This window comes from Paenibacillus sp. EKM206P (assembly GCF_011066155.1).
In the GTDB taxonomy this organism is placed as follows: domain Bacteria; phylum Bacillota; class Bacilli; order Paenibacillales; family Paenibacillaceae; genus Paenibacillus; species Paenibacillus polymyxa_D.
The window spans coordinates 57672-139212 of the sequence record NZ_JAAMNQ010000014.1; the positions used below are offsets into that span (position 1 = coordinate 57672).

Here is an 81541-nt window from a genome sequence, read left to right on the forward strand (position 1 = left end):
ATTGCACCCTTGCGGAATGCATCAAACCAACGCACCCGCTCCGTCTGGCTCATTGAACCCGTAATCAGTGGGACACCGAGCTCCTGAGCCAATGTACGCAACTGGTCCAAATATTGACCAATAATGAGCGTGGGCAAACCACTGTGCTGCTGCATCAGGCTACGCACCGCCTCCAGTTTGATCGGATTTTCGGCTGCAATTCGGTACTGCTGTCTGCCCTCAGCACGCATACTGCGCTCCAAAAGTTCAGCTGTCATTGGAAGCCGCAACTCCACACAATCGACCTGAGCGATCCAGCCCTGTCGCTCCAGCTCCTTCCATGGCATATCATACCGTTTGGGCCCAATTAAAGAGAACACATCCCGTTCACAACCATCCTCTCGAACCAGCGTGGCCGTTAACCCCAAACGACGGGTAGCCTGAATGTCAGCCGTCGCCCGGAATACTGGCGCGGGCAGCAAATGAACCTCATCATATATAATGAGTCCCCACTTCCGCTCACTCAGCAGTTTCATATGCTCAAAATCCCCATCCTTGGTGCGACGGTGTGTCAAAATTTGGTATGTTGCCACCGTAATCGGGCGCACTTCTTTTTTCTGACCACTATATTCCCCGATGGAATCGGCAGAAATATCCGTCTTTTGCTTTAATTCTTCTACCCATTGCCGTACAGAAGTAGTATTAGATGTTAGAATAAGCACTTCACACTGAAGCCGATTCATCACCGCCATGCCTATCACTGTTTTTCCAGCTCCGCATGGAAGCACCAGTACACCACTACCCCCTAAGCCGTCCGCTCCTTCAAACGCATCAGCGGCCTTTACTTGATAATCACGAAGCTGCAACTTCGTTTGTCCCTTTCCCAAGGTAAAACTAAGCTGATTCCCTTCAAGATAGCCTGCCGTATCCACAACGGGATATCCCAAGCGAGTTAATTCCTGCTTGAGCAAGCCCCGATTTTCGGGCGGGACCGATGCGCTTTCCTCATCAACGCGAAGTAACCCAAGCTGTATTAGCTCTTGCTTGGTCAGTAGCTCATCCAGTAAAGCGGGGGTCTCTGCTGCCAAGATCAAGCGATCACCTATTGCATAGCTGTTGGCTTTCCCTGTCTTTATACCTCCGTTTTCTTTCGTACCTCGTGAAAGCGTCAACGTCCCATAGCGAGAAACGAGCTGTTCAATATCATTCAACAAATCATGTGGAATATCCCAACGGGACATGGAATACAAACTATTTTGAATGTCCTCAGCACTCCATCCGAGGGCAGCTGCATTCCACAAAGACAGTGGAGTGATGTGGTACGTATGAAAAGCGGACGGACTTTTAACCAGCTCCGCATAAATCTGCAACTGTGAACGAGCCCATTCCGAACCGGGCAAGCCCATTTCCAGCAGAACGGTAAAATCACGTTGTACAATACAAGGATGATCTGGATTCATGACTACCTCCTGATAATCTAACCATACATCATTTTAAAGTTGAATCAATTTCATAACTCATTAAAGTTTGGTGGTTGTAATTAGATACAGACAAATCGAATCATTTTGATCTATATCTAGTTTTGATTGAAGCAGCTAAAGGTATTATGAAATTGATTCAGTTATATAATAAATAGCTTATCCGTTTATTCGAATATCAACCAGAATAGCAAGGAGTCCAACCCATATTCGGGTTGAACTCCTGATTTAACGCCCGGGGTAAAGACCTCCCAAACAAATGCCTACCTTAATTATTCTTCTAGTGGACCTGCTCGGAAATATGACTAAGCGCCTCTCCAGCGTTGTCTGCAAAAATATTACGAACAGCCAAATCCCCGATCGAGACAATCCCGATCAGACGGTCTCCTTCCGTCACAGGCAACCGACGGATTTGCTGCTCCGCCATCAGTTCAGCTGCTTGGTCCACCGACATGTCCGCACTGGCTGTACGAATACCTGTCGTCATAACCGTATCGACTGAACCCGAACCCGAATTTTTAGCCGCATAACCGCGAACGACAAGATCACGGTCCGTTACTACGCCAATCAACTTATCACTGCCTTCGCTTTCCACAACCGGAATAAAACCAGTATCATTGTCCTTCATTTTGACCGCAATTTCATAAATATTGTCCTGCGGGGTAACCGTTACGCATTTTTTAGTCATAACTTCCTGAACTTTTTTCATGGGTACTCCCTCCTTTTCAAGAGTAGGGTACCCCATTTCATTCAGCTCATACTCCAGATTGAACCGTTCCCAATTCCACTCATTTTAGCCCTTAATTGCCCCTGCTTTTCGTTCCGCAGCGTATCCCGTAGACATCGCAATAAACAAACGAACCGCGTTAATCATAGCATCCTCATCAAAATCAAATTTAGGATGATGGTGTGGATAAACCGCTCCTTTAGCTGGGTTACCCGCTCCTACGAACATGAAGCAACCTGGCACACGTTCCAAATAATACGCAAAATCTTCAGCAGGCATCAGCTTCGACGCTTCCTGTACATTCTCCTTGCCGAAAACAGATTTTGCTTCATTAAAGAAACGAGATGCTTCATGTGCGTCATTGACAACTGGTGGGTATCCCATAATATAGCGAACCTGTGCTGTTGTACCGTATGTTGCGGCTGTGAGCTCTGTTACCTCATGCAGTCGCTCCTTCATCACCGTTCGTGTCTCCTCATCAAACGTACGAATCGTTCCACTCAAGCGACACGTTTCTGCGATCACATTTTGCGCAGAGCCCCCTTGGATGGTTCCCACCGTCAGCACGGCAGGTCGTAATGGGTCGACTGAACGACTTACGACACTTTGCAATTGCATGACAAGAGCTGAACCCGCCACGACACTATCCTTAGTGGACTGGGGCATCCCACCATGCCCACCCTTACCTGTGATTTCAATATAAAAATCATCTGCCGCCGCCATCAGCGGCCCTGCACAACTCGCAGCCGTCCCGACAGGAAAAGGTGTCCATAAATGGATACCATAAATGACGTCCACACCTTCCAATATACCATCCTTTATTACACTGACCGCTCCGCCAGGCAGCAATTCCTCCGCAGGTTGGAACAACAACCGAATTTCTCCTTGCAGCTCGTCCCGGTTCAGACTGAAATAGTAAGCCGTTCCAAGTAGCGCGGATGTATGTCCATCATGGCCGCAAGCATGCATGGCTCCGTCTACGTTGGAGCGATATTCACATTCCTTTTCATCCTGAATAGGAAGAGCATCCATATCGGCACGCAGCAAGACGACAGGCCCGGGTTTAGCACCACGAATGGTGCCTACAACACCGTGTCCCCCTACCTGACGGCGAATCTCGATTCCCCAACTCTCCAACTTATCCGCTACAAAAGCTGCGGTTTTGCTTTCCTGAAAGGAAATTTCGGGATTCTTATGTAAATGTCTACGCCACTCCACCATATTTTCTTGCAACTGGTCAAACCAGGTCTTGTCTAGCGCATGTTGTGTCATAATGCTCCACCTCTCCTTTTAAAGCACCGGGCAAGTTCCCGATTCATCATGCAGCGTCACCACGTATGCACCGCTGCTCTCAAGTCTTCATTTTTATCCTATTGTAGCAGATATGGAATTGTTGTGATATCTGTTGCTTCAGGGAGGTTGCAGAAGCCCATCAAACATAATATGATAAAATGGGTAAACGATAAAATGATAACCGTCTGCGAGGAATATACCTTGTGGCGAATACCGGGGGAAGCTGATATGAGAAATACGAAGCCGGAGACTCGAAGAAGAGGCACACCGGATTTCCAATTGCTGATCCTCACTTTGTTACTGGTTGGATTCGGTGTAATTATGGTATTTAGCTCCAGCTCCAGCGTAGCTTTGCTGAATAAAGAATACAATTTTGACTCTTTATATTTTGTGAAGCGCCAATCTGCATTTGCTGTACTTGGACTTTTTATTATGTTGGTAGCTATGAATATTAAGATGGAAAAATATAAAAAGCTTTTTGTACCTTTATTTTTCATAACTATATTACTGCTAATCATCGTTCTTTTTACAGGCTCACTTAACGGCGCAAAAAGCTGGCTCAGGTTTGGTAGTGTTGGTTTCCAGCCAACGGAGCTTGCGAAAATTTCCATCATTCTTTACTTATCTGCACTGATTGTCAAAAAAGGAGATCGCTTTAGAGATCTGCGGACTGGCTACATACCTGTAACAGTCATTGTAGGCTGTGTTGCAGGACTCATCATGCTTCAACCTGATTTAGGCTCCTGCTTCATTTTGGTTGCTACGAGTGGTCTGATTATTTATGCCGGGGGAGCCAGTGTCAAGCATATTACAGCATCAATTGTTCTGCTCGTGCTAGGCGCCTCCATTGTATTTGGTATTGGGTCGTTGTTTGGGGGAGATTCTGGAACCACAGATGGACAAGCTGCTGCCAAGCAAGATTACAAAATCGGACGCTTTCAGGCCTTTCTTAATCCCGTGAAATATAGACAAGGAACGGGATACAATCTGGTACAGTCCTTGCAAGCTATAGGTGAAGGCGGCTTAAACGGGTCAGGATTTGGTAAAGGTATTATCAAGCTTCATTATCTTCCTAATCCATTTAATGATTTTATCTTTTCTGTAATTGGTGAAGAATTCGGATTTATCGGAACAGCCATATTCCTGATGCTATATTTGTATTTCATTTGGCGAGGCATGATCATTGCTCTGCGTTGCCATGATCCGTTCGGAACGTTGGTAGGCACCGGTATCATGGGTTTGATTGCCATTCAGGCCTTCATTAATATCGGCGGTGTAACCCAAACAATTCCAATCACTGGCGTAACGCTTCCATTTATCAGCTTTGGTGGCTCCTCCCTGCTTGTCATGATGTTTTCGATGGGCATTATGCTCAGTATTTCTCGTGAGAACACCAAACAAGCGGTGCAGGAACGCACCACAGGGGTAGCTGTCCGTAATGAAGTACCCAATCGCTTTCAAACTCGTAGAACCAACCGTTTTCGCTAAAAAAAGAACTTCCAAGGACCACTTACAACGGTGGCTTTGGAAGTTCTTTTGGTTATGTATAAAAATACGGAAACCCTCTGCAAAAATGGCTATGCTGTTGATTCATAAAACGAAAACTGGCGATTCTATAACCACCAGTTTTCGTGTTTTTATTCGGGTTATCCTACGGAATTCCCGGCATGTATACAATTGGTTAAAAATGTAGAATTATCGGTCCTTGATTCTATTACACTGCGTCGTCCTTGAACGCCACACCTTCCACTTTTACGTTCACTTCCACGACCCGCAAACCTGTCATACTTTCGACGGCTTCTCGCACATTTTGCTGAAGAATTCGGGACACCTCATGAATAGGTGTTTCGTAGAGTACGATAATACGTAGATCAATGGCAGCTTCCAGCTGTCCAACCTCCACTGATACGCCTTTTTGCACATTTTTACCGCTCAGCCTTTTGGCCCAGCCTTCCGATAAACCGCCTGACATTGCAGCAATGCCCGGTGTCTCTAATGCGGCCATCCCGGCAATTTTACCTACGACATCGTTGGAAATCTTGATGTTTCCTGCTTCCAGTTGTTGAATTTGCTCTGCCATGACCTATGTCCCCCTTCATCCATCCTTTATTTGTATTGTAAAGCCTCAGCCACTCCAAATGCAAACTCTACGTATGAAAAACAACTTTCGTTTACAACCTATATCATTTTGGGTATATTAATTTAGAAAATCCATACAAGTGAGCATTTTGCATAAACCCCAAGAGTGTTTTCCAATCAGCAATATATAGATCGAAACGCTTTAGTTCGTCTATATATTGTACTTATGTGCGATGGGAATCGAATTATGCAAAATGCTGAAGTGACAGCTTTCACCAAACTTGTACACATTTATTGATATCGAGGTGCTCTTCATTGAAAAAATGGTTATCTCCCGCTTTGCTTATAGCGACATTTGCTCTTAGCGCAGTCGCCCATTACACGCATTGGAACGCTATAGCCCAATTTGTCATTTGTGCAATTTCTGTTGTATTCGTAGCCGGTTTCCTCGGCAGGGCGACCGAAAGCGTCGCGCATTATGCTGGCCAACGTTTAGGTGGATTCTTAAATGCCACCTTTGGTAACGCAGCCGAACTGATCATCGCCATCTTTCTTGTTAAAGAAGGTCTTTACGATATGGTAAAGGCTAGTCTTACTGGTTCTATCATCGGCAATCTGCTGTTGGTGCTAGGAGCAAGTCTGTTCGCTGGCGGTTTAAAGTACAAAGTACAAAATTTCAATATATCGCTGGCTGGATTAAGTGGTTCTCTGATGATTGTGGCTGTTATTGCCTTGTTCGTTCCAGCTGTCTTTTTGAACACACACGTTATCACGGATAGCGAATCAGATACGCTCAGCCTCATTGTCGCAGGCACGCTCATTGTCGCGTATATTGCGTGGCTTATTTTTTCTATGATTACGCATAAGGACTATTTATCTGATGTGACCGAACAAAAAGATGAAGAATTACCACATGAGCATGCCCCTGTATGGTCCAGAAACAAATCCATTGCCTATTTGATACTTGCTACCGTCATGGTCGCTTTTGTCAGCGAATGGCTGGTAGGTACGCTGGAGGTGTTTACGACCCAATTTGGGCTCAGCGAATTGTTCGTAGGTGCCTTCCTCGTCGCTATTATTGGTAATGCAGCCGAACACAGCGCTGCTATTTTACTGGCGATGAAGAATAAAATCGGTGCATCGGTTGAAATAGCTGTCGGCAGCAGTTTGCAAATTGCGCTATTTGTTGCCCCTGTGCTGATATTTGTCAGTTACTTTATGGGAAACACGATGAATATTGTTTTCACTACTATTGAGCTGGTCGCCATTGCTGTCGCTGTATTTATCGCCAAATCCATCACCCAAGACGGCTCAACCAACTGGTATGAGGGGCTCATGCTATTGGTAGTGTATGTATTGTTAGGTGTATCCTTCTTTCTTGTGTAGCTTTTTAAGGTTTTAAAATGTTCATTAGGATGGTGGAAGGGGATGCGCTTTTACCATCCTAAAAGAACATTTTTTTAAAAAAAGGCATCAAAAAAAGCATGCTCTCAAGCTCCGCATGCTCTCATCAATTCAACCGTCTTCCTAATTGGCCTTATTATTCATGGCCTCATATAGAATAGCCAGATTGCGTTCCAGCTCACTGACCAGCTGTTTACCTACCATTTCCGGAAGAAGTCCAGCGCGAACCGCAAAATCCACTTCCTTGGAAAATCCGTACATCTGAGTATCCAGCACTTCCTCATAGAGAGGGCAATAACGGGTTGCCAGATTCTCCATCTGTACTTCAATAAGCTTCTTTATTTTATCTGCATCTTCCTGAAGCAGATTAATAGCCTTGATATTCAATTGTTCCTGCAAATCAGATGAAGTCATGGATTCTTCCCCCCTATGTCTCAATGTCGCACAAGACGTCCTATCCTTAATATTAGACCAAATTGCAGGCTAATACAAGAACCTGACAAAAAAAGCATCCCTACAGTTACAGGTAGGGATGCTTTTGCTTCAAGAATAAAGTTAGCTGGCTACTGAAATATGAAGTCCGTGCTTCTCGAACACCTCGATGATCGCTTTCTTGGCTTCCTCCGCATCTGGTCCATGAACGTGTAGTTCATAGCTATGGCTGCTGACTAGGGTCGTAAACAAGCCCAGTATACTTTTCACATCAATATACTTATTTTCGGAATGAAGGACGATGGAAGAGGTGAACTTGCTTGCCGTCTGTGCAATTTCAACAACCGCCGCGTTATTATTGGACATAGAAATCCCTCGCTTTACTGAATTGTCATGTATCGTTACTCATCCATAATGATACATTGAAATCGCTTTCTCAGCAAGAACGGATATCGTTATTTTAAATTTTCAGGGTTTAATGGCTCCAGCTCAGGCAGTACAAAGATGCCATCTTTACGAATCAAAACATCGTCAAAATAAATTTCACCACCGCCATATTCTGGACGCTGAATCAACACCAAATCCCAGTGGATCGATGAACGATTACCGTTATCCGCTGTTTCATAAGCTTGACCCGGTGTAAAATGTAAGCTGCCGGCGATTTTCTCGTCAAACAAAATATCCTTCATTGGATGTAAGATGTGCGGATTAAACCCGATGGCAAACTCGCCAATATAACGTGCTCCCTCGTCAGAATCGAGAATATCATTCAGCCGCTTCGTATCGTTACTCGTTGCTTCCACGATCTTACCATTTTCAAAACGGAATTTAACATTTTCAAAAGTAATGCCATTATACAGGGTTTGTGCATTGTAGCTGATCGTTCCGTTAACGGAATCACGTACAGGCGCGCTGTATACTTCGCCATCCGGGATATTACATTGACCTGAACACTTGATAGCTCCAATTTGCTTAATAGAGAAATTCAAATCCGTACCCGGTCCACTAATCCGTACCTTGTCCGTCCGATTCATCAGGTCTGCCAATGCATCTTGAGCTTTGTCCATTTTTGCATAATCCAGATTACACACATCGAAATAAAAATCTTCGAACGCTTCTGTGCTGATATTCGCCAATTGAGCCATGCTGTCATTCGGATAACGCAGCACTACCCATTTGGTGTGTTTCACCCGTTGTTCGCTATGTACCGCATGCTGATAAATGGAATTATACAATTTCATTTTATCTTCCGGCACATCTGACAAATCATTTACATTTTCACCTGCACGAATTCCGATATAGCAGTGCATTTGCTTCATCCGGTTAAGGTCAATCTCAGCCCAGGTCTCCAGCATCTCCTTTGTCGCGTGACGAAGCATGGTGCTCTGTACCTTACGGTCTGTAAGTTGTACAAAAACATTTCCACCTTTTTTACCAACTTCATGAATGATGGCGTTAAGTAAGTCGCGCTCTGTACCAATCATTTCGATTAATACATTTTCTCCAGGCTGCACTTCAACAGAGTAACCTACCAGATTTTCCGCCAGCTTAAGTATTCTAGGATCTTTCATGTAGTGTCTCTCCTTCTCTATTTCATTCTTTTTGAACGATGGTTAATTCAAAATTCATTGTATCACGCCCGCCACGTTACTTGTAGTCCTCAAAAGTAACTCTGGTTATCAAAGCCTCTTGATGCAGATCTTCATTTTCTCCCTGTCGGGTAATCTGGCATTCGGATGAAAGCTTTAAGGGTAAACCTGTTTGGCGATCTATGGTCAAATGATACACCGTATGCACAATGGATTGCTCCAGCTGGTTATTCATATCCTCACAACTTTGCGCCCATATTTGGCTCAGCTTCTTTCGCAGCTCTCGATTCGTTCCTGTCTGCTGCGTTTTTAATATCACGATTTGAGGGTTTAACGTATTCATTTCTTTTATTAAACGATCTTTCAACCAGCGCTTTGCCGAAGCAGATTCCGGTTCAATCCTCAACACCCAAGTTCCCCGGGCAGCTCCCGTTTCCATACGAATGCTCTTATTCAGTGTATTTAATTCCTCAAGCTCCTGAATCGGATTGAAGCGATTTAACATACCATTTCCAACCACAGGAGGATAACCGGATGTCAGCGAAACCCATTTCCCACTCTGACGAATAAAACGTTCCTGTGTAACATCATGCTCGGACTTACCTTGTTTCAGAGCTGTGTAGCCACCTTGCTTACGGAAAGCCTCTGCAGAACCCCAGTGCATGGTCAATTCATCGTGATTTCTTAGCCTACCGCGATATTCAAACTGCTTATTCGTTGGCAGACCACTGTCTGCTCTAATTGCAGTCCGTCCAGTAAACGTTACCATCTCTTTGCCAGCCATTCCTGCAACAGCTCTCTTAAAAATCTGCTCAGGCGTATATTGTCGATCCAGTGCACAACCACTTAACACACCTATTACAAGCAACACACCACAAACCTTCATCATCCATTGCTTTTTCCAATGCATCCCATCATCCGTCCTATCCTGAACATAGCTGTACTCATGAGCAATAATCCTGCTTCAAGCCAGTTATGCTACCTGGTTCACTTCATCGCGTTATCCCTATAGTTCAATCATACACACGATATAGCTGCGTTTAGGATTACCTGTCTGCAAAGGGTTATGCAAGACAAAAAGAGAACATTCCCTAAGGAATATTCTCTACACATTGGCTACATGATCAACAACTATTCGATTGCGTCCTTCATTTTTCGCTTCGTACAAGGCCATATCAGCCCTATAAAATAAAGATTCAATACTGATCTGCTCGTCCAGCCAGTTCCATTCAGCAATCCCGCAAGAAACAGTCACCTGAGGCTCAGTTTCATGCTGTACGCGGTAACGTATTTTTTCTGCATATCCGAGCGCTTGCTGTACCCCCAGCTGCGGTAAATAAATGGCAAGCTCCTCGCCGCCCCATCTCGCACATACATCCTCATCGCGAGTCGCCGAACGAACGATATTGCTGACGCTTTTCAAAATTTCGTCACCCGTCTGATGCCCATGCGTATCATTCACCTGTTTGAATTGATCAATATCTACCAAAATAAGAGATCCACAGAAATCCTTTTCCTGATGTTGCTGAATGATTTGGTCCACATAATGACGTACATACAGACCTGTTAACATATCCATATTAGCCAACCGCCGCACCTCAGCGTGCAGCATAGCATTGGTTACCGCCAACCCGATATGAGGGGCTAGCATTTGCAACATTTTGTAATTATCGTAAGAGAAAAAGTGCGGAAGCTTGCTGGACAATAGTATAACCCCTTTAGGAGTACCGCTGGTCTTCATAGGTACAGCCATCAAAGACTGGGAGTGCGTCGCATCCATAAAATGAGAGGATATCTTCCCATCCTTTCTATAGTCCGACACAATCACTGGTTCCCCTGTTAAGCGTATTAGTCCAGCAAATCCATCTTCAAGAGGGTAACTTTCCAGTCTTAAGCTTTCCACATTACTCGACATGACCTTAAAACAGTTTCCATCCTGGTCAAGCTGTACAATACAACAAAAGTCCGCCATGAACATTTTTAATAACTCCTGCACGGCAAATTCAAATATTTCATTTAACTTCAGGCTCTGATTCAAGCGCTGAACCAGTTCATTAATGAGACGCAATTCATGGATAAGTACATTCGATTGCTCAAGCAGCTTTGCATTTTCAAATGCGGTGCCAGCCGTATCCGCCATCATGGCAATCAGCTCTACATCCACTTTTTTCATACTATCCGCGCCCGATGGAAGAATCATATGGAAAACACCGTATACGCCCTGCTTACCACGTAATGGGATGCCGATTTCAGTTATTTCATCTTGTGTACCGACAGGCTCATTCACAGCCATTTGCCCTTTCATAAATGCACGGACGCATACATCTTCGTCCCGTTCATGCAGCAGTAAAGGTTTGACCTGCGGATTGCGACTATGTCGATCCTGACTCATATACAAGGTGATATCTACATGGGGAAACAAATAGGCGATGCTCCCGAATACCTCATCCAGCACGCCTTCTACGTCAATTTTGTCATGCATCCGTTTTACAATCTGAAATAAAATAGAACGGCGTCTACCTTCACGATCGCTTCGATTCCGCATCCCAAGGACATCTTCCATAAATATGTACTCAAACTTCGTGTAAAAGCAGGATTTAAAATGTAAAGCAGCTGATAACAATGTGTCCAGATTTGGGACAGAATGTTGAGCAGGCCGTGTAAAACGAAGAGCGGCAAAGGGCTCGCTCTTGTAATTACGGCATAGTATGGGAACCATATACACAAACGAAAGGCTTCCATCACGAAGTTTGCGCTGGCTCACTTCCATCTCTCTAGATATGCAACAACGTTCGACCAAATCCAAATCCTCGTCATCATCTTCTTTTTTACCAGCAACACGAACACCTATAAAATTAAAAACAGCAGTATATTCTTCGTTAATCCAGGATATACCATTGCCCTGTTGTAACCAACTCCGATATCCTTGGACAAGCAGCTGGTTAATATAGGGGAAATCATAGGGTGTCATATCCATGTTCTGGAGCCAGGCAAAAGAAGTATATCCTTTATCATCAAACAGCGGAGCACCGCTAGCCTGGACCGTTTTACTGTCAAGCATTTGCTGATCCGTTGTTGAAAATTCCGACATATTAAGGCGCTCCTTCACAGCAAAATTAGCTGTACCAAGACAGCGGCTATACACCACTATAGCTCATAATATGATCTATTTTACTCCCAACTCTAGAAATTTGCATCCATTTTCCAGAAATTCGTCCCACTTTTTTAGTTCTAAAGCCCTATCGACAAAATTTGACGTTTTCATTCTTTTTCTCTTCTTGACATTGACCTACTCTTACATGTAGTATATATTATTGAAAAAGACTGTACGGCAGAACTATCTACTGTGCGGATCTTAAATTTTGGGCGTAACAGTTTGTGTCACCCTCATCTTTTTTGTTGCTGACAGGACAGCGGCTGAACTTTTCTGTCAGTAGTGCGTCTCACCTTAATAGGTAGCGCCGAACAAATTGGAGCGCAAAGAGAGCCCCAACTCAAATTTTAATTATGAAGGAGTTAACTCTATAATGGCACGTTACACTGGTCCTAAATTTAAATTGAGCCGTCGTCTCGGTATTTCCCTGAGCGGCACAGGTAAAGAATTGAAACGCCCTTTCCCTCCGGGACAACATGGTGCAAACCAACGGAGAAAAATCAGCAACTACGGTATGCAGCTTCAAGAGAAACAAAAGTTGCGTCACATGTACGGCTTGGGTGAAAAACAATTCCGTACCCTGTTCAACAAAGCTCAACACATGCACGGTATCGCTGGTGAAAACTTTATGTTCTTGCTGGAAAGCCGCCTGGACAACCTTGTATTCCGTCTTGGCTTTGCTAATTCCCGTGCAGGCGCACGTCAATTGGTAGCTCACGGTCACGTTACTGTGAACGGTAAAAAAGTTGACATCGCTTCTTACCAAGTAAGCCCTGGCGACGTGATCGGTCTTCGTGAAAGAAGTCGTTCCCTGTCTTCCATCAAAGAAGCTTTGGAAAACCGCAACCACTTGGTAGCTTACCTGGAGTACAATGACGCAGCTCTGGAAGGTAAATTCATTCGTTTGCCTGAGCGTGGCGAATTGTCCCAAGATATCGATGAAAAACAAATCGTCGAATTCTACAACCGCTAATCCCTGCATTAGCACCAAAAAGCACCCGAATAAATTCGGGTGCTTTTTTTATATTCCCTATGCATCGAGCCTGAGAGTTCTTTTATTCAATGGGGATGTATACTTTCATGCTCAAATGATCTGGATAGGAGGAATTCATCACGTCCGTAATTTCAAAATCTGGTCCCTCCCTCCGTTCAAAATTAGAATTAGGAAGCCACGTGCCATAGATAAAGTCTCGTATATTCTGAACCCGTCCATCTGAACCCGAAGCGTCAAACTCAGCATACTTCCCTGCTGGAATCTCCATATATATGAAACCCTTTGCCAGTTCATTTGACTCTTTTTCAACTGCCTCGCCCACCACAAATGAAAATGCACCATTGTCTTCAAATCGACAGGCAACCCCATATGACATTCCCGGTGCGATCTTGTTCGGGATACACATAAAATATTCATTGGCTCCAAAGTGCCCATAAAATCCTGGAATTTCTTTATAGTGCTGCTCATTATTCAGATTTGTTTTATATTCATACCCTATAATTTTGGTCGTTTCGAGCTGCAATATCACTGGCTTGTTCACATCCAAATCCCCCTTCGTATTTTTTTGATAATCCAGAAAATTAATTTTGCTTTGTCCAGGAAGCTCAATATCACTGTTACGATATTTCCCAGGGGTGATCCCAAAATTCTTTTCAAAAGCGCGGGTAAAGGCTTCTTGCGAGTTGTACTGAAACTCAATAGCAATGTCCAACACTTTTTGATTGGATTGTTTTAGCTGTTCAGCCGCCTCGGACAATCTTCTCCTTCTTATATACTGTTGAACCGTAAAACCCGAAATGGCCTGAAAAACCCGCTGGAAATGAAAAGCTGAAAAGCATGCCTGTGAAGCAATATCGGCAATTTTTAGATCCTCCCGCAGATTCAATTCAATAAACTCAATCGCACACTGAATTCGTTTAAAATAGTCCATATAATCCTTCCCCACACTCGTAATTGTTCTGATTATCGATCCTACACCCAAATTGTGCAACCCACGTTTTCATTATGTATAACTCTTCACCTACATGTTTGATTATTTGTGCTAAGTTTACCATGACTTTTCACTTGGCAGAAATAAAAAAGCAACGCTGAGATCGAGACAATCTCAGCGCTGCTTTTGAATATATTTTCATTATCCAAGCTTGATTTTAGCAAATTTCCGTTTACCTACCTGCACAATGTCGCCTTCCTTCGGCGTGTATGCTTCGTTCACATCGGTCCATTTCTCTTCGTTAATTTTGACCGAACCCTGCTGAATACTGCGCTTGGCTTCACCGTTAGATGCTGCAAAGCCCAGATGAGTCAGCAACTGGATCACACGAATGCCACCTTCTTCTAACTGATCAGCCGTCAAGGTGAACTCTTCAATATCGTCAGGCAGCGCGCGCTGCTGGAATACGGTCACAAAATGCTGCTTCGCTGCTTCCTCTGCTTCTTCACCATGGTACATGCGCACTAACGTTCCAGCCAGCTTCATTTTGGCATCACGTGGATGCACTGAGCCTTCCTTAACACCTTTCGCCAGCTCTGCCAACTCCTCGTTGTTGATATCCGTTGCAAGCTCAAAATATTTCAGCATCAGCTCATCAGGAACGGACATGGATTTTCCGTATATTTCGTTCGGCTCCTCATCAACACCAATGTAGTTCCCCAAGCTTTTACTCATCTTCTGAACTCCATCCAGCCCTTCAAGCAATGGTAAAGTAATAGTAGCCTGTGGCTCAACTCCGTATTCTTTTTGCAGGGTTCTACCCATCAGAAGATTAAACTTCTGATCCGTTCCCCCTAATTCAATATCGCTTTGGAGAGCCACGGAATCCATGCCCTGCATCAGCGGGTAAAAGAACTCATGGATGCTGATCGGCAATCCGTTTTGGTACCTTTTTGTAAAATCATCCCGTTCCAACATACGGGCAACCGTTACTTTGGCCGACAGGGTTACTACATCAGCAAAAGACATTGGCCCTAACCATTCGGAATTGTAAAATACCTTTGTTTTTTCAGGATCGAGAATTTTAAAAATTTGTTCCTTGTATGTTTGGGCATTGCGCTGTACATCTTCTTCAGTCAGTTGCTTACGAGTCTCCGATTTACCTGTCGGATCACCAATTCTGCCTGTAAAATCTCCGATAATCAGTTGTACTTGATGGCCTAATTCCTGGAACTGTCGCAGTTTGTGCATAACAACCGTATGTCCGATGTGAATGTCGGGAGCAGATGGATCAAGGCCCAGCTTAATTTTGAGTGGCTCGCCGCTAACGACCGATTTGATCACCTTACGCTTCAGCTCATCCTCCGGTACAATTTCCGCTACACCCCGCTGTATCACCTCTAGCTGTCGTTCTACCTCTACCTGCTGCTCTGGCTTCAATTCTTCCCACTTCATCCTGTATACCTCCTATTTTCCATCCAAAATATTACATATTAGACAAACCAAAAAGCCCCTTTCATCCCAAGGGACGAGAAGGAGCTGCTCGCGTTACCACCCTAATTAAAGAAACGCATGTCAAAGACAGACATTTCTTTCACTTCATTCCTATAACGGGCCTACACCCGGTACTGGATTACTATGGTGCTTCGCAAACCTGCAAAAGCTTTCCATTCATCCAGACAGCTCCAGACGGTAATTCAAAGGAGGGACGCTACCGATTCACACCACCCATCGGCTCTCTGTACAACGTGAATCCGCCTTCTACTGAAGTCTTTCTCTGCTTTTCACGATATTTACTTTGACCTATTTATAACACACTGCTTTTATGTAGTCAACGACACCAAAAGACAGGCTTTTTAGCATATGGGTTCATTTTGTAATTTTATGCTATAATAATGGCTGTTATAAAGGAGGAAGACTTAATGGTTGAAGAAAAAAACAATGTATCAGAGCCAAAGCCTTCCCGCTTGCGGACAACCATGCGAAGGCTCGGCCGTGTCATAAAGTGGGTCGTCATCATCGGTTTTATGGGGGCACTATTTGCAGGAGGAGCGGCCGCCGGCTATGTTGCTTCTATTGTAAAAAGCGAACCCGTGCGTTCCAGATCCATGATCCTACAGGAAGTAGATAAGAATGCAATTACAGGCTTCGCTTATTTCAATGATGGCTCTCCCATCGGACAACTCCGGACAGAAGAAGATCGAAGACCTGTCACGTTTAAGGAGATTCCACAACTCGTCATTGACGCAGTCATTGCCATTGAAGATAATCATTTTTACGAGCATAAAGGTGTCGATCTATCGGGAACACTGCGTGCTGTGAAGCAAAAGGCGCTGCATGAATCCGTACAAACCGGGGGTAGTACACTCACCCAGCAGCTTGCGCGTCGTGTCTTTCTAAATCTCGATCGCACGGATGATCGCAAGGTCAAAGAAATTTTGCTGTCTCTGCGCCTTGAGCGCTTCCTAAGCAAGCAACAAATTATTACGGCCTATCTTAATAAAGTACCTTTTGGTAACGGTTCAAGCGGTTACAACGTCTTTGGCATTAAAGCAGCGGCCAAAGGTATCTTTAATGAGAATGATCTGAACGAGCTTAATATAGCCCAGGCTGCCTATCTGGCAGGTTTGCCACAGCTTCCTTCTTCCTATTCTGCTTACAACGGTAAGGGTGAGTTTAATGAAGCTGGCTTTAAAAGAGCCATCAACCGCCAGCACCTGGTGCTCAGTCGAATGCTGGAGGAGAACAAAATCAATAAAGCACAGTATGATGAAGCGATGGCTTTTGATATCAAAAAATCTCTCGCACCACGTACTGTTAAGGCTTATAACACCTATCCATACCTTATGATGGAAACAGAACGACAAGCTGCGCAGGCACTCATGTCTGTCACCAATCCGGGTCAAGCAGCTAATGCCAGTGCAGATACCAAGACCAAGGACGATAACGATTTGCTCAAAGAAGCTGAACAGCAGCTTCGCACAGGCGGTTATATGGTGTACACCACCATTGATAAGAGCGTATACAAATCTATGCGTCAAATTGCAGAAAATAAGAATAACTTCTCTGCCACTAGTAAAACCAAGGGTGACGAACAAGCAGCGGCTATTCTGATTCAGCATAAAACAGGCGCCATTCTTGGAATGATGGAAGGTCGGGACTTCCAAAAGGAGCAGATGAATTATGCCACCCAGATGGTTCGTCAGCCGGGTTCGGCAATGAAACCGATTGCTGCCTATCTCCCTGCTTTGGACAGCGGTCTTGTGCAGCCTGGTAGTATCGTGGATGATGCCCCTATTATTTTGAAGGATGGCAGTAATGGGTATCACATTCCGAAAAATTCTAACAACCGCTATCAAGGATTGGTCACGGCGCGTTATGCACTGAATCAATCGCTCAATACGATAGCACTCAAGCTGTTTAACGAAAAAGTAGGGATCAGCAAAGCCTGGGCTTTTGCCAAGAAGCTGGGCATCACCACCTTGGAATCCAGTGATAACAACGCCCAAACGGGTGTACTTGGCGGCTTGGCCCATGGGGTGACCGTCGAGGAGCTTACGAATGCATATGGAGCCATTCCAAATGGCGGTGTGTTTAATGACGCCTATATGATCGAAAAGATTGTGGATTCGCAAGGCAATATTATATACAAGCATCAGCCTAATCCTGTGCAGGCCTTCTCACCGCAAACCGCCTACCTGATGACAGATATGTTGCGTACAGCCGTGTCGGAGGGCACAGGCAGACTGGTGAAGCGGAACTTTGATCAATCCGGTAAGATTCCGATTGCCGGCAAGACAGGCACTACGCAATCCTACACTGATGTTTGGTTCGAGGGCTTTACGCCTGACGTCACACTGGGTGTATGGGTTGGTTACAAGCAACCTGTCAATAAGCTTGAAACGAAAGTCCAAAAAGAGCGGGCTCGCCGCTTATGGGCTCTAATCATGAATGAAGTAACAACTAAAGATGCTCAGCTGTTCCAAACGGACAGCTTCAAGAGACCTGACGGCATTGTAAGCCGTACAGCATCCGCGTATGGTTCGGACATTTATAACAGTAAGTATCCACCTAAAAACAGTGAAAATGGTGTGAGTCGTGCGAAATATATTACCTACCAAGGTGTGAATTATATTCCACGCGATGGTACACCGGATGATATGTTATATGAACGGACCGTTAGGAAACGGGAAAAGTCAATCTCAGAATTGATTAAAGAGCTTCAGCAAGCCTTTAAGGTGATGAGACGACATAATTCGTTGTCCTACTATCTGCCTCAGGATGCAGATAAGGAAGCTCCTACTCAGATTGATCCACGCAAGGACGATGGAGCAGCTCCTAACGCTCCATCTAGCGTCAACGTAAGCTATAGTGATGGTAAAGCCATAATCAGCTTTAGCCCAAGCGGAAACAGCGACGTCGTAGGATACCGTCTGTATCGTTCTACAGATGGGGGGAGCTTCCAACGGCTTGGCAAGGTCGTTATGGCTGACAGCTCCAAGGTGTTCTCTGACAGCCCTGGGGGCAGCAGCTCTAGCTACTACGTGACCGCCGTTGATGTGGGCGGCCATGAGTCCGGTCCAAGCACGAAAGCAAGCGCAACACCTGTAGTGCCACCTGCAGATTCTGAGTCTCCAGACGTTCCGGGCGAGGGAGATGGAACAGGTGAGCAGCCTACAGAGGTCCCTACTGCCCCTGGACAGCCTCAAGCTAAAGCCGCAGGCTCATCCGTAGCGCTCCAATGGAGCGCAGGTAAGTCGGCGGACGCTATTACAGGCTATAACGTGTATTACAGCGAAAGCGGTGCGGAGCCTTTTACAAATATAGGCTCTACCGCATCTACCAGCTTTGAATATAAGTCGAAGAAAAAGCCAAAAGGCTGGTTTCGTGTCACTTCCATGAATGCCATGGGGGAATCGGCTCCTTCCGGAGCCGTCCGTCCATAACTGAAGACAAGAGTAGAAAGTGATAGGAGTCCCCTTAGCCATTAAGGCTTTGAAGACTCCTTTTTTTAATTCTAATATACACAGTACTTCAATCCTCTATGGTAGATAAGTCACCTGTAGGAAGGTTAAGCTCCCAGGCTTTCAACACGCGTCTCATAATTTTACCAGAGCGGGTTTTGGGTAACTTTTCCTTAAATTCAATTTCGCGTGGAGCAGCATGGGCAGACAGCCCTTCCTTAACGAAGCGATAGATGTCCTGCTGTAAAGCTTCAGACGGTGCATAGCCTTCACGCAGTGCAACAAAAGCTTTGATAATCTCTCCCCGCACGGTATCTGGTTTTCCAATGACTCCGGCTTCCGCTACAGCAGGATGCTCCAGAAGCTTGCTTTCCACCTCAAAAGGGCCGATTCGCTCTCCAGAGGAGTTAATGACATCATCAATCCTACCCTGAAACCAGAAATATCCGTCCTCATCCATGTAAGCCGAATCACCCGATACATACCAACCGGGAAAGCGGAAATATTCCTGAAACTTGTTCGGATTGTTCCATATACGATTCATCATGGATGGCCATGGTGTACGGATCGCCAAGTGACCCATCCGGTTAGGAGGCAACACCTGCCCTCTGTCGTCCAAAATAGCAGCTTGAATACCTGGGAGTGGCTTTCCCATCGAACCCGGCTTAATCGGCAGCTCAGGGTAATTACAGATCAGCTGTGCTCCTGTTTCCGTCATCCACCAAGTATCATGAATGCGCTGTGTATATACTTGCCATCCCCATCGCACCACTTCGGGATTCAGCGGTTCCCCAACGGATAATACATGCCGCAGACTGCTGAGATCATATTTGGAAACAACCTGCTCCCCTGCGCTCATCAGCATCCGAAACGCTGTAGGAGCACTATACCATATGGTCACTTCGTGACGCTCAATCGTACGGTACCAGTCTTCCGGGCTGAAACGCCCCCCACGAATGACATTCGTCGCTCCATTTAGCCATGGAGCAAAAATACCGTATGACGTTCCCGTGACCCAGCCAGGATCAGCAGTACACCAATACACATCATCTTCCCGCAAATCCAGCACCATTTTGCCAGTATAGTAATGCTGAATCATTGCATTTTGCACATGATACACGCCTTTGGGCTTGCCTGTTGAGCCTGATGTATAGTGAATAATTAATCCATCTTCACGACCCAACCATTCAGGCTCAAGTTCCTCTGAGGACGTAAGCATTTCTGTCTCAAAATCGATAATTCCCTGCTCGCGTTCATCCATATCACCAACCACAAAAATATGCCGTAGCTCAGGAAGCTCCTCACGTTTTACCCGTGACAGAAGCGCAGGTGTGGTCACTAATGCCACTGCCCCACTATCCTCCAATCGATCCTTAACCGCAGTTTCCATAAACGCCTCAAACAATGGACCGACAACAGCCCCTACCTTTAGAACACCAAGTAAACTAATAACCAGCTCAGGTGAACGTGGCATGAAAATAAACACCCGCTCCCCTTTACCAATACCGTATTTGCGCAGCACATTTCCGAACCTGTTAGAGCTAGCACGAAGCTGAGAGAAGGTGTAGGTTTCATGACGGTTTGCGTCACAATACAATAGTGCCGCTTTCTCACCCCGTCCTTCCTGTACATGTCGATCAATGGCTTCATGTGCCATATTTACCTTGCCTGTTTCATACCACGTAAAATGACGCTCTGCATCCTCCCACTGAAAGTTGTTGTAAGCTTGTTCATACGGACCCATGTTGGATGTGGGAACTACAGTCTGGAGTTCTTCAATCTTCATGCGTTCAGCCTCCTCACAATGGATTAATGAGAAATACACAGGACAAGATAACGCTTACAAAAATCAATAAAGCAGATAGATTCCTTTGGTTTACTGGTTGATTTAAATTGTGAACATTTTATGTCTAAAACAGTATATCATAGGTCACGATGTGACGACCATCCTTTTCATTTAATTGTTTTTTTGCTATAAGTATGGGATATGAGGAACGAGCTCATGGCGAACAAGGAGGGCGTACGTATGCAGCATTTAAAACTGTACCACTCGGATACGCTGAATCATAACGGACAAACAATCTATGTAGAAGGCCCCGTATCCGCGGATCAACTGCGTTCATTTCAAATGCACAAGCAATTAGATGCCTTTCGCAAACCAAAGGAGCAATTCGACGCGTTGGTGGATATTTCGGAACTGCCAGAAGGCAGAGTTATCATTGCCCACAACGGGGAAACCCTTTTGGGATATGTCACTTTTCATTACCCAGATGAGATGGAGCGCTGGTCGGAAGCTGGCATGAAGGATTTACTGGAACTCGGAGCTGTTGAGGTAGCCAATGACTATCGTGGTCTAGGCCTGGGTAGCCGAATGATTCGGATTGCCTTTGAGGATGGACAGCTTGAATCCTATATTATTTTTACGACCGAATACTATTGGCATTGGGATTTAAAAGGCAGCGGTCTCTCCGTATGGGAATACCGCCGCATGATGGAGCGTCTAATGAAAACTGTAGATATGGTCTGGTACGCCACGGATGATCCTGAAATATGCTCACATCCTGCTAACTGTCTGATGGTACGAATGGGAAAGGATGTGCCCCTCGCATCACAAGAGCAGTTTGACCATATCCGATTTGTCCGAAGATTCATGTATTAAAAAAATTATACCATTAGCCCAAATGCTTGAGCATGAACTCCACAATACGATGCGAACGATGTGAAGCTTCTACCGTAAATTCAGCATAATTAACGTGGGCCGATCCATCAGCCTTATCTGACATAGATCGTAGTACAACATAAGGCACAGCGTTCATATGAGCTGTCTGAGCCACAGCCGCACCCTCCATTTCGGTACAAGCGCCGTCCATTTCCTGATGCAATGCAGTCACTAACTCACGATTTGCAACAAATTGATCGCCAGAAAGTACCTTGCCGACAATATACCGATCGCCAAACGATTTGCAGGCTTGCTCAGCTAGACTTACAAGCTCGGGATCAGCCACAAACTCTGAGGTGTCCTGATAAGGAATGACCCCTCTGGCATAACCCAAAGGCGTTACATCCATATCATGCTGCATACATGTTGATGAGATGACAATATCCCCAATGTTTAAATCAGGATGAACCGCCCCTGCCACTCCCGTGAATATAATCTGTTCTACACCAAAATGATCAATCAGGATTTGTGTTGTTACCGCAGCATTAACCTTGCCTACACCGGATTTACAGACGACGACTCTTTGCCCGTGAATGATTCCTGTAGTGTAAGTGATTCCAGCCTTGACCGTCTTACTCGCTTCCGTCATCGCTGCCAGCAGCAATTCAATCTCTTCATCCATAGCACCCATTAATCCATAAAGTCGGCTCATTACGCATCCCTCTATTCTTAGTTTGATGATGATGTCCAGAAGAAGCTTTATATCCACGAAAAAAGCTCCATCAAAGGAGCTTTCATCGAAGGTATATCCTATTCAGCACTGCGTCTAGTCTAAATAATTAACTGACAACCGCAAAATAGTTTCATGCGGCAAAATAACGCGAGGGTTCTCCACGTTTTCCTTTTTCATCAGCTTGGTCAGCAAACGCATCGCTACCGCACCCAAATCGTACATCGGTTGCGCGACGGTTGTCAGCTGAGGACGAACCATAGAGGCCATACGAATATTATCAACACTGATTACCGAAAAATCATCAGGAACTTTCAATCCCTCATCCTGAATACTATGGATCGCACCAATTGCCATTTCATCCGTTGCAGCAAAAATCGCACTTGGCTTCTTCTTCAGGCCGAGAAAATATTTCATGGCTTCAACACCAGATTCATAACGGTAGTTCCCGATTCGCACCAGATCCTCCTGATAATCAATTCCGGCTGCTTCCAATGCTCTCTTGTAACCTTGGAAACGTGCATAGCCGTTTGCAGGGTCTTGAAGCGTACCACTGATCATTGCGATTTGACGGTGTCCATGGCGGATCAACGTGTTTACTGCATCAAAAGCAGCCGCTTCATGGTCAATATCGACCGAAGGATAGCTTCCTTTTTCATCACTCGTTGCACATAGAACGATAGGGACCGCAGCTGTATGGAACGCCTGAATATGCTCGTCCGTTACTGTACCACCCATGAACAGAAGACCATCCACTTGCTTTTCAAGCAATGTGTTGATGACACGAATCTCTTTTTCTTTTCGCTTGTCGGCATTACACAAAATAATATTATAGTGATACATATTCGCTATATCCTCAATACCGCGTGCAATTTCTGCAAAAATTGAGTTCGATATATCCGGTATAACCACGCCGACGGTCGTTGTCTTCTTGCTGGCCAGACCTCTAGCGACCGCATTTGGGCGATATCCCAATTGTTCAATCGCTTCGTACACTTTCTTGCGGGTCTGAGGTTTCACATTAGGATTATTGTTAACTACGCGGGACACTGTGGCCATTGAGACACCAGCTTCGCGAGCTACATCATAGATCGTTACCGTCACATTCCTTCTCTCCATTGCCAATAAATTTTCAACCGAATCCTAGATCAACTAATTAGAACCATGATACGACAAAATACTACTTTATGCAACGACAGCACACATTCTATCTATGTGAGATGATCGTGGAGTGCACGGGCTGTAATATTCGAATGGGATGTATGCCAAACAGCTTCTCCGCCCTTGATTAAAATGGCCTGCGGGGATTCATGCTTCACCTGAAGCCTGTCCGCGGTTTCATTGGACACCGGCCGATCTTCTACTACATAAATGATACCGTATTCAATATTTTCGTTGGGGGCGTCATGCAAATAGGACTCCACTTCCTGATATGCGCCTGCACTTATCGGACAACGTGTGCTATGTTTAAAGAGAAGCAACGGCTTGTCTGATGACGCTTCCAGAGCCGTATCTAATTGTTGAACAGTAGTCATTTTTGTCATCGTCGCCATTGGATATACATTCCTTTCTGTGTCTTGTCGTATGGCCTATTCCCATCGTAACAAAAAGAACATGTAAAATCCAATGGTGACCATGAAAATTTTCATATTTTTTAGTTTTTTGTATTTGTAAATACCGATTCACTGGTAAAACCGGATAATTGGACCAATTTTTTCTCTACATCATTCATCCAATCTTCGTCTCCCAGACTTCTCGCATAGCGATAAAGATCCAGTAAGAGATTAATTCGAAGCTCCATCCGCTCCTCCAAAGCAGATTGCCAATCTACATTGGGATTGTCCGCTTCCTCCAGTACAAGCTTGCGAATGATTTCTGCCAGTTCATTGTTGCGAGCAAAAGAAATTCTCCGCGCCGTAGGTTTGCTCCCTAGACTTTGTAATAGTGCCTTAATGTCCTTCGTCACATGCTGCAAAACCTCACTGGAAAAGCATGACGAGCATGAGAATACAGGGACGTGCAAAATTTCAACCTTGTCCGCATAGATTACCTTTCGCAGTTCCAGTCCCATCGGTTTGCCACATTGACATTGCTTATGCATTTAACCACCTCATTACGTAGGATCAAACTATACGAGGATCTCATCAGAATCCAAATATATCTATCTACTAGTCTAATAAATATTTGTTAACTCCATTAAATCTATCATACCTTGTTTTATTTCGACTTTGGGACTTCAAATCCTTCCACACGTTGCTGCTATGAACAAATTACCAAAACTTTGGCGGGTCAGAAAATGACGACAATTGCCGTCAAAGAGCAGACTACTAACATAAGAATCTGCGAAGGAATGGACTTCGGGCGTTCTTTTTCTTAAGATGTAAAAGTACAGATTACAAAACAGAGGTGTCATCATGTGACGCACGAAAGGATGGTTGGATGTCAAGACTTGCCGGAAAAAAGGTTATCGCCCTAGTGGATGAGGAATTCGAGGATCTGGAGCTGTGGTATCCGATTTACCGTGTTCGTGAAGAAGGCGCAGAAGTGCATTTAGCCGGTGCGGAAAAGGGTAAAAAATATATTGGAAAATATGGCGTACCTGCCGAAGCGGAATATGCCTTTGAGGAACTGAATAGCAGTGATTATGACGGGATTCTTGTCCCTGGCGGTTGGGCACCTGATAAACTGCGCCGCTATCCCAAGGTCATTCAACTCGTACAGGAGTTTCATGCTGCTCATAAGCCAATTGGACAAATCTGCCATGCAGGCTGGGTACTGATCTCTGCTAAAATTTTGGATGGTGTTACGGTAACCTCCACACCAGGTATTCGTGATGATATGGAAAATGCAGGAGCTACCTGGAAGGATGAAGCTGTTGTGACGGACGGACATATTGTTTCTGCTCGTCGGCCGCCTGATCTTCCACCTTACGGAAAAGCGTTCTGCGATTTGTTAGCAGATAACACCTAAACCGTAATCACAACAGACTGTCAACAAGATGAAAAAAGAACCTTCAAAACCATGAATGAGGTGGTTTTGAAGGTTCTTTTTCGTCCAAATCATGCTACGCCATTAAGGTTTGTCACGACAAGTCTAACAGTATGGAGTTTTTGGCTCCCCCCAAAAGTGTATGCTAATTGCGAAGCTTTGCGGACATTACATATTACTGCCGTCCAGGCCCGGCCGGAGTGCAGCTGACATTAGCTGCAGTCAGCTTGTCTTCAATCGCTGCACCAGTGGACATGCCAAAGCAAACCTGAGCGACCGTCGTTGCCTCAGATGCAGTCGTATTCAGCACACGATGCTTGACCCGCAATAAAGATTGGGGAGACATGCTGAGTTGATGTATCCCCAGTTCCAGCCAAAGCGGAACGGACCGTTCATCTCCAGCCATCTCACCACATACACTCACATCAATTCCTGCTTGATGTGCCGCTTGTGCAGTCATGCGCAGCATTCGAAGTACAGCTGGATGGTATGGATGGTACATATGTGCAATCTGCTCATTCATACGGTCTACAGCCAGCACATATTGAACCAGATCATTCGTTCCGATACTAAAAAAATTGGTTTCAGCTGCCAATAAATCAGCGATCATCGCTGCAGCCGGTACCTCAATCATAATTCCTCGCTGAATGTTCGGATTATAGGCAAGCCCTCTTGCATCCAAATCCGCCATAGCCTCCTTCAAAAGAGCATCTGCCTGGCGGACCTCCTCTACAGATGAGATCATCGGATACATTACCTTGATATTTCCCATTGCACTGGCTCGCAAAATTGCAGTCAACTGGGTTTTAAACAATTCTTTCCAATCCAGACTGATCCGTATAGCACGGTAACCCAGAAAAGGATTTTCTTCCTCTGGTAGTTGAAGATAGTCCAACGGCTTATCTCCACCGATATCCAAGGTACGGATGACCACAGAGTGGTTTCCTGCCTTTTCTGCTATCAGCCGATATACTTCATACTGTTCCTCTTCATCTGGAGCAGATTTGCGATCCATGTATAAAAATTCCGTGCGGAACAGTCCTACACCTTGAGCGCCATGCTTCAAAGCTGCCTCCAGCTCTTTAATCGAACTAATATTGGCCGCCAGCCTCAGGGTGGTTCCATCCTTAGTCACGGCATCTACAGAAGCAAGTACCTGAAGCTGCTCTTTTCTACGTCGCTGCTCGTCGCGCAAAATTTTATAATGATCAGTTACCGTTTTTTCCGGATTCACATAAACTTTGCCCAGGTCTCCGTCCACAACCATTATGTCTCCCGTTTGAACGGGCAAATTCAGATTGCTCTCCAGTCCTGAAACGAGTGGAATCCCAAGTGCACGGGCCATGATCGCAGAATGCGAAGTTTTACCACCATTCATAGTTACAATCCCTAAAACATAGCTAGGATTCAAGTGTGCCGACTGGGAGGGTGAGAGCTCCTTGGCTACCAGAATATAGGGCTGTGTGTCCTTGGGAAGAGTCACCTCCGGTGCACCCAGCAAATGCTTGAGCAGCCGGTTCCCCACATCTTTGATATCGATTGCCCGCTCCTTCATATATTCATCGTCCAGTAAATCAAACATTGTCACAAAATGATCAATGGCTTCCTTCACGGCCACCTCGGCCGCCTTGTACTGACGCTCAATAATTCCACGAATTTCATTCATGAATTCCGGATCTTCCAATATCGCAAGATGAGCATCAAAGATGCTGGATTCTTCTGGCCCCACCATCTCTCGAAACTCATCCTTAATAAACTGGATTTCACTTTTGGATGTGCGTATCCCTTCATACAAACGTTCAAATTCCTTTGCAAGATCTACCGCATCCATTTTTTGATCAGGTAAATCCCACTCCCAGCTCGGCAGGACAAATGCCTTCCCGATTGCCACACCTGCTGCGGCGCCGATGCCTTCTATCATGTTTCTACCCCTCCAACATTCCTGTCATGCAGCACAACGGACATTACCGAGGCCTGACCTTTTTTCACTGTTTTAAACGGAGCAAAGCTCCACGACTTGACGCGATCCGGATTCGTGATGACCATAGGAGTCACCAGCGATGGAGCTTGCTCTCGTAGCGCCTGCAAATCAAATTTGATCAGCAATTGCCCCGGTTCCACCGTATCGCCTGCTTCTACCATAGCAGTAAAATTCCCTTTTAGCTGTGAAGTATCAATCCCGATGTGAAGTAGAACTTCAAGTCCTTCTCGTGTGGAGATGCCTAAAGCGTGCATGGTCGGATACAAATGCATCACAGTACCATACACCGGAGAAACAAGTTCACCGCGTTCAGGAACAAAAGCAACACCGTCCCCAACCAGCTTCGTCGCAAAAATTTTGTCAGGCACTTCATGAATCGGTAGCATTTTTCCATGTACAGGAGCGTTGAACAAAATTTGAGGGAGATCACGCTCCATCAGCTTCGCGATTTCCTCACGAATCAGTTCTGAATACGTTCCGAATACAACCTGCAAATTACCCCCACCCAGATTGATAAGCCCAGCCGATCCCAAAGCCTTCATCGCTCCGGTATCAATCAGCCTGTCATTGTGGACGGTCAGCCGCAAACGTGTGATGCAGGCCTCTACTTGCACAATATTTTCCTTCCCGCCAAGTGCTTCCAAAATAAGCGGAGCACTATAAGGAATATTGCCGGCCCAATCCTCCAGAACCGAACCTTCCTCGCGTCCAGGAGTTGGAATACGGAACCGCCGGATAGCCCATCGAAACAGTACATAATACACAAGCCCGTACGCGACTCCCACTGGAATTAACAACCAGGCGTTATGTGAGAGATGAAAATTAAGGACATAATCTATAAAACCCGCCGAATAGGAAAATCCGTGATGAATATCCAGCTCAAAGGTAAGCCACATGGCCAGCCCAGACATAACTGCATGAACGAGGAACAAATAAGGAGCAGCAAACAAAAAGGCAAACTCAATCTGTTCCGACACTCCAGTAAAAAAGCAAACAAGCGCAGCTGTCAAAAATGTTTTTTGCACCTTTGGCTTCAAATCTTCACGCGCTTCCTGAATGATCGCCAGCGCAATGGCAGGGATCGCAAACATCATAATGGGGAACAGCCCGGACATGAAATAGCCCGCTGTCGGATCGCCAGCAAAAAACCGGGGTAAATCTCCCTGCACAACGTTACCAGACGGCGTTTTATATGTACCCAGTTGAAACCAAAAAATATTATTAAGCAGATGGTGAAGACCAAAGGCCGCCAGTAGTCGGTATAGAATACCGTAGATAAACAGTCCAAAGCCGCCCAAGCTCGATTCCAAACCTACTATAAATTGCAGCCCTCTCTGTATGAGTGGGGCAATAATTAGCATGAGTCCTGCAAACACAGCCGAGAAGAGGCCAATAAGCAGCAGAACAAATCGGGTACCTCCAAAAAATTGAAGCACCTCGGGCAATTTGATGCTTTTGAAGCGATTATAGGCCACCCCTGAAATGACCCCCAAAATGATACCAATGAGCGTCGCCGGTTGAATGAGTCCGTTTCCAAATCTCAATGTGACCTGATCGTATATAGCCATACCAGCCAATGCTGCCAGTCCCGCCTGACCTGCCTGATTCGACATACCCAGGGCAACACCAACCGCAAATAAATATGGCAAAAAATAAAAAATCCCGTGTCCCGCCGCATTTGCCATATCAGACACCATGGGGAATCCCCATGTCGACCAAGGAAGGCTGCCGAGACTTAGCAATATTGCAGCGGCTGGTAGCACCATCGTCGGGAGCATGACAGCACGACCGAGCTGTTGTAAGGATCCGAGCCAATTCATGGCATTCCTCTCCTTTCTATCCCTGATGGTAAGCCGAATAAATACTTTTGTCAAAGCAATGATTCCATCTGCCAAAATATTTATTTACACTACTACAGGTCCAAAGCTTTATCATCACAAGATAACACTATGAATCCGTTTAGATCCATTTCATCAACAAGGCATACATACATTATATGAATTCCTGAGAGGATAATATACTGTACCATATTCCTCATTTCGCACCAAAAACCTTCAACCCTGTGAAGCAAGGGAAGAAGGTTTTTATTCATCTGCGTATAGCACAGATTACTGATCCATGTTTATCCTTTACGCACAGCCTGGGTCACTGAGTCCTCCACCTTAATGCAACGGTCCATAATAACCGTCATTCCATGCTCCTGCGCAATGTCAGCGGCTTCCTGGCTTATAATTCCCTGTTGAAGCCACAAAACCTTAGCTCCAATAGCAGCTGCTTCACGCGCAACCTCTGCACAGTATTCACTGCGGCGGAATACATTGACCAGCTCCACAGGCTCAGGTACTTCAGCAAGACTGGCATAACAAGTCTCCCCAAGGATCGTTTGCCCTGCCGCTGCAGGGTTAACCGGAATAATCCGGTATCCCCGCTTCTGCATGGCATAAGAAACCATATAAGAAGTTCGATCTGATTTATCAGACAAACCAACAACCGCTATATTGCCTACTTGTTCCAAAATGGTTTTAATCTCTTCTCTCGACGGATTTTCAAAAGCCATCCTGTTCCCTCCTATTCGCATCTTCGTTTGTTTTTATTTTACCCATTCTACAGAAGCACCAAGCGTCGTTAGATGGTCAAAATACTGCGGATACGATTTGGCGACATGATGTGCGTCCTTAATCACTAACGGCTTCTGTGCGCGCAAACCAACAATCGTCAAGGCCATAATAACACGGTGATCAAAATGCGCATTAATTTCCACGCCACCTTCGACACCCTCCGGTCTGCCATGTACGATAATTTCCGCTTGGCGTTCTTCTACCTGAGCTCCAGCCTTGGTCAGCTCATTCAAATAATCGGTAATGCGGTCACATTCCTTATATCGTAAATTTTCCACGTTATAAAAACGGGACGTGCCTTCAGCAAATACAGCCGCAGCCACCATTGCAAGCACAGCGTCTGTTGCAGCATCACCGTCAAATTCGACTGCTTTCAATCGACCATTGCCCTTCACAACGACGGTATCGTTCTCATGTGTCAGTGGTACTTCCATCATGCGCAGCACATCTACGATAGCGCGTTCTCCCTGTTTGCTCTGCTCCTTAAGACGATGGATGGTAACATCGGAATTCGTTACTGCAGCAGCCGCCAGCACCGCTGCACTCCCTGGATAGTCTCCCTGTACCGTATACGTACGTGGCTGATAGGATTGCCGTCCCGGGACACGGAAAAACATATAATCATCGCTTGCATGAATGATAATACCAGCCTCTTGCAATACCTCCAGAGTCTGCCCAATGACCACCTTGGATTTCAAATCATGCAGCACTTCGATTTCACTGTCTTCCTCCAGTAAAGGCGTAAGGAATAGCAGGGCGCTCAAATATTGTGAGCTAACCGAGCCGGACACCTGAATTTTACCGCCTTTCGCCTGACCACCCTGAATACGAATTGGCAACTTACCTTCACGATGGTCTACTTTCACACCCAATTGCCCCAGTGCATCGATTAGATCATCATGTGGTCTTTTGCCCAATGAGTCGGGATATGTATTAACAAATGTAACATCCGGACATAGAGATGCAATACCCATCAAAAAACGGAGCACCGCTCCTGCATTTCCCACATTCAATTCCTTCACAGCTTGAGGATGGCTACCAAAACCTGTAATAACTATTTTTTCATCATCCTCTTCCAGTACTGCACCCAGATCGGCGATACAACGACGCATAGCATCACTGTCTTCACTATGGGCAGGATAATAAATGGTACTTTGTCCCTCAGCAAGTGCCGCAGTGAGCAGATAACGAGTAGTGTAGTTTTTAGAGGACAGGGCCCCAATCTCTCCTTGCAAGGAAGGGGTAGGTCTAACGATAACATCCATAATGTACATGCTCCTTTTCGGTTCAACCATCCTATTATACGTTAATTATACAAGTTGTAGCTCATTTCTCCACCCAAAAAAATAAGAAATATTAATCTAGGTCACCCGAGTGAATCCCGTCGGTTATTTAATCTATACCTGCCTTCAGGATTAAGCCGATTGACAGCCTAGAGATAGCTTAGCTATCATACATAGAGTGTGTGTGACATTTTGCACACGTCAAAAACATACGTAGCACCCATTATATATCAGAAAAGAGGTCCGGCCATGACGCAAATCGCCCTGATTGAACCTTCTGAGTTGCGCGCACGTCTGCAAGCAGGAGAGCAATTGCAACTAATTGACGTCCGCGAAGCGGAAGAAGTAGCGGAAGGCATGATTGAAGGTGCCAAGCACATTCCGCTCGGACAGCTTCCGGGTCGTCTTGAAGAAATTGAACGCACCGGTGAAATTATCTTTATTTGCCGGAGCGGTTATCGCAGTGAACGAGCCTGCGAATATCTACAGCAGCTAGGTTATGAAGGCTGTACTAACATGACTGGCGGCATGCTGCAATGGTCACAGGAGCAATAGAATACCTACTTCACAAAAGAGACGGGAACCTTCCCGTCTTTTTTGTTTTAACTCAAAGCTTAGACGCGGTAATGCATTAAAATATTTTGTCCCTATCATAACATAGCGCCAAAAGATTACACAATCCTCTACTGCCATCATAATCGTATCCATAATTATAAATTAAAAAACGGAAGCTTCTTCTACCCATAGGGCAAAAAAGCTTCCGTTGTATTACATAATGCTATTCATACATATCCGTTCGTTCATTAGAACCATTGATGATGGAATACGCCTTCTTTGTCCACACGTTTGAACGTATGGGCACCAAAGTAGTCACGTTGTGCTTGCAACAGATTTGCTGGCAAACGCTCAGTGCGGTAGCTGTCATAGTATGCAAGCGCGCTGGAGAAACCAGGCACTGGAATACCTTGGGATACAGCCACGGAAATCACTTGACGCCATGCATCTTGATACGTTTCAACTACATTTTTGAAGTAAGAATCCAGCAACAGGTTTTTCAAGGCAGGATCGCGGTCATATGCATCCTTGATATTTTGCAGGAATTGCGAGCGGATAATGCAACCGCCGCGGAAGATCATAGCAATTTTTCCGTATTTCAAATCCCAATCATATTCATCGGAAGCTGCACGCATTTGAGCAAAACCTTGAGCATAGGACACAATTTTACTTGCAAACAGTGCTTTACGTACGCTTTCGATAAATTCTTTCTTGTCGCCACTGAAGGACTCAGCATTAGGACCGCTCAGCACTTTGCTTGCCGCAATGCGCTCGTCTTTCATAGCAGACAAGAAGCGGGAAAACACAGATTCAGTAATCATGGACAATGGCACACCCAGATCCAAAGCGCTTTGGCTTGTCCATTTACCTGTACCTTTTTGACCTGCAGCATCCAAGATAACATCTACCATTGGCTTGCCTGTTTCAGCATCGTACTGGGAGAAGATGTCAGCTGTAATTTCGATCAGGTAGCTGTCCAGTTCCCCTTTATTCCATTCCGTGAAGATTTCATGCAGCTCTTCTGCATTCACGTTTAGGACTGATTTTAACAGGTGATACGCTTCACCGATCAATTGCATGTCACCGTATTCGATACCGTTATGCACCATTTTTACATAGTGACCAGCACCGTCGGGACCGATATATGTACAGCATGGGTCGCCTTCCACTTTAGCAGAGATTGCCGTTAGAATCGGCTCTACCAGTTTATAGGCACTTTCTTGTCCACCCGGCATGATCGCAGGACCATTCAAGGCACCTTCTTCACCACCGGACACGCCTGTACCAATAAAGCGAAGTCCTTTTTCCTCCAGCTCCTTGCTGCGGCGCTGTGTATCAGGGAAGTAGGCATTGCCTCCGTCTATAATAATGTCGCCCTTGTCCAGATGAGGCACAAGCTGTTCAATCGTGGCATCTGTAGCTTTACCAGCTTGAACCATGATCAGGATTTTACGGGGCGATTCCAATGAGTTCACAAATTCTTCAATGGAGAAAGTACCCGTCAGTTTTTTACCTTCTGCTTCTTTGATAAGATCGTGCGTTTTTTCTGGAGAACGATTAAAAACCGAGACAGTGAAGCCTCTGCTCTCAATATTAAGGGCTAAATTCTTACCCATTACCGCCAGGCCGATCACACCAATTTGCTGTTTTGCCATCTGGTTCCTCATCCTTTGCAACATATTTTGTCTTCTATATCGCCGCTTTACCGCATTACACTTTATGTGAATCGGAATACGTGCACTTCTATTTTAACGTTTTTGGTGTAAGAAGTGAACCCCTGTCTATTCACAGATGAAAACACCCCATTTACATGAGGTGTTCAGATGTACTACGCTTCCATCATCAGCAGTTGGTGGGATAGCGTTTGCAGGCGCTCATGGCAATTCCCGATTTCAGCCTTATCTCCATCTGTCATCGCTGTGAACAGCTTCTCCAATGCATCGTCCACTTCCATTTTAAGCAGCAGCAGTCGGGTTTCTCCTTCATTGGAAGCGTACATATCCTCCATTTCCTGTGCTGACAGCACCGGTCCCTTCTGATAAATAACACGCTGCTTAAAGCCTGTAACCTCGACCAGACGAATGACCTCACCAAACAAAATATTTTCTACTAAAATATGATGGTCCTTGACTCTTTTGACAATGGCATGGCCCCGGGTGCTTCCAATCAGCTTCTCCAGCCACTCAGCCAGCTTGGCATCGCGAATTACATAATCTCCAGCCAGCTTGTAGTGTCCTGTGCGCAATTGTTGAAAACGGAGCTTCACCAGCTTGCGCCCGGTTCTCACCGACAAAACCAGATACGACTCATCCTCGCTCCAGTACAGCGAATACCCTTCCGATATCAAATCCTTGATCAGATTATGGATATGCCGACGGCTAAACCGGAGCTCTAGATTGCAATATTCTACCTCACAGCCCTTGTTCACGGCATTCCCTCCTTTTTCAAGTCCGATTCAAGAAGTCCGGCTACAGCAAGCCTGCGGCTTTCCCGCTTGATCTTCCTTTGCTCTATTTTATACTTCATTTTATGTAAGGGTACTTGGTTATTTGACCTATTTTTATGAGTAACAGCGCACAATCCTACTTTTGCCTTATATGCTTGTACCGAGCCTGGCCTAAAGTCGGTCAAGCCCGCTGACATTATGCTATAATCGGACATATTACGCCACACGACATGGCTTAACCCATTTACAGGAGGAAAAGGAATGACATTTAGTGGATTTACTGCAAAGGACTTCGATGTTTTTGAAATACCGGGGTTGGAGCCTCGTATGGAAGTGCTGATTCAGCAGATTCGGCCCAAGCTGGAAGCGATTGGCGAGGAATTAGCTCCATTTCTAACAGACTTATGTGGGGAGCCTATGTATGTTCACGTTGCCAAGCATGCACGACGCAAAGTCAATCCCCCGATAGATACATGGGTAGCCTGGGCGGCAAATAAGCGCGGGTATAAGGCGTTGCCCCATTTCGAGGTAGGTATGTTTGCTTCCCATATTTTCGTCATATTCGCAGTCATTTATGAAAGTCCCAATAAAATAACGTTTGCCCAGGCGCTTGAAGCCAACCTGAGCGATGTGCGCTCTAACATACCGGGCCATTTTTACTGGTCCATGGATCATATGGCTCCAGAAGGTACAGAACAGCAGCACATGGACACTGAAGAGTTTCAAACGATCATCCACAAGCTGCAACAGGTAAAAAAAGCCGAGGTCATGTGTGGGCTCCGTATTGATCGTAATGACCCTCTCGCCAGTGACGGAGCAGCATTGCTGCAGACGGTGCGTTCCACCTTTGAGCATTTGCTGCCGCTGTACCGAATGTCTTTCTCAAAAGAGTAGCCCTCGCTGCTTTTCAAGGCGCTGTTCAGGCCTCCACAGTCTTCCTGCGTGGATTCCGCGCCAGAGCCAAGTGGCAGCCAAACATGAGCAGCATCACGACCCCACTGATGATAAATGGAGCTGTGTGTCCAGCACGGTCCCATAGCACTCCTGAAACGAGCGGGCCTATAACCATGCCGGAGCCTTGAAGTGTTAAAAAAAAGCCCCATACCGTTGCTCGCTCGTTTTCCGGAATCAGTCGGGCAAGAAACGTGTTCCATGCAGGCAAAATGAGCGCATATCCCAAACCAATAAGCGCTACGGATACAAACACCAGCGGAATAGATCGAACGATTGAGAAGAAAAACAGCGTAATTCCGGCTAACAAAAAGCCAACATGTAGAAAATACTCCGTTCCAAGTCGGTCGACCAATTTGCCGCAAGGGATCAGTGCCAGCACAGTCACCCCACCGCCTGCAATCAGGAGCACGCTGTACAAGTTCGGTGAAATCCCAAGGTCCGTCCGAGCGTATAGCGTAAGTACTGGGCTGATCAAACCGATAACAAAAGACTGCAAAAACAGCGCCGGGTAAATTAACGGATTGACGTTAAGCTTTGTTTTGAGTACGCCGATCGTCTCTTGGATTCCCCTTAGAGTCCCCCGCTTCTGCTTTATGTACCCATCAGACGACACTAGAGCGCTCTGTTTGAGGTCATCTTTGTCAGCAGACCTTTTCGGTCCTGGCAGCATCAGAGCAACCAACAACAACACAATACTGCATCCTATCAACATCATGAACACCATGCCGTAAGAATGTCCATAGTGGGATATGGCGAAGTTCATAATGAGCGGGCCCAATCCCGTTCCGCCCATAGACGCAATTTCCAGTGTACCCATCGCCGCGCCATTGCTGTTATTAGGCCCGGACATTTCAGTCGTTCCGGTCATAACACAAGGCCAGAGCGGAGAAGTACCTAGACCGAGCAGCAGACACGCGACGACGAGCCACACAGGCTCTGTCAGTACGCTCAGCATAATAATCGCTACAAGCGTAAACAACAGCGCGGTCGACATCGTTCCACGGTAGCCGAGTCGTTCAGCCATCCAGCCCGCCGGTGCCCGAAACGCGTTGTCTCCAAAATACTGAAGTGAAAAGGCCAAACCAATAATCCCGGCCGACAAACCAAGCGTTTCTCCCATATATACCGGCAGGATGGATACCAGAAGTGATCCTTTCATAAATTCGACCAGAAATACCAAAACCCATAATTTAGTAAAGAAAGGAACCCACAACCGCTGCGGAGCTTTTTTTCGTCCTATTTGTCTCATCTAATCCACATCCTCCACCTTCATTTTTTGGCTATAAAGACCGGGTTCTCCGCCTACTCCACTCTTTCGCAAATAAATGCGCCCTCAATCGCTTGCATTCCTACTTTAAACTGCTATACTCAATTTTGTTCTATTATCACTTGCACAGGATTGTCGAAATCCTGCACGAAAGGTTGTGACAACACTAATGAATCAAAGCAACACCCCGCTTTTTACTGCTTTGAAAAAGCATGCTCAGAGCAACCCGGTTCAATTTCACATCCCAGGTCATAAAAAGGGAGTGGGAGCAGATTCGGAATTTCGCGAATTTATGGGGGATAATGCCTTTTCCATAGATATGATCAACATCGCTCCATTGGACGATCTGCATCAGCCTTCAGGCGTCATCGAAGAAGCTCAAAAGCTTGCAGCAGAGGCCTTCGGAGCTGATTATACGTATTACAGTGTACAGGGGACAAGCGGAGCCATCATCACCATGATTATGTCGATTTGCATGCCTGGTGATAAAATTATTGTACCCCGAAACATACACAAATCTATAATGTCTGCCATTATCTTCGCTGGTGCGAAGCCGGTATTCATTTCTCCAGTCAGTGATGAGAATCTCGGTATTCACCACGGGGTTACAACCAAGTCCGTACGCCGGGCATTGGAACGCCACCCTGACGCCAAGGGCGTCCTTGTTATCAACCCGACATATTACGGTGTGTGCGCCGATTTGAAGGAAATTGTAGATCTCGCTCACAGCTATAATGTGCCGGTCCTGGTCGATGAGGCTCATGGAGTACTGATTCATTTTCACTCTGATCTACCGATGTCCGCCATGGAGGCGGGAGCAGACATGTCAGCTACAAGCGTTCACAAGCTGGGTGGTTCCTTGACTCAAAGCTCAATCCTGAATGTAAATACGAAAAACGGATTCGTTAATCCGCAGCGTGTACAAACGATTTTCAGTATGCTGACAACAACGTCGACTTCGTATATTCTGTTGGCTTCGTTAGACACATCCCGACGTAATCTGGCCCTTAACGGTCATGAAATAGCACAACGCGCCCTTGATTTGGCTGAATATTGCCGCTCAGAGGTTAACAAGATTGAAGGGCTATATTGCTTTGGTAGTGAAATTCTCGGCACGGAAGCTACCTACGATTATGATCCAACCAAAATTACGGTTCATATCCGCCATTTGGGCCTTACCGGATACGATGTGGAAAATTGGCTGAGAGATCACTATAATATCGAGGTTGAACTTAGCGATATGTACAATATTCTTTGTTTGGTGACCCCTGGGGATACCAAAGAGGAAATTGAAATTTTGTTGAAAGCTCTGCGTGAGCTGGCTTCTCTGCACTATTCCACAGGTCAGGAGCATGAGCTGGTTGTAAAGATACCAGATATCCCTCAGCTCTCCCTCATTCCAAGAGACGCTTTTTATGGAGATACGGAAATCGTGCCCTTCAAGGAATCTGCTGGTCGCATTATTGCAGAATTCATTTATGTGTATCCACCGGGTATTCCGATCTTACTGCCAGGAGAAGTTATTTCGCAGGACAATATTGATTATATTGTTGATCATGTAGAAGTAGGCCTGCCTGTTAAAGGACCCGAGGACCGAACAGTACATCAGGTGAAGGTTATCGTCGAGACTGACGCTATTTCATAATATTGATCGGACAACACATGCTTACAAAATATGTTGATAGTCAAGAAAAAAAGCCTCCATTTGGGGGCTTTTTTTCTTAAAGAGCTATAACAGCTACTACATCCAATTCTATTCGTATTGGGCAACAAGCTCACTATATGCAGCTTCTACACGTTTCCACTCATCTTCGTCCTCAATATTGTAAAGCACCATTTCTTCGTTTTCTTCTTCCATACGAAGAATAATGCCATCCGCTTCGGGATTGCCTCGCTCAAGCAGAAGAGCATAAACGTGATCTTCTACATCAAAGGTCTCTACCAGCACCATTTCTACATCTTTACCATTTTCATCAGTTAGCGTAAGAACCATTTCTTCATGTTCGTGGTCATGATCGTGGTTGCAGGCTTCACCGTGTTCATGTTTGTGATCACTCATGGAAATACCTACCTTCAAATTGTTTTATTTTCCCCCGTATCGTAACATGATCAAGGGTGCAGGTCAATTTGTGGTATGCCTAATTTATCGCTGTAATGACTTTTTCGGACACCAAGGTATAGCTGCCATCTTTGCTCTCTTTAATGTAGAAACCAACCCGGTAATTCCCTGCTGTTTTGAAATCATACGTAAAGTCGTTCGTACGGAACCAGAAGTTATCCTTTTGTGCTCCTTTGATATCTTGGGACTGAATATCCTTCACGTTGCCCGAAGGGTCGGTGATCGCTACCTTCACTCCGGAGATATCTGTTTTCAAGGTATCAATTTGACTAAATACATTAAATTTCACTTTATTGCCTTTATTCACGTTACCAAACACAGTATCTCCCTTGAACAGGAACATATGCACGTTAGGCTGGTCGAAAACAACTTTTCCACCGGATGGATCAAAATTTACAAGTCCGTTAAAATCACGGATGGGCACATAGGTCTTCCCATCAATGACAACTGCACCATCTTTTGACACCTCTCCATTAATAATCAACTGCACTTGTTCCTTGGCGGATTCCGCCGAAATGGCGGTTCCTCCCATTATTGAAAAGGCCATCATTAGGGCCATCACTCTTCTCCATTTCATCACTACTAATCCCTCCATCGTCATCTGTTAAAAACCTTCTGTCGTACATTTATACCTAGCTCAGCCGCACAAGTTGCGCTGTGTTTCACAAATTGTCCAAAGTTTTTACATAAGGAGCCAAATCTTTAGTTCCAGCAGCATAGGTGGTAAAATACGACTGTAGAATGTTCTAGTACACAAAGTCTGGAGGATAAATCCATAATGAGCCTAACGATACAAATGCTTGGCACAGGCAGTGCCTTTGCCAAGCATTATTACAACAACAACGCGCTGCTGGACAGCGGAGAAGGCAAACTGCTAATCGATTGTGGTACAACCGCTTCGTTAGCATTACACCAAATGCGCGTCCCTTTGCCTGATATTGACGCCATTTTAATCACACATATTCACGCAGATCATGTCGGAGGTTTGGAGGAATTCGGTTTTCAAATGAACATTCTCCATCGTCGCAAGCCTCTACTTTATATCGCCGAACCCCTAATCCACCCTTTATGGGAGCATACACTCAAGGGCGGGATGTCACAGCAGGGTATGATTGACAAGCTTGAAGATGTATTCGAGGTAAACGTAATAACGCCTGGCGTGCCCACTACATTAGTATCCGGTATCCAGGTGGAGCTGATCCCTACACGGCATATTCCTGGTAAAAACAGTTATTCCTTATTCATAAATGACCGCCTTTTTTATAGTGCAGATATGGTTTTTGACCCTGATTTGCTTCATCATCTGGTGCATGAACGAGGATGTCGGAGTATTCTGCATGAGGTTCAATTACAAGGTGCCGGAGAAGTCCATACGACGTTGGACGAGCTGCTAAGCTTGGCGCCATCTCTTCAAGAGTTGATTCGTCTGATGCACTATAGTGATGATATGGAACAATTCAGGGATAAAGCTGGCGTCATGTCCTTTCTGGAACAGCAACGATTATATCAACTTGCAGAGTTGGAACGTGCAGAGTAGCATGCTAAATACAGCTTAACAATTAACAAAAAGCCGCCTGGCTATCCTTTGTAGGAAAGCCAGGCGGCTTGCTGTTCTTAAATATAATGCTAGTGTTGCGAGTTAAGGTCAGAACAATGGCAGTTGATCCAGGTTATTAGAAGGATCTCCGTCGGCATCTCCCCGAATTCGTTTGCTGCCATCCTTGGCCTTGAAAACGTTAACGCCTGCTATTGAGCCTGTCTCAATCTCATTCAAAGCTTGGCTATAATCTAAAATTCGACCGGTAGATGTCTGAAAAGACGTAAGGTCGCCATCCCCGTTTTTACGTACTGCTGTAATTCGCTCCCGTTCTGTATTAGCCATGCTGTATCGCTCCTTATCCATAATATAGTGGAGGAACTTTTACTAGCATGCGCATTGTACAGATTTGTATGCACCTTCCGCTGCCGACTACAACTTTTTGCGCATACGAACATGCGGTATTCCCGCATCGTCAAAAGGTTCATCGGAGATCGTCTCGTAGCCAAGCTTTTCGTAAAACTTCTCGGCTTGACATTGGGCATCTAGCAACGAGTATCTTAACCCCAATTCACGTGCACGTTCCTCCAGTGCTAGCAGTAATACACGTCCATAGCCTGCGGCACGATGCTCCTTGAGAACGGCAATACGTTGCATTTTAGCTGTATCTTCCTCATAGTATGTCAACCGACCAGTGGCCACCATTTCACCATGTTCACAAATTAGCAAATGATGGGCCGTATCTCCCAGCTTGTCATAATGGTCAATTTCTAAATCGAGAGGAACCTTTTGCTCATCGACAAACACTTTGGTACGGATCGATATTGCCTCCTGTAGCTGCTCCTCTGTTGTTACACTTATAATTTCTGCGGCCATCACCTGTTCCCCCTATCATTAACTCCAAATTTGTAAACTCACTAAATTCGAATTATATATATAAATGGTCATGAAGTACAGGCTGACTTCTATTTTTTCACTTTACATATATGGTTAATACATGATATTATCTAATAACCGAAGGACGGTAGCTCAGCGGGAGAGCATTATCTTGACAGGGTAAGGGTCATGGGTTCGATCCCCATCCGTCCTATTCGTCAAAAGCCTTGATATTCAAGGCTTTTTTGTTTGTCTAGAGATAAATCCAGTTATCCTGTTTTTTAATCAAAATGATACTTATAAGAATAAAAAAGCCGCCCGGAAAGATAGGGTCGACTTTTCTGTATACTCAGATCGTTGTAATTTAACAATGTCATTTTTTCTTCAGCAAAGCTTTTCACCTTAATCCTTCTATTTATATAGAAGAAAAAAAACAGGACCTCAGCACAATACGCATAGAACTCTTAGATTACGATATAAACCGCCCCGCTCTCACCGTCAATCTCCGTCGGGTAAGCAGTCACACATCCAGTATCTGGCTCTTGCACCCGGCCAGTGGAAAGGTCAACTTTCCAGTCATGGAGCGGACAATGGATTGCTGAGCCACATATCATTCCTTCGGATAACCGTCCCCCTTTGTGCGGACAACGATTCTCAAGTGCATGCACGCTGCCATCGCTCAGACGGAATACAGCTATTTCTGTATCATGAATGCGAACTGTCCTTGCTCCACGTCGGTCAATTTCGTTCAAATTAGCTATTCTGATTCTGTTGGTTGTCGTATTGGTCTCCATTTTGTCAGCCCCCTATTCCATTACTGGCTTAAGTTCCGGCAGCTGCACAAAATTTTTGCGCAGCTCTTCGTTGTGAATAATTTCGTGCCACGGATCAGTCGTCGTGCTTAATGTCTCTTCAATTCTGGTCACCAGTTGCTTCCTCGTCTCTGCATCCGAAAGTGACTGTTTGATGGATTCCACTCCGACCCGTTCCAACCAATGGGCTGTGCGTTCGTTCCAATTGGCCTGCTCACGATAATACTGCAGATAGGCACCGGTCCATTCCATCACTTCATCCTCGGTTCTAACGGTACAAAGTAGTTCAGCTGCCCGAACCTTGATACCCCCGTTACCTCCAACGTAGATCCCCCAGCCACCGTCAATAGCAACGACGCCCAAATCCTTGATCGTCGCTTCAGCGCAGTTACGCGGGCAACCGGACACAGCCAGTTTGACTTTGGATGGAGCATTCAGACGTTCAAATGCCTTTTCCAACCGGATGCCCATCCCCATAGCATCCTGCGTGCCAAAGCGGCAAAAGGTATTACCTACACACGTCTTAACCGTTCGCAGCGTCTTTCCATAGGCATATCCAGACGGCATATCCAACTCGGCCCAGATCCCTGGCAAATCCTCTTTTTTCACACCAAGCAGGTCAAGACGTTGACCACCCGTAAATTTAACCAGAGGCACATTGTATTTCTCCGCGACAGCAGCAATTTTCTTCAGGTCGGCAGGTGAAGTAACTCCTCCATATATGCGGGGCACGACAGAATAGGTGCCATCTTTTTGTATATTGGCATGGTACCGTTCATTCGTAAATCTGGATTCCTTCTCATCTTCATAATCTAGTGGCCATAGCATACCTAGATAATAATTGAGGGCCGGCCGACATTTAGTGCAACCTTCCGGTTCGTTCCATCCCAGCACATTCATCACTTCTTTGACACTCTTCAATCCCATCTCCCGAATGCCATCAATGATCGCTTCCCGGTCAAGCGTCGTACAACTACAAATACCCTCTTTCATCGTTTCTCCGGCTTCTGCGCCTGCGTATAGCTGTAAGAGTCCCTCCACTAATGGCTTGCAGCCGCCACATGATGCCGATGCTTTTGTGCATGCCTTAATCTCCCCGACACTCCGGCAGCCAGCCGCAACCGCCTCTCCAATGTCACCCTTGGATACACCATTACATCCGCATACAATTTCGTCATCAGGCATCTGCTCCAGCATCATGGAGCCACTAGCTTCTGGTTGACCAGGATTGAAGCCAAGTAATAACTCTTTCTCTCGGCCAACCACCGACTCGCCACTTTTGATCAACGAAAACAGCATGGCTCCGTCAGACGTATCCCCAAACAGAACGGCTCCGATCAGTTTTTCTTCCTTGATTACGATTTTTTTGTAGACGCCACCAATATCATCCTGATACCGCAGGGAACGTGTTCCCGGTTCATCCTTGTAATCCCCTGCTGAAAACACGTCGACACCCGATACCTTCAACCTTGTCGAGGTAACTGAACCACTGTAGCCGGGAGTCTCCATTCCCGCGAGTCGCTGAGCCAGTACACCACCTTGCTCATATAATGGAGCAACCAGCCCGTAAGTGATTCCCCGGTGTTCTGCACATTCTCCAACGGCGTAGATGCCGGGGATATTCGTTTCCATGTGATCATTTACGATGATCCCGCGGTTTACAGGGATTCCCGCCGACACCGCCAGTTCAATGTCTGGTTTGATGCCTACCGCCATAACGATCAGATCCGCTTCCAACTCGCTGCCATCGGCAAATTTCAACCCTTCCACGCGGCGACGTCCTGTTATAGCCGCCGTCCGCTTATTGACCAGAAATGTCATTCCCTGCTCTTCCAGCTCGCGCCGTAGCATAAGGGAAGCAGCCTCATCCAGCTGCCGATCCATAATATATCCGTTAATATGGATAACTGTGACGTCCATCCCCAAGTTAAGCAGCCCCCTGGCTGCCTCTAGTCCAAGCAATCCGCCACCGATGACGGCTGCTTTTTTGTGCGTCTTCGCCGTCTCCATCATCGTTTCACAGTCACGAATATCCCGGAAACCGATAACACCATCCTTGTCGGCCCCTGGAAGCGGCAGAATAAACGCTTTAGACCCCGTTGCCAACAACAACAAATCATAAGAGATGCATACGCCGGAGCGTGATGTCACCTGCTGCTTTTCCGTGTCGATAGCTGTGACAGGATCATCGGTATACAATCGAATATTGTTGTCTTCATACCAACTCCAGTCGTTGATGACAATATCCTGCAAACCAGCCCCTCCCGCCAGAACGGAAGACAGCATGATCCGGTTATAGTTTGGATGGGGCTCGGCCCCGAATACCGTAATCTCATAGCTACCTGGTGCAAGCTTCAGCAAATGTTCGAGAGTGCGTATCCCCGCCATTCCGTTGCCGATCAACACTAACTTTTGGATATTGTTCATCAGGTCACTCCCCTTCCATTGGTATCCTCAAAACATAAAAAGCCCGCTTCACATATGGGGATTCAAAATATCCCCCCACATGAGAAAACAGGCTCCATTGCCGTTTCATCGAATACGCCGTTGTATCCATCAGAGTATGGAATTAAAAAGTATTGTAGCTAATATATAATGGTTCAAATGATATGTCAACATTCCTAACGCATAAACTTATAAAAAATTATATTTTATCACCATGTAACATGTCTATGACGTATAAAATATCACTCCCCTACAAAATTAGGATTGATTTTCAGACCAAAACACGCCAAAATGGTTTAAAAGTCCGTTTCAACTTGATGATGGTGGAAAAATAAAGCAAACGGATAAAATCACATGTCATATTTGTTATCAATGAATACCATCCCCATCGCTAACTACCCTTCATATTACAGAGAGGAGGAGCCCGCTTGCGTTCCTTGTTGGTAATTCACTTACATTCTGATCATGTATCTGAGCAGACACACGCCGTTTCCTCATGGCAGGCAGGACCTGAACACCTTTTAGAATCCAACGGATACCTAACTCTGCCCTGCCGCAATGAATCTGAAATCAAACAGCTAATCCTTAATGCAGATGCGGCGGTACTAAACATCCCTGTAGGCATGATTAGCATGTGGGGTGGCAGGCTGGAGCAAGCCAAAGCGGTTCCGTTGCTCTGGTGGTGCAGCGCAGAATCAGCGCTATCATCGACAGAGGCTTGTGAAGCTGATGTCACTGTTGATGGCATTCTAACCCCTTCTATGGCAGCCCATGAGCTGAATTGGGCTCTTCATTTTAGTGCCAAACGCTTTTTTGAACGCCAGCACTGGCAAAGTGAACGCAAGCAACTGACCGCTCGGTTGGAAGAACGCAAATGGATTGATATGGCGAAAGGAATACTTGGAGAAGTAAACGGTATCCCGGAAGCGGAAGCATATGATGTGCTGCGGAGAAAAGCAATGAACGAACGCAAACGTATCGTTGATGTGGCCATTTCCATCGTCAAAGCACAGCAAATGCTAAAAGCATAAATCTGAAAGGGGCCTGAACATGAATATCATAGAAATATTAAAAGAAGTGGGTCGTGGCAAAAGGGGCGCCCGGGATCTGAATTACGCCGAAGCCGAAGCTGCTGCCGAACTTATTATGACCCAGTCAGCAACCCCTGCTCAAATCGGAGCTTTCTTTGCCGCGGAGCGCATTAAAATGGAGAGTGTTGGCGAGCTGGAAGCATTCGTAAACGTCTGCCGTAAATATACCCATCGCTACCCGATGCATAAAGGTATTGATTTCGCCGGTCCGTATGATGGCAGGAAGTCTTCATTTATTGCCACCTTCGCAACGGCCTTTCTACTCGCCTCATGCGGAATTCCTGTAACGATGCATGGTAGTGCACCCCTCCCTCCCAAATGGGGTGTTACGCTCCCGCTTTTATTGCAGGAAATGGGGGTAACGCCCCGGAACATGACGCGTGAAATCGCCGTTCATGCCGCGAAGCTGACTGGTGTACTGTTCGTAGCCTCCGAACAGTGGTGTGTGCCCCTACGAGATATGCGGCCCATTCGCGAAGAACTGGGGCTTCGCACAGTGCTGAATACTGCCGAGAAACTGGTTGATTACGGTTCTTCCCCATATATTGTATTCGGCGTTTTCCACAATACTGTGTTCGAAAAGACGGCGAAACTCATACAAAATCTGAATTACCACAGAGCTCTGATCGTCCAGGGGAGCGAAGGATCGGAGGATCTGTTCATCGATCGTCCGACCCGGACTTACCTGCTTGCTAACGGCGAGGTATCATTACAGGTTATTGATCCGGAAATGTACGGACTGGATTCAGTGGTACCAGAGCATAACTGGACCCCCGCTGAACAACTGCGCATTACGGAGGAAGTGCTACAAGGCACAGCTTCTATAGCCTTTTCGAATCAAGTGTTACTCAACAGTGCGGTTCGACTGTTCGTTGCAGGGCGAGTCGACTCCATAGAGGAAGGTTTGTATACCTGCAAACCGCTGCTAGAAAATGGGGACGCCTGGGGTTTGTATTGTCACTGGCGGGAAGCTATGCTCAGAAAAGAAATAAAAACAGGAGCAAACAGAACCGAAACCCGATAGCATTTATAATTATTGGCGTCACGCAGTCTAGTGATTATGGGCCCTAAACTGTCCAATCCAAAAAGGCCAGCTCCCTCACTTATACAAGGGGGCTGGCCTTTTATGCAAAAAAAGTCACTTACTCAGTCCTGCTCTAGAGCTCAGACCACTCCCCGTTATCTGCACTGGTTGCGGCTGCAGCCAGATGAAGGGGACGGATGCGTACAGCTGCCGTTTTGAAGCCAGGCATCCGACAGAACGGATCAAGATCAGGGCGGGTCGCCCGATTAACATTTTGTATCCCACCCCAATGCATGGGCACGAAGAGCGTATCTTCGCGGATATGTGGTTTGATCCGGCTGCGGACAGTGAAGCTGCCGCGCTGTGATGCTATTTCTACCCACTCCCCGTCCCTGATGTGCCAGCGTCGCGCTGTCCGCGGATGAATTTCCACATAATTCTCAATCTCTCGCGCGGCCAGCGACGGACTTCTGCGCGTTTGTGCACCGGTCAAATAGTGAGCCAGTACACGGCCGTTCGTCAAAATAAGCGGGTACTCCTCTGATATCTCCTCTCCTGCTCCACAGCTTTCAACCACCGTAAAAACAGCCTTTTGATCAGAATGGGCAAAGGTTTCCCGAAACATTGTATCCATACCGGCTCTGTCCGTAGACGGGCATGGCCAATATACTCCTTCTTCACGACGCAGCCTGTCGTATGTGATCCCGTAGTAATCGGAAGGACCGCCCCGGCTGGCGAGCCGCAGTTCTTCAAAGATATGCTCGGCATCCCTGTACGAGAAATAGCCGCCCTTGTTTAGCTTTGCAGCCACCTGACACAAAATGTTCCAGTCATCTCTAGCCTCGCCTGGTGCGGGCCTCGCCGCTTCCCGTAGCAGAACGCGGCCCTCCAGATTGGTCATCGTCCCCGTATTCTCCAAATAAGATGTCACAGGCAAAACGACGTCAGCCATTCGCGCGGTTTCCGTGAGAAACATATCCGCCACAACCAGCAGATTCAGCTTTTTGAGGGCTTTCTCCACCAGCCGGACATTCGGGTTAGATACAATAGGATTAGAGCCCATCACGAACAAAGCTTGGATTTGTTTCTGATGGACAAGCTCCATCATTTCATAGGCGGACACCCCTTTTCCTGGCAAACTGCTTGGTTTCACTCCCCATACGGACGCCACATAGGCTCGATCTTCTTCATCCTCAATCGATCTGTAGCCAGGAAGCTGGTCAGCCTTTTGGCCGTGCTCTCGTCCCCCTTGCCCGTTTCCCTGACCTGTGATAGCTCCATAACCGCATCCTTCCCTTCCAATCTTGCCAGTGGCCAGCACCAGATTAAGAAATGCACGCACCGCCATATGTCCATCTGTCTGCTGTTCAACACCCCTGGCCGTAAAAACGATGCCAGTCTCCACACTGCCAAAGGCACGTGCTGCCTGCTGGATCATTTCTACTTCAATTCCGCACAACGCAGCCGATTCTCTCAGATCCACACCCTTCAAATGAGTCAACAGCTGGTCATAGCCGTTGGTCCGCTTGCGGATAAACTCTTCATTCGCAAATCCCTCATCCACGATGACCTTTAGCATGGCATTGGCCAGCACAGCATCCGTACCCGGCTTGATTTGCAGGTGCAAATCAGCGGCGGCCGCCGTTGGTGTCGCGCGCGGGTCAATTACGATGACAAAGGCGCCGTTTTCCTTCGCCTGGTGAAAGTAAGGCATTAAGGTCGGCTGGCATTCAGCGATATTCGTACCTGCGAGCACAATACAACGAGCCAACGGAATATCAGCCAGCCTGCAGGTCAGTCCGCGATCAATGCCAAACACTTTACTGCCAGCGGATGCCGCTGCCGACATGCAGAAGCGCCCGTTATAGTCGATATAACGCGTACCTACAGCCACTCTTGCAAATTTGCCGAGTAAATAAGCCGTTTCATTGGAGAGTGAACCTCCACCGTAAATTCCGATTGCATCAGGACCTTGTGTGGACAGTAGCGTAGAGAAACTGCTAGCTATAGTATCCAACGCCTCCTCCCACTTGACGGGAACCAGTTGGCCCTCTTTGCGAATGAGGGGCTGTACCAGCCTTTCCGCATGAGTCGCATGCTGATGCGCATTCATTCCCTTGATGCACAACCTACCCTGCGAGGCTGCATTATGCTTCCCTTCCGCCTTATACACTGTACGAATGATACCCGCAAGTGTCTCTGTACCCGTGCTAACGGTCATCTTACATTGCACGCTGCAAAACGGGCACTGCGTATCCATTACTGACGGTACATGTAGCCCAGCTTCCGGTTTGCCTTCTCCTGACTGACACATCAAAGCCACCTCCCTTTCGCCATTTTTCGGAATTTTATCGTCTGCACGATAGATAATTCGCCATAACTCCAACTCAACCCGTCATCCTGTCAGCATTGTGGTCCGCAGACTACCCGCTAGACCACTTCGAAGAGCAGCGTCAAGCACACTTTCCCGTAATGCCAGAACACCAGTCCTTTCCATCCACTCCCACATTTTTTCCCCATACCGGGCACTATGTCGGTATATTTGCAAGCAAGTTGCAGTCAGCAGAACCGCTTCTGTCGGGTCTTCCTCCAATCCAAGCAGCTGCCCCTGGCGAACCGGATGCTCTGCATGGCCACCCGCATAGACCTCCCAGCCTGCTGGAGAACGAGATATTCCAATATCGTGGACAAGTACACCTCCGGGATATGCCGATCCAGGACAAATAGCAACTGTAACTAACGCTGGCAATGCGAGACTTGCCCATAAAGTTGCCAACCGCTCTCTTAGCCAGGCTACTTCTACAAATGCCTGATCCATCAGATCCGCCTCAACAAAAGACCGATCCTCGGCATTTAGGTTCGTAAAGCGCAGACCCGCAGAGGGCGCCTCTCCTCCGTACTGCGGTGTGACCTGAACCGCAACGCCAGCCCCTAATGGATTTGTCGCAGATCTGTCGCGCAACCCGAGAGATTCCAAGTAATAAAGTACAGCCGGACGACACAATTCACACCCCTGCTGTCTAGTCCAACCGAGACGGGATACTACTTCACCTGGAGTCTGACAGATTGCGTCCACCATAGCTGTTTTAAGCGAATCATGATCGTAATGCGTACATCCACACACAGGGACAATTTCTTGGGCGGTTGGAGTAACTACAGGTCCGGAATCTGTGGATCGGGACAAACTATTTTTGACCAGTGCAGCCACCAGCGGCCGACAGCCCCCACAGGAACCGGACGCTTTGGTCCGGCTCTTCACCTCTTCCACCGTCTTCAGCCTATCCGTGGCAATCGCTCGCAAAATAGCCCCCTTACTCACGCCGTTGCACGCACATACCGTTTCTTCTTCCGGCAGTGCGGCTGCCGCATCCTCTGCTTTGCTCCGGCTGTTATCCCGGGATGTAAGCTCTGTAGCGGACGCCCCGCGCCGTACCATTCCGAGCAACGAGGTACTTTCCGCCGTATCTCCGTACAAAATGGCGCCAGTAACAGCACCGCCGTGCATCATCACTTTTTTATAAACCTCCAGCATCCCGTTATATTCCATAACTGCTGTCTCGTTTCCCTCATCGCGAATGTCTCCTGCGGAAAACACATGGATCCCCGCTACCTTGAGCTGCGCATACGGAACCGTCCCTTCATAGGGAGCCGTTTCACGACCACAAATAACTTTTGCCAGCACTTTGCCCTGCTCATATAGCGGCGCCACCAGTCCGTATGAAATCCCGCGGTGCTCAGCACATTCGCCGACGGCATAAATACCAGGAATACTCGTGCGCATATAATCATCCACGACAATGGCGCGGTTTACAGTCAGACCGCTATCCTGAGCTAATTCGATATTCGGTCGGATACCAACCGCCAGCACAACCAAATCCGTGTCCAGCCTGTTCCCGTCCGCAAACATCAAGCCTTGTGCCCTGTTTCGGCCTATGATGTTGACCGTTTCCTTCGCCAAATGAAACCTCATGCCCTGTTCCTCCAACTTTCGCTGCAGAAGCACAGCTGCCGTCCGGTCAAGCTGACGGTTCATAAGATACTGCGCATTATGAACAACCTCAGTTTCCATCCCTAGATTCAGCAGGCCTTGAGCAGCTTCAAGTCCTAACAGCCCCCCTCCGATAACCGTGGCCCTGCGGTATGTTTTGGCATATCTAGCCATGGTTTCACAATCATTCACATCACGAAAAGCAATTACTCCCTGTTTTCGCACTCCAGGAATGGGCGGCATGAAAGGCAATGAGCCCGTTGCCAATATGAGCATGTCATAAGGTTCTTTCATGCCGGATTCCGTTTCCACCATCCCGGCTGCAACATCAATACGACAGACGCGTTCACCCGCGTACAGCTTTACCCCGTTCTCTTCATACCAGTCCCAGTCATGGGTAACGATATGTTTAAATGAGCTCTCCTCCTGAAGCATTTTGGACAGGAGCACTCGGTTGTACCCGGGACGGGGCTCTGCACCAAATATCGTGATTTGGAACCGCTCTGGCTCCAAATTGAGTATTTCCTCCACACATTTGATGCCTGCCATACCATTGCCGACGACGACCAGTTTTTTCATCATGTTAAACCAGCCCCATTCTCCGAATAAAATAAGACAGAAAAAGCCCTTCTCCATTCAATGGAAAAGGGCACCGTTGCCGTAAAAGTCGGCACATCGTTGTGCCGATATGTATCTAAGATTACTGAATTGTGAATGTCATGTCAACATTCAATACATGAAAACTATATTTTCACCTTTTATTTAATTTTTTTCTCGCATTTGTGTTATGTATATTGACATACAATAGATCCTTTTTTATAATTTGAATTAAAATCACTCCAACGTGATCATACCAAGTCGACTCACAATGAAGTGTGTCAACCACGGCAATGAAGCCGCAAACCGTTTCCTAGATACCATGTAGGGGCGATTTGCGGCTTTTCATGTTCAAATTACATTTTACAGACAAAGAACAACAATTAGAACAGGAGAGATGGAGAATGAACAAAAAAAGTTTCTGGAAAAGCGGACACAAGCCCACCTTATTTGGTTCCTTTCTGTATTTTGATATCAGTTTTATGATATGGGGGATGATCGGACCGTTGGCCGTTGTAATTGCCAATGATTATCCAATGGACCCTGTACAAAAAGCCAATCTTGTCGCTCTACCCATACTCGGTGGTTCCCTGCTGCGGCTCGTGCTCGGATTCATGTCGGATTATATCGGTCCCAAGCTCACAGGACAGATTGGTATGCTTGTCACGATCATCCCGCTTTTGCTCGGCTGGCTGTGGGTTGATTCGCTGGAGCAATTATACGTTGTTGCCCTACTCCTGGGCGTAGCTGGAGCTTCATTTGCAGCTGCGCTGCCGTTAGCCGGTCAATGGTACCCCAAAGAGCATCAAGGCTTGGCTATGGGAATTGCCGGAGCCGGTAATAGTGGTACCGTCCTTGCGACTTTGTTCGCCAACCGCATTGCTCAACATTTTGGCAGTTGGGAAGCCGTTTTCGGATTGGCCATCCTCCCCATCTTAATCGTCTTCATTCTGTTCAGTATTTTTGCCCGCAACAGCCCTCACCGCCCGGCACCAAAAAATCTGTCGCAATATGCTTCGGTGCTCAAACAGAGGGATGCCTGGGTATTCTGTGCCTTTTATTGCGTGACGTTTGGCGGATTCGTTGGCCTATCTAATTATTTGACTATTTTCTTCAATACCCAGTATGGCCTCTCCGCGGTACATGCCGCCGATTTTGCAACCGTTTGTGTGATTGCCGGAAGCTTTTTTCGTCCTGTAGGTGGTTTTTTATCCGATCGGATTGGTGGTTCACGCATGCTAATGTACTTGTATGCGGGGGCCGGGATTATGCTCGCCGGCATTGCGTTTTTACCGCCACTTACCGTGGTAGTTGTGCTGCTGTTCGTAGGCATGATGTGCCTTGGCGCTGGCAACGGCTCTGTATTCCAGCTCGTGCCGCAGCGCTTCGGCAACGAAATCGGGCTCATGACCGGCATCGTCGGCGCTGCTGGTGGCATAGGCGGGTACTTTCTCCCTCTTATACTGGGTCATCTGTACAAATCAACGGGTTCCTATATGCCGGGCTTCATCTGTCTGAGCCTACTTACGTTCTGTGCCTTTACCCTCGTCATCATAATGCAATTGAAATGGCGTAACAGCTGGATGCGACGCTCTGCTACAGTTACTGATGAAGCCGTCAATCGCATTGGAGAATTAAATGCCTGATATTCATCAAATATAAAGCTGCGAAAAATATAAAGCTGCGAAGCATTGAATTGTCCCTCAAACATCCCTATAGCCCAAAAAATGGCTTAACTTCGTTTATATAAAATGAAGTTAAGCTATTTTTTATGCACACTCAATCGAATCACACCTATAAAAACTATGATAAACATCACATTAGATCAATATTTTCCGAAAATATTATGAAAATTAAATGAAATTTTCATTTAAAAAACATTGAAAATCGCTTTCATTTTCATAATTTCTCTTATGTAAACACTTATATAACCATTTTTCACACAACATACTTGTTCACTTGGTTTAAAATAAGGCGTATACTTGTTCACGAATTGTTCAAGGATGAACTAAATGTAATTTTCTAGAAAGAAGGAATTAAAAATGCGTGCTTTTCATTTTACGGAAGACGGATCTATCGAAACCAAATTAACCGGAAAAGATCTACTTGCCAACCCACTGCTGAATAAAGGAGTGGCTTTTACCTTGGAAGAACGGAAACAACTTGGACTTGACGGTCTCCTTCCTCCTACGATATTAACTATTGAGGAGCAGGTTCAACGGGTTTACGAGCAATTTCAGAGCCAACCGGATAATTTGCGTAAAAATGTTGCGTTAAATGATCTTTTTAATCGCAATACGGTCCTTTATTATCGTTTGCTCTCTGAGCACCTAAGCGAAATGCTCCCGATTGTTTATACACCAACAGTAGGCCAGGCTATACAGGAATACAGTCATGAATATCACAAGCCCGGTGGTATGTATTTATCTATTGATAATCTGGCGGGTATCGAAGAGGCTTTTAAGAATTTGAACCTGGACCCTGATGATATCGACCTGATCGTAGCCACAGATTCCGAGAGTATTTTGGGAATCGGGGACTGGGGAGTCGGAGGTATTAATATCTCTATTGGTAAGCTTGCTGTGTATACAGCTGCTGCTGGTATAGATCCTAGCCGGGTGCTGGCAGTTGTTCTTGATGCAGGTACAAACAACGAGAAGCTATTGGAAGATCCTTTATATATGGGGAATCGTCACAAACGTGTACGTGGAGAACAATATGATCAATTTATTGACACTTATGTTCAGGCTGCACTTTCCTTTTTCCCGAATGCTCTGCTGCACTGGGAAGATTTGGGCAATGTCAATGCACGGAACATTATCAATAAATACGGAAATAGTATTTTGACTTTTAATGACGACATTCAAGGTACTGGAGCGGTTACACTCGCAGGTGTGATGTCCGGTGTTCAATTGTCCGGAATCCCACTGAGCAAGCATCGGGTTCTAGTCTTTGGTCCAGGAGCTGCCGGAATCGGCAATGCAGACCAAATTAGCGCCGCCATGATGCTGGAAGGACTGTCAGAAGCAGAAGCAAGACGTAACTTCTGGGCTTATGATTACCGTGGCCTGCTTACCAACGAAACAGAAGGACTTTTTCCATTTCAGGTTCCTTATGCGCGTGATGCTGCAGAATGCCGTGACTGGGAACACGCTGAAGATGGAAAAATCCCTCTGCTTGAAGTCATTCGCCGCGTGAAACCGACGATTATGATTGGTACTTCCGGTGTTAGTGGGGCATTTAGTGAGGAAATCGTTAAAGAAATGGCCAAACATACAGAACGTCCTATAATTATGCCTATGTCCAACCCGACTCCACTTGCAGAAGCAACTCCGCAAGATTTGATCCACTGGACCGAAGGAAAAGCCCTGATTGCAACAGGAAGTCCTTTTGAGCCGGTGATCTATAACAATATTAAGTTTGAAATTGGGCAATCCAACAATGCTTTCGTGTTCCCGGGTCTTGGTCTTGGCGCAATCGTGGTAAAATCCAAAATCATAACAGATAGCATGTTTGCTGCAGCTGCCCATGCAGTAGCTCAAATGGTGGATTTGTCGCAGCCTGGTGCTTCCCTGCTGCCAAAAATCAATGAATTATGCGAAGTATCTGAAGCGGTAGCCGTGGCTGTGGCCAAGGCAGCAGTTCAGGATGGAGTAGCGCGTTATCAACCGGACGATATCGCACAAGCAGTTCGAGATGCGATGTGGGACTGTAAATATAAACCCATCAAACAATATGGTCAGGAAGCGGTCCTGGTTTAAAAAATAGCGAACAACATCAAATTTATACTTGCATACGCAAAGTGATTATTTAACTGATGTCCGCCATTTTTGGCGGACATCTTCATTGGAGGCGACATCATGGCTACAGGTCATATTTTTATTATCTTAATTCCTATTTTCTTTGTCATTTTAATTGGTTATTTCGCAGGATTGTTTAAAGCTTTTAACCCCGCTTCTTCTAAGGGATTAAATACACTCGTGACGAAGTTTGCTCTACCCGCACATTTGTTTATTGGGATTACGACGACACCAAGAGAGACGTTGATTCAAAAGTGGCCCTTTCTTGTGGCTTTGCTACTTGGTGTAATCGGCTTTTATATTGTATTGCTCATTGTTTATCGCTTAATTGCCAAAAAAGGCCTGACTGAATCCTCTATGTTCGCATTGAATTCAACACAGCCTTCTTTTGCATTCATGGGAATTCCGGTTCTGGGCAGCTTGTTCGGAAGTGCGGCAGTCGCCATCCCGATTGCAATTACCGGGATCGTCGTTAATGCCATTCTTGATCCGCTTGCAAGTATTTTGGGAACGGTCGGCCAGCGCAAAACAACAGAATCCGACGGCACTAAAGGCAACTTATTTAAAGTCACTATGAAATCAGTCCTTCATGGACTCAGCGAGCCACTTGCCTGCGTACCTTTGTTTGGTGTCATATTGACTCTATGTGGATTCCACGCTCCGAAACTTTTACAATCCATGTTTGATCAAATCGGCAATGTTACCGCCGGTACAGCCCTATTTGCCATCGGGGTAACCATTGGTATCAAGAAGATTACGTTCAGTCCAAAAGCACTTAGCATTGCTGTGCTGAAAGCCATCGTAATGCCTATTGTTATGCTCGGTATTGCTGTTCTGATAGGACTATCCCATGAAGATGTAAGCAAAGCCGTACTGCTTGTCGCTTTTCCCGGCTCGGCTGTGGCCGCTATGATTGCTACCCGTTATGAAACACTGGAAACGGAAGCTGCATCTGCATTTGTTATTAGCTCAGTCTTATCGCTCATTTCACTACCCTTGCTCATTTCACTTCTTTTATAAGGGACAGAAAAGTTAAGAACCCTCAATTCAATCCAGGTATTTATAGGTGTAAAGCAAACCCGTTTGTCCTCATTTATCTTATTTTTTAAATATTGTTCAAACAATAAAGTGATTTAGTAAGAATTGAGTTGGAAAAACAACATAAAATCCAGTTTTGCCGACAAGCGGCGGCCCCATCGTTTCATTCACTAGGGGGCCGCCGTTCTTTTTGAATAACCTTCTACTCTCCCTTTTAATAAATACCTAACAATTAGAAAGCAAATTGTCGAAATATATATGGGGTAGGTTGTATATGAAACTAAATTGCTAATTCAAAGGAGAAGAAAACGTGAAAAACTTGAAGTGGAGAACTATGTCCTTTTTTGGTAAAAATCTATTAATCTCTTTTCTTAATATCGTATTAATAGGAGCTATTCTCATCACATCCAGCTATATACTTCAAAAGAACATTCTCACCACGCAGCTGCAAGATCAAGTTAAGGTATTGACTAAAAAATGGGCAGAAGATGTTGATAAAACAAAAGTACAACAAGCATTGAATGAAAAAGATTATAACGGCTCTGCTCAACAAGATCTACGCAAATTTCTCGATTCTATTCACGCCTTTTATCCGAATGTTGCCCAAGCTTACATATTTGGTACAGAGCTAACAGAAGGTAATCAGACCTCCATTATTGGCGTTCCCACAAATTTAGTCCAAGCTTTCCAAGACTTAAAGATGAACATTGGGGACATGTACACTCTTCCTGACGAAAATGCACAAGCCGTAAATAAAATGCTTCAATCTAATGAATCAGCATTAAGCAGCTTTTACACGGACGAATATGGCACATGGACTACCATTGTTTACCCGATTACAGATGCAAGCGGGAAAGTCACAAGTGCGATTTACTTTGACGTAGATGCGAGCTCTGTACCTACCGGCCTTCATAAATTGCTTGTATACGGTGTTTCACTGCTCATTCTGTTTCTTGCCATCTTCTTAACGATTCAATATTTACTGGTAAAGCGCACCCTCTCCCCGATTCGTAGCCTGATGAAGGGCATTGAAGAAGTCAGCGAGGGAAATCTGAATGTAAAAATCAAGACAGGCGAGGACGACCTTGGCATTATCAATCAAAAATTTAATTCTATGATCAAACGCCTTAACGATACTATGGTGAAAGTACAGGATACGACACAAGAAGTTACGGGATCTGCCCAAGAATTGTTAAGCATTAGCGAGAAAAACAGTACGAATACGAACGTCATTAACAGCAATATTCAGGAAATAACCCAGGGGCTTGAAGCTCAGGATCACGCAGCACATGAAAGCTCCAGAGCTATGAATGAAATGTCGACAGTTATCCAAACCATTGCGGAGAGCTCCTCTTCCGTAGCTGATCAAGCTTATTCTATGGAAAAACGCTCCGTTGAAGGCAATCAGGTAGCCCAAAAGCTTTCCGCTCAAATGGACTCTATCTCCACTACAATGGAAAGTACAGCTGATTCCGTTAATGCGCTGCAGAACCGTTCGAACGAAATCAGCAATATCGTCAGCATCATTACAGGCATTGCCAGTCAAACGAATCTGCTTGCACTGAACGCTTCTATTGAAGCTGCCAGAGTCGGTGAAGAAGGCAAAGGTTTTGCAGTCGTAGCGGGAGAAGTGCGTAATTTGGCTGAGCAGTCTCAAGAGTCTGCCAAACAAATCGCGGAGCTTATTGAAGAAATCCAAAAAGAAATTGAACAGACTGTAAAAGGCATCAGCCTTGGTACAAAAGAAGTTCAGATTGGGCTAGAAGTTACGAAGCAAACAGGCGAAATGTTCTCTGAAATTTTAGATGCGTCTAATAAAGTGTCGTCACAAATCCAGGAAGTATCCAGTGCAACGGAGCAGATTTCAGCCAGCACGCAGGAAATGTCAGCTACCTCTGACGAGCTGTCTTCCACAGTTAGCAAAACAGTCGACAGCAGCAAACAAATTCAGCATACTATTGGAGAACAGGCTGAGTCTATGGCTTCTATTGTCCAAGCTTCTGACAAGCTTACATTGATGTCTGGCGAGCTGGAAGAGCTCATTTCGTTCTTCAAGGTGAACCGAGAAGCCTAATCCTATAACTTCCAAGAGCCCTAGATAACAATAAAGAACCTCTAGTCTGATAAATGCGAACTAGAGGTTCTTTGATCTACTCTTACATACTTCTTAATTTATAAATCCTTCCAAAGCTGAGGTTGGTTTACCGTCAGCCTGCCAAGCACCTTTGTTATAACCTTGATTGTAACCTGGAGTTGCAGCAGGCTCCCAATAAAATACCCCTGTACCTTTACCGCCTCCGATGTTCCGAACCTTCGTTTTGATTGCAAATATAAATGCCTTGGAAGCCGCAGGTTCATTATATTCCATCCCGATTTCACTGATGACAATGCCTTTTCCGTATTTGGCAATGAGGTTATTGGCATTGGTAATCGTCTGATCCACCTTGCCCTGCCAGTCCGCAGGAGAGGGATACAGAGACAGTCCGATGAGATCAAACTGAGCTCCATTATCAATCAGTCCGCCGATATTCCAGTTCAACACAGAACTGTTATCCCCGTTGGCTAAATGTACGATCGTTTTAGTACTACTGCTTACCGATTTTACAGCGTTATTGCCCGTGTTGACGAGCCACGCATAGTTTTTCATGTTCACCGAAGCTTTGCCGTCTTCCCAGAGCATTCCATTGTTCGTCTCATTACCGATCTGCACCCAGTCCGGTGTTACCCCCTTGCTTTTCATCGTGTTCATAACATAGACCGTATGGGACCAGACTGCATCCATAAGTTGTGTAAATGTGAAATTGCGCCACGCATAAGGTTTGTTCTGTTGCCCTGGATCTGCCCAAGAATCACTATAATGTAGAGTCAGCATAACGCTCATACCTAACTTTTTAGCTCGTTGCGCCAGTTCTGCTGCCTTTTCGGCATTCATGTATCCGCTTGCATAATCTTTCATGTCAGGGTTTACCCACACACGGATACGCACCGCGTTGATCTGATAGTCATCTCGCAAAATTTGCAGTATATCTCGACGAACACCCTTCTTATCCTTCCAACTCATACCTTGCGCTTCCATTCCTGCTACCCAGCTTATATCTGCTCCTTTGGCGAAAGCAGGGGCGGCCGAAGCCGCACCCAACCCTACAGAACCGAACGGATACAATAAGCTGGATAACAAGATCAACATCGCAAATACCATCGTGCGGTTACCTGTTTTCATAAGTCATCTCCCATCCGAATTGTATACTTCTCATTGCGCTCTGTCTTTAAAACCTTAACAGCGTAGGCATCCAATTGAATGCTACCATCTTCTATCACATGATTTTCAAGCATATCCGCATAAGTTCGTCCATCCAACATAATCTTTTGCGGCTCATGCGTGAAATTCAATATGAAAATATAATCATGAACTCCATCGGTACGAATCGCCGTATTCACTCCATGAGGCAACTTCACATTGAGCGCTTTACTGATTCCTGCATCCTCAATTAAACTTCTGTAAAAATGACTGTGGAATAGTCCGATGTTGCGTGATGCGATGTAATAAGCCTTTCCTTGTCCCAAACGGTTCACCGTCAAAGCTGGGCGTCCTGCATAAAAGTCTGAACCGTACACAGCCAGTACCTCTGCACCCTCTGTATGAATGAGATCACACAATTCTACAGCTTCATACTCCCCTTGCAGATCCAGCTCATTGCCTTCAACCGGCAAAATGTGATTACGGTCATGATCATGCAATCCGTCAATCTCTTCCGACCAGATCCCCAGCGTCTTACGAAGCGGGCCCGGAAAGCCTCCAAGGAAGCACAAATCATGTTCATCTACGATACCAGACCAATAGGTTGCTACGAAAATACCACCGTTTTCAACAAACTTCTGTATACGCTCCCCCACACCGCTGCGGACCATATATAACATCGGAGCTACCAAAAGTTTGTATTTGGAGAAATCTGCATCCATATGAATGACATCTACAGGCACACCCTGCTCCCACAGCGCCAAATAATGCGCTTCAGCTGTCTCTTCATATTTTACACCTTTGTTCCGCGGTCCCTGTGAATCGTTGATTCCCCAACGGTTCTCCCAGTCAAAAATGACTGCGGCCTCCGCCGGTACAGATGTACCGATAACCTCCTCCAGTTTTTCCAGCGCATTACCGACATGGGTCACATCCCCGAATACCCGAGTGTGCTCATGTCCGACATGATCGACAACCGCACCATGCAGCTTTTCACTCGAACCGCGGCTTTTCCGCCACTGAAAATATTGAACGGTGTCTGACCCGTGTGCCACAGCCTGTAAAGACGAGAGCAGATGCATTCCCGGCCGCTTCAGCTTGCTAACGTCTTGCCAGTTCGTCAAACTTGGTGTACTCTCCATGAGCATCCAAGGCTTACCTCCCTTGATTGAACGAATAATATCATGCATCATGGCCACTTTAGCAGCCTGACGGCTATCATCTCCCTCACGATCATGCCATGTTGGGTAACTATCCCAGGATATAACATCGAGCAGATCAGCAAACTTCCAGTAGTTCAATCCTTCAAAAAACTCCATCAAATTGGTTGTGACCGGAATTGCTGGATTTGCAGCCTTGAGCGGCACAATCTCATGCTTGATAAAATCTGCGGTCTGATCGGTCACAAACCGTCTCCAGTCCAAATTCATGGCATGAACCTGTGTTTCACCGTGAGGTGCCGGGGACTCAACTTGGCTCCAGTCCGTAATCGTATGACTCCAAAAGGTCGTCCACCATGCGTGATTTAGCTTGTCCAGCGTACCGTATTTATCCTGGACCCAAGCGCGAAATGCCTCCTGACAATAATCACAGTGGCAATCTCCACCAAATTCATTGGAAATATGCCAGCCAATAACAGCCGGATGGTTAGCATAACGCTCGGCTAGCTTCGTATTCATGATACGTACTTTTTCCCGGTAAACAGGCGATGTAGCACAGTGATTATGGCGAAACCCGTGCAGATTACGGACACGGTTAGCCTCCACACGCAGCACCTCAGGATATTTTTGTGACATCCAGGCTGGTCTTGCTCCACTAGGAGTAGCCAAAAATGCATAGATTCCGTTCTCAGCAAACGAATCCAGAATACGATCCAGCCACTCAAACGTAAATACACCTTCCTCAGGCTCCAATGATACCCATGAGAAAATGCCAACAGACATCACGTTACATTTGGCTAGTTTCATTAGACGAATATCCTCCGCTAACACCTCAGGGTAATGCTGCCATTGCTCCGGGTTATAGTCCGCTCCATGCAGCATACGTGGAATTCGCTCACTAATCGGGGGGTACTTAGTTATGTTTTGATACGTCACTGTAAATCATCTCCTTATTATTTCTATTACTCTTTGACGGAACCTAGCGTCATACCTTTAACAAAATACTTTTGTAAAAATGGATATACAATGAGAATAGGCGCTGCACCAATGAAAATTTGCGCTGCATTAACCGTCGTTTGAGAAAGTAATTCCATCTCCTTTGGACTCATGCTCATGGAACTCATGTCCTTCTGAATAATTACAGTTTGCAGGAACGTCGCGAGCGGATAGTCCTTTGCATTGCTCAAATAGAGTAGACCGTCAAACCAGGAGTTCCAATGAAATACCATACTAAACAGCGCAATCGTCGCAATGGAAGGCATGGATATCGGTAAAAAGATACTAAACAATGTCCGAAAATGTCCTGCTCCGTCGATCAATGCGGCCTCTTCCATCTCTTTGGGAATTCCTCTAAAAAAGTTCAACATAAGGATGACCAGAAATGTGTTGACCGCTCCTGGCAAAACAAGTACCCAGAAGCTATCCATGAGATGGATCTTTTGAATAACCATATAGAATGGAACCAGACCACCGTTAAAAATCATGCTGAACACGAACAACCATGAATATACGTTTCGGCTACGGAACACAGATGTTTCCTTTGAAAGTGGATAAGCAGCTAAAAAGGTAATCAGCAGTGTCAAGCCGGTTCCCAATACAGTCCGACAGACAGAAATCCAGATGGAGTGCAGAAAAATCGGGTTATTCATTGTCTTCTTATAGGCTTCTAATGAAAACTGCACTGGCCACAGTCCAACCAGATTGGCATCTGCTGCTGATTTAGCACTAAATGATACCGCCAACACATGAATCAGTGGAACGATACACATGATAGACAACATCACTAGTAAGCAAATATTAAACACATTGAAGATGCGGTATGGCGTTGTTTTATGATACATGACTCTCCCTCTTTCAGCCTCGTGGAATCAGAATATGCGGTAACCTGCCCATTTGTAAGCAAGTCGATAAGATATCAGAATGAGAATCATACTGATAACGGATTTGAACAAGCCGATAGCGGTGGCAAAGCCCATTTCCCCATTGATTAACGCTGTCCGGTAGACGAATGTATCAATAATATCGCCTTTTTGGTAAACCAGTGGATTATAAAGGTTGAAAATCTGGTCAAAACCGGCATTCAGTACATTGCCAAGTGCAAGCGTTCCAACAACGACTACCATCGGAATTAACGAAGGTACAGTGATGTGTAGCGTCTGTCTCCAGCGGCTCGCTCCATCCATTTCAGAAGCCTCATACAACGAAGGATTAATACCCGCCAGTGCAGCGAGAAATACGATGGTGTTGTAGCCGAACTCCTTCCATATATCTGAAACAATGACAGTAAATCGAAACCAGTTATTATCTCCCAGAAAAAAGATAGGCTGGATCCCCAAACTACCGAGAATACGGTTCATAAATCCATCTGTAGCCAACAGGTCAATCAGAATTCCGCCCAAGATGACCCACGACAGAAAGTGTGGTAGATAAACCAGTGTCTGAATGGATCGCTGAAGTCCGACCTTGCGAATTTCATTCAGCAGTATAGCAAAAACAAACGGAACCACCAGATTGAAAAACATCTTTAACACAGCAATAATTAGTGTATTCCAGACAACTTGAAGACTGTCCTCCCGTTGAAACAAAAAGCGGAAGTTATCCAGTCCAACCCACTCGGAACCCGTTATGCCTAGCCAAGGCTTGTAATTTTGAAAGGCCATCACGATGCCGCCCATCGGAATGTAGCTGAATACAATTAAGAAAATGATGGCTGGCAGCAGCATGATATGAAATGGCCACGTACGTTGCAGACTTCTCATTGCAGTTCCTCCTGTAACTTTCATTCATGGTATACTTCAATTATAAAAGCGTTTTCGCAGTCACGACAGTTCAAAAAACCAACATACATGGCACAAAAGCAATCATTTTTTTAAGCTCGCCAAACGAATAAAACTTTTTTTCAAATACACCATGATAGCGCATTCATTTCCACTCAATACGGGTGAAACTGTAGTAAAAAGGCTGCCCACCTCGGGACAGCCTTCCTACTCTGTTACAACATCATTGGTTTTTACTTTTCGACGCTTTTATACCATTCGTTTACTTCATTTGTAATTTGTTCGCCACCCGCTGTTTTCCACGTCTGCACAAAGGTATCAAAAGCAGAGATCGGCTGCTTGCCATAAATAATTTCATTGAAGGTCTGACTTTCAATTTTATCCAGATAGTCCTTTTTAGCCTTCATGGTTGGCGTAGTTGGACCTGTGAACTGATCTTTCATGGAGATATCCTTCTGTTCCATAAGCACTTTGGCAGCTGCAGGAGTACCTTTCCCGTAGTTCACCATTACATCTTTCTCCAGACGGGTCTTCGGTTCTGCGCCGTTAGCCAAACTTAGCAAAGCCTTCATTTGGGCATCAGGTATACGCGCACCATCACGAACCAGCAAATAACGAATAGAGTTTACATAACCGCCTGGTATTTTATCGATAGACATTAGCTTTCCGTCCGCATCCAAATCATAATCGTAGCCCTTAAACAGCCCACTCGACAAATCGCTATCCGGTTTGGCATTAGCATAATGGTCAAACAAATAGTTTTGATAAGTGAAAAAAGCTTCAGGATGCTGCATTTGTTTGTTGATTAGTACAACACCATTGGTGTATTGCGTACCGTGACGCATGGCTTTGTTGTCAGGACCTGCTGGAATCTTAATCGGCTTCCATATGGCACCCGGCGCATTTTTGACTGTATCCTGAAGCGGCCAGCCGCTCATCCAATATGGTCCAGGAATCATACCGGCTGTTCCTGCGACTGTAGGTTCTGCCGTTTTATTTTCATCCCACAATGCTGCTTCCTGAGGAATATATCCCTTTTTGAGCCACTCGCTCAGCTTTTGCAAACCCGGCTTCATGCCAGGCTGCACGGAGCCATATTCCAAACTGCCATTTGTATCTTTGTTCCACTGCTGAGGTAGTGTGCCATATGCCCCGAAAATCCAGGACGGGTCACCCATCCAAGTGTTCATGGATGTTTTAAAACCGATACTGAGCGGAACCACTTTGTTCGGAGCCAGTCCGTCCGGATTTTTATTTTTAAAGGCATCCATCACTTTTTCCAGATCATCCATCGTCTCAGGAGCCTTCATACCCAGCTTATCCAACCAATCTTGTCGTACCCACAATACATAATCATGGTTATAGGCGAAATCAAGCACAGGAATACCCATTTTCTTACCATCTCGGCTATACTGATTCCATACATTCGTATCCTGATTCATCGCCTGCTTCCATGAATCCGAAGCGTACTTGTCAAACAACGGACCAGCCTCTGCAAACATACCGGAATCGATCATGTCCTGTGCCAGTTGCTCATTTTCCGTCCCCAGTACAACGACGTCCGGCATCTCCTGACCGGAGGACATAGCCAAACGCAGCTTCGTAGCAAATGCGCCATTCGTATCCGTGACGGACCAGAGTGATTTGATATTAATACCGAATTTCTCTTTAGCCCATTTGGTCGCAATGTTATTTTCGATAGATTCACCATTTTTAAATTTTAAGGCGGGATCTACACCCCATACCGTGGAAATTGTGACTTCTGGATTGTATTTTTCTTTGTATACGTTTTCAGTTTTAGCTGTGCCGTCCGCATTCCCATCATTTCCCGCACCTGAGCAGCCCACAAGGCCAACTCCTAATACCATAGTTGCGGCGAGCAACGACAACAGCTTTTTCTTCGAATGAACTCGCATATTGTTCCCCCTCTAGAAATCATTTTCTACTCTTTTATTATAGAAGGGCTTTTCTTCACAGCCTATGTCACAAAATAAATATTTCTGCACCTTTCCCAACTGATCTTTACTGATTTCGTCTTTACTGGTCCCATCTCTACTGATCTCGAAATTCGTGCGGAGTCATTCCGTAATGCTTTTTGAACATTTTACTGAAATATTGGGGATTCTGGTAGCCTAGTTCCGTCGTAATTTCGTATATTTTTTTGTTGGAATATTTGAGCAAATAAAGAGCCCGCTCCATTCTCATTCGGATAATATAGTCACCCAGACCTTCTCCGGTTTCAGCTTTATAAATTTTAGACAGATAGACTGGATGAAGATAAACCTGATCAGCAATCGTCTTAACAGACAGCTCCTGGCCTTTATCCTGGGAGATGAGCTCCTGAACCTGCTTGACCACATAACTTTTAGCGCTTTGTTCGCTTGCGGACCATTCAGATTTAAGTTTGTTCATCATGGAAAATATCCACTCTTTGAGGTGGGGGAACGAATGAACCATTTTCTGCGCATGTAACGGATCGAAGCCTACTTGATCCATCTGTGTAATGAAACGTCCTTGTTTGTGCGCTGTATACATAAAGGCGCTCGTCACCGAAATAAACAGCTCATATAAATGCTCGCGTGTATATCCCACCTCTTCCATTTTTCCAAATACACGGCTCACTTTCGCTTCAGCCTCGTCCCATTGCCTGGATTCGAGCAGATGAGTAAGCGTAGGGTGCATATAAAGCCCCTCTAGTGACTTAACTGAACTGTGTGGCTGTTCTGTCTGTTCTTCTATGAATAGCAGTGCATCCGTTCCCTCCTGATGATTCCAGTATAAAGATCTAATCGCTGTCTGATATAGCTTAGGCAGTTCCTCTGGAAACTTAAACCATCCGGTTAATGCAACGTAAATTTCCCCTTTCAAGTAATTGCTTACATTTTTTCGAAAGGCCTCAATCGCCGCACTCAAAAAACGATTCTGCTCATCCACACTCCGCTCAGGAAATGAATTCCAATTTCCTTCTATTAATACAATTAAGCAGTCATGCGGCGCTTTGCAATGCCAAACTTGAAAATCAGGTGCGAACACTTCTTCCGCAATATTTCCAATCGCATACTCAATTAAGGAGACTGAATGATAGTCCATATCAGAAAAATGCTTCCCTAGCTGAATAAGTAGCATACTGGCAGGATGTCCCGTGCGTAGCTTGATTTCGTACTCAGACATTTTGCTCTCTATTTTTGGTACAGACAAATCACGCCCGAGTAGCAGATCGTGCATCAAATGGGTCCGCAGCACACCAAAATCGTTCCTGCGGCTATATTGTAATTGGTGAACCTTATCAAATGCTTCCCATTCTTCCTTTAGCGAATCCATGGCGGCTGACACACATTTGATAAACTCTTCATCATCCACCGGTTTTAAAATATAATCAAAAGCCTTAAGCTGGAGCGCTTTTTTCGCATATTCAAAATCAGCATATCCTGTCAGTAACAAACATCTAATGTGCGGCCATCGCTCGTTTACTTCAACAATCAATTCCAGTCCTGTCATGCCGGGCATCCGAATATCGGTAACAAGAATTTCAATATCGTACGCTTCCAGCACATCCACTGCTGCTAATGCGGAAGCCGCTTGATGAACCCTCTCGATGCCTAGCGTCTCCCACGGAATGGTAGCTGCCAGACTTTCTGTTACATAACTCTCATCATCTACTAGTAATATCTGAACCATCTGGTCCCTCCGTTTTAACTATATTCGAATTTGGCGAAGGCTCTATTAAACCATTCGCATGCTCTTCTTCTGTTGAGATCGACCATTTTAAAACTGCACGCAATCCTCCCAATGGAGACAAAGAGAATTCCAGTCCGGCATCTTCCCCAAAATGTAATCGCATGCGGTGATGCACATTCCACAAACCGTATCCATGATCCTCTTCCACAGGCTTGTCAAGCGTTGATGTCAGGGCAGCTATAGCCTCTCTACTCAAACCGAGTCCGTTATCATCCACAATCAGGTACATATACGAGCCAACACGCTCAGTCAAAATATGAATTAGACCCTCCTCCGCTTGAGGCTCTATTCCGTGCAGCACCGCATTTTCCACCAGTGGCTGCACTATAAGTGGCGGAATCGGCAGACTGCTGGCCTGCAAAGAAACATGAACTAAGAACGTTAGCCTTGGCATACGCATCTGCTGTATCCTCAGATAATATTGAACAAACTCGACTTCTTCTGACAATGGAACCAAATCCCGCTCCTGTCTTGTCGTATACCGATAATACCTGGATAAATTATGAGCCATAGCCACGACCGCCTCATGATTGCGCAGCTTCGCCATACTTGTGATAAACGAAAAACAATTATAAAAAAAATGTGGATTGATTTGTGACTGGAGCTGCTTTAGTCGCGCTTCCTTGACATGTAGCTGCTCAACATACACCTTCTCAAACAGCTCCTGAATCTGTTCGACCATCTGATTGAATTGACTAGACAGGAAAGCAAACTCGTGACTCCCCCTTAGACTTAATCGAACAGCATAGTCTCCGTCCTTTAGTCTCCTAAATGCCCGCACAAGCTGAAGAATCGGCACTTGTACCTGTGAATGAAGCAAGTAAGCGCCAATCAGGCCTACCAGCAGCGAGCCAACAACCGTTATATAAAACAGTCGATTCGATGAGTAAATCGGAGACATCATATCAGACAAAGGCATGTAATCAATCAAATACCAACCCGTCGTTTGCGAAAGAACGGCATGAACCAGGTAGCTTTCTTCTCCAATCTTCACGGTCAGATTGTCAACTTCATGGAGTCCCATTTTTTCCAATTTAAAAATCAGCTGTCCAGACAGCTCTTCATTGGCAGTACGATTATAGATAACTCCTACGCCTTTTTTATAATAAAAAGGCTCCTTGCGTCCATCACCTTTGAAGCGGTCAAGCATATCCTGAATATTACTGCTGTCAAATTCAACCTTAATAATCGTGTTAGCGGTTTCTGGATTACCAAGTGAAGAAAACGGGGATAATGTATACAATGAAAATATAAATTGGTCTTTCCCATATGATCTTTTTTTGGATACCTGCCAGCCGTCTTTTATCAGCTGATTTAGTTTTTTCTGCTCATATAAACCTGCTCCATCCTCCGATACAACCCGTCCAAGCGAAGGAGAATAGATACTCAGTCCGGTTCTCCAATTAGAAGAGCTTTCCTGAAGCCCAAGCTTGGTTTGAATCCGTTTGACAAGGTTAATTCCATCCAGATTGAGAACTTTGTCCTTCAAAAAAATCGCTTGAAAACTGGCTACATCAGGATCATGAATCAGCAGATGCGGCCAGGAGGAAATCATTTCAATATTCGTATTCACCTGGTTTTGAAAAAAAGTCAGCTGATTATAATTAGATTGATTCAGCTCCTCACGTAATACACCTGTCGTTGTCTGATTAGAATAGACATACAGGATCAGCAGAGGTATAAGCAATACGATAACGATGGAGACGATTTTAGTATAAAAATTAAATTTAAACATGAGTTCTACACATCCTCTGCACAAGAAACAGGCATACTTAATTGGTATGCCTGAGCCCTGACCTTTGTTGCCGTCAGTACATACACTACATTATCAATGGTTGGCGGTGATAATATGTTTGATGCTAAGCAAATGGAATGGTTTAACCAACTATCCGCTGAAGACTTGGCCATTTTAGGTGCCGGCTTCAATACACTAGGTGATTTTTTTGATTTTCTGGCGTTGGTTAAGGCCAAACAGGAAACAGCGAAAGGAAATAAAAAGTAAATATACTAAACGGCAACTATTTCACAACAAATTTCACACGAGTTCCATCCTCATACTCATCCAATTGATGACTAACCCATGATCCTGCCCCACGATTATCCTTAGGGGCTATGTATTTGACATTTGCACCTTTGCCACCTTCTGAACACATAGCCATCGGCCATTCATCACGATCGTATCCCTTACGAGTGGGAACACCTGTAAGCGAATGCTTGCGATTTTGCTCGGCTCCTTCACGGTCAATTGTGCATACTGGTGATTTTCCCGCCTGAATGGCTTCCTTAATATGCTGCGCCGTTTCAGGGTAACGACCTGACGGGAATTGCAGCGTTACCTGAGCCGCCGAGGAAGGCGGGTTCTCTCCTGTCATTTTCGTAAGAAGATTGCCTCCTTCAAACCAGTACGCGCCCGCAGCTAGCAGCACTAAAACTATAAAACTTAGCAACTTTTTCTTCAATTTTCTCTCTTCCCTTCAAGCTATTCCAATAGATGCCTTCAACTAAGGTAATCCCCGGATTTTATTTTTTGTAACCCCTTACTAACTATAAAAAAAGGTTGAATATTGGACGACAAATAGTATAGAGAGGAGGTTGCACGAATGAACGATGAGATCAAACTGGCCGTGAGCCAAATGCAAGCCGTTGTAGTCCGGTTACTGAATGGAAGTACCGTAATTGGCTGGCCTAAGCTCCTATCTGACCAAGAAACTCAGCAATTCAAGCTCTATGATGACGAACACGTATATACGATTTCTGTTAATGACGTGGATACAGTCGCAAGAGTTATTGTATAAGATACAGGAAGCGACTTAATGAGACATCCAGCGGACAAGCCCAAACAAGGCACACCACAGAAGAAGACTAATCAGAATCCCCCAAAATAAACCTTTAAAAAGCTTCATACCATACTGACAACCTTTCCGACTGGGCTTTTCCCCATTATAACATGTCAGAAAGACAGCTGTCGCAGCTTGCTCTTGCATCATCTTCGTATCATATATTTTAAATTTTAAAATCACAATACAAAGGAAAATAATGAAATTTCCGAAAATTATGCCTGATCACCATTGAAAATGCAATCATGACATAATAAAAGTCACATTTTAATCAAAATTTAATGAAAGTTTTCCGAAAATGATGTATAATTATTGACATAACAAAACGCACGAGGTGATCATCATGGCATTATTAAACAGAGTTCATGAATTAAAATTGCAACTGCCTAACGAGCATCATAGCATTTCCCAATACGTGGAGCATGCATTGCATTCGATTGACAGTTTTGTGGAGCAACATCGTCAATTTATAGCCGCTCAGGCTCTATATGGTGAAAAGATCAATGGTACGGAAGAAAGACTGTTCCGAGACACAATTTCTGAGATTAAAGCCCAACTGGTAGCTACTTTGGAAAAGACAGTTGAAGACTTCGCACACAAAGGCGATAAGCATTGGAAAAATCATTATCAGGACGGCGTAGAATAAGCTGAAAATAACCCCCTGTCTTTGGACCGGGGGTTATTTTGTATAAGTGGATGTGGCAATGTACGTAGCTATTTTAACACTTTGGCAGATGTCGTTACCTTCTTACCGCCATAGACTACTTTAATACTGGAGCTTCCGCTTTCCAAGGCCTTCACCTGACCAGCTGTAACCTGTACGATCGACGGTTTGGAGGATGTCCATACCGCTGAGCTTGTCACATTGGTAGTAGCACCTGAATCATAAACTGCATTCACACTAAGCACTTGAGAGGAGCCTTTAGGCAGCTTCAGGTTTTTATTGCTCAATACCAGTTTGAGCAGCTTAGGTGTGACCTTGATCTCGATGTTAAACGACTTATCCTGATATGTGCCCGTAATCGTTGCGTTTCCAATTCCAACGGCTTTAATGGAAGAGCCTTTTACGATCGCTACGGAAGCATTCGATGTTGTCCATTTCACTTTACTGCTCAGGGTAACTTTTTTACCATCCGTATATATGCCGATGACTTTGATGGACTTACTTCCTTTCAAATTCATTTCGGCATTCGAAAAGCTTGGTGTCAATGTAGAAATGGCTCCTTCCACAATGACAGGTACTTTCACATATTTATTCATATACATAGCCTTGATTCCAGAGTTACCGCCATTCACCGCTTTTACTTTACCATTTGCTACTGTAACTGCGGCTGTTGTACCTACCCAGCTTACCTGATTGGTAATATCCAGTATTCCACCACCAGCCATGTGGGCTTTTACTGACGGAATACTTGCTTCTTGGCCTGCAACCAGTACATATTTTTTCTCAGAAGCCGTCAGCTTGAGCACTTTATATTGCACAGTCACTGGAATATCCAGTTTGAGCGCACCTACCGTTGCTGTCAATGTTGCACTGCCTGGGTTCACTGCAACCAGCTTACCATTTGCTATTTTAACTGCACTTTCACTGCTTAAGCTCCATTTTACATCGGATTGAACTGCTTTTTTTGCTCCATTGACCAAATAAGCAGATATACTCGGAAGAGAAGTTTTGCCTCCTGTTTCGAGAGTCAGACTGGCTTTGCTTGAAACCAGTTTTTCAACCGTCGGAAGTACATTAATCTTCAGAGTCTTGCTCAAACCATGATAGGACGCTGTAATCGTCGAATTGCCTGCATCCATCGGTGTGATTTTACCTTGCTCGACTGTGGCAACCAGCGGATTGGAGGAAGTCCATTCTGCCGTGTTGGTCACATCTGTTTTGCTGCCAGTCAGGTTGACATCAGTTGCACTAACCTGAATGGGGGAGCTACCTAAAAAGACCGATTTGGACCCAGTTGCACTCAATACCAATGCCTGGGAAGAAGAGCGCACATACACAATCGTTTGTGCTTTGAGTTCATCTTTGCTTGCTTTAATGTAAGTCACGCCTTTGGCAAGTGGACGAATAAGACCATCTTTAACGGTAGCAACAGCCGCATTCGAAGAAGTCCATTCGACACCGGATACATTTTCCGTCCCACCTCCAGTAAGAACACCTTGAGCAGTCAATTGCTTCGATTCTCCGCCAATCGTCAGATTCAGTGGACCCGTCGGATTTAATTGCAGCTTGCTGTAAGGCGATTTTACTGTAATCGTTGTACTTACCGTTTGCTGCTCATATGTAGCAACAATCTTAATCTGCCCTTTTGACACAGGAGTAATGAGTCCCTTATCTACCTTTAAAATACTTGAATCCCCAGAGATCCATTCTGCCTTTTGTGTAACATCTTCCTTGCCCTTTTCTGTCAATGACCACACTTTTAATTGAGCGGGGCTTCCACCCAGATTCAATGTAGTCGGATTTTGACTATCCCACTCTACCGTGGAGGTCTTGCTCTCCTCAGCCCGGATCAAACCTGCTGGCCATGCTGCAAATACAAACATCAGCAACGCAAGTAAGAAGGTACTCCGTTTGCTCATACGTTTCATACGTTTCATACGTTCCATTCGTTTCGCTCCCTTTGTTTCATTCTATAAAACAGGGTATTATTAACAATCCCATTATCTTTTATCGGTAAGCAGTTAACTAAATTGAACCCTTCATCAAAAAAAGGTGAATTATTACAGTTAAAGTTCTCCACGCAGTGACCTTACCACAAACAAATGCTCTTCCTTAGATAAGGTTTGTCCATCTTCAAGAATTACATCGTGTGCCGAGTGACTAACCAGCTTTACATTATAAGCAATCAGCTGATCCTCTCTCCAAATCGTCACCGCCGACTGAAAATGAATGGCATTATCAAACTGTAACGGAACGCTCATTACATAACCAGTAGCGTTCAGCTTCGCCGGATGGCGGCTTCTACGCTCACGCCCCGGAGGAAACATGGTAATATGCGTAATATTTTCAAAAGGAATAGCCAGCATTTTCGGGCCTAAAATAACACACTTTCGTATCTCATCCCATTTTTCAAGCGTGCCGCGCACCTTCTGGGTATGACCATTGTTGCCGTGATATAAAATGACCTGACGTCCCTTCCATTGACGCATGTCCTCACCTCCAGTGCTAGCGGCTATGAATCTCCCACCGAATCGGTTCCATTCCATGCTCCTGCAAAAATGCATTGGTACGCGAAAAAGGTTTGCTGCCAAAAAAACCTCTGTGAGCCGCCAATGGACTCGGATGAACGGATTTCAGCACCAAATGCTTGCTGGTATTCACGAAGCTTGCTTTTTTCTGAGCATGGCTCCCCCACAAAATAAACACTGCTGGCTGCTCGCGCTCATTAATCGCTTCAATGACAGCATCCGTGAAACGTTCCCAACCTATTCCCTGGTGAGATTGCGGTTGTCCTTCACGAACGGTTAACACGTTGTTCAGCAGCAGCACACCTTGCTCAGCCCAAGGAACGAGGTATCCCTGATTCGGAATGGGAGTACCGATATCATCGCGAAGCTCCTTGTATATATTTAATAGAGACGGTGGCGTTCGCACACCAGGTCTAACAGAAAAGCTTAAACCGTGAGCTTGTCCCTCTCCATGATATGGATCCTGTCCCAATATAACCGCTTTGGTCAGATGAAATGGCGTTAATTTGAGTGCGGAAAACAAGTCTTCTTTTGGAGGATATACCTTATGTAACTTGTACTCTCGGGCTAACGTATACCTTAAATCATTAAAGTATGGCTTTTCGACCTCTTCTCGTAGTACATCATCCCAGTCATTCCCAAACATACTCCTGTCTCCTCTCAATATGTAAATCAGTGAAAACGGTAAACTTTTTGATCCAAAAAAATAAGCTGAACTCCTCATCCGGAGCCAGCTTATTTATTCGTTACCTGTGTTATATGCCGAAGGACCAGGAAAATATCCTTACGGTAATCAGCTACCGCAGGTCTAAATTCGATTTCCTTATTATAACATTAACGATAATGATGTCAAGTAACTGAAAGCTTAATTCCCTCTGAAGAAAAGCTCTTTATTGCTGTATTTATTACGAGTTTGTATGAGTATTCAAGTATTCCAATGCATTATATAACATAACAGCAGCTTCGGCACGTGTAATCTCGCTTTTTGGATAAAACTTTTCATTTGCATCCAAGGTATTGACCTTGTAGACTAGCGAGCGTTGAATGCTACCTTGGTAAGAAGGCTCCAGTTCGCTGTCATCCGCAATATTCGCAGGTGCGATTTTAATCATCGGAAGAGCGCCTGCTTTTTCCATGCCCTGAATCAGCATATGGGTGAACTGTTCCTTAGTCAGAGCTTTGGCAGGATCAATATCCTTTGGAATAACCACACCATTATAGTGCGCGTTGATAAAAGCTTCGGCGTACCATGCATTATCCTTCACATGGGTAAACAGTCTACTGACCTGTGGCTCCTTGTTCAAATCAATGGCGGCCAAACTGAGCTGGAGTCCGCCGGAGATCAACTGAATGCCTTGGGCAACGGTCACTTTAGATGACGGGAGAAACTTCGTATCAGAGATACCTTTGAGTAGACCCTGATCTTTAAGGGATATAATTTTTTCTTTACCGCTTACGTTATTCAAATCCTTAAATTGGCGGTCTGCCGCAGACATTTGACCTCCAACGGAAAAGGACAAAATGGCTACAGTTGTAATGGCTGCAAATGCACCTTTTCTCATACTCATGTTAAATTCCACCTTGTAATTGAATTAGGCCGCTTGGCCATTAACAACTTCATTGACGTAGTATAAGCTGGAAAGGTTGCAGGCAGACGCTGTTGCTTCTTATGCTACATGTCTTCCTTAATATAATACCTTCTCCAGACTGCGTGCCAACTCATCATCGGGAAGGGGCTTGCGATGCGTATTCTCTAGGTAGATATATTTCTCTGTTTCTGGCATTAAATATTGTTTGGACCATAGGAACATATCCGGACTGTCTCCCTGAAGACGAAGAAATCTCCGCACAGTGTCCGCATGAGAAATAGTGTTATCCAGATTGGTTAACCAATCTGCCCGGTAGAAATGCTCCCATCTTCCAGTTCCTGCGAGCGATAAAGCTTCTTTACCCATTCGGTAGCTCCAAACGGCATGAGAAGCTTGTATAAATGCTCGTGGATAATCTTTTTCAAGGAACAGCCCATAAGCGCTACATAAGCTTGCCAGTCCACGTGAGCCACTTAGATGCAGTTCAATCTGCACAAATAGTTGATTATACAGCCTTCGACATTCATCTTCAGGTAACTGCTTCATTATTCGTAGACACCGCTCTCGCAGTTTAACCCAGTCCGGGATTGCCGACTCGGCTTTTTCCTTGAACCAGTGAACCTGTTCAGGAAAAGGCCTTTCTCCAGTAGCCCAGTACAGTCGTTCATCACTGCCCTCTTTGCCTTGAAGCCAATACCCCATAATTTGCCGAGCTGGATGGTGATAGAATTCCTCCCCTGCTCGATCATCCTTATGCGGGCCATAAACGATAGTACAATGGGAATAATCCCGGTATAATTGGGAAATCTCTTGAAGCTGACTACTGTACAGCCGCCCGATGAAATCAGAAAGCTGCTCTTCGGCATCTACGTTACTATTCGTCCATAAATTTGATACTAAATCCAGCGTATATACATGCGGCAAAATATTACCTGAATTGACCAGCAGGTACTCGTCCGCCCCTGAAGTAAACGCTGCTGTTAATTCCTCTACAATCAAGCTGGCTGAGGAGGGAAATTGGGTAAGATGGTTCGACGCTTGCAAGTCGTGGAAGGTCACATGGTAATATACTCCATTTTCGCCCCCATCCTGCGCCTCAGGCAATGCTGGTACACGATAATTAAGATTCCCATGGCGCCGAGATACCATTTTACCGTAACCATTGTCCGCCCATACTTTAATCACCCCTTCGGGTACTTCCATATGCCCCTGCTTGTATAACTCGGCAATCTCACCATACATCGCCATACAGCACACAGGATGCTCCACAAATTCACAGATCATATTGTACTGCTTGCGAACCACATACGAGATTAATTGTCCGCGTTTGTCCGGCGTATTAAAGGAAGGATCATCTTCCCAAAAAGGCTTGTCACCCTGCCCGCGAAAAGATAATACCCATACAATCTTTTCTTCCTTTTGCCGTTCAATCGCTTCCTGCCACAGCTGTTCAAACAACTCGGGATGCTCTCTGTAGCTAGCTTGTTTACCCGGAAAGGCGCGCAAAAACATCTCCGCCCCCAACGGTTCAGCATGATGATGTGTGATCCATAAACCCATGTCTGCTGCAAGCTTATGATGGATACCTGTGCGTGGTAAATCGGTTCCGGGAATCACCATATTTCCACCACAGCGCAGTAACGCTTCAAAAACGGGCTGCCACACCTGCTCCGTCGGTGGATAATCATCTTTCCAGCCAATCAAGCATACCTCATCATTGACAAACCATCCCCGATATCGGACCTTGGACGGTATACTGTCAACATTCTGGCTCGGTATTATTATGGTATCCCGCTTAGGCGGGAGGAGCTCCGCCCAGAACCAGAACGGCTCTACACCCAGAGCGAAACGGCTGTAATGAAGCAGTCCATAAATAATTCCTAATTCATCACGGCCAATAATATGGAGTACCGTTCCCTTGCTACCAGCAACAAAACGCAGACAATAGCCCTCTGGCCAATGCGGACAGCTATCTCCTTCCTGCGCATAACGGATAATGATCGAGGGCTCTACTTCTGTTTGCAATGGCTCGTTGCCAAACACTTGCTTATGATCTCGCGCAATCATGTTCCAAGCGTGGGCAATGGGCACACTTTCATCAGTTTGAAGATTGTATCCGCTTTCAGATGAAATAGTCAGAGGTTCACAGGCTTTCATTTATTGTCATCTCCTATTTTTTTCAACTATGAGGATTCTTCTTGTCTTTATTTTATAGGTTGTCAACATACATATAAAGCTGTACCAACGTAAATATAGCTTTTTTCCGGTAAATCATTTGAGAGTTGAAGCTTCATTTGAGAAAGAAAAAAGTAAGGAACAGGAGAGAAATAAGAAAGACTTAACTGCTACACTAAAAATGTTCCAAAAAACAGACTGCTCTTAAAGATTCAAGCGCAGCAAAAAGGAGACTTGATATGAAATTGAAAAAACGATTTGCCTCTTTGTTCCTGTTGGCATTGATGGCATTTATCCCGGTCCAGGCATATGCTTCTGGGGCCGTTCCAACCACTCCCTCTGGAATCCCGATTTCCGAAATCGAAAACAGAACAGATCAAATTATGAAAAAATATATAGGAACAGCGATTCCTGGTGCTGCGGTTTCCATAGTAAAGGACGGAAAAATTGTTTTTTCAAAAGGTTACGGATACGCAAACATCGAGAAACAAACACCCATGAGTACGGAAACAACCTATATGGAGGCCGGTTCCGTATCGAAATTGTTCACCTGGACGGCAGTAATGCAACTGGTTGAGCAAGGAAAGCTGGATTTGAATACGGACATCCGCACATACTTGCCTGACGGCTTTCTCAAGCCTTCTTTTGATAAGCCTATTACCCTAAAATCACTGATGAGCCACACGGCAGGTTTTGAGGAGCGCCTGGAAAAACTTTTGGTTCATGATCCTGCTGATCTTAGGCCTCTCAAGGAGCATGTCGCACCCGGAAACCAGCCTCAACAGATTTATGAGCCTGGAACAGTGATTGCTTATTCCAACTATGGGACCAACCTGGCCGGTTATATTATAGAACGTGTATCCGGAATGCCTTTTGAAACCTATATTCAGAAACATATATTTGAGCCTCTAGACATGAAACATTCTTACTTTACACAACGGTATGATCTTATTCCAGAGGTTATCGAACATAAAGCAACAGGCTACTCCAAAAAGGATGGAAACTGGGTTGCAAAGCCGAATGTTTTCTTTAATGATGTGCCGGCTGGTGCGTTAAACATTACTTCGGAGGACATGGCTCATTTTATGCTTGCTCATCTGAACATGGACCATTCCTTAAAATATTCGCTGTTCAACAAGAATGAAACCCTGCGAGAAATGCATGAGGCTTCGTATACCCACTATCCCGAGCTTCCGGGGAATGCCCATGGCTTTTGGGAACGGTTCGCGGGAGATTATCGTGTTATCGAGCACGGTGGAAATACAGATTCATTCTCCTCTCTGGTCTCTATCGTGCCGGATCAAAACTTTGGGATCAGTATTCTGACTAATGTGGAAAATGAAATGTCCGGGGCAAGAAGCGAACTCATTGACCTGTTTGTCGGGGGCTCCCACGCTACTCCGCAAGCGGACAGCACGTTGAAGCATAGCGCGGATGTGGAGGGAAAATACCGTTCTGCTCGCGCAGTATCATCTGGTATATTGAAGCTTATACCCGTATTATCCAATGCGGAAGAAGTGGTCACAGCCAACGGCAATGGCGGAATCACTCTGAGTATTCCATCCATGAATATTCATGTTGATTATGTAGAAACCAAACCCTATTTTTTTGAACGCGTGACTCCCGGGAGCACTCCTTATGATCACGCGGGCCTAAACATCAGCCGTCTTTTTTTCTTAACCAATGCCGATGGTAAAGTGACGCAGTTGTCATATGGAGTGATCGATGACCAATTGCCGATATCCTTCCTGCAAACATCCATCTTCAGTTATATTCTGGTCGGGGGATGCGGTATTTGGTTTGCGCTTGGGTCTATTTTCGGTATTATGGGATGGCTGCGGAAGCTCAAGGACGCAAGAAAGCAGAAGAGTGCTTCGCGGCTTCCCTTGCCTGACAGCGTAACCGTAATCCCCTTGCTGGGTCTGCTTGTGATCGTCAATCTCATTGCTTCAAGCATCCAATTGATAGGCGACCCCTATCAGCCTATGTCCAATTTCAATTTCAATATTATCCTTTTCTGGGTACTTGGGCTTGCCTTTGTACCGGCTGCCTATCTTGCTGTAAGAAAATGTAACGTTTCGGAGGCTACATTGTTAAGAAAGGTATACACCGCGACGCTGATTCTTTCGTTTTTAGCTATTTCGTTTTTCTTGTATTCCTATAATTTCTATTTTTTCGCATAGATCTACTTAATTTTATCCTTTTTATAGCATAGATAGCCTCCACGATATATTTCGAGTCGAAACATAGAAAAGGCCGTCAATAGACGGTCTTTTTTGTATTCTCTTCTCTATGAACACTCTTATTCATATTTCATAAACTACTAGTGTAGCAAATATGTCTACAGAAAGAGGGTTAATTCAAATGAAACCAAAGAAAAGTGGAAAAGGCGCAGCCCCTGTCCGTAGGACGAAGAATAGACCCACTACACAGCCTCTGGACTTGAAGAAAAAAAGAATTTCTCCTACCCAAGCAGTTGTTAGAAACGGTGGATTTGAAAATCAGGATTTAGCACCATGGATTGCAAACGTCAACAACATGACAGGCCAAATTTTTATTACCAATACTAATCCGCACAGCGGTAATCAAGCGGTCAGAATCTCGGCTAACCCGGGGCACAGTGTCTCACTTAGACAAACGATCTCAGATCTGCGTAGACAAAGAAGATACCGTGTGACCTTCTGGGTACGCAATCTAATCAAGCCTTTCGGTGGCCGGCTTCAGGTTAGTCTGGGGGAGCAAACCTACACGATTCAGCTTACTTCGCTACCTTCATCCCAATACGAGAGAGTCTCCCGCACTTTCTCAATCTCAGGAAATTCGGGAACTGTTTCCAGAGATTTAGTGTTCCGTGTTACAGCAGAGGATACCTTTGCCACAATACTTTTAGATGATGTATCGATATCCTTATTAAGAACATAAATTACTTGGTATTGTAGGCATTTAGTCGTAAGCTCTCGCAAGAGCGACTTGATGGCACGAATTGATACACCGTAAGCTTGCCAAAACAAAAACGCCTCCCCGTATGTTAACGGTGAGGCAGAAGGATAATTCCTTACTGCTCTTTTTGCCTTCTACTAAATACAAATTCGTTATCCGCCGACCACTAGGTTAGCGGGTAGTATCTTTTATCGTATGTGTTGTCCTACCTCGTGCCACTATCGTTTATCGTACACTGTAATCTAATTTTCAACACATTCTAGGAAAAGCGAGTTTATTATAAACCGTGATAATTATTCCGAAATTAAAAAAGGATACACAGTATACATTCTTAATGACTCTCTGGTTCTGAATAAGCTTGGACTACTTTTTTATGAGTAGTACCTTAGGTTTAAACTGTTCCATCCGTTCCCGCTCCTCACTATGAATTAACAGAACATGGTTATGAAGAAAAATTCGTGATAATATCTATGTCATAGTAAGTAGCTATGAATTAATCGTTTGGAGGGATAATTTTGACTAAAATTCATCAAAAGTTGACTGAATTAATTGGAAATACTCCTTTGCTAGCACTGTTGAACTACAGCCAAATCCAAAATATTGAGGCAAACGTGGTAGCTAAGTTGGAATATTTCAATCCGGCTGGTAGCGTTAAGGACCGCATTGGATATGCTATGATTAAAGACGCTGAGGAGAAAGGCTTAATCAATAAAGACTCCGTTATTATCGAACCAACGAGTGGAAATACTGGAATCGGACTTGCATTTGCAGCTGCGGCTCTTGGATATAAACTTATAATTACACTTCCTGAAACGTTTAGTATCGAACGTCGCAAGCTTTTGACTGCGTTCGGTGCTGAGCTTGTGTTAACACCGGGATCCGAGGGGATGAAAGGCGCTATCAAGCGTGCTGAACTATTGGCTGCCGAAACACCAAACTCTTTCATACCACAGCAGTTTAGCAATCCTGCCAATCCAGAAATCCACCGCATAACTACAGCTGTAGAAATCTGGCATGATACGGATGGCGGTGTAGATATTTTTATTGCGGGCGTAGGTACAGGTGGAACTATTTCGGGCGTTGGCCAGGGATTGAAGGAACGAAAACCTTCTGTAAAAGTGATAGCCGTCGAACCGTTCGATTCACCAGTGCTGTCTGGCGGTACTCCAGGTTCACATCAACTACAAGGACTCGGTGCTGGTTTCATTCCAAATAACTTTAATGAAGAATATGTGGATGAGGTTTTCAAAGTTAAAAACGAAGATGCATTTGAAACTGCACGCCTGCTTGCCAAAACAGAAGGGCTGCTTGTTGGTATTTCTTCTGGGGCTGCGGTTTATGCAGCAACACAAATTGCAAAGCTTTCAGAAAACAAAGGCAAGACGATCGTGGTCATATTACCTGATACAGGTGAGCGTTATTTGTCCACTCCGCTTTTCTCAGACGTAGAATAATAACAAAAGAGGCAGGAATCCAGCTTCCTCTTTTGTTAATTTTCCAAGTACACAAGCATGAGCGCATAGAATTGTTTCATTAACCTGAATTGATTTCTTTCTTCGCTAGCGGTCCATTTTTTTGCACAACAAATGGACCGTTAGCGAAGAAAAAGTTACCTTGGCCCAGCCCGATGTTGTTGTAGCTCATCAGGCTTTTTCTGTAAAAGTGAGCTTCTCCGTAGTAGTTTTGTACCACTCTGTAAGCCTCTTTCTTTAACTTGATGCGGGTGTAACGCATCATCATCAGGAAGTCTTCGATTGCGATATGAGAATTCTGTTTTTTAATATATCTGTGACCCATTTTTGATTAGGTTTGTCCGCCTTGAAATCCTGTTTTAACAGATTTTTCGCCACACGACCTTTCGTAGAGGAAGCATAGTTGCAGCGATGTTTCTGGCGAATTTGTGAGCGGATTCCCAAGACCTGCATGAGCCGGAGTACCTTTTTATGGTTCATCCAGACTCCATGATCGTGCTGCAAAAATAGTTGAATTTGGCGATAGCCGTAGACCCCGTTATACTGCTCATACACTTTCTTCACAAGTGCTTTCGCGTCCCGATCTCGATC

68 protein-coding genes, 1 tRNA gene and 1 other annotated feature (1 of these 70 running past the window's edge) are annotated in these 81541 nt (G+C 45.3%); of the genes, 23 read left to right on the top strand and 46 right to left on the bottom strand.

Going from position 1 to position 81541, the window contains the following annotated elements:
• The 3 genes from G9G53_RS22130 to G9G53_RS22140 form a co-directional block, all read right to left on the bottom strand.
• Window positions 1-1439: the 5' portion of a DNA repair helicase XPB gene (locus G9G53_RS22130; RefSeq protein ID WP_165150254.1), read on the bottom strand. It extends 328 nt beyond the left edge of the window; only the first 1439 of its 1767 coding nucleotides appear in the window; its start codon is at window positions 1437-1439; the stop codon falls past the left edge of the window.
• 298 nt (window positions 1440-1737) lie between these two features.
• Window positions 1738-2166: a CBS domain-containing protein gene (locus tag G9G53_RS22135; RefSeq protein ID WP_023989320.1), complete on the bottom strand. Its 429-nt coding sequence runs from the start codon at window positions 2164-2166 to the stop codon at window positions 1738-1740.
• Between the two features lie 84 nt (window positions 2167-2250).
• The gene (locus tag G9G53_RS22140; protein WP_069010582.1) at window positions 2251-3456 is read right to left on the bottom strand and encodes a M20 family metallopeptidase; all 1206 of its coding nucleotides are present in this window, start codon (window positions 3454-3456) and stop codon (window positions 2251-2253) included.
• 249 nt (window positions 3457-3705) lie between these two features.
• Here G9G53_RS22140 and ftsW point away from each other — a divergent pair, with 249 nt between their 5' ends.
• Window positions 3706-4965 (top strand): putative lipid II flippase FtsW, encoded by a 1260-nt coding sequence (gene ftsW / locus G9G53_RS22145; RefSeq protein WP_165150256.1) that lies wholly within the window; start codon window positions 3706-3708, stop codon window positions 4963-4965.
• A 226-nt stretch (window positions 4966-5191) separates the two neighbouring features.
• On the opposite strand, the gene G9G53_RS22150 is transcribed toward ftsW, so the two are convergent.
• Window positions 5192-5557 carry an Asp23/Gls24 family envelope stress response protein gene (locus G9G53_RS22150; RefSeq protein WP_013310912.1) on the bottom strand — a complete coding sequence of 122 codons (366 nt, stop codon included), beginning with the start codon at window positions 5555-5557 and terminating at the stop codon, window positions 5192-5194.
• A 314-nt stretch (window positions 5558-5871) separates the two neighbouring features.
• Here G9G53_RS22150 and cax point away from each other — a divergent pair, with 314 nt between their 5' ends.
• Complete coding sequence (gene cax / locus G9G53_RS22155; RefSeq protein WP_029517643.1) at window positions 5872-6942, top strand: calcium/proton exchanger; 1071 nt, start codon at window positions 5872-5874, stop codon at window positions 6940-6942.
• A 141-nt stretch (window positions 6943-7083) separates the two neighbouring features.
• Here the strand turns inward: cax and G9G53_RS22160 are convergent, their stop codons facing one another.
• The 5 genes from G9G53_RS22160 to G9G53_RS22180 form a co-directional block, all read right to left on the bottom strand.
• Window positions 7084-7374 carry a YlaN family protein gene (locus tag G9G53_RS22160; RefSeq protein WP_007431028.1) on the bottom strand — a complete coding sequence of 97 codons (291 nt, stop codon included), beginning with the start codon at window positions 7372-7374 and terminating at the stop codon, window positions 7084-7086.
• A 141-nt stretch (window positions 7375-7515) separates the two neighbouring features.
• Window positions 7516-7758 (bottom strand): HPr family phosphocarrier protein, encoded by a 243-nt coding sequence (locus G9G53_RS22165; protein WP_013310915.1) that lies wholly within the window; start codon window positions 7756-7758, stop codon window positions 7516-7518.
• 89 nt (window positions 7759-7847) lie between these two features.
• On the bottom strand, window positions 7848-8963 hold the full coding sequence (locus tag G9G53_RS22170) for an aminopeptidase (protein WP_029517644.1): 1116 nt from the start codon (window positions 8961-8963) through the stop codon (window positions 7848-7850).
• A gap of 76 nt (window positions 8964-9039) precedes the next feature.
• On the bottom strand, window positions 9040-9891 hold the full coding sequence (locus tag G9G53_RS22175; protein ID WP_165150258.1) for a hypothetical protein: 852 nt from the start codon (window positions 9889-9891) through the stop codon (window positions 9040-9042).
• Window positions 9892-10086: 195 nt separating this feature from the next.
• Window positions 10087-12072 (bottom strand): sensor domain-containing diguanylate cyclase, encoded by a 1986-nt coding sequence (locus tag G9G53_RS22180; protein WP_029517646.1) that lies wholly within the window; start codon window positions 12070-12072, stop codon window positions 10087-10089.
• Between the two features lie 436 nt (window positions 12073-12508).
• Between G9G53_RS22180 and rpsD the strand changes: the two genes are divergently transcribed.
• A complete protein-coding gene (gene rpsD, locus G9G53_RS22185; protein WP_013310919.1) occupies window positions 12509-13108 on the top strand; it encodes a 30S ribosomal protein S4 in 600 nt (199 codons plus the stop codon).
• 82 nt (window positions 13109-13190) lie between these two features.
• On the opposite strand, the gene G9G53_RS22190 is transcribed toward rpsD, so the two are convergent.
• Both G9G53_RS22190 and tyrS read right to left on the bottom strand, forming a co-directional pair.
• On the bottom strand, window positions 13191-14060 hold the full coding sequence (locus G9G53_RS22190) for an AraC family transcriptional regulator (protein WP_165150269.1): 870 nt from the start codon (window positions 14058-14060) through the stop codon (window positions 13191-13193).
• Window positions 14061-14261: 201 nt separating this feature from the next.
• Window positions 14262-15515 carry a tyrosine--tRNA ligase gene (gene tyrS, locus G9G53_RS22195; RefSeq protein ID WP_165150271.1) on the bottom strand — a complete coding sequence of 418 codons (1254 nt, stop codon included), beginning with the start codon at window positions 15513-15515 and terminating at the stop codon, window positions 14262-14264.
• A 66-nt stretch (window positions 15516-15581) separates the two neighbouring features.
• Window positions 15582-15847: a binding site (T-box leader), on the bottom strand.
• A 135-nt stretch (window positions 15848-15982) separates the two neighbouring features.
• Here tyrS and G9G53_RS22200 point away from each other — a divergent pair.
• Window positions 15983-19006, top strand: a complete 3024-nt coding sequence (locus tag G9G53_RS22200) for a penicillin-binding protein 1A (RefSeq protein ID WP_165150273.1) — start codon at window positions 15983-15985, stop codon at window positions 19004-19006.
• An 88-nt stretch (window positions 19007-19094) separates the two neighbouring features.
• Here G9G53_RS22200 and acsA read toward each other — a convergent pair whose 3' ends face one another.
• Entirely contained in the window at window positions 19095-20810 is a 1716-nt protein-coding gene (gene acsA / locus G9G53_RS22205) for an acetate--CoA ligase (protein ID WP_165150275.1), read from the bottom strand.
• Between the two features lie 240 nt (window positions 20811-21050).
• Between acsA and G9G53_RS22210 the strand changes: the two genes are divergently transcribed.
• The gene (locus G9G53_RS22210; RefSeq protein WP_165150277.1) at window positions 21051-21683 is read left to right on the top strand and encodes a GNAT family N-acetyltransferase; all 633 of its coding nucleotides are present in this window, start codon (window positions 21051-21053) and stop codon (window positions 21681-21683) included.
• Between the two features lie 13 nt (window positions 21684-21696).
• On the opposite strand, the gene G9G53_RS22215 is transcribed toward G9G53_RS22210, so the two are convergent.
• The 4 genes from G9G53_RS22215 to G9G53_RS22230 form a co-directional block, all read right to left on the bottom strand.
• Window positions 21697-22395 carry a 5'-methylthioadenosine/adenosylhomocysteine nucleosidase gene (locus tag G9G53_RS22215; RefSeq protein WP_025724019.1) on the bottom strand — a complete coding sequence of 233 codons (699 nt, stop codon included), beginning with the start codon at window positions 22393-22395 and terminating at the stop codon, window positions 21697-21699.
• 114 nt (window positions 22396-22509) lie between these two features.
• The gene (gene ccpA, locus G9G53_RS22220) at window positions 22510-23517 is read right to left on the bottom strand and encodes a catabolite control protein A (protein ID WP_029517652.1); all 1008 of its coding nucleotides are present in this window, start codon (window positions 23515-23517) and stop codon (window positions 22510-22512) included.
• A 107-nt stretch (window positions 23518-23624) separates the two neighbouring features.
• A complete protein-coding gene (gene ytxJ / locus G9G53_RS22225) occupies window positions 23625-23966 on the bottom strand; it encodes a bacillithiol system redox-active protein YtxJ (RefSeq protein WP_069010576.1) in 342 nt (113 codons plus the stop codon).
• 101 nt (window positions 23967-24067) lie between these two features.
• Window positions 24068-24514, bottom strand: coding sequence for a hypothetical protein (locus G9G53_RS22230; protein ID WP_029517653.1), 447 nt, complete (start codon window positions 24512-24514; stop codon window positions 24068-24070).
• 338 nt (window positions 24515-24852) lie between these two features.
• Between G9G53_RS22230 and G9G53_RS22235 the strand changes: the two genes are divergently transcribed.
• Entirely contained in the window at window positions 24853-25383 is a 531-nt protein-coding gene (locus G9G53_RS22235; protein ID WP_029517654.1) for a type 1 glutamine amidotransferase domain-containing protein, read from the top strand.
• 193 nt (window positions 25384-25576) lie between these two features.
• Here the strand turns inward: G9G53_RS22235 and ptsP are convergent, their stop codons facing one another.
• The 4 genes from ptsP to aroA all read right to left on the bottom strand — a co-directional run bounded on the left by ptsP (window position 25577) and on the right by aroA (window position 31265).
• Complete coding sequence (ptsP, locus tag G9G53_RS22240) at window positions 25577-27322, bottom strand: phosphoenolpyruvate--protein phosphotransferase (RefSeq protein WP_029517655.1); 1746 nt, start codon at window positions 27320-27322, stop codon at window positions 25577-25579.
• Window positions 27319-29202: a glucose PTS transporter subunit IIA gene (locus G9G53_RS22245; RefSeq protein WP_023989337.1), complete on the bottom strand. Its 1884-nt coding sequence runs from the start codon at window positions 29200-29202 to the stop codon at window positions 27319-27321. Before G9G53_RS22245 ends, ptsP begins: the two co-directional genes overlap by 4 nt.
• A gap of 302 nt (window positions 29203-29504) precedes the next feature.
• Window positions 29505-29939 (bottom strand): CoA-binding protein, encoded by a 435-nt coding sequence (locus G9G53_RS22250; protein WP_029517656.1) that lies wholly within the window; start codon window positions 29937-29939, stop codon window positions 29505-29507.
• A gap of 33 nt (window positions 29940-29972) precedes the next feature.
• The gene (aroA, locus tag G9G53_RS22255) at window positions 29973-31265 is read right to left on the bottom strand and encodes a 3-phosphoshikimate 1-carboxyvinyltransferase (RefSeq protein ID WP_165150279.1); all 1293 of its coding nucleotides are present in this window, start codon (window positions 31263-31265) and stop codon (window positions 29973-29975) included.
• A 267-nt stretch (window positions 31266-31532) separates the two neighbouring features.
• Between aroA and G9G53_RS22260 the strand changes: the two genes are divergently transcribed.
• Complete coding sequence (locus tag G9G53_RS22260; protein WP_010345522.1) at window positions 31533-31838, top strand: rhodanese-like domain-containing protein; 306 nt, start codon at window positions 31533-31535, stop codon at window positions 31836-31838.
• A gap of 248 nt (window positions 31839-32086) precedes the next feature.
• Here G9G53_RS22260 and gndA read toward each other — a convergent pair whose 3' ends face one another.
• Window positions 32087-33493 carry an NADP-dependent phosphogluconate dehydrogenase gene (gene gndA / locus G9G53_RS22265; RefSeq protein ID WP_013310934.1) on the bottom strand — a complete coding sequence of 469 codons (1407 nt, stop codon included), beginning with the start codon at window positions 33491-33493 and terminating at the stop codon, window positions 32087-32089.
• A gap of 173 nt (window positions 33494-33666) precedes the next feature.
• Window positions 33667-34266 (bottom strand): hypothetical protein, encoded by a 600-nt coding sequence (locus tag G9G53_RS22270; protein ID WP_039270817.1) that lies wholly within the window; start codon window positions 34264-34266, stop codon window positions 33667-33669.
• Window positions 34267-34545: 279 nt separating this feature from the next.
• On the opposite strand from G9G53_RS22270, the gene G9G53_RS22280 reads away from it, so the two are divergent.
• Entirely contained in the window at window positions 34546-35178 is a 633-nt protein-coding gene (locus G9G53_RS22280) for a YktB family protein (protein ID WP_165150291.1), read from the top strand.
• A gap of 25 nt (window positions 35179-35203) precedes the next feature.
• Here G9G53_RS22280 and G9G53_RS22285 read toward each other — a convergent pair whose 3' ends face one another.
• Entirely contained in the window at window positions 35204-36487 is a 1284-nt protein-coding gene (locus G9G53_RS22285) for an MFS transporter (RefSeq protein ID WP_165150293.1), read from the bottom strand.
• A 187-nt stretch (window positions 36488-36674) separates the two neighbouring features.
• Here G9G53_RS22285 and G9G53_RS22290 point away from each other — a divergent pair, with 187 nt between their 5' ends.
• Complete coding sequence (locus tag G9G53_RS22290; protein WP_029517663.1) at window positions 36675-38150, top strand: aminotransferase class I/II-fold pyridoxal phosphate-dependent enzyme; 1476 nt, start codon at window positions 36675-36677, stop codon at window positions 38148-38150.
• Between the two features lie 108 nt (window positions 38151-38258).
• Here the strand turns inward: G9G53_RS22290 and G9G53_RS22295 are convergent, their stop codons facing one another.
• Window positions 38259-38564, bottom strand: a complete 306-nt coding sequence (locus G9G53_RS22295) for a DUF1292 domain-containing protein (RefSeq protein WP_007431055.1) — start codon at window positions 38562-38564, stop codon at window positions 38259-38261.
• 79 nt (window positions 38565-38643) lie between these two features.
• Window positions 38644-39201: a copper amine oxidase gene (locus G9G53_RS22300; protein ID WP_165150295.1), complete on the bottom strand. Its 558-nt coding sequence runs from the start codon at window positions 39199-39201 to the stop codon at window positions 38644-38646.
• Window positions 39202-39402: 201 nt separating this feature from the next.
• On the opposite strand from G9G53_RS22300, the gene G9G53_RS22305 reads away from it, so the two are divergent.
• Window positions 39403-40161, top strand: coding sequence for an MBL fold metallo-hydrolase (locus G9G53_RS22305; protein WP_069010571.1), 759 nt, complete (start codon window positions 39403-39405; stop codon window positions 40159-40161).
• Window positions 40162-40269: 108 nt separating this feature from the next.
• Here the strand turns inward: G9G53_RS22305 and G9G53_RS22310 are convergent, their stop codons facing one another.
• Both G9G53_RS22310 and G9G53_RS22315 read right to left on the bottom strand, forming a co-directional pair.
• Window positions 40270-40506: a DUF3892 domain-containing protein gene (locus G9G53_RS22310; protein ID WP_165150297.1), complete on the bottom strand. Its 237-nt coding sequence runs from the start codon at window positions 40504-40506 to the stop codon at window positions 40270-40272.
• Between the two features lie 87 nt (window positions 40507-40593).
• Window positions 40594-41037, bottom strand: a complete 444-nt coding sequence (locus G9G53_RS22315) for a GNAT family N-acetyltransferase (protein WP_029517666.1) — start codon at window positions 41035-41037, stop codon at window positions 40594-40596.
• A 142-nt stretch (window positions 41038-41179) separates the two neighbouring features.
• Here G9G53_RS22315 and G9G53_RS22320 point away from each other — a divergent pair.
• Window positions 41180-41251 (top strand) — tRNA-Val (locus tag G9G53_RS22320).
• A 250-nt stretch (window positions 41252-41501) separates the two neighbouring features.
• Here G9G53_RS22320 and nirD read toward each other — a convergent pair.
• Both nirD and nirB (G9G53_RS22330) read right to left on the bottom strand, forming a co-directional pair.
• Window positions 41502-41831 (bottom strand): nitrite reductase small subunit NirD, encoded by a 330-nt coding sequence (gene nirD / locus G9G53_RS22325; RefSeq protein ID WP_029517667.1) that lies wholly within the window; start codon window positions 41829-41831, stop codon window positions 41502-41504.
• 12 nt (window positions 41832-41843) lie between these two features.
• Complete coding sequence (gene nirB / locus G9G53_RS22330; protein WP_165150299.1) at window positions 41844-44276, bottom strand: nitrite reductase large subunit NirB; 2433 nt, start codon at window positions 44274-44276, stop codon at window positions 41844-41846.
• A 446-nt stretch (window positions 44277-44722) separates the two neighbouring features.
• Here nirB (G9G53_RS22330) and G9G53_RS22335 point away from each other — a divergent pair, with 446 nt between their 5' ends.
• Both G9G53_RS22335 and G9G53_RS22340 read left to right on the top strand, forming a co-directional pair.
• The gene (locus tag G9G53_RS22335; RefSeq protein ID WP_069010568.1) at window positions 44723-45325 is read left to right on the top strand and encodes an ANTAR domain-containing response regulator; all 603 of its coding nucleotides are present in this window, start codon (window positions 44723-44725) and stop codon (window positions 45323-45325) included.
• 19 nt (window positions 45326-45344) lie between these two features.
• A complete protein-coding gene (locus tag G9G53_RS22340; RefSeq protein ID WP_165150301.1) occupies window positions 45345-46409 on the top strand; it encodes an anthranilate phosphoribosyltransferase in 1065 nt (354 codons plus the stop codon).
• A 133-nt stretch (window positions 46410-46542) separates the two neighbouring features.
• Here G9G53_RS22340 and nasC read toward each other — a convergent pair whose 3' ends face one another.
• Together nasC and nirB (G9G53_RS22350) are read right to left on the bottom strand one after the other, a co-directional pair.
• Window positions 46543-48723, bottom strand: coding sequence for an assimilatory nitrate reductase catalytic subunit NasC (nasC, locus tag G9G53_RS22345; protein WP_165150303.1), 2181 nt, complete (start codon window positions 48721-48723; stop codon window positions 46543-46545).
• Window positions 48724-48804: 81 nt separating this feature from the next.
• A complete protein-coding gene (gene nirB / locus G9G53_RS22350) occupies window positions 48805-50979 on the bottom strand; it encodes a nitrite reductase large subunit NirB (protein WP_069010566.1) in 2175 nt (724 codons plus the stop codon).
• 419 nt (window positions 50980-51398) lie between these two features.
• On the opposite strand from nirB (G9G53_RS22350), the gene G9G53_RS22355 reads away from it, so the two are divergent.
• From G9G53_RS22355 to G9G53_RS22370, 4 genes are all read left to right on the top strand, one after another.
• A complete protein-coding gene (locus G9G53_RS22355) occupies window positions 51399-52640 on the top strand; it encodes a nitrate/nitrite transporter (RefSeq protein WP_029517674.1) in 1242 nt (413 codons plus the stop codon).
• Between the two features lie 396 nt (window positions 52641-53036).
• Window positions 53037-54755, top strand: coding sequence for an NAD-dependent malic enzyme (locus G9G53_RS22360; RefSeq protein ID WP_165150305.1), 1719 nt, complete (start codon window positions 53037-53039; stop codon window positions 54753-54755).
• Between the two features lie 99 nt (window positions 54756-54854).
• A complete protein-coding gene (locus G9G53_RS22365; RefSeq protein ID WP_029517676.1) occupies window positions 54855-55814 on the top strand; it encodes an AEC family transporter in 960 nt (319 codons plus the stop codon).
• A 328-nt stretch (window positions 55815-56142) separates the two neighbouring features.
• The gene (locus tag G9G53_RS22370; protein WP_165150307.1) at window positions 56143-57906 is read left to right on the top strand and encodes a methyl-accepting chemotaxis protein; all 1764 of its coding nucleotides are present in this window, start codon (window positions 56143-56145) and stop codon (window positions 57904-57906) included.
• A gap of 93 nt (window positions 57907-57999) precedes the next feature.
• On the opposite strand, the gene G9G53_RS22375 is transcribed toward G9G53_RS22370, so the two are convergent.
• From G9G53_RS22375 to G9G53_RS22405, 7 genes are all read right to left on the bottom strand, one after another.
• Complete coding sequence (locus G9G53_RS22375) at window positions 58000-59052, bottom strand: glycoside hydrolase family 53 protein (RefSeq protein WP_069010561.1); 1053 nt, start codon at window positions 59050-59052, stop codon at window positions 58000-58002.
• Complete coding sequence (locus G9G53_RS22380; RefSeq protein WP_274597675.1) at window positions 59049-61166, bottom strand: beta-galactosidase; 2118 nt, start codon at window positions 61164-61166, stop codon at window positions 59049-59051. Before G9G53_RS22380 ends, G9G53_RS22375 begins: the two co-directional genes overlap by 4 nt.
• Before the next feature lie 26 nt (window positions 61167-61192).
• Entirely contained in the window at window positions 61193-62071 is an 879-nt protein-coding gene (locus tag G9G53_RS22385) for a carbohydrate ABC transporter permease (protein ID WP_029517680.1), read from the bottom strand.
• Between the two features lie 27 nt (window positions 62072-62098).
• The gene (locus G9G53_RS22390; RefSeq protein ID WP_165150309.1) at window positions 62099-62989 is read right to left on the bottom strand and encodes an ABC transporter permease; all 891 of its coding nucleotides are present in this window, start codon (window positions 62987-62989) and stop codon (window positions 62099-62101) included.
• A gap of 251 nt (window positions 62990-63240) precedes the next feature.
• On the bottom strand, window positions 63241-64923 hold the full coding sequence (locus G9G53_RS22395) for an extracellular solute-binding protein (RefSeq protein WP_165150320.1): 1683 nt from the start codon (window positions 64921-64923) through the stop codon (window positions 63241-63243).
• A 136-nt stretch (window positions 64924-65059) separates the two neighbouring features.
• Window positions 65060-66685 (bottom strand): response regulator transcription factor, encoded by a 1626-nt coding sequence (locus G9G53_RS22400; protein WP_165150322.1) that lies wholly within the window; start codon window positions 66683-66685, stop codon window positions 65060-65062.
• Entirely contained in the window at window positions 66660-68480 is a 1821-nt protein-coding gene (locus G9G53_RS22405) for a sensor histidine kinase (RefSeq protein WP_165150324.1), read from the bottom strand. The genes G9G53_RS22400 and G9G53_RS22405 overlap by 26 nt, the downstream gene beginning before the upstream one ends.
• Before the next feature lie 114 nt (window positions 68481-68594).
• Here G9G53_RS22405 and G9G53_RS22410 point away from each other — a divergent pair, with 114 nt between their 5' ends.
• Window positions 68595-68747 carry a hypothetical protein gene (locus tag G9G53_RS22410; RefSeq protein ID WP_165150326.1) on the top strand — a complete coding sequence of 51 codons (153 nt, stop codon included), beginning with the start codon at window positions 68595-68597 and terminating at the stop codon, window positions 68745-68747.
• Between the two features lie 16 nt (window positions 68748-68763).
• Here the strand turns inward: G9G53_RS22410 and G9G53_RS22415 are convergent, their stop codons facing one another.
• Window positions 68764-69204: a NucA/NucB deoxyribonuclease domain-containing protein gene (locus G9G53_RS22415; protein WP_165150328.1), complete on the bottom strand. Its 441-nt coding sequence runs from the start codon at window positions 69202-69204 to the stop codon at window positions 68764-68766.
• Between the two features lie 141 nt (window positions 69205-69345).
• Between G9G53_RS22415 and G9G53_RS22420 the strand changes: the two genes are divergently transcribed.
• Window positions 69346-69540 (top strand): hypothetical protein, encoded by a 195-nt coding sequence (locus G9G53_RS22420; protein WP_029517686.1) that lies wholly within the window; start codon window positions 69346-69348, stop codon window positions 69538-69540.
• A 385-nt stretch (window positions 69541-69925) separates the two neighbouring features.
• The gene (locus G9G53_RS22425) at window positions 69926-70228 is read left to right on the top strand and encodes a hypothetical protein (protein ID WP_013310964.1); all 303 of its coding nucleotides are present in this window, start codon (window positions 69926-69928) and stop codon (window positions 70226-70228) included.
• A gap of 68 nt (window positions 70229-70296) precedes the next feature.
• Here G9G53_RS22425 and G9G53_RS22430 read toward each other — a convergent pair whose 3' ends face one another.
• From G9G53_RS22430 to G9G53_RS22450, 5 genes are all read right to left on the bottom strand, one after another.
• Entirely contained in the window at window positions 70297-72183 is a 1887-nt protein-coding gene (locus G9G53_RS22430) for a tenascin (protein ID WP_165150352.1), read from the bottom strand.
• Window positions 72184-72312: 129 nt separating this feature from the next.
• Window positions 72313-72735: a hypothetical protein gene (locus G9G53_RS22435; protein WP_029517688.1), complete on the bottom strand. Its 423-nt coding sequence runs from the start codon at window positions 72733-72735 to the stop codon at window positions 72313-72315.
• A gap of 16 nt (window positions 72736-72751) precedes the next feature.
• Window positions 72752-73420: a uracil-DNA glycosylase gene (locus G9G53_RS22440; protein ID WP_029517689.1), complete on the bottom strand. Its 669-nt coding sequence runs from the start codon at window positions 73418-73420 to the stop codon at window positions 72752-72754.
• A gap of 259 nt (window positions 73421-73679) precedes the next feature.
• Window positions 73680-74342, bottom strand: a complete 663-nt coding sequence (locus G9G53_RS22445; RefSeq protein ID WP_165150330.1) for an S-layer homology domain-containing protein — start codon at window positions 74340-74342, stop codon at window positions 73680-73682.
• 117 nt (window positions 74343-74459) lie between these two features.
• Complete coding sequence (locus G9G53_RS22450) at window positions 74460-76520, bottom strand: glycosyl hydrolase 115 family protein (protein ID WP_165150332.1); 2061 nt, start codon at window positions 76518-76520, stop codon at window positions 74460-74462.
• Window positions 76521-76777: 257 nt separating this feature from the next.
• Between G9G53_RS22450 and G9G53_RS22455 the strand changes: the two genes are divergently transcribed.
• From G9G53_RS22455 to cysK, 3 genes are all read left to right on the top strand, one after another.
• Window positions 76778-78721 carry a serine hydrolase domain-containing protein gene (locus G9G53_RS22455; protein ID WP_165150334.1) on the top strand — a complete coding sequence of 648 codons (1944 nt, stop codon included), beginning with the start codon at window positions 76778-76780 and terminating at the stop codon, window positions 78719-78721.
• 181 nt (window positions 78722-78902) lie between these two features.
• On the top strand, window positions 78903-79460 hold the full coding sequence (locus tag G9G53_RS22460) for a carbohydrate binding domain-containing protein (protein WP_165150336.1): 558 nt from the start codon (window positions 78903-78905) through the stop codon (window positions 79458-79460).
• Between the two features lie 533 nt (window positions 79461-79993).
• Window positions 79994-80932, top strand: coding sequence for a cysteine synthase A (gene cysK, locus G9G53_RS22465; RefSeq protein WP_165150338.1), 939 nt, complete (start codon window positions 79994-79996; stop codon window positions 80930-80932).
• Between the two features lie 79 nt (window positions 80933-81011).
• On the opposite strand, the gene G9G53_RS22470 is transcribed toward cysK, so the two are convergent.
• Entirely contained in the window at window positions 81012-81218 is a 207-nt protein-coding gene (locus G9G53_RS22470; RefSeq protein ID WP_165150340.1) for a hypothetical protein, read from the bottom strand.
• On the bottom strand, window positions 81218-81541 hold a 324-nt coding region (locus G9G53_RS22475), incomplete at its 5' end, for an IS3 family transposase (protein WP_165150342.1). The genes G9G53_RS22470 and G9G53_RS22475, both read right to left, overlap by 1 nt.

What these genes read in the sequence shown, in the direction of transcription:
- G9G53_RS22175 (WP_165150258.1), bottom strand. Translation starts at nt 9,891, where the DNA reads ATGCATTGGAAAAAGCAATGGATGATGAAGGTTTGTGGTGTGTTGCTT.
- G9G53_RS22445 (WP_165150330.1), bottom strand. Translation starts at nt 74,342, where the DNA reads ATGAGTATGAGAAAAGGTGCATTTGCAGCCATTACAACTGTAGCCATT.
- nirD (WP_029517667.1), bottom strand. Translation starts at nt 41,831, where the DNA reads ATGGAGACCAATACGACAACCAACAGAATCAGAATAGCTAATTTGAAC.
- G9G53_RS22365 (WP_029517676.1), top strand. Translation starts at nt 54,855, where the DNA reads ATGGCTACAGGTCATATTTTTATTATCTTAATTCCTATTTTCTTTGTC.
- G9G53_RS22450 (WP_165150332.1), bottom strand. Translation starts at nt 76,520, where the DNA reads ATGAAAGCCTGTGAACCTCTGACTATTTCATCTGAAAGCGGATACAAT.
- G9G53_RS22435 (WP_029517688.1), bottom strand. Translation starts at nt 72,735, where the DNA reads ATGCGTCAATGGAAGGGACGTCAGGTCATTTTATATCACGGCAACAAT.
- G9G53_RS22245 (WP_023989337.1), bottom strand. Translation starts at nt 29,202, where the DNA reads ATGAATTGGCTCGGATCCTTACAACAGCTCGGTCGTGCTGTCATGCTC.
- tyrS (WP_165150271.1), bottom strand. Translation starts at nt 15,515, where the DNA reads ATGAAGTGGGAAGAATTGAAGCCAGAGCAGCAGGTAGAGGTAGAACGA.
- nasC (WP_165150303.1), bottom strand. Translation starts at nt 48,723, where the DNA reads ATGTGTCAGTCAGGAGAAGGCAAACCGGAAGCTGGGCTACATGTACCG.
- G9G53_RS22135 (WP_023989320.1), bottom strand. Translation starts at nt 2,166, where the DNA reads ATGAAAAAAGTTCAGGAAGTTATGACTAAAAAATGCGTAACGGTTACC.
- G9G53_RS22440 (WP_029517689.1), bottom strand. Translation starts at nt 73,420, where the DNA reads ATGTTTGGGAATGACTGGGATGATGTACTACGAGAAGAGGTCGAAAAG.
- G9G53_RS22395 (WP_165150320.1), bottom strand. Translation starts at nt 64,923, where the DNA reads ATGCGAGTTCATTCGAAGAAAAAGCTGTTGTCGTTGCTCGCCGCAACT.
- G9G53_RS22250 (WP_029517656.1), bottom strand. Translation starts at nt 29,939, where the DNA reads ATGGCTTTTGAAAATCCGTCGAGAGAAGAGATTAAAACCATTTTGGAA.
- G9G53_RS22425 (WP_013310964.1), top strand. Translation starts at nt 69,926, where the DNA reads ATGGCATTATTAAACAGAGTTCATGAATTAAAATTGCAACTGCCTAAC.
- G9G53_RS22190 (WP_165150269.1), bottom strand. Translation starts at nt 14,060, where the DNA reads ATGGACTATTTTAAACGAATTCAGTGTGCGATTGAGTTTATTGAATTG.
- G9G53_RS22235 (WP_029517654.1), top strand. Translation starts at nt 24,853, where the DNA reads ATGTCAAGACTTGCCGGAAAAAAGGTTATCGCCCTAGTGGATGAGGAA.
- G9G53_RS22165 (WP_013310915.1), bottom strand. Translation starts at nt 7,758, where the DNA reads ATGTCCAATAATAACGCGGCGGTTGTTGAAATTGCACAGACGGCAAGC.
- G9G53_RS22230 (WP_029517653.1), bottom strand. Translation starts at nt 24,514, where the DNA reads ATGCATAAGCAATGTCAATGTGGCAAACCGATGGGACTGGAACTGCGA.
- G9G53_RS22300 (WP_165150295.1), bottom strand. Translation starts at nt 39,201, where the DNA reads ATGAAATGGAGAAGAGTGATGGCCCTAATGATGGCCTTTTCAATAATG.
- G9G53_RS22290 (WP_029517663.1), top strand. Translation starts at nt 36,675, where the DNA reads ATGAATCAAAGCAACACCCCGCTTTTTACTGCTTTGAAAAAGCATGCT.
- G9G53_RS22280 (WP_165150291.1), top strand. Translation starts at nt 34,546, where the DNA reads ATGACATTTAGTGGATTTACTGCAAAGGACTTCGATGTTTTTGAAATA.
- ytxJ (WP_069010576.1), bottom strand. Translation starts at nt 23,966, where the DNA reads ATGGCGACGATGACAAAAATGACTACTGTTCAACAATTAGATACGGCT.
- G9G53_RS22455 (WP_165150334.1), top strand. Translation starts at nt 76,778, where the DNA reads ATGAAATTGAAAAAACGATTTGCCTCTTTGTTCCTGTTGGCATTGATG.
- G9G53_RS22315 (WP_029517666.1), bottom strand. Translation starts at nt 41,037, where the DNA reads ATGGCCGCAGAAATTATAAGTGTAACAACAGAGGAGCAGCTACAGGAG.
- acsA (WP_165150275.1), bottom strand. Translation starts at nt 20,810, where the DNA reads ATGAAGATTGAAGAACTCCAGACTGTAGTTCCCACATCCAACATGGGT.
- G9G53_RS22360 (WP_165150305.1), top strand. Translation starts at nt 53,037, where the DNA reads ATGCGTGCTTTTCATTTTACGGAAGACGGATCTATCGAAACCAAATTA.
- G9G53_RS22340 (WP_165150301.1), top strand. Translation starts at nt 45,345, where the DNA reads ATGAATATCATAGAAATATTAAAAGAAGTGGGTCGTGGCAAAAGGGGC.
- G9G53_RS22460 (WP_165150336.1), top strand. Translation starts at nt 78,903, where the DNA reads ATGAAACCAAAGAAAAGTGGAAAAGGCGCAGCCCCTGTCCGTAGGACG.
- G9G53_RS22260 (WP_010345522.1), top strand. Translation starts at nt 31,533, where the DNA reads ATGACGCAAATCGCCCTGATTGAACCTTCTGAGTTGCGCGCACGTCTG.
- G9G53_RS22160 (WP_007431028.1), bottom strand. Translation starts at nt 7,374, where the DNA reads ATGACTTCATCTGATTTGCAGGAACAATTGAATATCAAGGCTATTAAT.
- G9G53_RS22295 (WP_007431055.1), bottom strand. Translation starts at nt 38,564, where the DNA reads ATGAGTGATCACAAACATGAACACGGTGAAGCCTGCAACCACGATCAT.
- G9G53_RS22140 (WP_069010582.1), bottom strand. Translation starts at nt 3,456, where the DNA reads ATGACACAACATGCGCTAGACAAGACCTGGTTTGACCAGTTGCAAGAA.
- G9G53_RS22405 (WP_165150324.1), bottom strand. Translation starts at nt 68,480, where the DNA reads ATGTTTAAATTTAATTTTTATACTAAAATCGTCTCCATCGTTATCGTA.
- G9G53_RS22215 (WP_025724019.1), bottom strand. Translation starts at nt 22,395, where the DNA reads ATGAGCCGACTTTATGGATTAATGGGTGCTATGGATGAAGAGATTGAA.
- aroA (WP_165150279.1), bottom strand. Translation starts at nt 31,265, where the DNA reads ATGGATGTTATCGTTAGACCTACCCCTTCCTTGCAAGGAGAGATTGGG.
- G9G53_RS22180 (WP_029517646.1), bottom strand. Translation starts at nt 12,072, where the DNA reads ATGTCGGAATTTTCAACAACGGATCAGCAAATGCTTGACAGTAAAACG.
- gndA (WP_013310934.1), bottom strand. Translation starts at nt 33,493, where the DNA reads ATGGCAAAACAGCAAATTGGTGTGATCGGCCTGGCGGTAATGGGTAAG.
- G9G53_RS22310 (WP_165150297.1), bottom strand. Translation starts at nt 40,506, where the DNA reads ATGGCTAATACAGAACGGGAGCGAATTACAGCAGTACGTAAAAACGGG.
- G9G53_RS22210 (WP_165150277.1), top strand. Translation starts at nt 21,051, where the DNA reads ATGCAGCATTTAAAACTGTACCACTCGGATACGCTGAATCATAACGGA.
- rpsD (WP_013310919.1), top strand. Translation starts at nt 12,509, where the DNA reads ATGGCACGTTACACTGGTCCTAAATTTAAATTGAGCCGTCGTCTCGGT.
- ptsP (WP_029517655.1), bottom strand. Translation starts at nt 27,322, where the DNA reads ATGATAGAAGGCATCGGCGCCGCAGCAGGTGTGGCAATCGGGAAGGCA.
- G9G53_RS22430 (WP_165150352.1), bottom strand. Translation starts at nt 72,183, where the DNA reads ATGAAACGTATGAAACGTATGAGCAAACGGAGTACCTTCTTACTTGCG.
- G9G53_RS22150 (WP_013310912.1), bottom strand. Translation starts at nt 5,557, where the DNA reads ATGGCAGAGCAAATTCAACAACTGGAAGCAGGAAACATCAAGATTTCC.
- G9G53_RS22390 (WP_165150309.1), bottom strand. Translation starts at nt 62,989, where the DNA reads ATGAGAAGTCTGCAACGTACGTGGCCATTTCATATCATGCTGCTGCCA.
- G9G53_RS22470 (WP_165150340.1), bottom strand. Translation starts at nt 81,218, where the DNA reads ATGATGATGCGTTACACCCGCATCAAGTTAAAGAAAGAGGCTTACAGA.
- G9G53_RS22385 (WP_029517680.1), bottom strand. Translation starts at nt 62,071, where the DNA reads ATGTATCATAAAACAACGCCATACCGCATCTTCAATGTGTTTAATATT.
- G9G53_RS22410 (WP_165150326.1), top strand. Translation starts at nt 68,595, where the DNA reads ATGTTTGATGCTAAGCAAATGGAATGGTTTAACCAACTATCCGCTGAA.
- G9G53_RS22170 (WP_029517644.1), bottom strand. Translation starts at nt 8,963, where the DNA reads ATGAAAGATCCTAGAATACTTAAGCTGGCGGAAAATCTGGTAGGTTAC.
- nirB (WP_165150299.1), bottom strand. Translation starts at nt 44,276, where the DNA reads ATGAACAATATCCAAAAGTTAGTGTTGATCGGCAACGGAATGGCGGGG.
- ftsW (WP_165150256.1), top strand. Translation starts at nt 3,706, where the DNA reads ATGAGAAATACGAAGCCGGAGACTCGAAGAAGAGGCACACCGGATTTC.
- G9G53_RS22200 (WP_165150273.1), top strand. Translation starts at nt 15,983, where the DNA reads ATGGTTGAAGAAAAAAACAATGTATCAGAGCCAAAGCCTTCCCGCTTG.
- G9G53_RS22420 (WP_029517686.1), top strand. Translation starts at nt 69,346, where the DNA reads ATGAACGATGAGATCAAACTGGCCGTGAGCCAAATGCAAGCCGTTGTA.
- G9G53_RS22400 (WP_165150322.1), bottom strand. Translation starts at nt 66,685, where the DNA reads ATGGTTCAGATATTACTAGTAGATGATGAGAGTTATGTAACAGAAAGT.
- G9G53_RS22375 (WP_069010561.1), bottom strand. Translation starts at nt 59,052, where the DNA reads ATGAAAACAGGTAACCGCACGATGGTATTTGCGATGTTGATCTTGTTA.
- G9G53_RS22285 (WP_165150293.1), bottom strand. Translation starts at nt 36,487, where the DNA reads ATGAGACAAATAGGACGAAAAAAAGCTCCGCAGCGGTTGTGGGTTCCT.
- G9G53_RS22305 (WP_069010571.1), top strand. Translation starts at nt 39,403, where the DNA reads ATGAGCCTAACGATACAAATGCTTGGCACAGGCAGTGCCTTTGCCAAG.
- nirB (WP_069010566.1), bottom strand. Translation starts at nt 50,979, where the DNA reads ATGATGAAAAAACTGGTCGTCGTCGGCAATGGTATGGCAGGCATCAAA.
- G9G53_RS22355 (WP_029517674.1), top strand. Translation starts at nt 51,399, where the DNA reads ATGAACAAAAAAAGTTTCTGGAAAAGCGGACACAAGCCCACCTTATTT.